The 113,583-nt window shown below is 60.4% G+C and carries 102 protein-coding genes and 1 other RNA gene (1 of these 103 cut by a window edge); 52 read left to right on the top strand and 51 right to left on the bottom strand.

Translation table 11 applies throughout. From position 1 onward, the window contains the following. Positions 1-92 precede the first annotated feature (92 nt). Entirely contained in the window at positions 93-1,148 is a 1,056-nt protein-coding gene (purM, locus tag HB376_RS22635) for a phosphoribosylformylglycinamidine cyclo-ligase (protein WP_213765902.1), read from the bottom strand. A gap of 233 nt (positions 1,149-1,381) precedes the next feature. Here purM and hda point away from each other — a divergent pair, with 233 nt between their 5' ends. The 6 genes from hda to panB all read left to right on the top strand — a co-directional run bounded on the left by hda (position 1,382) and on the right by panB (position 6,716). After that, positions 1,382-2,107: a DnaA regulatory inactivator Hda gene (hda, locus tag HB376_RS22630; RefSeq protein ID WP_213765901.1), complete on the top strand. Its 726-nt coding sequence runs from the start codon at positions 1,382-1,384 to the stop codon at positions 2,105-2,107. Between the two features lie 76 nt (positions 2,108-2,183). After that, positions 2,184-2,870, top strand: a complete 687-nt coding sequence (locus tag HB376_RS22625; protein WP_213765900.1) for an HAD family hydrolase — start codon at positions 2,184-2,186, stop codon at positions 2,868-2,870. Then, a complete protein-coding gene (gene pcnB / locus HB376_RS22620) occupies positions 2,863-4,464 on the top strand; it encodes a polynucleotide adenylyltransferase PcnB (RefSeq protein WP_213765899.1) in 1,602 nt (533 codons plus the stop codon). The genes HB376_RS22625 and pcnB overlap by 8 nt, the downstream gene beginning before the upstream one ends. Before the next feature lie 83 nt (positions 4,465-4,547). Continuing rightward, entirely contained in the window at positions 4,548-5,075 is a 528-nt protein-coding gene (folK, locus tag HB376_RS22615; RefSeq protein ID WP_213765898.1) for a 2-amino-4-hydroxy-6-hydroxymethyldihydropteridine diphosphokinase, read from the top strand. Positions 5,076-5,134: 59 nt separating this feature from the next. Beyond that, positions 5,135-5,842, top strand: a complete 708-nt coding sequence (locus HB376_RS22610) for a deoxynucleoside kinase (protein ID WP_213765897.1) — start codon at positions 5,135-5,137, stop codon at positions 5,840-5,842. Between the two features lie 58 nt (positions 5,843-5,900). After that, positions 5,901-6,716 carry a 3-methyl-2-oxobutanoate hydroxymethyltransferase gene (panB, locus tag HB376_RS22605; protein WP_213765896.1) on the top strand — a complete coding sequence of 272 codons (816 nt, stop codon included), beginning with the start codon at positions 5,901-5,903 and terminating at the stop codon, positions 6,714-6,716. A gap of 22 nt (positions 6,717-6,738) precedes the next feature. Here the strand turns inward: panB and pabB are convergent, their stop codons facing one another. From pabB to grpE, 5 genes are all read right to left on the bottom strand, one after another. Beyond that, positions 6,739-8,532: an aminodeoxychorismate synthase component I gene (pabB, locus tag HB376_RS22600; protein WP_213765895.1), complete on the bottom strand. Its 1,794-nt coding sequence runs from the start codon at positions 8,530-8,532 to the stop codon at positions 6,739-6,741. Between the two features lie 19 nt (positions 8,533-8,551). Then, positions 8,552-9,694, bottom strand: coding sequence for a molecular chaperone DnaJ (gene dnaJ, locus HB376_RS22595; protein ID WP_213765894.1), 1,143 nt, complete (start codon positions 9,692-9,694; stop codon positions 8,552-8,554). 332 nt (positions 9,695-10,026) lie between these two features. After that, positions 10,027-11,982 (bottom strand): molecular chaperone DnaK, encoded by a 1,956-nt coding sequence (dnaK, locus tag HB376_RS22590; RefSeq protein ID WP_213765893.1) that lies wholly within the window; start codon positions 11,980-11,982, stop codon positions 10,027-10,029. Positions 11,983-12,180: 198 nt separating this feature from the next. Beyond that, positions 12,181-12,576 carry a thioredoxin family protein gene (locus HB376_RS22585; RefSeq protein ID WP_213765892.1) on the bottom strand — a complete coding sequence of 132 codons (396 nt, stop codon included), beginning with the start codon at positions 12,574-12,576 and terminating at the stop codon, positions 12,181-12,183. A gap of 26 nt (positions 12,577-12,602) precedes the next feature. Next, entirely contained in the window at positions 12,603-13,184 is a 582-nt protein-coding gene (gene grpE / locus HB376_RS22580) for a nucleotide exchange factor GrpE (protein ID WP_213765891.1), read from the bottom strand. On the opposite strand from grpE, the gene HB376_RS22575 reads away from it, so the two are divergent. Together HB376_RS22575 and HB376_RS22570 are read left to right on the top strand one after the other, a co-directional pair. Further along, complete coding sequence (locus HB376_RS22575; RefSeq protein WP_213765890.1) at positions 13,183-13,368, top strand: hypothetical protein; 186 nt, start codon at positions 13,183-13,185, stop codon at positions 13,366-13,368. The two genes, grpE and HB376_RS22575, sit on opposite strands and share 2 nt — an antisense overlap. 272 nt (positions 13,369-13,640) lie before the next feature. After that, a complete protein-coding gene (locus HB376_RS22570; RefSeq protein WP_213765889.1) occupies positions 13,641-13,802 on the top strand; it encodes a hypothetical protein in 162 nt (53 codons plus the stop codon). On the opposite strand, the gene HB376_RS22565 is transcribed toward HB376_RS22570, so the two are convergent. The 3 genes from HB376_RS22565 to hrcA form a co-directional block, all read right to left on the bottom strand. Beyond that, on the bottom strand, positions 13,774-14,181 hold the full coding sequence (locus tag HB376_RS22565; RefSeq protein ID WP_213765888.1) for a S4 domain-containing protein: 408 nt from the start codon (positions 14,179-14,181) through the stop codon (positions 13,774-13,776). The two genes, HB376_RS22570 and HB376_RS22565, sit on opposite strands and share 29 nt — an antisense overlap. A 33-nt stretch (positions 14,182-14,214) precedes the next feature. Further along, the gene (gene hemH, locus HB376_RS22560) at positions 14,215-15,282 is read right to left on the bottom strand and encodes a ferrochelatase (protein ID WP_213765887.1); all 1,068 of its coding nucleotides are present in this window, start codon (positions 15,280-15,282) and stop codon (positions 14,215-14,217) included. Positions 15,283-15,466: 184 nt separating this feature from the next. Further along, positions 15,467-16,486, bottom strand: coding sequence for a heat-inducible transcriptional repressor HrcA (gene hrcA, locus HB376_RS22555; protein WP_213765886.1), 1,020 nt, complete (start codon positions 16,484-16,486; stop codon positions 15,467-15,469). Between the two features lie 221 nt (positions 16,487-16,707). Between hrcA and HB376_RS22550 the strand changes: the two genes are divergently transcribed. Beyond that, on the top strand, positions 16,708-17,610 hold the full coding sequence (locus tag HB376_RS22550) for an NAD kinase (RefSeq protein ID WP_213765885.1): 903 nt from the start codon (positions 16,708-16,710) through the stop codon (positions 17,608-17,610). Positions 17,611-17,617: 7 nt separating this feature from the next. Further along, positions 17,618-19,273 carry a DNA repair protein RecN gene (recN, locus tag HB376_RS22545; RefSeq protein WP_213765884.1) on the top strand — a complete coding sequence of 552 codons (1,656 nt, stop codon included), beginning with the start codon at positions 17,618-17,620 and terminating at the stop codon, positions 19,271-19,273. A 1,176-nt stretch (positions 19,274-20,449) separates the two neighbouring features. On the opposite strand, the gene glnE is transcribed toward recN, so the two are convergent. Continuing rightward, positions 20,450-23,245: a bifunctional [glutamate--ammonia ligase]-adenylyl-L-tyrosine phosphorylase/[glutamate--ammonia-ligase] adenylyltransferase gene (glnE, locus tag HB376_RS22540; RefSeq protein WP_213765883.1), complete on the bottom strand. Its 2,796-nt coding sequence runs from the start codon at positions 23,243-23,245 to the stop codon at positions 20,450-20,452. Positions 23,246-23,451: 206 nt separating this feature from the next. Here glnE and HB376_RS22535 point away from each other — a divergent pair, with 206 nt between their 5' ends. The 3 genes from HB376_RS22535 to tldD all read left to right on the top strand — a co-directional run bounded on the left by HB376_RS22535 (position 23,452) and on the right by tldD (position 30,136). Next, positions 23,452-27,651: an AsmA-like C-terminal region-containing protein gene (locus tag HB376_RS22535; RefSeq protein WP_213765882.1), complete on the top strand. Its 4,200-nt coding sequence runs from the start codon at positions 23,452-23,454 to the stop codon at positions 27,649-27,651. Positions 27,652-27,736: 85 nt separating this feature from the next. After that, positions 27,737-28,570 (top strand): carbon-nitrogen hydrolase family protein, encoded by an 834-nt coding sequence (locus HB376_RS22530; protein ID WP_213765881.1) that lies wholly within the window; start codon positions 27,737-27,739, stop codon positions 28,568-28,570. Positions 28,571-28,669: 99 nt separating this feature from the next. After that, a complete protein-coding gene (gene tldD / locus HB376_RS22525; RefSeq protein ID WP_213765880.1) occupies positions 28,670-30,136 on the top strand; it encodes a metalloprotease TldD in 1,467 nt (488 codons plus the stop codon). Positions 30,137-30,307: 171 nt separating this feature from the next. Here tldD and HB376_RS22520 read toward each other — a convergent pair whose 3' ends face one another. Further along, entirely contained in the window at positions 30,308-30,508 is a 201-nt protein-coding gene (locus HB376_RS22520) for a hypothetical protein (protein ID WP_255631504.1), read from the bottom strand. A 68-nt stretch (positions 30,509-30,576) separates the two neighbouring features. Between HB376_RS22520 and aroG the strand changes: the two genes are divergently transcribed. Further along, on the top strand, positions 30,577-31,650 hold the full coding sequence (gene aroG / locus HB376_RS22515) for a 3-deoxy-7-phosphoheptulonate synthase AroG (RefSeq protein ID WP_213765879.1): 1,074 nt from the start codon (positions 30,577-30,579) through the stop codon (positions 31,648-31,650). Positions 31,651-31,715: 65 nt separating this feature from the next. Here aroG and hmpA read toward each other — a convergent pair whose 3' ends face one another. Both hmpA and HB376_RS22505 read right to left on the bottom strand, forming a co-directional pair. Continuing rightward, positions 31,716-32,918 carry an NO-inducible flavohemoprotein gene (gene hmpA / locus HB376_RS22510; RefSeq protein ID WP_213765878.1) on the bottom strand — a complete coding sequence of 401 codons (1,203 nt, stop codon included), beginning with the start codon at positions 32,916-32,918 and terminating at the stop codon, positions 31,716-31,718. A 133-nt stretch (positions 32,919-33,051) separates the two neighbouring features. Further along, the gene (locus tag HB376_RS22505; RefSeq protein ID WP_213765877.1) at positions 33,052-33,603 is read right to left on the bottom strand and encodes a cob(I)yrinic acid a,c-diamide adenosyltransferase; all 552 of its coding nucleotides are present in this window, start codon (positions 33,601-33,603) and stop codon (positions 33,052-33,054) included. Between the two features lie 193 nt (positions 33,604-33,796). On the opposite strand from HB376_RS22505, the gene HB376_RS22500 reads away from it, so the two are divergent. From HB376_RS22500 to proC, 6 genes are all read left to right on the top strand, one after another. After that, on the top strand, positions 33,797-35,212 hold the full coding sequence (locus HB376_RS22500; RefSeq protein ID WP_213765876.1) for an FAD-linked oxidase C-terminal domain-containing protein: 1,416 nt from the start codon (positions 33,797-33,799) through the stop codon (positions 35,210-35,212). Positions 35,213-35,379: 167 nt separating this feature from the next. Then, positions 35,380-36,873, top strand: a complete 1,494-nt coding sequence (locus HB376_RS22495; RefSeq protein WP_213765875.1) for an FAD-linked oxidase C-terminal domain-containing protein — start codon at positions 35,380-35,382, stop codon at positions 36,871-36,873. Positions 36,874-37,028: 155 nt separating this feature from the next. Further along, positions 37,029-38,117 carry a glycolate oxidase subunit GlcE gene (gene glcE / locus HB376_RS22490; protein ID WP_213765874.1) on the top strand — a complete coding sequence of 363 codons (1,089 nt, stop codon included), beginning with the start codon at positions 37,029-37,031 and terminating at the stop codon, positions 38,115-38,117. Between the two features lie 16 nt (positions 38,118-38,133). Beyond that, the gene (gene glcF / locus HB376_RS22485) at positions 38,134-39,360 is read left to right on the top strand and encodes a glycolate oxidase subunit GlcF (protein WP_213765873.1); all 1,227 of its coding nucleotides are present in this window, start codon (positions 38,134-38,136) and stop codon (positions 39,358-39,360) included. Positions 39,361-39,441: 81 nt separating this feature from the next. After that, complete coding sequence (locus HB376_RS22480) at positions 39,442-40,146, top strand: YggS family pyridoxal phosphate-dependent enzyme (protein WP_213765872.1); 705 nt, start codon at positions 39,442-39,444, stop codon at positions 40,144-40,146. A gap of 26 nt (positions 40,147-40,172) precedes the next feature. Beyond that, the gene (gene proC, locus HB376_RS22475) at positions 40,173-40,985 is read left to right on the top strand and encodes a pyrroline-5-carboxylate reductase (RefSeq protein ID WP_213765871.1); all 813 of its coding nucleotides are present in this window, start codon (positions 40,173-40,175) and stop codon (positions 40,983-40,985) included. A gap of 132 nt (positions 40,986-41,117) precedes the next feature. Here the strand turns inward: proC and HB376_RS41165 are convergent, their stop codons facing one another. The 7 genes from HB376_RS41165 to recG all read right to left on the bottom strand — a co-directional run bounded on the left by HB376_RS41165 (position 41,118) and on the right by recG (position 50,847). Then, positions 41,118-42,752 (bottom strand): Ig-like domain-containing protein, encoded by a 1,635-nt coding sequence (locus tag HB376_RS41165; protein WP_255631500.1) that lies wholly within the window; start codon positions 42,750-42,752, stop codon positions 41,118-41,120. Between the two features lie 340 nt (positions 42,753-43,092). Beyond that, entirely contained in the window at positions 43,093-43,953 is an 861-nt protein-coding gene (ubiA, locus tag HB376_RS22465; protein ID WP_213765870.1) for a 4-hydroxybenzoate octaprenyltransferase, read from the bottom strand. A gap of 383 nt (positions 43,954-44,336) precedes the next feature. Further along, complete coding sequence (locus HB376_RS22460) at positions 44,337-44,828, bottom strand: Dps family protein (protein WP_213765869.1); 492 nt, start codon at positions 44,826-44,828, stop codon at positions 44,337-44,339. A gap of 155 nt (positions 44,829-44,983) precedes the next feature. Continuing rightward, positions 44,984-45,154: a hypothetical protein gene (locus HB376_RS22455; RefSeq protein WP_165086332.1), complete on the bottom strand. Its 171-nt coding sequence runs from the start codon at positions 45,152-45,154 to the stop codon at positions 44,984-44,986. Positions 45,155-45,225: 71 nt separating this feature from the next. Further along, positions 45,226-46,710 (bottom strand): catalase, encoded by a 1,485-nt coding sequence (locus HB376_RS22450; protein ID WP_213765868.1) that lies wholly within the window; start codon positions 46,708-46,710, stop codon positions 45,226-45,228. Positions 46,711-47,066: 356 nt separating this feature from the next. Continuing rightward, positions 47,067-48,026: a hydrogen peroxide-inducible genes activator gene (locus tag HB376_RS22445; RefSeq protein ID WP_213765867.1), complete on the bottom strand. Its 960-nt coding sequence runs from the start codon at positions 48,024-48,026 to the stop codon at positions 47,067-47,069. Positions 48,027-48,606: 580 nt separating this feature from the next. Continuing rightward, complete coding sequence (recG, locus tag HB376_RS22440; RefSeq protein ID WP_213765866.1) at positions 48,607-50,847, bottom strand: ATP-dependent DNA helicase RecG; 2,241 nt, start codon at positions 50,845-50,847, stop codon at positions 48,607-48,609. 370 nt (positions 50,848-51,217) lie between these two features. Here recG and queA point away from each other — a divergent pair, with 370 nt between their 5' ends. From queA to HB376_RS22405, 7 genes are all read left to right on the top strand, one after another. Further along, entirely contained in the window at positions 51,218-52,270 is a 1,053-nt protein-coding gene (gene queA, locus HB376_RS22435; protein WP_213765865.1) for a tRNA preQ1(34) S-adenosylmethionine ribosyltransferase-isomerase QueA, read from the top strand. 188 nt (positions 52,271-52,458) lie between these two features. Next, the gene (gene tgt / locus HB376_RS22430; protein WP_213765864.1) at positions 52,459-53,646 is read left to right on the top strand and encodes a tRNA guanosine(34) transglycosylase Tgt; all 1,188 of its coding nucleotides are present in this window, start codon (positions 52,459-52,461) and stop codon (positions 53,644-53,646) included. Positions 53,647-53,873: 227 nt separating this feature from the next. After that, positions 53,874-54,140: a preprotein translocase subunit YajC gene (gene yajC, locus HB376_RS22425; protein WP_231937357.1), complete on the top strand. Its 267-nt coding sequence runs from the start codon at positions 53,874-53,876 to the stop codon at positions 54,138-54,140. Between the two features lie 132 nt (positions 54,141-54,272). After that, a complete protein-coding gene (gene secD / locus HB376_RS22420) occupies positions 54,273-56,342 on the top strand; it encodes a protein translocase subunit SecD (RefSeq protein WP_213765862.1) in 2,070 nt (689 codons plus the stop codon). 17 nt (positions 56,343-56,359) lie between these two features. Continuing rightward, positions 56,360-57,310: a protein translocase subunit SecF gene (gene secF / locus HB376_RS22415; RefSeq protein ID WP_213765861.1), complete on the top strand. Its 951-nt coding sequence runs from the start codon at positions 56,360-56,362 to the stop codon at positions 57,308-57,310. Positions 57,311-57,519: 209 nt separating this feature from the next. Next, positions 57,520-57,798, top strand: coding sequence for a BrnT family toxin (locus HB376_RS22410; protein WP_213765860.1), 279 nt, complete (start codon positions 57,520-57,522; stop codon positions 57,796-57,798). 59 nt (positions 57,799-57,857) lie between these two features. Then, complete coding sequence (locus tag HB376_RS22405; protein WP_213765859.1) at positions 57,858-58,115, top strand: BrnA antitoxin family protein; 258 nt, start codon at positions 57,858-57,860, stop codon at positions 58,113-58,115. A 51-nt stretch (positions 58,116-58,166) separates the two neighbouring features. On the opposite strand, the gene HB376_RS41160 is transcribed toward HB376_RS22405, so the two are convergent. The 6 genes from HB376_RS41160 to HB376_RS22385 form a co-directional block, all read right to left on the bottom strand. Beyond that, entirely contained in the window at positions 58,167-58,373 is a 207-nt protein-coding gene (locus HB376_RS41160) for a hypothetical protein (RefSeq protein WP_255631499.1), read from the bottom strand. A 1-nt stretch (position 58,374) separates the two neighbouring features. Further along, positions 58,375-59,076: an MFS transporter gene (locus HB376_RS41155; RefSeq protein ID WP_346730552.1), complete on the bottom strand. Its 702-nt coding sequence runs from the start codon at positions 59,074-59,076 to the stop codon at positions 58,375-58,377. Between the two features lie 5 nt (positions 59,077-59,081). Further along, positions 59,082-59,342, bottom strand: a complete 261-nt coding sequence (locus HB376_RS41150; RefSeq protein WP_346730548.1) for an MFS transporter — start codon at positions 59,340-59,342, stop codon at positions 59,082-59,084. A 448-nt stretch (positions 59,343-59,790) separates the two neighbouring features. Beyond that, positions 59,791-60,375 carry a YceI family protein gene (locus HB376_RS22395; protein WP_213765858.1) on the bottom strand — a complete coding sequence of 195 codons (585 nt, stop codon included), beginning with the start codon at positions 60,373-60,375 and terminating at the stop codon, positions 59,791-59,793. Between the two features lie 48 nt (positions 60,376-60,423). Beyond that, a complete protein-coding gene (locus HB376_RS22390) occupies positions 60,424-60,996 on the bottom strand; it encodes a YceI family protein (RefSeq protein WP_213765857.1) in 573 nt (190 codons plus the stop codon). A 145-nt stretch (positions 60,997-61,141) separates the two neighbouring features. After that, positions 61,142-61,702, bottom strand: coding sequence for a cytochrome b (locus tag HB376_RS22385; RefSeq protein ID WP_213765856.1), 561 nt, complete (start codon positions 61,700-61,702; stop codon positions 61,142-61,144). Between the two features lie 468 nt (positions 61,703-62,170). Between HB376_RS22385 and HB376_RS22380 the strand changes: the two genes are divergently transcribed. The 5 genes from HB376_RS22380 (at position 62,171) to HB376_RS22360 (ending at position 66,897) form a co-directional block, all read left to right on the top strand. Next, positions 62,171-62,962 carry a paraquat-inducible protein A gene (locus HB376_RS22380; protein WP_213765855.1) on the top strand — a complete coding sequence of 264 codons (792 nt, stop codon included), beginning with the start codon at positions 62,171-62,173 and terminating at the stop codon, positions 62,960-62,962. Beyond that, a complete protein-coding gene (locus HB376_RS22375; protein ID WP_213765854.1) occupies positions 62,959-63,660 on the top strand; it encodes a paraquat-inducible protein A in 702 nt (233 codons plus the stop codon). Before HB376_RS22380 ends, HB376_RS22375 begins: the two co-directional genes overlap by 4 nt. Beyond that, positions 63,653-65,326: an MlaD family protein gene (locus tag HB376_RS22370; protein WP_213765853.1), complete on the top strand. Its 1,674-nt coding sequence runs from the start codon at positions 63,653-63,655 to the stop codon at positions 65,324-65,326. Before HB376_RS22375 ends, HB376_RS22370 begins: the two co-directional genes overlap by 8 nt. Beyond that, positions 65,323-66,045 (top strand): PqiC family protein, encoded by a 723-nt coding sequence (locus tag HB376_RS22365; protein WP_213765852.1) that lies wholly within the window; start codon positions 65,323-65,325, stop codon positions 66,043-66,045. Before HB376_RS22370 ends, HB376_RS22365 begins: the two co-directional genes overlap by 4 nt. 231 nt (positions 66,046-66,276) lie before the next feature. Continuing rightward, entirely contained in the window at positions 66,277-66,897 is a 621-nt protein-coding gene (locus HB376_RS22360; RefSeq protein WP_213765851.1) for a glutathione S-transferase C-terminal domain-containing protein, read from the top strand. Between the two features lie 87 nt (positions 66,898-66,984). Here HB376_RS22360 and HB376_RS22355 read toward each other — a convergent pair whose 3' ends face one another. The 4 genes from HB376_RS22355 to HB376_RS22340 form a co-directional block, all read right to left on the bottom strand. Further along, complete coding sequence (locus tag HB376_RS22355) at positions 66,985-68,010, bottom strand: alpha/beta hydrolase (RefSeq protein WP_213765850.1); 1,026 nt, start codon at positions 68,008-68,010, stop codon at positions 66,985-66,987. A gap of 746 nt (positions 68,011-68,756) precedes the next feature. Beyond that, positions 68,757-69,332, bottom strand: a complete 576-nt coding sequence (locus HB376_RS22350; RefSeq protein WP_213765849.1) for a TetR/AcrR family transcriptional regulator — start codon at positions 69,330-69,332, stop codon at positions 68,757-68,759. A gap of 396 nt (positions 69,333-69,728) precedes the next feature. Next, entirely contained in the window at positions 69,729-70,910 is a 1,182-nt protein-coding gene (gene mnmA, locus HB376_RS22345; protein ID WP_346730551.1) for a tRNA 2-thiouridine(34) synthase MnmA, read from the bottom strand. Positions 70,911-70,922: 12 nt separating this feature from the next. Then, entirely contained in the window at positions 70,923-71,429 is a 507-nt protein-coding gene (locus tag HB376_RS22340) for an NUDIX hydrolase (protein ID WP_213765847.1), read from the bottom strand. 220 nt (positions 71,430-71,649) lie between these two features. On the opposite strand from HB376_RS22340, the gene HB376_RS22335 reads away from it, so the two are divergent. From HB376_RS22335 to HB376_RS22325, 3 genes are read left to right on the top strand one after another with little or no spacing between them, the layout of a single operon-like run. Beyond that, the gene (locus HB376_RS22335) at positions 71,650-72,801 is read left to right on the top strand and encodes a Re/Si-specific NAD(P)(+) transhydrogenase subunit alpha (RefSeq protein WP_213765846.1); all 1,152 of its coding nucleotides are present in this window, start codon (positions 71,650-71,652) and stop codon (positions 72,799-72,801) included. Between the two features lies 1 nt (position 72,802). Then, positions 72,803-73,132, top strand: coding sequence for an NAD(P) transhydrogenase subunit alpha (locus HB376_RS22330; protein ID WP_213765845.1), 330 nt, complete (start codon positions 72,803-72,805; stop codon positions 73,130-73,132). Further along, complete coding sequence (locus HB376_RS22325; RefSeq protein WP_213765844.1) at positions 73,129-74,571, top strand: NAD(P)(+) transhydrogenase (Re/Si-specific) subunit beta; 1,443 nt, start codon at positions 73,129-73,131, stop codon at positions 74,569-74,571. Before HB376_RS22330 ends, HB376_RS22325 begins: the two co-directional genes overlap by 4 nt. 141 nt (positions 74,572-74,712) lie before the next feature. Here the strand turns inward: HB376_RS22325 and HB376_RS22320 are convergent, their stop codons facing one another. Together HB376_RS22320 and HB376_RS22315 are read right to left on the bottom strand one after the other, a co-directional pair. After that, positions 74,713-75,018 (bottom strand): DNA-binding transcriptional regulator, encoded by a 306-nt coding sequence (locus HB376_RS22320; protein WP_213765843.1) that lies wholly within the window; start codon positions 75,016-75,018, stop codon positions 74,713-74,715. Then, the gene (locus HB376_RS22315) at positions 75,011-75,385 is read right to left on the bottom strand and encodes a type II toxin-antitoxin system RelE/ParE family toxin (protein ID WP_213765842.1); all 375 of its coding nucleotides are present in this window, start codon (positions 75,383-75,385) and stop codon (positions 75,011-75,013) included. The genes HB376_RS22320 and HB376_RS22315 overlap by 8 nt, the downstream gene beginning before the upstream one ends. Before the next feature lie 271 nt (positions 75,386-75,656). Here HB376_RS22315 and HB376_RS22310 point away from each other — a divergent pair, with 271 nt between their 5' ends. The 10 genes from HB376_RS22310 to HB376_RS22265 all read left to right on the top strand — a co-directional run bounded on the left by HB376_RS22310 (position 75,657) and on the right by HB376_RS22265 (position 86,494). Continuing rightward, positions 75,657-76,985, top strand: a complete 1,329-nt coding sequence (locus tag HB376_RS22310; RefSeq protein ID WP_213765841.1) for a class I SAM-dependent RNA methyltransferase — start codon at positions 75,657-75,659, stop codon at positions 76,983-76,985. 31 nt (positions 76,986-77,016) lie between these two features. Further along, positions 77,017-78,423, top strand: coding sequence for an aminopeptidase P N-terminal domain-containing protein (locus tag HB376_RS22305; RefSeq protein WP_213765840.1), 1,407 nt, complete (start codon positions 77,017-77,019; stop codon positions 78,421-78,423). After that, complete coding sequence (locus HB376_RS22300; protein WP_213765839.1) at positions 78,413-79,651, top strand: UbiH/UbiF/VisC/COQ6 family ubiquinone biosynthesis hydroxylase; 1,239 nt, start codon at positions 78,413-78,415, stop codon at positions 79,649-79,651. Before HB376_RS22305 ends, HB376_RS22300 begins: the two co-directional genes overlap by 11 nt. Before the next feature lie 428 nt (positions 79,652-80,079). Beyond that, positions 80,080-81,192 carry a tRNA dihydrouridine synthase DusB gene (gene dusB, locus HB376_RS22295; protein WP_213765838.1) on the top strand — a complete coding sequence of 371 codons (1,113 nt, stop codon included), beginning with the start codon at positions 80,080-80,082 and terminating at the stop codon, positions 81,190-81,192. Next, the gene (locus tag HB376_RS22290) at positions 81,189-81,422 is read left to right on the top strand and encodes a Fis family transcriptional regulator (RefSeq protein ID WP_031357513.1); all 234 of its coding nucleotides are present in this window, start codon (positions 81,189-81,191) and stop codon (positions 81,420-81,422) included. The genes dusB and HB376_RS22290 overlap by 4 nt, the downstream gene beginning before the upstream one ends. Before the next feature lie 106 nt (positions 81,423-81,528). Then, a complete protein-coding gene (gene purH / locus HB376_RS22285; RefSeq protein ID WP_213765837.1) occupies positions 81,529-83,094 on the top strand; it encodes a bifunctional phosphoribosylaminoimidazolecarboxamide formyltransferase/IMP cyclohydrolase in 1,566 nt (521 codons plus the stop codon). 117 nt (positions 83,095-83,211) lie between these two features. Further along, positions 83,212-83,754, top strand: coding sequence for a crossover junction endodeoxyribonuclease RuvC (gene ruvC / locus HB376_RS22280; protein ID WP_031357515.1), 543 nt, complete (start codon positions 83,212-83,214; stop codon positions 83,752-83,754). A 21-nt stretch (positions 83,755-83,775) separates the two neighbouring features. Beyond that, positions 83,776-84,357 (top strand): Holliday junction branch migration protein RuvA, encoded by a 582-nt coding sequence (gene ruvA / locus HB376_RS22275; RefSeq protein ID WP_213765836.1) that lies wholly within the window; start codon positions 83,776-83,778, stop codon positions 84,355-84,357. Positions 84,358-84,445: 88 nt separating this feature from the next. Then, a complete protein-coding gene (gene ruvB / locus HB376_RS22270) occupies positions 84,446-85,510 on the top strand; it encodes a Holliday junction branch migration DNA helicase RuvB (protein ID WP_089158818.1) in 1,065 nt (354 codons plus the stop codon). A gap of 48 nt (positions 85,511-85,558) precedes the next feature. Continuing rightward, positions 85,559-86,494, top strand: coding sequence for an oxygenase MpaB family protein (locus tag HB376_RS22265; protein ID WP_213765835.1), 936 nt, complete (start codon positions 85,559-85,561; stop codon positions 86,492-86,494). Here the strand turns inward: HB376_RS22265 and HB376_RS22260 are convergent. The 3 genes from HB376_RS22260 to tyrS all read right to left on the bottom strand — a co-directional run bounded on the left by HB376_RS22260 (position 86,491) and on the right by tyrS (position 88,946). After that, entirely contained in the window at positions 86,491-87,153 is a 663-nt protein-coding gene (locus tag HB376_RS22260) for a histidine phosphatase family protein (RefSeq protein WP_213765834.1), read from the bottom strand. The genes HB376_RS22265 and HB376_RS22260 overlap by 4 nt on opposite strands. A 67-nt stretch (positions 87,154-87,220) precedes the next feature. Beyond that, positions 87,221-87,679, bottom strand: coding sequence for a D-aminoacyl-tRNA deacylase (dtd, locus tag HB376_RS22255; protein WP_213765833.1), 459 nt, complete (start codon positions 87,677-87,679; stop codon positions 87,221-87,223). A 4-nt stretch (positions 87,680-87,683) separates the two neighbouring features. After that, positions 87,684-88,946: a tyrosine--tRNA ligase gene (gene tyrS, locus HB376_RS22250; protein WP_213765832.1), complete on the bottom strand. Its 1,263-nt coding sequence runs from the start codon at positions 88,944-88,946 to the stop codon at positions 87,684-87,686. 404 nt (positions 88,947-89,350) lie between these two features. Between tyrS and HB376_RS22245 the strand changes: the two genes are divergently transcribed. Continuing rightward, complete coding sequence (locus tag HB376_RS22245) at positions 89,351-90,484, top strand: anhydro-N-acetylmuramic acid kinase (protein WP_213765906.1); 1,134 nt, start codon at positions 89,351-89,353, stop codon at positions 90,482-90,484. Positions 90,485-90,712: 228 nt separating this feature from the next. On the opposite strand, the gene erpA is transcribed toward HB376_RS22245, so the two are convergent. The 3 genes from erpA to rplM form a co-directional block, all read right to left on the bottom strand. Continuing rightward, positions 90,713-91,078, bottom strand: a complete 366-nt coding sequence (gene erpA, locus HB376_RS22240) for an iron-sulfur cluster insertion protein ErpA (RefSeq protein WP_031357523.1) — start codon at positions 91,076-91,078, stop codon at positions 90,713-90,715. A 241-nt stretch (positions 91,079-91,319) separates the two neighbouring features. After that, positions 91,320-91,712 carry a 30S ribosomal protein S9 gene (rpsI, locus tag HB376_RS22235; RefSeq protein ID WP_213765831.1) on the bottom strand — a complete coding sequence of 131 codons (393 nt, stop codon included), beginning with the start codon at positions 91,710-91,712 and terminating at the stop codon, positions 91,320-91,322. A gap of 11 nt (positions 91,713-91,723) precedes the next feature. After that, positions 91,724-92,152 (bottom strand): 50S ribosomal protein L13, encoded by a 429-nt coding sequence (rplM, locus tag HB376_RS22230; protein WP_031357525.1) that lies wholly within the window; start codon positions 92,150-92,152, stop codon positions 91,724-91,726. Between the two features lie 659 nt (positions 92,153-92,811). Here rplM and HB376_RS22225 point away from each other — a divergent pair. Beyond that, on the top strand, positions 92,812-93,234 hold the full coding sequence (locus HB376_RS22225) for an OsmC family protein (protein ID WP_213765830.1): 423 nt from the start codon (positions 92,812-92,814) through the stop codon (positions 93,232-93,234). A 71-nt stretch (positions 93,235-93,305) separates the two neighbouring features. Here HB376_RS22225 and rnpB read toward each other — a convergent pair. The 3 genes from rnpB to pyrC form a co-directional block, all read right to left on the bottom strand. Continuing rightward, positions 93,306-93,723, bottom strand: an RNA gene (gene rnpB / locus HB376_RS22220) — RNase P RNA component class A. 58 nt (positions 93,724-93,781) lie between these two features. Continuing rightward, positions 93,782-94,576 (bottom strand): DUF3025 domain-containing protein, encoded by a 795-nt coding sequence (locus HB376_RS22215; RefSeq protein ID WP_255631502.1) that lies wholly within the window; start codon positions 94,574-94,576, stop codon positions 93,782-93,784. A 148-nt stretch (positions 94,577-94,724) separates the two neighbouring features. After that, positions 94,725-95,816 (bottom strand): dihydroorotase, encoded by a 1,092-nt coding sequence (gene pyrC / locus HB376_RS22210; RefSeq protein ID WP_213765828.1) that lies wholly within the window; start codon positions 95,814-95,816, stop codon positions 94,725-94,727. A 403-nt stretch (positions 95,817-96,219) separates the two neighbouring features. On the opposite strand from pyrC, the gene HB376_RS22205 reads away from it, so the two are divergent. Both HB376_RS22205 and HB376_RS22200 read left to right on the top strand, forming a co-directional pair. Beyond that, positions 96,220-97,122, top strand: a complete 903-nt coding sequence (locus HB376_RS22205) for a class II glutamine amidotransferase (RefSeq protein ID WP_213765827.1) — start codon at positions 96,220-96,222, stop codon at positions 97,120-97,122. Positions 97,123-97,204: 82 nt separating this feature from the next. Then, the gene (locus HB376_RS22200; RefSeq protein WP_047895661.1) at positions 97,205-97,558 is read left to right on the top strand and encodes a YegP family protein; all 354 of its coding nucleotides are present in this window, start codon (positions 97,205-97,207) and stop codon (positions 97,556-97,558) included. 231 nt (positions 97,559-97,789) lie between these two features. Here HB376_RS22200 and HB376_RS22195 read toward each other — a convergent pair whose 3' ends face one another. The 6 genes from HB376_RS22195 to HB376_RS22170 form a co-directional block, all read right to left on the bottom strand. Next, on the bottom strand, positions 97,790-98,515 hold the full coding sequence (locus HB376_RS22195; RefSeq protein WP_213765826.1) for an amino acid ABC transporter ATP-binding protein: 726 nt from the start codon (positions 98,513-98,515) through the stop codon (positions 97,790-97,792). Then, the gene (gltK, locus tag HB376_RS22190) at positions 98,512-99,189 is read right to left on the bottom strand and encodes a glutamate/aspartate ABC transporter permease GltK (RefSeq protein WP_213765825.1); all 678 of its coding nucleotides are present in this window, start codon (positions 99,187-99,189) and stop codon (positions 98,512-98,514) included. Before gltK ends, HB376_RS22195 begins: the two co-directional genes overlap by 4 nt. Beyond that, complete coding sequence (locus HB376_RS22185; RefSeq protein ID WP_213765824.1) at positions 99,189-99,929, bottom strand: amino acid ABC transporter permease; 741 nt, start codon at positions 99,927-99,929, stop codon at positions 99,189-99,191. Before HB376_RS22185 ends, gltK begins: the two co-directional genes overlap by 1 nt. A gap of 69 nt (positions 99,930-99,998) precedes the next feature. Next, positions 99,999-100,892 (bottom strand): glutamate/aspartate ABC transporter substrate-binding protein, encoded by an 894-nt coding sequence (locus HB376_RS22180; RefSeq protein ID WP_213765823.1) that lies wholly within the window; start codon positions 100,890-100,892, stop codon positions 99,999-100,001. Between the two features lie 281 nt (positions 100,893-101,173). Beyond that, on the bottom strand, positions 101,174-102,496 hold the full coding sequence (locus HB376_RS22175; protein ID WP_213765822.1) for a Glu/Leu/Phe/Val dehydrogenase: 1,323 nt from the start codon (positions 102,494-102,496) through the stop codon (positions 101,174-101,176). A gap of 109 nt (positions 102,497-102,605) precedes the next feature. Beyond that, on the bottom strand, positions 102,606-103,574 hold the full coding sequence (locus tag HB376_RS22170) for a LysR family transcriptional regulator (RefSeq protein ID WP_213765821.1): 969 nt from the start codon (positions 103,572-103,574) through the stop codon (positions 102,606-102,608). 369 nt (positions 103,575-103,943) lie between these two features. On the opposite strand from HB376_RS22170, the gene HB376_RS22165 reads away from it, so the two are divergent. Further along, entirely contained in the window at positions 103,944-105,335 is a 1,392-nt protein-coding gene (locus tag HB376_RS22165; RefSeq protein ID WP_213765820.1) for an MFS transporter, read from the top strand. A gap of 97 nt (positions 105,336-105,432) precedes the next feature. Here the strand turns inward: HB376_RS22165 and HB376_RS22160 are convergent, their stop codons facing one another. Continuing rightward, positions 105,433-107,328, bottom strand: coding sequence for an ABC transporter ATP-binding protein/permease (locus HB376_RS22160; RefSeq protein WP_213765819.1), 1,896 nt, complete (start codon positions 107,326-107,328; stop codon positions 105,433-105,435). Between the two features lie 315 nt (positions 107,329-107,643). Here HB376_RS22160 and HB376_RS22155 point away from each other — a divergent pair, with 315 nt between their 5' ends. Continuing rightward, the gene (locus HB376_RS22155) at positions 107,644-108,039 is read left to right on the top strand and encodes an acyl-CoA thioesterase (protein ID WP_213765818.1); all 396 of its coding nucleotides are present in this window, start codon (positions 107,644-107,646) and stop codon (positions 108,037-108,039) included. Here HB376_RS22155 and HB376_RS22150 read toward each other — a convergent pair. Then, on the bottom strand, positions 107,985-111,161 hold the full coding sequence (locus tag HB376_RS22150) for an EAL domain-containing protein (protein ID WP_213765817.1): 3,177 nt from the start codon (positions 111,159-111,161) through the stop codon (positions 107,985-107,987). The genes HB376_RS22155 and HB376_RS22150 overlap by 55 nt on opposite strands. Positions 111,162-111,525: 364 nt before the next feature. Then, positions 111,526-112,002 (bottom strand): nitrate reductase associated protein, encoded by a 477-nt coding sequence (locus HB376_RS22145; protein WP_213765816.1) that lies wholly within the window; start codon positions 112,000-112,002, stop codon positions 111,526-111,528. Between the two features lie 204 nt (positions 112,003-112,206). On the opposite strand from HB376_RS22145, the gene fdhD reads away from it, so the two are divergent. After that, positions 112,207-113,055 (top strand): formate dehydrogenase accessory sulfurtransferase FdhD, encoded by an 849-nt coding sequence (gene fdhD, locus HB376_RS22140; RefSeq protein WP_213765815.1) that lies wholly within the window; start codon positions 112,207-112,209, stop codon positions 113,053-113,055. A 96-nt stretch (positions 113,056-113,151) separates the two neighbouring features. Here fdhD and HB376_RS22135 read toward each other — a convergent pair whose 3' ends face one another. After that, positions 113,152-113,583: the 3' portion of an enoyl-CoA hydratase gene (locus HB376_RS22135; RefSeq protein WP_213765814.1), read on the bottom strand. Its footprint extends 333 nt past the window's final position; only the last 432 of its 765 coding nucleotides appear in the window; its start codon lies off the right edge, out of view; its stop codon occupies positions 113,152-113,154.

The raw sequence follows: 113,583 nt of genomic DNA, 5'->3' as shown, positions 1-113,583 counted from the left end.
CCGCCGAAAGCACCACCCCGGCATAGACCCCGACCGCTAACCCCGGAACCTAGCAACCCGCCCCCAAATCCCAACCGAGTGCGAACGAAAATCTACACCACGACAGTCTGAGCTTCCCCGGCAAGCGATTCCCGCACTACACCGATCGACCAAACCTGCTCACCCGCAGCCGACAAAAGCCCCGTAGCGGCTTCAGCGTCCGCAGCATCGACCACAACGACCATTCCGATTCCGCAGTTAAACACCCGATGCATCTCGGCATCAGCCACACCGCCATGCTTCTGCAGCCACGAAAACAACGGCGGCAACGGCCACGCCCGATGATCCAACTCAACCGTCAAGCCCTCGCGCAGAACCCGCGGAATATTCTCAACCAGCCCACCGCCGGTGATATGCGCCATACCCTTCACAGCCATCTGCGACATCAACGACAACAACGGCTTCACGTAAATATGCGTCGGCGCCATCAACGCATCAGCAAGCGAACGGCCATCGAAATCAGCATTCAGATCAGGCTGCGCACGCTCAATAATCTTGCGCACCAACGAATACCCATTTGAATGGATCCCAGAAGAAGAAAGACCCAACACGACGTCGCCAGGCTGAATGGTCGAGCCATCGATAATCTTGCTCTTCTCAACCGCGCCCACCGCAAATCCGGCCAGATCGTACTCACCATCCGGATACATGCCCGGCATTTCAGCGGTCTCACCACCAATCAACGCACACCCGGCCAACTCGCAACCCTGCGCAATTCCCTGCACCACGGTCGCCGCCGTATCCACGTCCAGCTTTCCGCAAGCGAAATAATCGAGGAAAAACAACGGCTCAGCACCCTGCACCAGGATGTCGTTGACGCTCATGGCAACCAGATCCTGGCCAACCGTGTCATGCTTGTTCAATTGAAAGGCCAGCCGCAGCTTCGTACCCACGCCGTCCGTGCCGGATACCAGCACCGGCTCTTTGTATCGTTTAGGTACTTCAAACAGTGCGCCGAATCCGCCAATTCCCCCCAACACGCCGTCGCGCATGGTTTTCTTGGCAAAGGGCTTGATCCGGTCGACAAGCGCGTCGCCGGCATCGATGTCCACGCCCGCGTCGCGATAGGACAAACCTTGGGCGTCTGAGGCGGATTTCGGTTGATTCATGGGGGATCGGCGAGAAGGTCGGTAAAATGAGATTTTAACCGATGCCAGCCGCCCAGCCGGATTTCTCGCAGTTCGCGGCCCTGACTCCGAAAGACCGCAGCAAACCCTTTTCGAGACTCGCGCCCATCCGGCTGGAAACTCGACCCTGCGCTCAACGCCTTTCGCCACGGCATAAACCGGGCATCGGCTAAGCTGAGCGCGCCGCTTTTCAAGATACGCCCTGACGGAACCGATTGCCCGTGCAACGCCAACTGACGCTCGATCTCGGCACGCCGCCGCTCGCCACCTTCGATAATTTTTTCGCCGCCGGCAACCACGAACTGGTGACCCGTCTGCGCGAACTCGACGGTGCGCTCGCAGCCGGCCCCGTAGCCGACCGGACCTTCTACGTCTGGGGCGAAGCCGGCAGCGGGCGCAGCCATCTGCTGCAGGCGCTGGTGCACGAAGCGAACGGGCGGGCGCGCTTTCTGAGCCCGCAAGCGCCGCTGGCCGCGTTCACCTTCGACCCCACGGCGAGCATTTACGCCATCGACGACTGCGAGCAGCTTTCCGGCGCCCAGCAAATCGCGCTCTTCAACCTGTTCAACGAGGTGCGCGCGCATCCGGCCAGCGCGCTGGTGGCAACGGGCAATGTGGCGCCGCTGGGGTTATCGGTGAGAGAAGATTTGCGCACGCGCCTCGGCTGGGGACTCGTATTCCAGCTCACGCCCCTCTCCGACGAAAGCAAAGCCAGCGCGCTGAAACACGCGGCGCGCGAGCGCGGCATTGCGCTCGCCGACGACGTCCCCGCCTACCTGCTCACGCATTTTCGCCGCGACATGCCAAGTCTCATGACCTTGCTCGATGAACTCGACCGCTTTTCGCTGGAACAAAAGCGCGCCGTGACTCTGCCCTTATTACGCACGATGCTCGCCGCAAAAGAAGACAACGCGCCCCGTCCGCAGACCGAGCTTTTTTAGGCCCGATTTCAAGCCCATCACCGCGCCGCGAGCAGCCAGCGAACGCTTCCACCCGCTTCAAGTAAAATGCGCTCCCATGAACCTAGCCCTTTTTGATCTCGATCACACTCTCATCCCGACGGACAGCGACCACGAATGGGGCCGCTTCATGGCGAAACTCGGCATTGTCGACGCAGAGAAGTTCGCGAAGCAAAACGACGCGTTCTACGAAGACTACAAAGCCGGCACGCTCGATATCCACGCGTACCTCAACGCCCAGCTTTCACCGCTCGCCCAGCACCCGCGCGCTCAACTGGACGACTGGCACGCGCAATTCATGCGCGAAATCATCACGCCGGCCATCGCTCCGGCGGCATTGGAACTCGTGCGCAAGCACCAGCAAGCCGGCGATCTCTGCTGCCTCGTCACCGCCACGAACGCGTTCATCACGGCGCCGATCGGCCGGGCGTTCGGGATTGAAGCGTTGATCGCGTGCGAGGTCGAAACGGTCGACAATATCCCCAACGGCGAGCTGACCGGCCGCGCAACGGGCACGCCGAGCTATCGCGAGGGCAAGATCGTGCGCACCGAAGCGTGGCTCGCGTCCTTGGGAAAAAGCCTGAACGACTTCGAACACAGCTACTTCTACAGCGACTCGCACAACGACATTCCTCTACTCGAGAAAGTCACCGACCCGATCGCGACCAATCCCGACGACACCTTGCGCGCGCATGCGCAAGCCCGCGGCTGGCGCATCCTGGAAATCTTCTCCCCACGTGATTAAAAAACTCATCCGCAAGCTGTTCGGCCAGGAAAGCGCCAAAGAAGAGACCCCGGCAACCGCCCCGCTCTCCGACGATGTAAAACCCGCCCGCAAAAGCACGCGCAAAAAAGCGGCGCCCGCCGTCGCGAAACGCGATCCGAACGTACCCGTGATCCTGTCGGCGGACGTGCACGGCATCGACCCGGCCCTGATCTCGAAGAACGCGATTCGCGTGACCGAAGGTCTGCAACAAGGCGGGCATCGCGCGTTTATCGTGGGTGGCGCCGTGCGCGACCTGCTGCTGAACGTCGCGCCGAAAGATTTCGACGTTGCAACAGACGCTACGCCCGACCAGGTGCAGAAACTGTTCCGGCGCGCGCGCATCATTGGCCGGCGGTTCCAGATCGTGCACGTGCAGTTCGGGCAGGACATCATCGAAACATCGACGTTCCGCGCACTCGTCGATACCCCCGCCGATGCACCGCCCTCACCGCCTCCGCCGCGCTTGCGACGCGGTGAAATGGACACGCGCACGCATGCGGTCGATGCCAGCGGCCGCGTGCTGCGCGACAACGTGTGGGGCGAGCAGCACGAAGACGCCACGCGCCGCGACTTCACGATCAACGCCATGTATTACGATCCGGCCACGCAAACCGTGCTGGATTATCACGACGGCATGGCCGACATCCGCGCGCGTTTGCTGCGTATGATCGGCGACCCGGCCACGCGGTACCGCGAAGACCCGGTGCGCATGCTGCGTGTCGTGCGTTTTGCCGCGAAGCTCGGCTTCGAGATCGAGCCCGCCACGCGCGCGCCGATCGCGGAACTGGCCGACCTGATCAGCAACGTTCCGGCCGCCCGCCTCTTCGATGAAATGCTCAAGCTGCTGCTCTCAGGCCACGCGCTCGCGTGCCTGACGCGGCTGCGCGCGGAAGGTTTGCATCACGGCGTATTGCCGCTGCTCGACGTGATTTTCGAATCGCCGCACGGCGAGAAATTCATCACGCTCGCGTTGACCAATACCGACGAACGCGTGCGCGCCGGCAAAGGTGTATCGCCGGGTTTCCTGTTCGCCACGCTGCTCTGGAACGACATGCAGACGCGCTGGGAGCAGTTCACGGCGGCCGGTGAATTCCCCGTGCCCGCACTGCATCGCGCAATGGACGACGTGCTCGACATGCAGACTGAAAAACTCGCTATCCATAAGCGGTTTTCATCGGATATGCGCGAGATATGGGGCCTGCAACTTCGGCTCGAAAAACGCTCGGGCAGAAGCGCGATGAAGCTGCTGGAACACCAAAGGTTTAGGGCAGGTTATGATTTCCTCCTGCTGCGATGCGAATCCGGCGAACTGGATGCATCGGTTGGTCAGTGGTGGACGGATTTCATTGCTGGGGACGCTGCCGCGCGCGAGTCACTGCTTTCGCACGGCGGGAAGGACCGGGTACCCACGAAACGACGGCGGCGTAGCAGCAACGCCAAAAGCCGCAGGCCGGGTGACGGAATGGAGGGCGGCGCGAGCACCGTAGAAGGGTCAGCTCGCGACAATCGCGAAGAGCGTGACGTGCGTGATGTACGGTATGGCGACGAAAGCGGTGGCCAGCGCGACGATTGACACGGACCGTGCGCGTGTTTTGATCATGTCGATCAACGCGCGTGAGCCGTGTAACGCCAAACGACAGTCGTAGGATTCATGCCATGACGGTAGCTTATCTGGGCCTGGGCGCAAACCTTGGTGACGCGCGCCAGACCCTGAAAGACACAGTGGTGTGTCTTGCTCAGCAAAACACGATCACCGTGCTCGCGAAGTCGAGCCTCTATCGCACCGCGCCCGTGGACGCCGGTGGCGACGACTACTTCAATTACGTCGTCAAGATCGATACCACGCTGGCCGCGCGCCAGTTGCTGCGGCTGTGCCACGGCATAGAAAGCCATTTCGGACGCGAGCGGCCATACAGGAACGCGCCGCGTACACTCGATATCGACATCCTGCTGTACGGCGATTCCTGCATCGAGGAAGCCGATCTCGTCGTGCCCCACCCGCGTCTCACCGAGCGCGCGTTTACACTCGTGCCGCTGGTCGAACTCGACCGCGATGTGGTCATCGCGCAACGCGGCCGAGCCGATGCATTCCTCGCCTCGGTTCAGGATCAACGTATTGAAAAAGTGGCGACACATCAGTGCCCGCTATTCGCTTCCCGCTGCACTTCGCGACGCGAAGCCTGAAAAATTTGCGATGCGAAGCCTGAAATTCCGCGACGCGAAGCCTGAAAGGTGAATAGCCCATGAGCATGTCGCCCCTTACCGTCACCGCGCCGCAGTTGCGCCCGCCGCATCGGTATATTGCGATTGAAGGGCCTATTGGCGTCGGCAAGACCACGCTGGCGCGCTTGCTCGCCGAACGCTGGTCAATGCGCACGCTGTTCGAGCGCCCGCAGGAGAACGTGTTTCTAGAGCGGTTTTATCGCGACAACACGCGTTACGCGCTGCCTACGCAATTGCAATTCACGTTGCAGCGCGCGCAGCAAACGCAGGAGATCGCAGCGGCGCTGCTGGGCGCACCCGGGCATCTCGGGCAAAACGCAAGCGCGCCGCTCATCACCGACTTCCTCACCGATAAAACCGCGTTGTTCGCGCGTCTCACGCTCCCCGACGACGAATTCGAGCTGTTCGGGGAGATCGCCAAGCGTATTGATACGTCAGCGCCCGCGCCGGATCTGGTCGTGTATCTGCAGGCGAGTCCCGAGGTATTGTTCGCACGCATTCAAAAGCGCGCAGTGCCGATGGAACTGCAAATCCCCGACGCGTACCTGCGCGCCCTCTGCGACGCCTACAATGACTTCTTCTATCACTACGACGCCACGCCGCTGTTGACGGTGAACGCCGAGCATCTGAATCCGCTGGAATCGGACGCCGATCTGGCGCTGCTGGTTGATCGAATTGAAACCATGCGTGGGCGCAAGGAATTCTTTGTCAAGGGCACGTCACTTTAAGTCCGTCCGGCTTGCGCGCAGGCGTGCCGTCTCTTATCTAGTCGATGTGGAAATTCTCATGGCGTATTTGCAGGAAACCAGCCGCACCGCGATCACCGTCCCGAAGCTTCGGACCATGCGTGAAGCCGGCGAAAAAATCACGATGCTGACGTGCTACGACGCGAGTTTTTCTGCGTTGCTGGATCGCGCGGGCGTCGATGTATTGCTGATCGGTGATTCGCTTGGAAACGTGTTGCAAGGGCATGGCACGACACTGCCCGTCACGCTGGCCGATATTGCGTATCACACCGCCGCGGTCGCACGCGGCAACAAGAACGCGCTGGTCGTCGCCGATATGCCGTTTGGTACGGTCGGCTCGCGCGAGGAAACCTATGCAAACGCTGTGCAATTGATGCGCGCGGGTGCGCAGATGGTGAAGATCGAAGGCGGAGAATGGGTCGCCGATACGGTCAGGTTTCTCGTTGACCGGTCAATTCCCGTTTGCGGGCATGTGGGCTTGACGCCGCAATCGGTGCACGCGTTTGGCGGGTTCAAAGTGCAAGGAAAAACCGACGCCGGCGCCGAGCAAATGCGCCGCGATGCCCTCGCGTTTCAGAATGCCGGCGCGCAGTTGCTGGTGATCGAAGCGGTGCCTACGCTGGTGGCTAGCGAGGTGACGCAACAGTTGGTCATCCCGACGATTGGCATTGGCGCGGGGCTCGATTGTTCGGGCCAAGTGCTGGTGCTGCACGACATGCTCGGGATTTTTCCTGGCAAACGGCCACGGTTTGTTAAAGACTTCATGCAAGGGCAGCCGAGTATTCTTGCCGCTGTCGAGGCGTACGTTCGCGCCGTCAGGGAGAAGACCTTTCCGGGGCCGGAGCATACGTTTTAAAGGGGGTTTGTTGTTCGCCTCCTTAACCTAACCGCGTCAACCGCGCCGGCATCGCGCCGCGCAGCGCGTTGCAAATCATCAACGATTCCGCACGGTCAAGGTCCTCACGCGTCAGCGTGCGTTCCTCAGCATCCAGCTCTTCGATCAATACGCCACGCATCACGCCCGGCAACAATCCTGCGTCGAGCGGCGGCGTGCGCCAACGGCCATTGAGTCTCACGAACACGTTCGATCGCCCGCCTTCCGTCAGCTCTGCGCGCTCGTTGAAAAACAGCATGTCGAACGCGCCTAGCGCTTCGGCCTCGCGCCACGCACGGTCATAGTCTTCACGCGACGTTGTCTTGTGCCTGAGCAACGGATCATCCGCCGATCGCGCTGCAAAGCCATATTCCGATGCCAGCAAAACGTCGACCGTTGACGCCGCCAACGGCACGAGCGGCGCACTCGTCACGGTGATCTCACCGCTTTTACTCAACGCAATCCGCAACCGATAACCCGCCTGCGCTTCGAAGCCCGCGCATGCTTCATCGATACATTCCTGCAGCTTCGCCTGATCAAGCGGAAAGCCGCACCATTGCGCACTGGCCTCAAGCCGCGAAAGATGGAGATCCCAATGGCGAATCCCTTCTTCCTTAGTCGCAAACGTGGTTTCGAAGAGCTGGAAACCCGGATCGGAGCCAATCAGGAATTGAGCCTTCAATTCGCACTCCTCGAATTCATCGGCGGCGACGCTGTCCAGCACAATGCCCGCGCCCACGCCCATCCTGCCTCTGCCGTGCTGTATTTCCAGCGTCCGGATCGGCACCGACAAACAGAAGTCCCGGCGCTTGTCCAGCCAGCCGATCGCGCCCGTATAAATGCCGCGCGGCGTGCTTTCCAGCGCATCGATCAGTTGCATCGTCTTGTGCTTGGGCGCGCCCGTGATCGACCCGCACGGCATGAGCGCCCGAAGGATATGTGCGAACGTGGTACCGGGAAGCAACCGTGCTTCCACCGTCGATGTCATCTGCCAAACCGACGTGTACGGTTCAACCGAAAACAAGCGCGGCACGTGCACGCTTCCCGTAACCGCGACACGCGACATGTCGTTACGCAGCAAATCCACGATCATCACGTTTTCGGCGCGATTCTTCGGATCGAGCCGCAGCCATTCCGGGTCCGCGCTGCGGGGCGCCGTGCCTTTCATCGGCCGCGCCTGCAGCACGTCACCCTCGCGCCGGATGAACAGCTCGGGCGAGCACGAGAGCACATCGCGCCCGTCGGGCAGCGCAATCAGCGCGCCGTATTGCACGGGCTGCCGCTCCCGCAGCCGTCGATACAACCCAACTGCCGAGCCAAAGACATCGAAGGCGAGACGGAACGTGTAGTTGATCTGATAGGAATCGCCGGCCTGCAACGCGTCCTGAACGGCCGCGATGGCCTGCTCGAACGCGTCGGGCGTCACGCTCGCTTCAACGTTCGCGACTCCCGCCACGGATGGCTGGCCGGCCAGGCCGTTATCACGCGCGACGAGCCATTGACTCGCCTCTTCACACGATAACAACGTGCACTCGCGGAACAACAAAAAGCGCAGCGCGGCATCGCCGGGCTGCGCTAACTGAAGATTGCGGCCAAATTCATAATCCGCGAGCATGACGGCGTGCAATCCGTCGCGCAGGTCTGCTTCAACACTCGCACACACTGCGTCGAGTTGGGCGGGATCATGGCACGACCGTTCATGCAAGAAGCTGGCGTACAGGCGACTCGACCGCCTTTCGGCGGTCGAGTCGCAATCGTCGAGCAGCGCGAAAACCTCGCGGCGTTGCTGCATGATCATCGCCTTGGTCGAGAGAACCTCAATCGAAGAAACTCTTCACCCGATCGAACCAACTCTTGCTTTGCGGGCTATGACGCGCGCCGCCTTCCGTCAGTGAACGCTCGAACTGCTTGAGCAGATCACGTTGCTGGTCGGTGAGCTTGACCGGCGTTTCGACCTGCACATGCACATATAAGTCCCCGGCAATGCTCGAGCGCAATCCCTTGATACCCTTGCTACGCAGCCGAAACGTCTTGCCCGACTGCGTGCCTTCCGGCACGGTGAAACTCGCGCGGCCAGCCAGCGTAGGCACTTCAATCTCGCCACCAAGCGCCGCCGTGGAGAAGGGAATCGGCATCTGGCAATGCAGGTCGTCGCCGTCGCGTTCGAACACCGAATGCTGCTTGATGTGAATCTCGACGTACAAGTCACCGCTCGGACCGCCGTTGATGCCGGGCTCGCCGTTACCCGACGAGCGAATCCGCATGCCGTCGTCAATACCCGCCGGGATCTTCACCTCCAGCGTCTTCGTTTCCTTCACCTTGCCCGCGCCGTGGCAATGACCGCACGGCTCAGGAATGTGGGTGCCGGTGCCATGACACTTCGGGCAAGTCTGCTGGATGCTGAAAAAGCCCTGCGACATGCGCACGGTGCCTTGTCCCTGACACGTCGGACAGGTTTCCGGCTTGGTGCCGGGCTTCGCACCCGAGCCCTTGCAAATCTCGCAATTCACCCAACTCGGCACGCGAATTTGCGTGTCGTAGCCATGTGCTGCCTGCTCCAGCGAGATTTCCATGCTGTAGCGCAAATCCGCGCCGCGATAAACCTGCGGACCCGCGCGCCCACGACTGGCTCCCGCTGCGCCGCCGGCCGCCTGGCCGAAGATGTCGCCGAAAATATCGCCGAAGGCATCGGCGAATCCGCCAAAACCCTGCTGACCCGGACCCGCCATGTTCGGATCGACGCCGGCATGCCCGTATTGATCGTAGGCCGCGCGCTTTTGCGGATCCGAGAGCATTTCGTAGGCCTCTTTGACCTCCTTGAAATGCGCTTCCGAATCCTTGTTATCCGGATTGCGGTCGGGGTGATGCTTCATCGCAAGCTTGCGATAAGCCTTCTTGATTTCGTCGTCGCTCGCATTCTTCGCGACGCCCATAACCTCGTAGTAATCCCGTTTCGCCATATCGGTTCAGCGCCACCGCGCCTGATCAGAGATCAGGTCCGGCAGCTCCCTCTTGGATGCCTGGAGTCTCGCGACTCATGTGGTTCGTCGACGCCTGGCCACCATGCGTGATTCGCGCGATCAATAAGTGACCAGCACGCAAATCAAGCCGCACGAAGCGCAGCGCCCTCTAAAAAAACAACGTGCCCGGAAAGCCATTCGGCTCGCCAGGCGCGTTCTTCGTCCGTACGCTCAACTGGGCGCAAGACATTTTTCGTCGCGGTCCCGTGCAAAATCAAAGCTGCACGGGACCGGTTCCTTCATCGACGAACTGGTGATGCGGTTCAATCGACTCAGTCCTTCTTCACTTCCTTGAAGTCGGCATCGACAACATCGTCGTGCTGCTCCGGCGCCGCCTGCGCACCGGGGCCGCCTGCTGCGCCCGCTGCCCCGGCCGCGCCCGCCGCACCTTGCGCTGCAGCCATGTCGGCATACATCTTTTCGCCGAGTTTCTGCGACGCCGTTGCCAGCGTTTCGATCTTCGCGTCAATCGCAGCCTTGTCAGCCGTGCTGCCCTTCAGCGCTTCTTCAAGATCCTTCAACGCCGCTTCGATCTGCTCTTTTTCAGCCGCTTCGATCTTGTCGCCGTATTCAGCCACGGCCTTCTTCGTGCTGTGCACCAACGCGTCGCCCTGATTGCGCGAGTCGGCCAGTTCACGCAGACGGTGATCTTCTTCCGCGTTCGCTTCGGCGTCCTTCACCATCTTGTCGATCTCGGCGTCCGACAGGCCCGAGTTCGCCTTGATGACGATGCGGTTTTCCTTGCCCGTTGCCTTGTCTTTCGCGCCGACGTGCAAAATCCCGTTCGCGTCGATGTCAAAGCTCACTTCGATCTGCGGCGTGCCGCGCGATGCCGGCGGGATGCCTTCAAGGTTGAACTCGCCCAGCAGCTTGTTGCCTGCTGCCATCTCGCGCTCGCCCTGGAACACCTTGATCGTCACTGCGCTCTGGTTGTCGTCAGCCGTCGAATACACCTGTGCGTGCTTGGTCGGGATGGTCGTGTTCTTGTTGATCATCTTCGTCATCACGCCGCCGAGGGTTTCAATACCCAGCGACAACGGCGTCACGTCCAGCAACAACACGTCTTTCCGATCACCCGACAGAACCTGGCCTTGAATCGCAGCGCCAACGGCCACGGCTTCGTCCGGGTTCACGTCGCGACGCGGGTCCTTGCCAAAGAATTCCTTAACCTTTTCCTGCACCTTCGGCATACGCGTCATACCGCCGACCAGGATGATGTCGTCGATTTCGCCGACCTTCACGCCTGCATCTTTAATCGCGATACGGCACGGTTCCATCGTGCGTTCGATCAGGTCTTCAACCAGCGACTCCAGCTTCGCACGCGTAATTTTCAGGTTCAAGTGCTTCGGACCCGACGCGTCCGCCGTGATGTACGGCAGGTTGATTTCGGTCTGAGCGGCCGACGACAACTCGATCTTCGCCTTTTCAGCAGCTTCTTTCAGGCGTTGCAGCGCGAGCACGTCGCGGCTCAGATCGACGCCCTGATCCTTCTTGAACTCGCCGATGATGTATTCAATGATGCGCTGGTCAAAATCTTCACCGCCGAGGAACGTGTCGCCGTTCGTGGAGAGCACTTCGAACTGCTTCTCGCCGTCAACGTCCGCGATCTCGATGATCGACACGTCGAACGTGCCGCCGCCCAAGTCATACACGGCAATCTTGCGGTCGCCCTTTTCATTCTTGTCCAGGCCAAACGCGAGCGCGGCTGCGGTCGGTTCGTTGATGATGCGCTTCACGTCCAGACCGGCGATACGGCCCGCATCTTTCGTCGCTTGACGCTGGCTGTCGTTGAAATACGCCGGAACCGTAATGACGGCTTCCGTCACTTCTTCGCCGAGATAGTCTTCAGCGGTCTTCTTCATCTTGCGCAGCACTTCGGCCGAGATTTGCGGCGGTGCCAGTTTTTGATCGCGGGCTTCAACCCAGGCGTCGCCGTTATCGGCGCGCACGATCTTGTAAGGCATCAGGGCGATGTCCTTTTGCACTTCTTTTTCGTCGAAACGGCGGCCGATCAGCCGTTTGACTGCGTACAGCGTGTTCTTCGGGTTCGTGACCGACTGACGCTTCGCCGGCGCGCCGACCAGAATTTCGTTGTCGTCCACATAAGCAATGATCGACGGCGTGGTGCGCGTGCCTTCCGCGTTCTCAATCACCTTGACCGTGTTGCCTTCCATGATCGCGACGCACGAGTTCGTCGTGCCCAGATCGATACCAATGATTCTGCCCATTTTTATCACTCTCCTGACTTTGATTGCAGCAGGTCCGTTTTCGCATTTTCGACGTGGTTGACGGTCGAATCCGCTAGCCGGATGCCCAAAATTTAACCCTGTACGCCAAATAAGAGCGTTCGCATCGTTTTCAAGACCAGAAACAGACGCTTTCCCGCTTTTTTTCAGCCATTCTGAAACTTTTTCTGGCTAACCGGCTCAACCCTTCGCTTCGAGCGCCCGAATTTTCTCGCGAGCGGCGGCGACGGCGGCTTCGAACTGGCCAAGCCCATGCCAGCCGGTTGCTCGTCCGAGGCGCTTGCCCCGGTAGAAGAAGAACCACGTTGGCACGCCATGCAACATGAAACGGCGGCCGAGATCGCGATGCTCGTAGATGTTGCTGTGAAACCATTTCAGCCCGAGCGCCCGGATCTCATCCGGTTTTGCGAGCATCGCCTTCTTCGCGATTTCGCAGTTGAAACACTCGAAACCCCAGAAATACACAACGGCCAGTTCGTCCGCCGCCGACTCGAGGCCGGCGTCGAACGTCCCGGCGCTCAATTCCTGCATGTCGAAAGCGGCAAACGCGGTGACATCGACAGGGATATTGGCCATGACAGCAGCATCTCCGGCTGAAATGCTTATTTCGGCGCGGCGACCGTGACGAGCGCCGGGCGCAGAACGCGGTCCGCAATCACATAGCCCTTTTGCAGCACCGAGACCACCGTGTTCGCGTCCTGCTCGGCCGGCACCATCGAAATAGCCTGGTGGCGGTGCGGATCGAACTTCTCGCCAACCGGATTTACCTCGACGACACGGCCCTTTTCGAGCGCGGCGGTCAGTTGGCGCAGCGTCAACTCGACGCCTTCGCGGACTTTTGCCAGGTCGGTGGACGAATGCGTCAGCGCGGCTTCCAGGCTGTCCAGCACCGGCAGCAGGTTTTCCGCGAAGTTTTCGATCGCGAATTTATGCGCCTTCTGCACATCTTCCTGCGCCCGGCGCCGCACGTTCTCGGTCTCGGCTTTCGCACGCAAGAACTCTTCTTGCAACGATGCTGCCTTCGCTTGCGCTTCAGCGAGCAATGCCTCGGTTTCGTTTGCGTCGACGGTTTCCGGTGCGGAATTCCCGTCCGGCACGCCGGGTTGCTGGATAGTTTGAGCCGCCGCGGTATTGTCGGCGGGCGAGGGGTTCTGGCTCGCGGAATTGTCTTGCGTGTTTTCCATGTCGCTTGAGATTTTGCTATGGGTGAAAACGGATGAAATCGAACGCAACGTTGCGGTTTCGGCCCATCAAAAAGCTGCCGATGATAACCGCCAACTCAACGTTGCAAAAACGCAACGGGCCCGAACAGCGGACAGTGCGAGTGAAGCGAGGGACATCCTTGTTCGTCCTAAGAAACCCATCTGAGGCTCAGATGAGCGTTTTCAAGGGGTTGCACGTGCTTTCCGGGGCTGTTTCTAGCCTGCAGAAATGACCGGTTACAACCATTTTGGGCCTGTCATCAGATTCAGATTGAGCCGGTTGACTTGCTCACCTACACTTCGAACATGTCTTCGGAAGCGCTAGTTAACCCTAATCTTACGAATGCCCGAATCCAAGTCTTTTAATCGCTAAAGCTTGCTTCAAGTCAGCTCTAGCGTCCGCTTTTCAGAGCTGTTGCGTTGTTACAGGGGGTGCCCATGAAACTGACCTTTGCTATTGCGATCGTCGCATTGGTACTCGTTGGCGGCACCACGACTATTTGCATGTCCGGCGCGGTCAACGACCACACTACGGAGTACGGCGGCGTCTCGGCCACCATGGAACAGTTTTTCAGTCCGAGCCTGAAAGTTTGTCGATAATGCGGCGGTCGCGCTTGGTCGGGCGGCCCTGCAATGCGGCTGCCGGCTCACGATACGTCTTCCTCCGCTCATTCTCCGCCACGCGTTTTTCCCGTCCAGCGTCCGTTTCAGCGTAAAGCGTCTGCGCAATGGGCGCCGGACCGCGCACTTCACAAATTCCCAGCACGTTCACTTGCCAAAGCACGTGTTCAATCTCGATCTCCACGAGATCGCCAACACGCACATCCTTGGACGGCTTCACATTCGCGCCGCCAATACGCACGCGACCCTTCTCGACGGCATCGCTGGCCAGCGAGCGCGTTTTGAAAAACCGCGCTGCCCAGAGCCATTTATCGATACGAAGGCGCGCGCTGGCGTCAGTTGAGATCTGGTAGTTCACGAGTGGTCAATGGTAACTGGTCAATGCGGTGGTCTATGCGGCTGCGCTCAGCGTTTGCGGCGCCTGCACCGGCCAGCCCTGCAGGTGCTGCGCGACAATTTCGCCCAGCGCCTTGATCCAGGCCGGTGATGCGTTCAAACATGGAATCCGGTGAAACTCCTTGCCGCCAGCGTGCAGGAATTCATCGCGCACTTCAATGCCGATTTCCTCGATGGTTTCCAGGCAATCCGACGTAAAACCCGGGCAGAAAACGTCCACCCGCTTCACACCCGCCGCGCCAAGTTCAGCGAGCGAGGGCGCGGTATAAGGTTGCAACCATTCTGCCCGGCCAAAACGCGACTGGAATGTCACCCGGCATTCGACCGGCGACAACCCGAGCGCAGCCATGAGCAACGAACCGGTCTGTTGACACTGGTCATGATACGGGTCACCAAGATCCATGGTGCGCTTGGGCACGCCGTGGAAACTCAGCACCAGCCGGTCACCCGCCGCGAAGTCCGGCTGGCCGTGATGCCGCCAATAGTCCCTCACCTGCTCGGCCAGCGCGCCAATATAGGCCGGATGGTCGGCATATTGGCGGATGGTGCGCAATTCCGGCTGATTGCGCACGCGGCGCAAGGCGTTGAACGCGTCATCGAACGCCGTAGCCGTGGTCGACGACGAATACTGCGGATACATGGGTACGAGCAGCACGCGCTCGGCGCCTTCCAGCTTGAGTTGATTCATCATGGCCGGAATCCCGGGCGTGCCGTAGCGCATGGCGTAGTCAACAATCACGTGATAGTCGTTCACCATGAACAAGCGCCGCAACCCCTCCACCTGCTTTTCCGTATAGACCCGCAGCGGCGAGCCTTCGGGCAGCCATACCTGGGCATATTTCTTGGCTGACGCACGGCCGCGAAACGGCAGGATTGCCAGCCGCAGGATGACTTGCCACGCGAGCGCAGGAATTTCCACCACGCGCGGATCCGACAAGAACTGCGCGAGGTACTTGCGCACGGCCTTGGGCGTGGGCGCATCCGGCGTGCCGAGGTTGATCAGCAGCACCGCAACGCGATGCGAAGCGGAAGGCTGCGAAGGCAACTCGAGGTCGTAGCGCATAAAGGGGAGAGGCTGTGAAGCCCGTGTCGGTCAAGTAAGTGAAACCCATTATAGCGGCGCGTTTCGGAACGCAACATCGGCCGAACGGCCGAGTGGTGAACGGGGCCGGGACAAGGCAAGATGGGTTGTCTGCCGGGGGGATTCGCAGCATTTTGCGGGCCGGACCGGCAGACGGCTTATTGCACTATTGCTGGCTACTGAGCGAGAGGGAGAGCAGGCGCGCGGTGATATCAACAATGGGAATCACGCGGTTGTACGCCATCCGCGTAGGTCCGATCACGCCCAGCGTGCCAACTATCTTCCCGTTCACTTCATAGGGCGCGGTCACCACGCTCATTTCCTCGATTGGCACGAGATTCGACTCGCCGCCTATAAATATCTGCACGCCTTGCGCGTGGCTCGAGACATCGAGTAATTGAAGGAGACTCGTCTTTTGGTCGAACACGTCGAAGAGCTTGCGCAGCCGCGCCATGTCGGAGGAAAGATCCGCCACTTCCAGCAGGTTGCGCTCGCCGGAAATCAGCAGGGTGTCGCCTTGATCCGTTTCGTCGACGCTCGCGGCCACCGCTGCCTGCATCAGCGAGGTCATGTCGCCGCGCAGCGCGTCGATTTCCTCGCGCAGTCGGCGGCGTACTTCGTTGAAGGACAGTCCGGCGAAATTCGCGTTGATATAGTTCGACGCCTCGGTGAGCTGCGACGGCGAATAGTCGCGCTGGGTCGCCATGATGCGGTTCTGCACGTCGCCTTCCGGCGTCACTATGATCAGCAGGATGCGTTTATCAGACAGGCGCATGAACTCGATCTGCTTGAACATGTGGCTGCGGCGCGGCGTGAGAATGACGCCCGCGAATTGCGACAGGTTCGACAGCACGCTAGCCGCGGCGGCCACGATCTTCGCCGGCTCGCCGCCCTGCAGCTTGATCTTGACAGCGGAGGTCATGGCTTCGTCGTCGGTAGTTTCGACGGTGAGCATGGTGTCCACGAAGAGCCGGTAGCCGCGTGGCGTGGGAATCCGGCCCGCAGACGTATGCGGGCTCACCACCAGCCCGAGGTCCTCCAGGTCCGACATGACGTTGCGGATGGTGGCCGGGCTGAGCTCGAGTCCGGAATAACGGGACAGCGTGCGGGAACCGACCGGCTGACCTTCGGCGATATAGCGCTCGATCAGCGTCTTGAGGAGGGTCTGGGCACGTGGGTCTAGCATGGGGAAAGTTTAGCTCAACGTGTAAGGAAACAGCGAGCGCAGCAAATAGTGCGACGACGATTGACGTATTTTTGTCATTCACCCGTCATCAATTCATGATCCGCACCATTCTAACGACAATTCCCCGTCACGCCCGGGGCTTAGCGTATACAGACAAGCCGTAGGCACCGCGGACGTGGCGCGCGGTTCTTTTCGACACTCACCTATGGTGTAATGCCGGCATGGAAATTGGCACCCAATTCAAGACTGTCGCGCTCGTGGGGCGCAACAACACGCCCGGCATCAGGGAGCCGCTGACGGCGCTCGCCGCGTGCATTGTGAAACGCGGCTTCGACGTCGTGTTCGAAGCGGAAACGGCGCATGACGTCGGCGTGACTGACTACCCCGCATTGACTGCGCCGGAAATTGGAGCGCGCGCGGACGTCGCGGTCGTACTCGGCGGCGACGGCACCATGCTTGGCATTGGCCGGCAGCTCGCGCCGTATCGCACGCCGCTGATTGGCGTGAACCACGGGCGGCTCGGGTTCATCACGGACATCACGCTGGCCGAAATGCAGGAGCTGGTGCCTCAAATGCTCGCCGGCAGTTTCGAGCGCGAAGAGCGGACCTTGCTCGAAGCGCGCATTGTCCGGGACGGCCGGCCGATCTATCACGCGCTGGCGTTCAATGACGTCGTGGTGAATCGCAGCGGCTTTTCGGGCATGGCGGAACTGCGTGTGTCGGTGGACGGGCGTTTCATGTACAACCAGCGCTCGGACGGCCTGATTGTCGCCACGCCCACGGGTTCGACCGCGTACGCGCTCTCCTCGTCCGGACCAATCCTGCATCCGCAATTGCAGGGTTTTGTACTCGTACCCATCGCCCCGCATTCGCTGTCGAATCGTCCAATTGTTCTGCCCGACGACTCGCAAGTGGATATCCAGATTATTGGCGGGCGCGACGTGAACGTGAATTTCGACATGCAGTCGTTTACCGCGGTCGAACTGAACGACACCATTGAAGTGCGGCGTTCGCGTCATACCGTGCCGGTGTTGCATCCGGTCGGCTATAGCCATTACGCCACGCTACGCAAGAAGCTGCACTGGAACGAATATCCCTCGCACGAAGACGCCACGAAACTCTAAGACGCCCATGCTCCGTCATCTCTCGATTCGCGACTTCGTCATTGTCGCCGCGCTAGACCTCGAGTTCGAGCGCGGCTTCACCGTCTTTTCAGGCGAAACCGGCGCCGGCAAGTCGATTCTTATCGATGCCCTCGCGCTCACGCTCGGCGCGCGTGCCGACGCCAGCATCGTGCGGGCCGGAGGAGCGCGCGCGGACATCACCGCCGAGTTTTCTACTCACGCACAAGTCTCGCGCTGGCTGGACGAGCACGCGCTGGCTGCCGGCGACGCCGACACGGTCATGCTGCGCCGCGTAGTCGATTCAAGCGGACGTTCACGGGCGTTTATCAACGGGACGCCGGCCACGCTCGTGCAATTGCGTGAACTGAGCGAAATGCTCGTCGACATCCACGGCCAGCACGCCCACCAATTGCTGATGCGCCCGGACGCCCAGCGCGAACTCTTCGATACTCACGCGGGCCTGCTCGACTCGGCACAGAAAGTAGCGCGGGCGCACCGGGTCTGGCGCGACGCAACGCATGCGGTGGAACTCGCGCAAAACCGCGATCGCGAGTTGCAACTGGAACGCGAGCGTCTCGCATGGCAACTGAGTGAACTCGACAAACTTGCGCCGCAGCCGGGTGAGTGGGAAGAGGTCAGCGCAGAGCATCATCGGCTGTCGCATTCGGCGAGTTTGATCGACGGTGTGCAGGGCGCGCTGAACGCGCTGTCCGAGTCGGACGAAGCCATGATCACGCAGCTCTCCGCGATCGTGTCGAAGCTGCGCGGTCTTGTCGATATCGACCCTGCGCTCGCCGACGTGCTGGCTTCGCTCGAACCCGCCGAGATTCAATTGCAGGAAGCCTCATATTCGCTCTCGCACTACGCTCAGCGGCTTGAGCTTGACCCGAACCGGCTGGCGCAGGTCGAGCATCGGATGGAACAACTGCATTCGGCCGCGCGCAAGTTTCGCATGCAGCCCGAAGCGTTGCCCGAGGAGCATGCCGAGCGGCGCAGACAGCTGGCGGCGCTCGATGCCGCCGCTGATCTCGATGCACTGCGCGCGGCGGTTGCCAAGGCGAAAGAGGTTTATCTGGCGGAAGCGACGGTGTTGTCGAAGGCGCGCGGGAAAGCCGCGAAGTCGCTTGGCAAGGCGGTCACCAAGGGCATGCAGGAATTATCGATGGTCGGCGGCAGCTTTGAAGTCGCGCTCGTGCCGCTTGCAGAGGGCGGTGCGAACGGGCTTGAGCAGATCGAATTCCGGGTGGCTGGGCATGCGGGCGTGACGTTGAGGCCGTTGGCGAAGGTCGCGTCTGGCGGCGAACTCGCGCGGATCAGTCTCGCGTTGGCGGTAATTGCGAGCACGGCGAGTCCGACTCCCACATTGATTTTCGATGAAGTGGATACGGGGATTGGCGGCGGCGTGGCGGAAGTGGTCGGGCGTTTGCTGCATCAACTCGGCCGCGACCGGCAGGTGCTGTGCGTGACGCATTTGCCGCAGGTCGCGGCGCGCGGCGATCATCATTTCCAGGTGGCTAAAGCCGGTGATTCTGCGGGGGGAACGGTTAGCACCGTTACGCCGCTGGATAAATCGAAACGGGTGGAAGAAGTTGCGCGGATGCTCGGGGGGCTTGAGATTACGGCCACCACGCGTAAGCATGCGAAGGAAATGTTGGCCGCGTAAGAAGGGATTTTCGTTCGCACTCGGGGTTCTGTTTGGGTGGGGCGGTGTTAGTGGGCGGGGGTCGGTGCTGGGGTGGTCGGTTCTGGGGTTAGTGGTCGGGGGTCTATGCCGGGGTGCTAGGTTCTGGGGTTAGTGGTCTGAGTCAATGCCGGGTTGGTGCTTTCGGCGTTAGCGGCCTGCGAGAGTCGGATTTTCTCTTTATCACTGTTAGCCACTGTGCGTGGCGGCACGTCATTTCTTTGTCCAAAGCGACAAAGAAACGAAGCAAAGAAAGCGCTTTCAAACCACGCTACCCTAAGTGTCCACAGCGTGCAGTTTCTATTCATAGGTGCCCCAAAAGCACGGTGCTCGCCAGAGCGGAGGATGTGTGAACCCCTCCTTCTCGCGAATCCTGACACGAACACGCTTCGCCCCGTACGCTCTCGGGCAAGCACGAGGCGCCCACGAACCAGCACGGCCTAACGCGTATTTGCTTCTGCGGTTCTTCTTTGTGGGTTAGCTGCTCGGTCGGCGCGCTTATTTTCGTGGGCTACAGCCCAGGATATCTTCGCAGCCTCGTTTCTTGACGGGTTGGCGGCGTGGTTGGAGGCGCGTACTGATTTGGTGGGAGGTTGTCCGCGGATAGCGCGGGGTGAACCTTGGGCAGGTTCAATCACTGGTGGCGAAAATACACATCAGGCTGTGATTGGCGAAGCTGGCCACGGGGGCCCTCCAACGCAAGCCACTCACCGAACCTACCAAGAAACGAAGCCTTAAATGCGGGTGGGGCCGTGCGGGTTCCTTAGCAATTGTGCTTGCCCGAGAGCGTACGGGGCGAAGCGTGTTCGTGTCAGGATTCGCGAGAAGGAGGGGTTCAAACATCCTTCGCTCTCGCGAGCACCGTGCTTTTGGGGCACCCATGAATGAAAACTGCACGCTGTGGACACTTAGGGTAGCGTGGTTTAAAAGCGTTTTCTTTGCTTCGTTTCTTTGTCGCTTTGGACAAAGAAATGACGTGCCGCCACGCACAGTGGCTAATAGTGATAAAGAGAAAATCCGACTCTCGCAGACCGCTAACACTGAAAGCAGCAACCCAGCATCAACCCCGACCGCTAACGCCGAAACCCCGACCCCGGCATTGACCCGCGACCACTACCGCCGCCCCACCCAAACAGAACCCCGAGTGCGAACGAAAACCTACCCAAATACCCGCTTCCAAAGCCCCGTTACCGCTTCCCTCTCCGCCACCACAACATCCGGTTCAACCCGCGCCTTCTCCATCCCGTCGAGTCTCAGCGTGTGCTGCAACTTCCTATACCGCCGATACGCAGCCGCCACCGTTTCCGCCTCCTCAGCACTCATCAGCCCGAACCCCGCGGCCAGTCGCAACAGCGAAATATTGCCCATATTCCGAATAAATTCAGCGTCTTCGCGCGCGTGCAACAGCACGCAATACTGCACGATGAACTCTATATCCACCATCCCGCCGCGGTCGTGCTTCAGGTCAAATAACTTGCTCCGGTTCGGATGCCCGGCATCCACGCGCTCACGCATCGCAACAATCTCCTGCGCCAACGCAGCAGCGTCTCGCGGCATCGTGAGAACCTGGGCGCGAATTTCCTCGAAGCGCTCGCCAATCTCGGCATCGCCGGCGCAATAACGCGCCCGCGACAGCGCCTGATGCTCCCAGACCCATGCCGTATTCGCGGCATCGCCCTCACGAATCTGATACCGCCGGAACGATTCCAGGCTCGTCACCAGCAAACCCGATTCGCCATTCGGACGCAGCCGCAAATCGACATCGAATAACGTGCCCGCGCCCGTTGCCGTCGTGAGCCACGTGACCAGCCGGCGCGCGAACATCGCGTAGATATCGGCGGCGGCTTCGTCGGGGTCGTCGTGCAGGAAAATCAGGTCCAGGTCCGACGCGTAACCCAGCTCCTTCCCGCCCAGCTTCCCGTAAGCGATCACAGAAAAGCGCGGTACCTCGCGGTGACGCTTGGGAAACTGCGACCACACCGTTTCGATAGTGACATCAAGCACGGCATCGGCCAGCGCCGACAACAGGTCGCTCACATGTTCAACGGTCAGCTTGCCGCTCAGGTCGATCAGCAGAATGCGGAACACCTCTGCCTGATGTGCGTGTCGCAACAAGTTCATCTGCTGCTCGGCGCCATCGGCGGCGGCAATCTGCGCGCGCAAGGATTCGCGAAATTGCGCCCAGTCGAAGGGGCTCGCGATCACTTCATCGTCGAGCAATTCATCAAGAAGCTGCGGATGGCGGATCAGATATCCCGCCGCCCAACGCGACGCGCCAAGCACCGACAACACCCGCTCGAGCGCCGCCGGATATTCAGTGAGCAACGCCAGATAAGCGCCGCGACGGCTGACCGCTTCGAGCAGGTCGAACAGCCGGGCAATGGTGTCGCCGCGCCGCTCGGGCGGCTCGACGGCCTTCGCGGCTTCGAGCGCACGTTGCGCGACAATATCGAACCGCTCCCGGCTGCGCTCGGGCAAACCTTCGTATCGCGTGGACTTCCACACGTTGCGCAGGCGCGTGAGCACCGCGGTGGCATCGGTGAAACCCAGTTCGGTCATGCGCTCGACCAACTGTTCTTCGGCGCTGTCGTCGGCAAGCGCGCTGCTCCAGACCCACGACGCCGCCGAATCTTCCGCGACCGCGCAACCGCCGTCGCCCTTCACCTTATCGGCGAAAGTCTGGTCGAACTGATGCTCAACGCGCGTCCGATGCGCCTCCAGCGCATCGGTCAACGCCGGGTAATCAGCGAAGCCCATTGCATCGGCAAGCACTGCGCGGTCGTCCGGCGCGACCGGCATGGCGTGCGTCTGCGCATCGTTTCGATACTGCAAGCGGTGCTCCAGCTTGCGCAGGAACAAGTACGCCTCGGTAAGTTCGCTACACACATTCGCCGATATCAACCCGTGCGCCGCCGCGCGATTCAGCACGGACAAGGTCGGACGAATCCGCAGATCGGCAATCTGGCCGCCACGGATCAGTTGAAACACCTGCGCGCTGAACTCGATCTCCCGAATGCCGCCACGACCGAGCTTGATGTCATCGGCTTTGTCCGGTCGCATCGACGCGCGCCGCTGCGCTTCCTGCCTGATCTGCACATGCAGCGCACGAATCGCGCTGATCACGCCGTAGTCGAGATACCGCCGGTAGATAAACGGCGTAGCGAGCGCGTCGAGCTGCTTCGCAAGCCGTTGCGCCGCTTCGCTTTCACCCTCGGAGACCAGCCGCCCCTTGATCCACGCGTACCGTTCCCATTCGCGGCCCTGCACATAGAAATACTCTTCGAGCATGCCGAGCCCGCAAGCGAGCGGGCCGGCATCGCCGTTCGGCCGCAACCGCATATCGACTCTAAAGACATAACCGTCTTCCGTCACCTCGGCCAATGCGCCTATGAGCTTACGGCCGAGCCGCGTAAAATATTCCTGGGTCGACAACGCCGCGCGTTCGCCGCCTGCCGTCTCACCGTCTTCTTCATAGACGAAAATCAGATCAATATCCGACGACACATTCAACTCACGTCCACCGAGCTTCCCCATTCCCACTACACCCAGCGTCAAGCGCTGTCCGTCAGGCCCCCGTGGCTCGCCGAACGTGACTTCCAGATCCGCCGATAACACCGCGAGCGCGCGCTGGATAGTCAGCTCGGCAAGATCGGTCATGGCGCCCGTGACTTCGGCAACCGGCGCGAGGCCCGCGAGATCGCGTTCCATCACCGTGCAGAAGACCTCGATGCGCAATCGCCGCAGCGCGGTCTTGAGCGCGGCTTCATCAAGCCGGCCGCTGGCCGAACGCGCCGAACACGCGTCGCACAGGGCGTTCAGCCGCGCTTCTATCCAGGCGCGGCGAATCGGCACCTTCGACCATTCGGCTATAGCAGCCGGCAATTCGGGACGCGCGGCATACACGCGCGCGGCATAGTGGGAAGCGCTGGCACTCAGCAAAACGGCGTCGGTCATGAAAAGTCGGGCTCAGTCATTGCTCACAAACAAGTCCGGCAGTGCGCCGGGGCTTTTGCGCACATTGGCGCGAGGTGTGCAGAACGCCGTCCGGCGCGGCTTAGCGGCCGCATGGTAGCGTGTTCCCGCAGTTTTTTGCGCTGCGCGCTGTGTTACATTTCAACGTCAAATCTCGAAAACCTACCATATCGCCGACCCGCCGCAGCATGTCCGACCGAAAGGAATTCGCCGACCCACCTGAAGCTGTACCCGTGAAGCTAGGTGGTCGCGCCGAGCTCGCGTTGTCGCGGGTGCTCAAAGTCCTTCTGGTGCTGGTTGCCGTGGTCTATTTCGCGGTCGCCGGGATCTATCTCGCGCTGCGTTACGCCGTGCTTCCCCAAATCGATGTGTTCAAGCCGCGCATCGAGCAAATGGTCTCGTCGAAGATCCATGCGCAGTTGCGCATCGGACGTATCACGGCGAAGTGGTCCGGCTTCGAGCCTTCATTCGATATCGACAATCTCCGGATCGACGCCGCCGACGGCACGCCGGGTCTCGCCGTGCCGCACGCCAGCGCGACGGTCGCGTGGCGCTCGCTGCTGGGTCCCATTCCGCTGCTCTCGAATCTCACCGTCGATGGCCCCGACGTCGTCATCTCGCGCGCCGCCGACGGAACCTTCAGCGTGGCCGGCGTGCCGATCCAGGCGAAACACACGGGCAACGACGCGTTCATGACCTGGCTGCTGAGGCAGCAAGCCATCGTGCTGCGCGACGGCACGCTGCGCTGGCACGACGGCGAGCGCAATGCGCCGGAACTCGCGCTCAAGCGTATCAAGCTCGCTATTCTCAACGACGGCCCGCATCATCGGCTGGCGTTGCAGGCGTCCCCCGACGGCGACCTGCTGCACGGGCCGCTCGACTTCCGCGCGGACTTCACCACGCCCCGCTTCAGCGTGCCCGGCCGGCCGGCGAACTGGACGGGCCAGGCGTATCTGTCGACCGGTCCTGTCGATCTGCCCAAGCTCTCGCAGTACGCGACGATGCCATTCGCGACCTACGGCGGACGTTTCGACAACCGCATCTGGCTCGACTTCGCGAGCGGCAAGCTGCAATCAGCGGGCGGCGACCTGACCGGCTCCGACATCGCGTTGCGCGTGCGTCCAACGCAGCCGCGTCTCGACGTGCCGATCGCGGACTTCCACTGGGATCTTGCGCAACAGGACGACGAATACACGCTGCACCTGGCAAACCTGCACGCAGAACTCGGCCAGCCGCCGCTCGCCGACGGCACGCCAGTGTCTCGCCTGCTGGCCTTGCATACGCTAACCGGCCATTACCGCGCAGCGACCTTGCAGCGCGGGCAGATGTTCGGGGTATCGGGCGATGTCGTCGATCTCGGCATTCTCGGCGAATTCTTGCGCACGCTGCCGTTGCCATCGAAGGCGCAAAACGATCTGATCCGATTCAACCCGCGCGGCCAGATTGCCAACTACACGCTGCAAACCGAGCGGCCCAGACCGGCGACCCACGCTCAAATGCTGGCTCAGCGGCAGACGGGCGCCGAGCCGCCGATACGCTACACGGTCAAGGGCGACTTGCGCGGCGTGAGCGTGCAGGCCCAGGAACCGCCGCCGGGCCTGACGATCAACAACCACCCGCGGGCCGGGATTCCGGGCGTGGAAAACCTGTGGGGCAGTATTGACGCGGATCAGGATCACGGCAGCGCGGTTATCGATACGAAAAATACCGCGATCACCATCCCCGGCGTCTTCGATAACCCGCGTCTCGTGCTCGATCAGATCGACGGCCGCGTGACCTGGACGCTCACCGACGCGCCCGGCAAGCCGCACAAGGCGATCACCGCCCACGTGGAGACGCTGCACGTCAAGAATGCGGACGCCGAAGCGAGTGCGACGGCCGACTATCGCAACGAAGGCGAAGGCCGCGGTTCCCTCGATCTCAAGGCCAAGGCCGCGCGCCTGAATGTGACGAGCCTCGTGCACTATCTGCCGACTAGCATCAGCGAAAAACTACGCGTGTATCTGGGCCACGCGTTGCAATCCGGCGTTTCGCGCAACGCCACCATCGAGATTCACGGCGACCTGACGAAATTCCCTTACGCAAAGTTCCCCGATGCCGGCCAGTTCCGCATCGTCGCGCCCTTCTCGGGCGGCAAGTTCGAGCCCACGCCCTATCCGCCCAAGACCATGGCCAACGGCACCCCGAATGTGTGGCCGGCGTTCGATGGTATTGACGGGACGTTTCATCTCGCCGAAAACAAGCTGGGCTTCGATATTTCGCGCGGCCATTATCTCGGCGTGAGCGTCGTCAAGACGACAGGACGGATTGAAGACCTGGGCAATCGCGAATCGAAGCTGCTGATCGACGCCGACGCGCATGGCCCGATCACCGACATGCTTCGTTACGTGGAAGACAGCTCGCTTGGCGCGCTCTCACACCACGTGTCGACGAAGATCCGCGCCAACGGCAACGCCGCGCTCGCGTTGCAACTGGAAATTCCGCGGGTCGCGCCGCCGCCCGGCGTACGGCCGCACGTGGGTTACAAAGGCGCGCTCACGTTCAACGGCAACGAGCTTGCATACGCTGCGTTGCCGCCGTTATCGAATCTCAAAGGGCGGGCGCGGTTCGGCGAAAAGACCGCGTCGCTCGATGGCCTCACGGCGAAATTCCTCGGCGGCGACGTGCGTGGTACCGGCGGCGTGAAACCCGACGGCAGTTATGCCTTCGATGTAAGCGGCCGCATAGGTGGCGACGCGGCCCAGAGCCTGAACGCGCGCGATCAGGCACAAGCGGCGCAGATTCTCAAGCACATCAGCGGCACCGCACCGTACGACCTGCGCGTGCGCGGCGTGAAAAACGCGTTGCCGCAAGTCGAGGCCAACTCCGACTTGACCGGCCTCGGCCTGGACTTTCCGGCGCCCTTCAACAAGAGCGAGGGCACGCCCATGCCCGTCTCGTTCACGTTCACGCCGGTGGCCGGATCGGCCCAGGAGCACGACGCGAAACTCACGCTCGGGCCGGTGAATGCGCATTACTTGCTCAAACAGACCGGCAAGGAAGCGCCGATCGTGGAACGTGGTGCTATCGGCGTAAACAAACCGGCCGATCTGCCGGGACAGGGCGTGACGGCTGCGGTGGATATCGACGAACTCGATGCCGATGCGTGGCGCAAGCTGATCGCCGAATTGGGACCGATGCCACAGCCGGACCCGCAGACTCAATCGCAATCGCAGGCGATGAAGCAATTCCTCCCCAAGCGCTTCGCGCTGCATTTCGCCACGATCAAGCTGCTCAACCGGCGCTGGGAAGATGTGGCAATAGGCGCAAATCTCGGCGATGACCGCAAGTGGCAGGCGAACATTGCGTCGGATCAGGTTACGGGCAATGCGCAATGGATGCCGGGCGCGACGAAGGGCAGTCCGGGCGCGTTGCAGGCGCGGTTCACGAAGGTCGTGATCCCGGGAAAGGAGGAAACCGACCTGGTCACACAGATGATCCGCAAGCCGCCGGCCAACATGCCGTCCATCGATTTGATCGTGAACGAACTCGTGGTGCGCGGGCGCACGCTCGGACGCCTTGAGGTGGACGCGCGCAACGACGTGGAAGACAACGTGCCGGTCTGGCATCTGGACAAGCTGGATTTGAGCAACCCGGACGCGACACTTTCGGCCACGGCCAACTGGCGCACGATCAGCGGTCCCGTCGGTTTTCCAGCCGACGCCGACGACAACGCCCCCCGCCGCACCGCGGTGGATTTCAAGCTGGACATCATGGATGCCGGTGCGCTGGTCGAACGGCTCGGCTTGCCACGGACGGTGAAGAACGGCAAAGGCACGCTGACGGGCCAGCTTGGCTGGGACGGTAGTCCGGCTGCAGTCGACCTGCCCACGCTCAACGGTAAGCTGGACGTCGACTTGCATCATGGCCAGATTCTCAAGGTCAATCCGGGCGCGGCCAAGCTGCTCGGCGTGCTCAGCCTGCAAAGCCTCGCGCACTTCCTCACGCTGAATTTCCAGGACGTGGTCGGCAAAGGGCTGCCGTTCGAAAAAATCACGGGTTCGGGCACGGTTCAGAATGGCATCGGCCGCACCAATGATTTCACGATGATCACGGCGCCGGCACGCGTCGAGCTGAAGGGGCTGGTCGATCTGCCGAAGGAAACCCAGGACCTGCACGCCAAGGTCATCCCGACCATCAGCGCGGGCGCCGTGGCGCTGGGCGCCGCCGTGATCAATCCTTTGCTCGGGATCGGCACGCTGGTGGCCGACCTGCTGCTATCGAAGTCGATTGGAAAAGCGTTCACGATTGACTATTCCATTACCGGCTCGTGGTCGAAACCCGTCATTCAGCGGGTGAAAGGCGATCAGGGTAAGATCGAAATTCCCGCTGCCACCGTGCCCAACTGATCTTTTTAATAGCGTTTCAGTGAAGATCACACAGGCTGGCAACAAGCGATTTCGGTTACCATCGCGCCCCTTTTAGCAGGCTGACATGAGCGAAAAATCAAGCGAAGGCACCCCCGGGGCATTCCGCGTAGCCGCGCTGCAAATGGTGAGCGCGCCGGATCGCGAGCGCAATATTGCGGAAGCGGGACGGCTGATTGCCGAAGCCGCGCGCGATGGCGCGCAGCTTGTGCTGCTGCCGGAATATTTCTGCTACATGGGGTTCAAGGACACGGACAAGCTCGCGATCCGCGAAACGCCCGGGCACGGTCCGATCCAGCAGTTCCTGTCGGACGCGGCGCGCGAACATCGCGTGTGGGTGATCGGCGGGACCTTGCCGCTGGAATCGCCTGAAGCGGCGCGCGTGCTCAATACCACTCTGGTCTTCGATCCGTCCGGCAAGCAGGTTGCCCGCTACGACAAGATTCATCTCTTCAATTTCGAGAAAGGCACGGAATCCTTCGATGAAGCCCGCACGATCTGTCCGGGAACCGAAGTGCGTACGTTTGAAGCCCCGTTCGGACGCGTGGGGTTGTCGGTGTGTTACGACCTGCGGTTTCCCGAGCTTTACAGAAAAATGGGCGACTGCGCGTTGATGGTCGTGCCGTCCGCGTTCACGTACACCACCGGCGAGGCGCACTGGGAAACGCTGCTCAAGGCGCGTGCGGTCGAAAACCAATGCTACGTGCTGGCCGCCGCGCAAGGCGGCAAACACGAAAACGGCCGCCGGACCTGGGGCCACAGCATGCTGATCGACCCGTGGGGCGAGATCGTGGCCGTGGTGGAGGAAGGTGCGGGCGTGGCCGCCGGAGCGATTGATGCCGCGCGTATTGCATCCGTCCGCCAAAGCCTTCCGGCTCTGCGGCATCGCGTTTTGGGCTAGCTTGTTTTTTCGGAGCCCCCCTCCATTTGGTCAGGGTGTGGCATAAATACTCCAACGTTAGAATGCGTTTAATCCCCCAGACTTCGCCACAGGCAACGAATGAACATCATCGAACCCGGCATCCGAAATCTTGCCACCGCGAAAGAGATCCTGTTGACGCCCTACGGCCTCGACGAATCCACGATTACGCGCACGCTGGCCGAGATCTTCACGCACCGCGTGGACTACGCGGATCTCTATTTCCAGTCCACACGCAGCGAAGCGTGGAGCCTGGAAGAAGGCATCGTCAAATCGGGCAGCTTCAGCATTGATCAAGGTGTGGGCGTGCGCGCCGTGTCGGGTGACCGGACGGCGTTTGCGTATTCGGACGACTTGTCGGCGGAATCCATTCGTCAGGCGGCGGTCGCCACGCGCGCGATTGCGAAGGCCGGCGGCGGCAAGCACAAGATCAAGTCGGCCAGTTCGCTGACCGGCGTGTTCGGCCGCGACCTGTATCTCCCGTCCGATCCGCTCACGTCGCTCGACGCCACCGCAAAGGTGAAGTTGCTCGAACGCGTGGAGAAGATGGCGCGTGGCCGCGATCCGCGCATCGTCCAGGTCATGGCGGGTCTCGCGGGTGAATATGACGTCGTGCTGGTCGCACGCAGCGACGGCGCGCTGGCCGCGGACATCCGGCCGCTGGTGCGCGTGTCCGTGACGGTAATCGCTGAAAAGGACGGACGTCGCGAAATGGGCAGCGGCGGCGGCGGCGGACGTTACGACTACGCCTATTTCACCGACGAGATCCTGTCCCACTACGTCGATCAAGCCGTGCACGCGGCGCTCGTTAATCTCGACGCGCGTCCTGCTCCTGCCGGTGCAATGACCGTCGTACTCGGACCGGGCTGGCCCGGCGTGCTGCTGCACGAAGCCATCGGCCATGGGCTGGAAGGCGATTTCAACCGCAAGGGGTCGTCGGCGTTTGCGGGACGTATCGGTGAACGGGTGGCGGCGAAGGGCGTGACGGTTGTCGACGACGGCACGCTGCCGAACCGGCGCGGTTCGTTGAATATCGACGACGAAGGCAATCCTACGCAGTGCACGACCTTGATCGAGGACGGCATTCTCAAGGGCTACATTCAGGATTCGCTGAATGCACGTTTGATGAAGATGCCGGTGACGGGCAACGCCCGGCGCGAGTCTTATGCCGCCCTGCCCATGCCGCGCATGACCAACACGTACATGCTCAACGGCGACAAGGATCCGGCTGAAATCCTGGCATCGGTGAAAAACGGCTTGTATGCGGTGAATTTCGGCGGCGGTCAGGTCGACATCACCAACGGCAAGTTCGTGTTCTCCGCGTCCGAGGCGTACATGATCGAGAACGGCAAGATCACGTACCCGGTGAAGGGTGCAACGCTGATCGGCAGCGGCCCGGAATCGCTCAAGTACGTAACCATGATCGGCAACGACATGGCGCTCGACGGCGGCGTGGGCGTGTGCGGCAAGGAAGGCCAGAGCGTGCCGGTGGGCGTGGGTCAGCCAACCTTGCGAATCGAAAAAATGACAGTGGGCGGCACGGTTTGAACGCTTAGCCTTTTGGTCCGTGACTTTCCCGCGCCGCGCTTCGTGAAGCTTTCGAGCGCACTACGCGGGAAATCCGCATGAAACGCTCACGTTTAGTGCGAAAATCAGTGCTACAGTGCGGAATATCCGCATTTTGGCAGCTGACAACTTGCCAACCGCGCGTGTTTAAGGTTATAAAGCCAGACGTTCAATTTTTACCCAACGACCCAAACCATCATGTCCGCCAAGTTTTATTTTTACTTTTTTTGGCATCTCAAGCCGCTGGCGGATCGAGAGGGGTGAGTCGTTTGTGTAGAACCCAAGTTTCCCGAAAAACCGCCAGCGCAGCCTGGCGGTTTTTTTTATGCCCACTTTTTTGACGACTTTTTGCACTGTCCCTGATCTGTCGGACGTATCGACAAACGAACACAGCATCAAAAACGCGTTCCTGGAGAACCAGCATGCCCCCGCACAACACCGACGATGTCCGAATTCGCGAATTGAAAGAACTCACGCCCCCTGCTCACCTGATCCGTGAGTTCGCCTGCGCCGAGCCGGTTTCGAACCTGATCTACAACTCGCGTCAGTCGATGCATCGCATCCTGCACGGCATGGAAGATCGCCTGATCGTGATCGTCGGACCGTGCTCGATCCACGACACCAAAGCGGCTCGGGAATATGCGGGCCGTCTCGTCGAGGAGCGCAAGCGCTTTGCGGGCGAGCTGGAAATCGTGATGCGGGTGTATTTCGAAAAGCCGCGTACGACGGTCGGCTGGAAAGGGTTGATCAACGACCCGTACATGGATAACAGCTTCAAGATCAACGACGGCCTGCGGACCGCGCGCGAATTACTGCTGCGAATCAACGAACTGGGCCTGCCGGCAGGCACTGAATACCTCGACATGATAAGCCCGCAGTACATCGCCGACCTGATCTCGTGGGGTGCGATCGGTGCGCGGACAACGGAATCGCAAGTGCATCGCGAGCTGGCGTCGGGATTGTCGTGCCCGGTCGGTTTCAAGAACGGCACGGACGGCAACGTGAAGATTGCGGTTGACGCCATCAAGGCAGCGTCGCAGCCGCACCATTTCCTGTCGGTGACGAAGGGTGGCCATTCGGCCATCGTATCGACGGCTGGCAACGAGGACTGCCACATCATCCTGCGCGGCGGCAAAACGCCGAACTACGACGCGGAAAGCGTGAACGCTGCATGCAACGACATCAGCAAGGCCGGGCTTGCCGCGCGCCTGATGATCGATGCGAGCCACGCGAACAGTTCGAAGAAGCATGAGAACCAGATCCCGGTTTGCGCCGATATCGGCCGGCAGATTGCGGGCGGCGACGAGCGGATCATCGGCGTGATGGTGGAGTCGAATCTGGTCGCGGGACGGCAGGATCTGAAGGAAGGCTGCGAGCTGACGTACGGGCAAAGCGTCACCGATGCGTGTATCGGTTGGGAAGACAGCCTGAACGTGCTGGAAGGGCTGGCGGACGCCGTGAAGCAGCGGCGCGTGGCGCGGGGGAATGGGAACTGATTGGCCTGAGCGCGGGTTAAAAAAAGGCCGCCAATCCGGCGGCCTTTCCTTCAAACGCAAACGCCCTACGCCATCTCGCCGGAACCGTAGATCTCGGTACGCACCCGTGACTTCGATACCCCCGCCGCTATCAACGCATCCTGCTGCGCGCGCATGAAGGGCACAGGGCCGCACAAATAATAATCGGCGTCGGGGAGCAGGGTTTTATCGGCTATGTGGGCGAAATCCAGCCGCCCCGCGAAGTCGAAATCCGTTCCCGGGCGGTCATCGGCATGAGTGTTTTCATAGAACACGCTACGCGACACGTTCGGATGTTTTGCAACAATCGCGTCCAGCCAGCGGCCGAATGCGTGCGTGCGGCCATTGCGGCACGCGTGAACAAACGATATCTGCCGCGTGCTGTCCTGAGCGGCGAGCGAAGCGAGCATCGACACCATCGGCGTAATACCTACGCCGCCGCTGATCAATACAACGGGCGTCGTCTTGGCTACGTCGAGCGTGAACTCGCCCATCGGTGCGCTGACCTCAACAATCCCGCCGACGTCCATCCCGTCGTGCATGAGATTGGAAATGTATCCAGGCGGCTTATCCTGGGCCCGCTCGCGCTTCACCGAAATACGTAGCCACTGACCGTTCGGGGCATCGGAGAGCGTGTATTGACGCGGCTGGTCAACGCCGATCTCCTTCACGAACCGCTTCACGCTGACGTACTGACCCGGCTCGAAATGACAGACCGGACCGCCATCGGATGGCTTCAAATAAAACGACGTGATCTCGTCGCTTTCCTGTTCGCGTCGAAACACCACAAACGGCCGGAAACCGCTCCACGCGGCTTGGGCATAGAGACCCTTTTCTGCCCCGATCAAGATCTCCGCGAGTTGCGCGTAAGCGGCGCGCCAGGCGTTGAGCGTGGGTTCATCGACGGCATCACCCAGGACTTCGGATATGGCGGCCAGCAGATTTTCACCGACGATCGGATATTGCTCCGGCCGGATATTCAGGCTCACGTGCTTGTGGGCGATATGCGTGACAGCCGAACCGAGCGCGCCGAGGTTATCGATGTTCGCGGCATACGCGTACACCGCTCGCGCCAACGCCTGTGGCTGACTGGCGCTTTGCTGATGCGCCTGGTTGAACACGTTTTTCAACTCGGGATGATGGGCGAACATCCGCTTGTAGAAGTGTTTGGTGATAGTCACGCCATGTTCGGCGAGCACGGGAGCGGTGGCTTTTACACGGGCAATCTGGTCGGCGGTCAAGGCTGTCATTCATGGGCTCCTTTAAAGATGTATTTATAATACATCTTTAAAGGAGCCAGACATCCGCGCGTTTTGTCGCAGCGATATAAGACGATGCTGATTGTGGCGCCGGCAGAGCAATCGGTGCCGGCCACGCCCTACCTTAGACCTTGCGTTCGTGATTCCACAACACGTCGGTTCCGCCATCCACGCGATTCAACACCCGCGCCAGCACGAACAGCAAATCGGACAGCCGATTCACGTACTGCCGCGGCGCCGCGTTGATCTTGTCCACCCGGCCGAGCGCAACAATCGATCGCTCCGCGCGCCGGCAAACCGTCCGCCCGACATGCGCAAGCGACGCCGCCCGCGATCCACCCGGCAGGATGAATTCCTTGAGCGGCGGCAAAGTCGCGTTGTACTCCGCAATCCATTCATCGATACGAGCAAGATGCGACTTCTCGATCATCGAATGGCCGGGAATGCAGAGCTCACCGCCGAGATCGAAGAGATCGTGCTGGATGGCCGACAACGCGGCGCGCACGTCGTCCGGCAGCGGCTCGCACAGCAGCACGCCAAGCTGCGAATTCAGTTCATCGACATCGCCGATCGCCGTGATCCGCGCGTCGTCCTTCTGCACGCGGCTGCCGTCGCCGAGGCCGGTCGTGCCGTCGTCACCGGTGCGCGTCGATATCTTGCTCAGGCGATTGCCCATGATGTTCTCCAGGTAACCCGGAACGCCAGTCAGCGCCCGCGCTCATTATAGGCAACGCGGGAGCATTGCCCCGAGCCCGGCTCGATCTAGCCTATCGGCGTAAAATGAGTAGATAAAACGCACGATTCCCGCATTTCGATGCGAAATGTCGTGCATCCCAACATCCCATCACACCGATGTCCGGAGACATGCCGTGAACCACCCCGTCCCCCCGCTCGCCGTCCGCCGCACCTTCCCCGCCGCCCTGCTCGACGCGCTGAAGGCCGCGTTCGCCGAACGCGTTTCCACCACCACCGCAGTCCGCGAACACCATGGCCGCGACGAATCGCCGTTCGATCCGCAACTGCCCGACGCCGTCGTTTTCGTGACCAGCACGGAAGAGGTCCAGACGGTGGTCCGGCTGTGCGCCGAACACAATGTCCCGGTCATTCCGTACGGCAACGGATCATCGCTGGAAGGGCATTTGCTGGCGGTTCAGGGCGGTGTATCGATCGATATGTCGGGCTTGAACCAGGTGTTGTCGATTGACGCCGAAGACCTGACGGTCACCGTCCAGCCGGGAATTTCGCGCAAGCAGTTGAACGAAGCGCTGAAGGACACCGGGTTGTTTTTTCCGATCGATCCCGGCGCGGATGCGAGCATTGGCGGGATGTCGGCTACGCGTGCGTCGGGTACGAACGCCGTGCGTTACGGCACGATGCGCGAAAACGTGCTTGGCCTCACCGTCGTGTTAGCCGATGGCCGCGTCATCAAGACCGGCACGCGCGCGCGCAAATCGTCGGCCGGGTACGACCTCACGCGCTTGTTCGTGGGCTCGGAAGGCACGCTCGGTGTGATCGTCGAGATCACCGTGCGGCTTTATCCGCAGCCGGAAGCGGTATCGGCGGCGGTGTGCGCATTTCCGTCGATGGGCGACGCCGTGCGCGCCACCATCGAAACCATTCAGATGGGCGTGCCCGTAGCGCGCGTCGAGTTCCTGGATTCGCTCGCCGTGCGCGCGATCAACCGGCATTCGAACCTCACTTTCCGCGAATCGCCCATGTTGTTCTTCGAATTCCACGGCACCGAAAGCAGCGTGAAGGAGCAGGCGGAAACGGTGCAGGAGATCGTTGCGCAAAATAATGGCACCGATTTCGAATGGGCAACACGGCCGGAAGACCGCAGCCGCCTGTGGAATGCGCGTCACAACGCCTATTTCGCGATGCTGCAACTGAAGCCCGGCTGTCGCGCTGTCACAACCGACGTCTGCGTACCAATCTCACGGCTCGCCGAATGCGTGATCGAAACGGAGCAGGACCTGAAGGCGAGCACGCTGCCCTGCCCGATCGTCGGCCATGTCGGCGACGGCAATTTTCACGTCGCCATGCTGCTCGATCCGGCCAAGCCCGAAGAATTCGAAGAGGCCGAGCGGATCAACCGCCGCATTGTGGAGCGCGCGCTGCGCATGGGCGGAACGTGTACCGGCGAGCACGGCGTGGGGCTGCACAAGATGGGTTTCATGATCGAGGAACATGGCGAGGACGCAATCAGCGTGATGCGCTCGATCAAACACGCGCTCGACCCGAAAAACCTGATGAACCCGGGCAAGATTTTCTCGTACGACGCTTGATGGAACGCGGGTCGGGCTGTGCTGCAGGTCCGGCGCGAACAACGCGCCGGCGCAAAAACATGCTCCGTCCCCGTAATTAGCCCGATCGACGGAAGGCACGCGCAGGTGCAAGATCAACGCTCTGCTTTTTGGAATGCTCCAGAGCACACACACCGCCGGGAGGGAACATGAACGCACCCGCCGAGCTGACGCCTGAAGTGCTGGCGCAGCGTCAGCGCGAAGTGGTCCAGGCATTGATGGCCGTGCTGCCAACGCATTGCCTGCTGTATCGCGAGGAAGACACGGCCGCTTATGAATGCGACGGACTCGCGGCGTACAGGCGGCTGCCGCTTGCCGTCGCGCTGCCCGAAACCGAAGCGCAGGTTCAGCGCGTCGTGCAGATCTGCGCGCGGCTCGATGTGCCTATCGTCCCGCGTGGCGCGGGCACAGGTTTGTCGGGCGGCGCCATGCCGATCCGGCATGGCATCGTGGTATCGCTTGCGCGCTTTCGCAAGATCGTAGAGGTCGACCCGTATGCGCGTACCGCAACGGTCCAGCCGGGCGTGCGCAATCTCGCCATATCCGAAGCCGCGGCTCCCTTTGGGCTCTATTACGCGCCCGATCCGTCATCGCAGATTGCATGCACGATCGGCGGCAATGTCAGCGAGAACTCCGGCGGGGTCCACTGCCTCAAGTATGGCCTGACGTGTCACAACGTGATGCGGGTACGCGCGGTATCGATGGAAGGCGACATCCTCGAATTCGGTTCGCTCGGTCTCGACGCGCCTGGGCTCGACCTGCTGGCGGTGCTGATCGGCAGCGAAGGCATGTTCGCCATCGTCACCGAGATCACCGTCAAGCTGATCCCGAAGCCCCAAACGGCCCAGGTGATCATGGCCAGCTTCGACGACGTCATCAAGGGCGGCAACGCGGTCGCGGCGATCATCGCGGCCGGCATCATCCCCGCCGGGCTCGAGATGATGGATAAACCCGCGACACGCGCCGTGGAGGAGTTCGTGAAAGCGGGTTACGACCTCGACGCGAAGGCGATCCTGCTGTGCGAATCGGACGGCACACAAGACGAAGTCATGGAGGAAATCGTGCGGATGACGGCCGTGCTGCGCGAATTCGGCGCGAATCGCATCCAGATTTCGCGCTCGGAGGCCGAACGGCTGAAGTTCTGGTCCGGCCGCAAGAACGCGTTTCCGGCTGCCGGCCGTATCTCGCCTGATTATTACTGCATGGACGGCACCGTGCCGCGCCGCCAGATCGGGCCGCTGCTGGCGCGTATTGAAGAGATGGAAAAAAAGTACGCACTGCGTTGCATGAACGTGTTCCATGCCGGCGACGGCAACATGCATCCGCTGATCCTGTTCAACGGCAACGATCTGGACGAATGGCACCGGGCCGAGGCATTCGGTTCTGACATCCTGGAAACCTGCGTGGAACTGGGCGGCACGGTGACGGGCGAGCATGGCGTGGGTATCGAAAAGATCAACTCCATGTGCGTCCAGTTTTCCCCCGAAGAACGCGATACGTTTCACGCGATAAAACGTGCCTTCGATCCCCCCGGCCTGCTTAATCCCGACAAAGGCATCCCGACGCGCGCGCGTTGCGCCGAGTACGGGAAAATGCATATTCGCGGCGGCTTGCTGCCGCATCCCGAGATTCCACGCTTTTAGGCGACGCTTCCAAACATTGCGTGTAGATAAATGTCCCTTTGAAGCATCGGCGGTGATTGCAGGCGTTCGAGCCCGGACGGTATCCACGTTTATACGAGTGGCCGCGCGGGAACACGCCGATACACTGACCCAAGAGCCATAAAACGCGGGACACCATGACAGAGGAAGACATTGTCGCGAGCTGGTCGGAGCGCGTGCGCGCCGCGACGGCGAGCAACACCCCGCTAAGGATTCGCGGCGGCGGCACGAAGGATTGGTACGGCCAGACGCTGCAAGGCGAGATAGTCGATACGCGGGCGCATCGCGGGATTATCGAATATGACCCGGCCGAACTCGTGATCACCGCGAAGGCCGGCACGCCGCTCAGCGAGATCGAAGCGCGGCTGGACGAATGCGGCCAGATGCTGCCGTTCGAGCCGCCGCACTTCGGACCAAACGCTACGATCGGCGGCTGTATTGCAGCCGGACTCGCCGGCCCTCGGCGCGCGGCGACCGGCGCGGCGCGCGACTTCGTGCTCGGCGCCGTGGTGATGAACGGCCAAGGCCACGTGCTGCATTTCGGCGGTCAGGTAGTGAAGAACGTGGCGGGCTACGACGTCTCGCGGCTGCTTGCCGGTTCTCTCGGTACGCTGGGGATGATCCTGGAGGTATCGGTGAAAGTGCTGCCGAAACCCGTCGCCGAAGCCACGCTCAAGTTCGAGATGAACGACACGGACGCCGTGCGCAAACTTAACGAATGGAGCGGCCATCCGTTGCCGTTGACCGGCAGTGCGTGGCGCGGCCACACGCTCGCGTTGCGCCTGGGCGGCGCGGAAGCGGCAGTGAAAGCGGCGCGGACATCGTTGGGCGGAGAAGTGGTGGACGCCGTGGAAGCCGAGCGTTTCTGGCACGGTTTGCGCGAACAAACCGATCCGTTCTTCGCCGTGCTGCCGCCGAAGTGCGCTTTGTGGCGGCTGTCGCTGCCATCGATTGCCGAGCCGATGCATCTCCCCGGTCCGCACCTGATGGAATGGGGCGGCGCGCAACGCTGGTGGATCACCGACGCCGATCCGCAAACCGTGCGTATCAGCGCCAAGCAGGCCGGTGGCCACGCGACCATCTTCCGTTCGAGCGCGGCGTACGATCGCAAAGCGGGTGTCTTCACGCCCTTGCCCGCCCCGCTGATGAAGATTCATCGTGGCCTGAAAGCTGCATTCGATCCCGCGAGCATTTTCAATCGCGGCCGCCTCTACCCCGACTTCTGAACTGAAGACACACGCAATGCAAACCAACCTCGCCGACTTCATGCGCGATACCGCCGATGGCGAAGAAGCCGAGGCTATCCTGCGCAAGTGCGTGCATTGCGGATTCTGCACGGCGACGTGCCCGACCTACCAGATACTGGGCGATGAACTCGACGGCCCGCGTGGCCGAATCTATCTGATCAAGCAGATGCTGGAAGGCGCGCCCGTGACACGCAGCACGCAACTGCATCTGGACCGCTGCCTCACGTGCCGCAATTGCGAGACCACGTGCCCATCGGGCGTGCAATATGGACGGCTGGTGGAGATTGGCCGGAAGGTGGTGGAAGAAAAAGTGGAGCGGCCGTTTGGCCAGCGCGTCCAACGCAAACTGCTCGCCAACTTCCTGCCGAACAGCAAGCTTTTCACGCCCGCGATGAAACTCGGCCAGCAATTCCGGCCGCTGTTGCCCAAAGCCTTGCGGACCAAGATTCCGGTTGCGCAACGGCCGCTCGAACCGCCGACCGGCACGCATGCGCGCAAGATGCTGATGCTCGCCGGCTGCGTCCAGCCCGCCATGATGCCGAACGTCAACATAGCAACTGCACGGGTGTTCGATGCGTTGGGCATTCAGATCCTGAGCGCGCCGGACGCCGGTTGCTGTGGCGCGATCCGCCTGCATCTCGGCTATAACGATGAAGCGCTGGACGACGTGCGCAACAATATCGACGCGTGGTGGCCGTATGTGGAAAACGGCGTGGAGGCGATCGTGATGAACGCGTCCGGTTGCGGCGCGACGGTCAAGGAATACGCGCATTTGCTGCGCAATGATCCGGTCTACGCGGAGAAGGCGGCGCGGATTGTGGAGCTGACGCGCGACCTCGCGGAAATCCTGCCGCAGTACGAAGACGAACTGACGGCCATGGTCAGGCGTCGCGCCGTGCATACCGTCGCGTTTCATCCACCGTGCACGCTGCAGCACGGCCAGCAGATTCGCGGCCACGTGGAGAACTTGCTGACGGCGCTGGGCATAGAAGTGCATCTTCCCGCCGATAACCATCTGTGCTGCGGCTCGGCCGGAACGTATTCGGTGCTGCAGCCGAAGCTCTCCTACGCGTTGCGCGACCAGAAACTGGACAAGCTCGAAAAGCTCGAGCCGCAGATGATCGTGTCGGCGAATGTGGGTTGTATCGCGCATTTGCAGAGCGGCACGTCCACGCCCGTCGTGCACTGGATTCAACTGGTCGAACATCTGCTGTATGGCTAACGCTGGCGGGCGCCGGCTGTTTCGGCGCACCGCATCCGTATAATCGGACCTCTGCTTACTCACCTTGCGGCGTCCGATTCCATGTCCTCCTCTCATGTAGCCCGTCACCTCGACGAAGTCCGTCAGCGCATCGCGAAAGCGGCGGCTGATGCTTCGCGCGACGCGTCAGCGGTCACGTTGCTCGCGGTATCGAAGACCTTTCCTGCAGAAGATGTTCGCGCGGCTTTCGACGCAGGACAGCGTGCGTTCGGCGAAAACTACGTGCAGGAAGCGGTCGCGAAAATTGCTGAGCTGGCGGAGTTGCGCGGCGAGATCGAGTGGCATTTCATCGGACCGTTGCAATCGAACAAGACGAAAGTAGTCGCCGAGAATTTTGACTGGGTGCATTCGGTCGATCGGCTCAAGATTGCCGAGCGTTTGTCTGACCAGCGCGGCGACAATATGGCCGCGCTTAACGTCTGTCTGCAGGTGAACGTGAGCGGAGAGGCGTCGAAAAGTGGTGTAACACCAGACGAAACGCTGGCGCTCGCGCGTGCGGTTGCCGCGCTTCCTCATCTACGGTTGCGCGGTTTGATGTCCATTCCCGAACCGGCCAGCACACTCGATGAACAACGCGAGCCGCATCGGCTTCTGCGTGAGCTCATGGACACATTGCGCGCGGACGGCCTTGAACTCGACACGCTTTCCATGGGGATGTCAGCGGATCTTGAAGCCGCCGTTCTCGAAGGCGCGACCATTGTTCGTATCGGCACGGCTATCTTCGGCACGCGTGATTACTCTCATTAACTCTTCTCGACCACGTCAACTTCATCATGAAAATTGCGTTTATCGGTGGCGGCAACATGGCATCCGCGCTTATTGGCGGTTTGATCAAGCGCGGCGTTGCGGCTGCGGATCTGTATGTCGTCGATCCTGGCGAGGAGGCGCGGCAACGCGTTGAAAAGCAGTTCGGTATTGCGACGGGCGCGGCGGTCGATTCGAAGCTGGCGGACTACGACGCCATCCTGCTTGCCGTCAAACCGCAAGTGCTCAGGGACGTAGCCACGGCGCTGCAGCCGGTGTTATCGAAGCAACTGGTGATCAGTATTGCGGCTGGCATTCGTGCCGCCGATTTGTCGCGCTGGCTCGGCGGTTATACGCAAATCGTGCGCACCATGCCGAATACGCCGGCGCTGATCGGCATGGGCGTGACGGGATTGGCTGCGCTGCCGGGTGTCGATAGTGCAGCGAAAACGCTGGCATCGAAGGTACTGGAAGCGGTAGGTGAAATCGTCTGGTTCGACGACGAAGCGAAGATCGATGCCGTCACCGCCATTTCGGGCAGCGGTCCGGCGTACGTGTTCTATTTCATCGAAGCGATGCAGGAAGCGGCGCGCCAACTTGGCATGGACGAGGAGCAAGGGCGTGCGCTAGCGGTGGCTACGTTTACCGGCGCGGCGCAATTGGCGGCGCAATCGGGTGAACCGGCGAGCGTGTTGCGGGAACGGGTGACATCGAAAGGCGGCACGACAGCGGCGGCCTTGGCTTCCTTCGATGCACAGGGCGTTAAGGACGCAATCGTCCGCGGCGCGTTGGCGGCGGATGCAAGGGCGAAGGCAATGGGCGAGGAGTTGGGGAAGGCTTGAAAAGCTGACATTTCCGGGTCGGATGCACAACAAAAATGCCGTTGCGGAACTGCTCCGCAACGGCATTTTTTCGGCCTGCAAGCCGTTCTTCGAATCAGCGGCGAACGGCTCGCCTTGCGCTACGAATTAACGTCAGGCGTGCAACGAAACTTGCACGCTTTGCTGGACCAGCAGCTCCACATGAGCGCCTGAGTGCTCGTATATGTTGTAAGTCACGCCACTTACTTGTGTCGTTCCTTCCTGCTGCCAAAGACCATCGGTCACGCCCGCAACGTGGGAATTCGACAAATCGACCGAGTCGCCGTTCGAACCGCTGACCAACATTTGCTGCTTGCCGTCCTTCTGGAACAGATCCGTCTCTCCAAGGTTGAGGACATCGACCAGCGACAGTTTGAGTGCGTTGTGTGCACCGCCAAGATCGATCGCTTCAATGCCGGAAACCTTCGCCGCCGCCGTGTGACCGGTTAGCGACGTGAGCTCCAGAACCTGATGATCGCCAGTCAGATGAAGCGTGTCGATACCACCGGCGCCCCCCTGGATATGCGCTGCGGCTTGGGTGAAATAGGATGCGGGATCTGCATTCAGGTCAACCGTGGTGTTCTCCGCACCCCCCTTGAATGTGTCGTGGTCCCCAACAACAGCATGAAGGGCAGCGGGCGACTGAGCGGCGAGCACCGCGGTGTCATTCACCGCCAGCGAGGTATCGACGTGCGTCGCAGCGACGCTTTGGGCCGTGGCGTCGAAATTGTCGGTGACAGTGTAGGTCAGTCTGGGATCCGTCATTGTCATGACATGACCCATGCTTCCAGACGCTTCGACCCCAAACGAGAAGGTCCCGCTGCCGAGATAACTCGGGTTTTGAAGGCCCGTGAACGTGTCCTTCGACAGAGTGACGGTGAACGTGTTGCCGGTGACGACAAGCGGAAGGTCCACCATTCGGTTCCATTGACTCAGACTTCCGCCTTTAACGTCGAGGGTAACTCCATTGGCCGCGATGCTTGGATCGGAAATCCAACCGGTAATGGTCAATGCACCGTTTGCCGTGCCGCCGTCGGAAACAGGCTGGTTATTCGCGTCATGAACCCCGGTGATCATGATGTAGGTAACGCTCAACGGATAGCTAGCCGAAGCTACGCTCGTCCCCGTAAGACCCGTTTCAGTCGCGTTCAAGTTGTGGGCGCCGTTCGACAACGGCGCTGCCGGCTGAAAGTGCCACTGTCCGTCTTGACCGACGGTTGTCGTGCCGAGCAGCGTCGTATTGTCGTAGACGCTGATCGTGTCGCCCTTATGGCCGGTACCGTTGATAGCAGGTTGGCCATCGGTCGAAAGGCCGCCCGGCGCCACGTTGCCAGCGAGCGGACCGGCTGTATCGACCACGCTCGTGATGACGGGTGCTGCGGGCACCGACGTATCGACGGTGAAACTGACGTTCAATGGCGCGCTCGTGACCCCGTCGGGGGTGACGTACGTCAGGGTCAGGTTATGCACGCCATCCGACAGCGTCGGCAAGGCCCAGCCCGTATTAATCCCGGTGGGGACTTGCGTGCCGACTAGCACGCCATTGTCGTAGAGCGAGTAGGTGTCGCCCACGATCGAGATGAACGCGAGAACAGGGGTCGCGTCGCTCGTCGTTTCGCCGGAAACGAAATTCTCGATGCCATCGGGCGTGTGCTCGGCCAGGCCGAGGTTATAAGGCGCCGGCGGCAGCGTGATCGGGTCGCTGATTGCGTTGACGAGGGTTTGATTGCTGTTGGGGACTTGCGACATGTTTTTTTATTACCTCTGTGCGCTGACAATTAACGCGGCCGCGCCCGACAAACGGCGCGGCTCGCGCTCCACAAAATCGATTTTCGTTTTAATATCGTTTAACGTTTCGATTTGCGAAACGATTCTGAGGCGCAGTGACACGTCGAAATATCGGATAAATCCCAAATACAACCGAACGTGAATGAGATCGATGCAAGCAAGCCAGTGCGCAAGCAGATCGATACGCCAGCGCTGCGCAAGCAAACGGTTGTCACGCCGACGAAGCGAACTCAGCGAATAGGTGCCGTAGAACGCCCGGTGGAAAATACGAGCGAGTTCGGCGTGAAGAAGATGCGAGGCCTTACCGCATGAACGCGTAATGCGCCGCAATCCCGGCGAACAGAACGCCGCCAAGCCAGTTGTTATGTTTGAACGCGGCGAAGCACGGCATGCGTTCGCGGTTCTTGATGAGGGTGTAGTGATAGATCGCGCACGCCACCGCCGCTGTCCAGCCGACCCAGTACAACGCGCCGAACCCCAGCGCCAAGCCGATCCACACGTAGATCGCGAGCGTTACGGCATAGCAAAGCATGATCGCAAGGACATCGAAGCGTCCGAACGTCAGCGCCGATGTGCGGATGCCGATCTTGATGTCATCGTCGCGATCGACCATTGCGTATTCGGTGTCGTAGGCAACGGACCAGAACACGTTCGCCGCCAGCATGATCCACGCGAGCGCGGGCACGTGGTCCTGGATGGCGGCAAAAGCCATTGGAATGCCAAAGCCGAACGCGATACCCAGATACGCCTGAGGAATCGCGAAAAACCGCTTGGTGAACGGATAACTCCCCGCAACGAAAAGCGCGAACACCGAGAGTTCTTTCGTCAGCGTATTAAGCGGCAGGATCAGCAGGAACGCGATCAACGATAACGCCACCGCCAACGCCACCGCTTCCCATGCAGCAATCTTGCCGGACGTGATCGGCCGGTTTTCGGTGCGCTTGACGTGTTTATCGAAGTCGCGGTCGGCGTAGTCGTTGATCGCGCAACCCGCCGAGCGCATGAGCAGCGTGCCGAGCACGAAGATCAGCAGGAGGATCGGCGACGGATGACCGTTCGATGCAATCCACAACGCGTTGAGCGTCGGCCACAGCAACAGCAAGCTGCCGATAGGCTTGTCCATGCGGACAAGACGAAGATAGAGCGGGAGGCGAGCGAACATGGGAACCGGGCGGCGGCAAATGGCGATGACGGTATTTTAAGGCAGCAGAGATTCACTGCTCGTTTCCATCGTAGTCAACGTGAACGGCCCGACCTGCGACGTTGACAGCGGCCAGCCAGACACGGAAACCGCCGGGGCCGTTGCTTGGCCGCCCATTCGAGAGGGTGGAACCTCGACCACCTTTACACGTCGACTCAGCGGTCCTGGCTTCGCGCCGGTTCTCGCGGACTGAGCGATGCTCAACCCGTAGGATGATCTACAGCCCGCGCATTGACGAGAAACCCCAAAAACCCAAAAAGCCCCGCTTTCTACTGAACGCGAGGCTTCTTCCATTACATCCATTACATCCGCCACGCTTAATCCGTGACGATCTACTCAAACCCTTACTGCCCCAGCATCGCGCGCAACATCCACGCAGTCTTCTCGTGAATCTGCATGCGCTGAGTCAACAGATCGGCGGTGGGTTCGTCGTTGGCGCTATCGGTCAGCGGGAAAATCGCACGCGCGGTGCGCACGACCGCTTCCTGACCTTCCACCAATTGGCGAATCATCTCTTCGGCTGCCGGAATGCCATCGGCTTCGGGAATGGACGACAGCTTCGCGAATTCGCGATAGCTACCCGGCGCGTACACTCCCAGCGCGCGAATGCGTTCAGCGATGGAGTCCACCGCCAGCGCCAGTTCCGTGTATTGCCCCTCGAACATCAGGTGGAGCGTATTGAACATCGGCCCCGTGACGTTCCAGTGAAAATTATGGGTCTTCAGATACAGCGTGTAGGTATCGGCCAATAGATGCGACAAGCCATCGGCGATCTTCTTGCGATCTTTGTCGCTGATACCGATATTCACAGCCGGTGATGCGATTTTCTTCGCCATAGTGACTCCGTGAGAGTGATACGAACGGTGCGGGCGAGCCCGGGTGAAGCTGCTCCGTGGCCGCCGAGCGTTCGTCAGTTTATCTTAGAAGCGCGCTGCGACCCGCCATGGAGGCGGGCCACAAGGGGTATCGGGCGCGTCAATACGACGCGTCTTCAGGACAATCCGGCGAAACCAACGCCATGCAATCCTTCGATAATCACCGCCGCGTAACTCGCCGCAACGATGCCAAAACCGATCGCGAGCCGTACGCCGCGCGACGCATTGAGACTCTTCGCCTCGATACCGCTCACCGCCCGTTCGAGTGTCATGATCGCTTGTGTCATCGTCGTTCTCCTTGAGTTCAGCATGTCAAATCAGAGTGGGACGCATATTCTGGAAGCGCGTCCCGCCCTGCTTACTTCACTGCGGCTTCGGCGTCCGCGTCGACCGTTTCAACCTTCTGGCCCAACGCCGCCAGCGCCGCGACAACACCCGCCGCACAGGCCGGATCGGCACGCCGGAAGTGCTCGACCTGCACCGCGACGATCTCGTTCGGCACGCCGAAAATGTGCCGTGCGATGTTGCCGAAGAAGCGCTGCTTTTGCGCGTCGTCGAAGAGACGGAACAACGCGCCTGGCTGGCTGTAGTAATCCGTGTCTTCACGATGGTCGTAGCGTTCCACGGCGCCCGCCGCCAACGCCGGCTCGTTCACGCTCGGGTCCTGCGCGAAGTCGCCGAAGCGGTTCGGCTCGTAGTTCACGCGGCCGCCGCTGTTGCCGTCGGTACGCATGGCGCCATCGCGATGAAACGAATTCTGCACAGCGGCCTTCGGCGCATTCACCGGAATCTGATGGTGATTGATGCCAAGCCGATACCGATGCGCATCGCCGTACGAGAACAAACGCCCTTGCAACAAGCGGTCCGGCGAGAAGCCAATACCCGGCACCACGTTCGCCGGCGAAAACGCCGCTTGTTCGACGTCCGCAAAATAATTGCCCGCATTGCGATTCAACTCGATCGTGCCGACGTCGATCAGCGGGAAATCCTTGTGCGGCCAGACCTTCGTGATATCGAACGGATTCATGCGGTACGTTGCCGCTTCAGCTTCCGTCATCACCTGAATGCGGAAATTCCACTTCGGGAAATTGCCTTGATCGATGTTGTCGACCAGATCGCGCTGCGCGCTTTCCCGGTCGCTACCCACTACCGCTGAGGCTTCGGCATCGGTGAAATTCTCGAGCGGCTGCTGCGACTTGAAGTGGAACTTCACATAGAAGCGCTCGTTGTTCGCGTTGATAAACGAATAAGTGTGTGAGCCGAAACCATGCATCTGCCTGTAGCTCTTCGGAATCCCACGATCGCTCATCAGGATGGTGACCTGATGCAACGACTCCGGATGCCGCGACCAAAAGTCCCACGCCGCCACGTTGCTGCGCATATTGGTGTACGGGTCACGCTTTTGCGTATGGATGAAGTCAGGGAATTTCAGCGGATCGCGGATGAAAAACACTGGCGTGTTGTTTCCAACGACGTCCCAGTTACCTTCTTCCGTGTAGAACTTGATCGAGAAACCACGCACGTCGCGCTCGGCGTCAGCCGCGCCGCGTTCGCCGGCAACCGTCGAAAAGCGCATGAACAACGGCGTTTGCTTGCCGACTTCCGCGAACACCTTGGCTTTCGTGAAGCGGGAAATGTCGTGCGTGACCTTGAGCGTGCCGAACGCGCCCGACCCCTTGGCGTGCACACGGCGCTCAGGAATCACTTCGCGGTCGAAATGCGCGAGCTTCTCAAGCAGCCAGAAATCCTGCAGCGCGATCGGACCGCGCGGACCAGCGGTCATCGAGTTCTGGTTATCGCCGACTGGCGCGCCTGCTGCACTGGTGAGGATGCGATTGGTCATCGATTGCTCCGTGAAATTTGTCTGGGACGAAACGTTATGTCGGGGAGTTCAGCAAGTGCGAGCGAAACTGGCTAGCACGTCCACCAGAACGCCTTTGGCTTCGCGAAAAGTCGCAGTGAATTGCGTGGCCTGGCGGGCAATCAGCGTCATGGCTTCCTCCGGTTTGTTTTGGTGAATCGGGGTCGATCCATGAAGCTAAGAATAGCAAAGACTATTCGAATATCGAATTCAATTAATTTTATCTATGCGATAGGCCGAGCAAATTTCAACGATGCCGGGCTTCGAAGAACGGGGAATGGGGCTGGAATCCGCGCCCCGAGAGGCACGGTTGGACCTAAAAAGCGGCGATGAGGCCGTTAATTGACGGCGGCGGGCAACTCTAGCCGCGTAACGCCCGGAATATTGCAGGCAGCGATTGCATCGCAAATAGCTTCGATAGCCGGCATCCGCGTGAAGCTCTTGCGCCACGCCAGCACGACGCGCCGGTCCGGAACTGGGTCATTGAAAGGGACGTAGCTCAGCAAACCGGCATCCACGCCGCCCGCATGCGGTTTCACTTCCATCACCGACATCCGCGGCAGCACGGTAATGCCAACGCCGCTGGCGACCATGTGCCGGATGGTTTCCAGCGATGAACCCTCGAACGTCTTCTGGATTCCGTCCGCGTTCTGCGAAAAACGCATCAATTCGGGACACACGCCGAGCACGTGATCGCGGAAACAATGGCCGCTGCCCAGCAGCAGCATGGTCTCCAGCTTCAGGTCGTCGGCATTGATCTTGGGCCGGTTTTCCCACGGATGGCCGGCGGGCATCGCGACGACGAAGGGTTCATCGAATAACGCGCGCACCATCAGGCCGGTTTCGGGAAACGGCAGCGCCATGATGGCGACGTCGATTTCGCCCTGCTTCAGCAGTTCGATCAGCTTGAGCGTGTAGTTTTCCTGCAGCATCAGCGGCATCTGCGGGACGCGCTTGATCATCTGCTTGACGAGCGTGGGCAACAAATACGGGCCGATGGTGTAGATCACCCCCAGGCGCAGCGGCCCGACCAGCGGGTCCTTGCCCTGCTTCGCGATTTCCTTGATGGCGAGGGTTTGTTCGAGGACGCGCTGCGCTTGCGTAACGATCTGTTCGCCAATTGGGGTGACGCTGACTTCGCTGGTTCCGCGCTCGAAAATCTGCACGTTCAGTTCATCTTCCAGCTTTTTGATTGCTACCGACAAGGTCGGCTGACTCACGAAACACGCCTCGGCCGCACGGCCAAAATGCCGCTCGCGCGCCACCGCAACGATGTACTTCAATTCGGTTAAGGTCATTAGGGGCCAATCAGAGTCATTGAATCGATAGGATTTGACTTATACACCCGTCGGGGGGATTCGCCAACCCGCGGTGGGGTTTGGAGTTCTTCAAAGGGTTTTCGTTCGCACCGGTGGACGGGATGTTTTGGTGGGGTTCGGGTGGGGTGGAATGGGTGCCGGTTTGCTAGGGTCCGGGGTTAGCGGTCGGGGTCAATGCCGGGTTGGTGCTTTCAGCCTTGGTGGTCTGCCTGAGTCGGATTTTCTCTTTATCACTATTAGCCACTGTGCGTGGCGGCACGTCATTTCTTTGTCCAAAGCGACAAAGAAACGAAGCAAAGAAAGCGCTTTCAACCACGCTACCCTAAGTGTCCACAGCGTGCAGTTTTCATTCATAGGTGCCCCAAAAGCACGGTGCTCGCCAGAGCGAAGGACGTGTGAACCCCTCCTTCTCCGAACACCGATACCCACACGCTTCGCCACCAGTGATTGAACCTGCCCAAGGGACACCCCGCGCTATCCGCGGACAACCTTCCGCCAAATGTGTACGCACCTCGAACCACGTCGCCGAATCCCGACCGGTGCGAACCCCAAACCCTCTTCACGCTTTTAGATATTGCTCACGCGCACCAAGCCACCGCGCGAGATGGTCCGTCACCGCCTCCGGGAACTGGGACAGCATCTGGTCCGCCGCCGCCCGCGCCGGTTCAATCAGCCAGCCATCATTTTCCAGACTCGCAAAACGTAGCATCGCCGCTCCCGACTGACGCGCACCAAGAAACTCGCCAGGACCACGAATCTCCAGGTCGCGACGCGCAATTTCAAAACCATCGGTGGTTTCGCGCATCGTCTGCAAACGAGCACGCGCCGTCTGCGATAACGGCCCCGCATACATCAACACACACACCGAAGCTGCGCTGCCCCGCCCCACCCGGCCGCGCAACTGGTGCAGTTGCGCCAGACCAAAGCGCTCCGCATGCTCAATCACCATCAGCGACGCATTCGGTACGTCCACCCCCACTTCAATCACCGTCGTCGCGACCAGCAACTGGACCTCGGCACGCGTGAACGCATCCATGACGGCAGCCTTTTCCGCCGGCGGTAAACGCCCATGCACCAGCCCAATGCGCAGTTCCGGCAACGCGGCTACAAGGGTCTCGTACGTCTCCACCGCCGTCTGCAATTGCAACGTCTCACTTTCCTCAATCAGCGGACACACCCAATACACTTGCCGCCCCGTCAGCGCCGCCTCGCGCACACGGGCAATCACCTCCTCCCGACGGTTATCGGCGACAAGTTTGGTCAGGATCGGCGTGCGCCCCGGCGGCAATTCATCAATCGTCGATACATCCAGATCCGCGTAATACGTCATCGCAAGCGTCCGAGGAATCGGCGTGGCCGACATCATCAGCTGATGCGGCTGGAAGTTGTGCACGCCATCCGCAGCGTTGTGCGCCTTGGCCCGCAACGCAAGCCGCTGGGCCACACCAAACCGATGCTGTTCATCGACAATCACAAACCCAAGGCGCGCAAACTCCACCGCATCCTGAATGATCGCGTGCGTACCGATCACAAGCTGCGCCGCCCCCGATGCCGCCGCTTCCAGCGCCGCACGTTTTTCCTTCGCCTTCAAACTGCCGGCAAGCCATGCCACCGTCACGCCCAACGGCTCAAGCCACGCACGCAGCTTGCGCGCATGCTGTTCGGCAAGAATTTCTGTCGGCGCCATCAACGCCGCCTGATAACCGGCATCAATAGCCTGCGCGGCCGCGAGCGCGGCCACGATGGTCTTGCCGCTGCCTACATCGCCCTGCAAGAGGCGCTGCATCGGGTGCGGCAACATAAGTTCGCCGGATATCTCGGCGCACACGCGTTCCTGCGCGCCAGTCAGCTTGAACGGCAACGTACCGATGAACCGTGCAACCAGCGATTCGGGCACATCCTGTAACCGTGGCATCACCGGCGCGGCGCGCGTGCGGCGCTCCTCGTGCGCACGTTTGAGCGACAACTGCTGCGCGAGCAATTCCTCGAACTTGATACGCGTCCACGCCGGATGCGTGCCGTCGATCAACGCGTTTTCATCGGAATCGGCGTGCGGGTGATGCAAGGTTTTCACGGCATCGAGCAACGCGGGAACGTTCAGCGGCTTCAGATGCGCACTGGCGATTTTTTCGGGCAGCAACTCCGGCAGATGAACCCGCGACAACGCGCTGTCGATAGCCTTGCGCAAATACGCCTGCGATACCCCCGCCGTGCTCGGATACACCGGCGTCAACGCTTGCGGCAGCGGCGTGTCTTCATCCACCGGACGTACCACCGGATGCACCATCTCCATGCCGAAAAAGCCGCCGCGCACATCGCCGCGAACCCGCAGGCGCACGCCGATCCCCATCTGCTTGACCTGCGAACCGTAGAAATTGAGAAACCGCAGCGTGAGTTCGTCGCCGGCGTCATCGTGAATCTTGACCAGCAACTGCCGACGCGGCCGGTACGCAATCTCGTTGTCGAACACCACGCCTTCAGTCTGCGTGTTGTCACCGGGAATCAGATGGCCGATCGGCGTGATGCTGGTTTCGTCCTCGTAACGCATCGGCAGATGCAGCACGAGATCAATATCGGATTTCAGGCCGAGCTTGGCGAGTTTATCGACGGGCTTGGGCGGCGCGGCAGCAGGTTTTAGCGGCTGGACCTTGTCAGCGGCGATCTCCAGATCCGCGAGTTTTTTCGCGCCCGCCGCGCGCCCGCGCTTGCGCTTTTGAACAGGCGCGTCGGGTTCACCGGCTGCATCGGGAGCGTCTTCAGCGTCGGGAGCAACGAGCAAACGGCGGTCGGACAAGGGCATCTAATCTCTTCAAAGTACAATATCGGCTTCGTTCGGCACGGCGATGCAGTCATCATCCGCTCGCCGCGCGGCATGTGCGGGTTCGTTAAAGCGCCTGAACATGCGGTCGGCGACAGGTTTCTGCTCATCGACCGTATGGGACGCAACCGCGAAACCAACGGCTTCCCGGCGCGCTCCGAGGCGTGATCTGCAAGCAGCCCGGCGGATTTTCGCAAGGCCGCGACGCTATTTGAAGCCGTCGTAACGGTCGATCAGACCGCCGTCCCGCGAAACCTGCACTAACGCACTGAACCCGCGCCTACCCGCGCCGCCTTGCCAAGCGCCTGGCCAAAATAACGCGCGTTTCATCGCGCATCGACCTGCTTTCCCCATGTTCACGCTTTCCGACTTCGATTTTAATCTGCCGCCCGAGCTGATCGCGCAAACGGCGCTCGCCGAGCGCAGCGCGAGCCGTTTGCTCGACGTGGATAACCGCACACAGACGGCCGCTTTTACCGATCGCCATTTCACCGAACTGCCCAACCTGCTCGAACCCGGCGACCTGCTCGTGTTCAACGATACCAAAGTTCTGAAGGCGCGATTCCTCGGCCAGAAGGCCAGCGGTGGCCGTATCGAGGTGCTGGTCGAGCGGCTGACCGGCGCGACGACCGCGCTCGCGCAGATCCGGGCGAGCAAAAGTCCGTTGCCGGGCACGAAACTGATTCTCGCCGATGCATTCGAGGTCACGGTCGGTGAACGCGTGGAACCGTTCTACACGCTGCATTTCCCCGCCGATTGCCTGACGCTGATCGAGCAACATGGCCGCCTGCCGCTGCCGCCGTACATAGAACACGATCCCGATTCCTTCGATGAAACCCGCTACCAGACGGTCTATGCGGCGAACCCCGGCGCGGTTGCGGCACCCACTGCCGGCCTGCACTTCGACCCGGCGCTCTTTGCCGCGCTCGACGCACGCGGCGTGGAGCGCGCAACGCTGACGCTGCACGTGGGCGCGGGCACGTTCCAGCCGGTGCGCGTGGAGAATCTCGCGGACCACAAGATGCATAGCGAATGGTATCGGCTGCCGCAGGAACTGGCGGACAAGATCACGGCGACGAAAGCGCGGGGAAATCGCGTAATTGCGGTCGGCACGACTTCGCTGCGAGCGCTCGAAGCCGCCGCCCGCGACGCCGCCGAAGCTGGCCGGCCGCTCGCGGAAACCAGCGCCGAGACGGACATTTTTATTACGCCGGGATACCAGTTTCGCGTAGTCGACCGGCTCGTGACGAACTTCCATTTGCCGAAATCCACGCTGATGATGCTGGTCTCAGCATTCGCGGGAATGGACGCGATCCGCGAGGCATATGCGCATGCGATTGAGGAGCGGTATCGATTCTTTAGTTACGGCGACGCCATGCTGCTCACGCGGCAGGCGGCGGCTTAAAGAACACAGCCTGCAACGCAAGCGGGCTTAACGCAAGAATGATTGAACGGGCCACGTATGATCGTGGCCGCGACAAAACCCACGGACGCCTCACCCAATTGCGCCGGACTTGCCGGCCCGGAGTTGGCACTTCAGTGCCTTACTCCGGCCCCATGCAAAGCTGCTTCCGGTGGCACAGGAGCTTTTGAATGACCGAAGCAAGCAATACCGCCGATACGATCGAAACACCGGTCCGCCCCGAGAACGGCCTCAAGTTCGAACTGATCACCACCGACGGCCAGGCGCGACGCGGCCGCGTCACGTTGAACCACGGCGTTGTCGAAACGCCGATCTTCATGCCCGTCGGCACGTACGGAACGGTCAAGGCCGTCGCACCGCGCGAGCTCGAGGAAATGAACGCCCAGATCATCCTCGGCAATACGTTCCACCTCTGGCTGCGCCCGGGACTGGAAACGATAGCGGCGCACGGCGGGCTGCATCGGTTCATGAACTGGCATCGCCCGATCCTCACCGACTCCGGCGGTTTTCAAGTCTTTTCACTCGGCGATCTACGCAAGATAACCGAAGATGGCGTCACGTTCGCGTCGCCCATCAACGGCGACAAGCTGTTTTTATCGCCGGAAATCTCGATGCAGATCCAGAAGGTGCTGAACTCGGACATCGTGATGCAGTTCGACGAATGCACGCCGTATGCAACCAACGACGTGCCCACGCCGCACCAGGACGCAGCCGATTCCATGCGCATGTCAATGCGCTGGGCCAAGCGTTCCGTCGATGAATTCGCCAAAGGTGAAAATCCGAACGCGCTGTTCGGCATCGTGCAAGGCGGCATGTTCGAAGATTTGCGGGACGAATCGCTGGCCGGACTCGCCGACATCGGTTTCCACGGCTTCGCGATCGGCGGGTTGTCCGTCGGCGAACCGAAGGAAGACATGATGCGCGTGCTGGAACACATCGGCCCGAAGCTTCCCGCCGACAAACCGCATTACCTGATGGGCGTCGGCACGCCGGAAGACCTGGTGGCGGGCGTGGCGTCGGGCGTCGACATGTTCGACTGCGTGATGCCGACCCGCAATGCACGCAACGGCTGGCTGTTCACCCGTTTCGGCGACGTCAAGATCCGCAACGCTGCCCACAAGAACTCGCTCAAGCCACTCGATGAAACCTGCGGTTGCTACACCTGCCGCAACTTCACGCGCGGTTATCTGCACCATTTGCATCGCGTGGGCGAAATTCTCGGCTCGCAACTCAACACGATTCACAACCTGCACTACTACTTGCAGCTCATGCAGGAAATCCGCGATTCGATCGAAAATCACGCGTTTGACGCATTCGTGAAGCAGTTTAAAGAGGATCGCGCACGCGGAATTGACTGACCGGATGGCTAACGTGCGGTCATGAATCTGCAATCGGCCCAAGAAACATTACAATTGCGTTACGCAACGCTTTAACAGCTTGATCACAAAGCGCATTCCGCGCTTGGCTTGCGTAGCCCGGTGATAGAATAGCGGGCTAATTTTCTGATCGTTATAACGGAGAGACCGACGTGGATTTTATTTCAAGAGCCTTCGGCGGCGGCGCAGAAGGCGCCCAGTCGAGCATCATGAGTTTTTTGCCGCTCATTTTGATGTTTGCAGTGCTGTATTTCATCATGATTCGTCCGCAAATGAAGCGCCAGAAGGAACATCGCAATATGCTGTCCGCCATGGCGAAGGGCGATGAAGTGGTCACGAACGGCGGTATTGTCGGCAAGGTCACGAAGGTGACGGACGCGTACGTTGGCGTCGAAATTTCGGAAGGTACGGAAATTACCATCCAGAAGGCTGCTGTCACGACTATCCTCCCGAAAGGCACGATCAAGTCGCTCTAAGGCCAACTTTCTCGCGTCCGGCGCGGCCAGCGTGGCCCGGCCCAATGGTGTGGCCCCCGTGGCCAATAGCCGCGCTCATCGCCGGATGCATCGCTTACCCTTCCTCGCCAACTCTCCTGTTCGGCCATCCCCATGAATCGCTACCCACTTTGGAAATATGCCGTGATGCTGGTGGCGCTAGTCATCGGCCTCGTCTATACACTGCCCAATTTTTTCGGCGAAGCGCCGGCGGTGCAGGTATCGAGCGGCAAGGCAACGGTCAAGCTGGATTCAACTACGCTTGCCAACATCGAAACCGCGCTGGCCGCCGACAAGGTGACGCCGGATGAAGTGACGTTCGACAATTCGTCGCTGAACGACAACATTCGCGTGCGCCTGAAAGACACCGACACGCAGCTGCGCGTGAAGGATCTGTTGCAGAAAACGCTCAACAGCGACCCGACCGATCCGCAATATATCGTCGCGCTGAATCTGCAGGCAGCTTCTCCGCGTTGGCTCTCCGCATTGCACGCGCTGCCCATGTACCTCGGCCTCGACTTGCGCGGCGGCGTTCACTTCCTGCTGCAAGTGGACATGGCGGGTGCGCTGAACAAGAAGCTGGACTCGAACGCCGCGGACGCACGCGCGCTGTTACGCGATAGAAACATCCGCGATGGCGGTGTGAATCGCGTGAATCAGTCAGTCGTGGTCAACTTTGCCGACCAGGCAGCAGCCGATGCCGCGCGCACCACGCTGTCGAATGGCCTGAGCGAATTGCAATGGGCGACGCGTCAAGGCGGCGATGGTTATCAAGTCGTCGGTACGTTCACGCCGGCGGCGCAAAAGCTGGCGGAAGACAGCGCGCTCAAGCAGAACATCGTCACGCTGCATAACCGCGTGAACGAACTCGGCGTGTCGGAACCCGTGATCCAGCAGCAAGGCTCCGACCGTATCGTGGTCGAATTGCCGGGCGTGCAGGACACGGCGAAGGCGAAGGACATCATTGGCCGCACGGCAACGCTGGAAGCGCGGCTCGCCGACCCGACCAATACCCATCCCGGTCCGAACGATCCGGTTCCCCCCGGCGACGAACTTTTCACGCAGGGCAATACCGGCCCGACGCTCGTGAGAAAGCAGGTGATTTTCACGGGTGACCGGATCATCGACGCATCGTCAGGCTTCGACGAACATCAGCGTCCGTCGGTGAACATTCGCCTGGACGCCGCCGGCGGCCGCGCGGTGAGCAGCGTGTCGCGCGACAACATCGGCAAGCCGATGGCCATGATCCTGTTCGAAAAAGGCAAGGGCGAAATACTGACGGTCGCGACCATCCAGTCCGAACTCGGCGACCGCTTCCAGATCACCGGCCAGCCTTCGCCGCAAGCAGCCGCCGACCTGGCCCTGTTGCTGCGCGCAGGTTCGCTCGCGGCGCCCATGGACATCATCGAAGAACGCACGATCGGCCCGAGCCTTGGCGCCGACAACATTCGCAAGGGCTTCGATTCCGTGCAGTACGGTTTCGCCGCGATCGCCGTCTTCATGATCGCGTACTACATGCTGTTCGGCCTGATCTCCATGTTGTCGCTGTCAGTGAACCTGTTGTTGCTGATCGCCGTCCTGTCGATGCTGCAGGCCACGCTGACGCTGCCGGGTATAGCAGCTATTGCACTGGCGCTCGGTATGGCCATCGACGCCAACGTGCTGATCAACGAACGGATCCGCGAGGAACTGCGTAACGGCGCGCCGCCGCAGCTCGCTATCCAGAACGGCTTTACGCACGCATGGGCCACGATTCTCGACTCGAACGTGACCACGCTTATCGCCGGTATGGCACTGCTGGCGTTCGGCTCCGGTCCGGTGCGCGGCTTCGCGGTCGTGCACTGTATCGGCATCCTGACGTCAATGTTCTCCGCGGTGTTCTTCTCGCGCGGCCTCGTGAACCTCTGGTACGGCGGCAAGAAGAAGTTGCAGTCGCTCGCAATCGGTCAGGTCTGGCGTCCCGCCGGCGCCGACACGGCTGCGGCCACCGCTGCTTACCTGGCAAACGAGCGTGGCGACGACTCCGCCGTCGATCAGGTCGTCCTGCCCGCTACACGCGCCAAAGCACCGGTTTCAGCCCGTTCGCAAAAGCAGGCCGCGCCTGCGGTCCGAACCGGCAAGCCGGTCGCGCGCCGTCGTTCGGGTCCTGGTATTGAACCGAAAAAACCCGGCTCGTCCAACTGAGTCCCGGAGAATAAATCATGGAATTCTTTCGTATTCGCCGCGACTTACCGCTGATGCAGCGCGCGTTGATCTTCAACGCGATCTCGCTCATCACATTCCTCGCGGCTGTGTTTTTCCTCGTGCATCGTGGGCTGCATCTGTCGGTGGAGTTCACCGGCGGGACCGTGGTGGAAGTGCAATATCCGCAAGCGGTGCCCCTTGAACCGGTACGCGGCACGTTGGGCGCGCTCGGTTATCCCGATGCGCAGGTGCAGAACTTCGGCACGTCACGTGACGTACTGATTCGCCTGCCGTTGAAGCAGGGTTTGACGTCGGCGCAACAGAGCGATCAGGTGATGGCCGCGCTGAAGAATCAGGATGCGCAGGTGCAGTTGCAGCGCGTGGAATTCGTCGGTCCGCAGGTTGGCAAGGAGTTGGTGACTAACGGGCTGCTTGCGCTGGCGTGCGTGGTGATCGGCATCGTGATCTACCTGTCGTTCCGCTTCGAGTGGAAATACGCGGTGGCCGGCGTGATCGCCAACTTGCACGACGTGGTGATCATTCTTGGCTTCTTCGCGTTCTTCCAATGGGAGTTTTCGCTCTCCGTACTGGCTGCCATTCTCGCGGTGCTCGGGTATTCGGTGAACGAGTCGGTGGTTATCTTCGACCGGATTCGTGAAACCTTCCGCAAGCAACGCAAGATGACGGTGATCGAGGTGATCAACCACGCCATCACCAGCACGATGTCGCGAACCATCATCACCCACGGCTGTACGGAAATGATGGTGCTGTCCATGTTCCTGTTCGGCGGGGCAACGCTGCATTACTTCGCACTGGCGCTGACGGTTGGCATTTTGTTCGGTATCTATTCGTCGGTGTTCGTCGCGGCCGCGCTCGCTATGTGGCTGGGCGTGAAGCGCGAAGACCTGATCAAGGACAAGAAACCGAAATACGACCCCACCGATCCGAATGCTGGCGCAGAGGTTTGATAGCCTGCTTCAAGATGTGAGGTTCGAACGCTGAAATTCAGGGTTCGACAGTATGAAAGGCCGATTCTCGCGAATCGGCCTTTTTTTGCTTTTGAGCCGGCAATTGCAACATTTCGTGGATGGTGTCGTTGCTCTCCCACAGCATGCACGCCGCAAATTAATGCCTAACTCCGTACATTGTATGTACAATCGTAAATACAGGTGATCGCATGCAATTCGAATGGGACGAAGCGAAGAATCGAAGCAACATCCGCAAGCACGGCATCGACTTCACTGACGCAGTCGAAATTTTCAAGCATACGGTGCTGACCGCGGCGGACGGCAGGGAAGACTTTGGAGAGGATCGCTGGATTGCACTCGGGTGGATGCAGTTGATCGTAGCTGTGGTCGTCTATGTCGAGCGTAGCGGTGACACCATTCGGATCATCTCGGCGCGCAAAGCAACCCGGCCTGAAATAAAGCGCTACGGACACGCGCTTGTACAGTGAACCGCTTTATTGAACCGCCCTACTGCCACGTCGCGGCAACAAGGGCAGGAGCACACATCATGAGCAAAGCCACGAAGACGGATTGGAAACGCCTGGAAACCATGCCGGATTCCAGTATCGACACCAGCGAGATGCCCGAACTAGGCGACGACTTCTTCCAGCGCGCCGAACTCCACACGCCGCCCAAGCAAGCGGTGACCATGCGTCTGGACGCTGACGTCCTGGCCTGGTTCAAGGAACAAGGCCAGGGGTATCAAACGCGGATCAACAAACTTCTGCGTGCCTACATGCTGGCGCAGCAGAAGCAGCACTCGTAGGACTGCGGCCATCGGCAACAGCGCTAGGCGTGCAAACCCACGCCTAGCGCTTCATTTGAACCCGAGCCGCTTGCGCGCCGCCATCAACGCGATCAGGCTCACCACTGCGGCAAAGATCAAATAAAAGCTGGGCGCGGCCTTCGATCCCGTCGATGCAATCAGCCACGTGATGATGAACGGCCCGAATCCACCGAACACCGTCACCGCGATGTTATAAGCCAGCGACATTCCGGTCGTGCGCGTGGCAACCGGAAACATCTCAGATAACAACCCTGGCAACGCCGCGAAATACCCGGTCATCAACACGCCGAGCACCGCTTGAACGACCAGCAGCGTGCCGAAGGTCGGATGCCCGACGAGCCACGTGAATAGCGGATAGATCAACACGAAGCAACAGCACCGCCGAAATCAGCATGATGCGCGTGCGGCCGTGGGTATCGGAGAAATGACCTACAAATTGTGAGAGCACCATCTGGATTGCGCCCGTGGGCAGGATGGCCGCGAAAGCCACCGATGGCGCGAGTCCCAACTGCCGGATCGCATAGGTCGGCATGAAGAGCACGAGGTACGTCGCCACCGTGCCCAGCACCACCGTTCCGATGGCGATCAGCAAGCGTTCCTTGTTCAACGCGAAGGTGTCGCGCAAAGGGGTTGTCGTGGGAGCGGAGGCGAGGAATTCTGGCGTTTCGTCGAGGCGCGTGCGGATGTAGTACGCCACCGGCCCGATCAGCAAGCCGAAGATGAACGGCACACGCCAGCCCCATGAACTCATCTGTTCCGGCGACAGGTTGCCGGTCAGCACCACGCCAAATATCGCCGCCAGGAGTGTGGTCAAGCCTTGGCTTGCGACCTGCCAGCTCGCGAAGAAACCGCGCCGGCCGGGAACGTGCTCGGCAAGAAACGCAGTCGCGCTGCCAAACTCGCCGCCGGCCGAGAAGCCCTGGATCAGGCGCGCGAGCACCAGGATCAACGGCGCGGCAACGCCGATGGACGAGTACGTGGGCAGTACGGCATGATGAATGTGCCCATCATCATCAACAGGATGGACAGCGTGAGCGCGGCCTTGCGCCCTGCCCTGTCGGCATACGCGCCAAGCACGATGGCGCCGAGCGGCCGCATGAAAAACGATACGCCGAACGTACCGAGTGTCAGCAGGATGGACACCGAGTCGTTGCCCGACGGGAAAAACAACTTCGAGATAACGACTGCGAAGAACCCGTAGACCACGAGGTCGAACTATTCGAGCGCGTTGCCTATGGACGCGGCCACCACCGCGCGCCACGCGGCTGGGCGGCTGATCGGTACTGCTGCGGGCGTACTGCTCATGCATTTCTCCAATTCGTGTGTCGACCAGAGTTGGCGCTTCAGCGCTTACTCTGGTCCCATGCAACTTGTTGCGGTCGACCAGAGTTGGCGCTTCAGCGCTTACTCTGGTCCCATGCAACTTGTTGCGGTCGACCAGAGTTGGCGCTTCAGCGCTTACTCTGGTCCCATGAAAGATGATCCTGTTCTTGTCGGTACGACTAGCTGTCGGCCAAAGCGAAAACGCGGCCGACTGTGCCACACCGGAATCCGGATCGAAATGCTCGCAATGCCGGGGGCGAAAAAAAACCGCTTCGGTCGGAAGCGGTTTTCTTATCTCGCAGGAAAGAACCAGCGGGAAAGAACGTCCGGCTTATTGCCGAATGCCTTCGGCTTGAATATGCAGCGTGGTCTTCATCTTGAAGCCATACGCCTTACCGTAGTCCACGCCGAAGTCGCCGCGATCAAACGTTGCCGTCGATTCCGTGCCGCACACTTCCTTCTTCATCATCGGGTTCGTGAAGCACTTGAACGATTCGATCTTCAGGTTCAACGGCTTCGTCACGCCATGCAGCGTCAGCTCACCGATCACTTCAACCGGTACATCGCCCTTGAACTTCATCGACGTACCCTTGTAGGTCGCTGTCGGGAACTTGTCGGCGTCGAAAAATTGCGCGCTCTTCAGTTCGCCATTCAGCTTGTCATTACCGATATCGATCGATGTCATGTCGATGGTCGCGTCCAGCGTGCCCTTCTTGGCCGCGCGATCGAGCGTCACCGTGCCGCTGCTCTTGTCGAACTTGCCGCGCCAGATCGAGATGCCGCCGAAGTGGTCTGTTTCGAAGCTCGGATACGTGTGGCTCGGGTCGAGTTGGTACGTGACTTCTTCAGCCATCGCGTTAAAGGAAACGGCCGCGAAAAGCGCGCCAGCGGCTGCAATCAGAAGGTTCTTTTTCATGAGTTTTCCAGGATGAATGTGATGATCGATGAACGCTTATTTCTTGGTTTATTTCTTCGTCGCGACGAGGTGGAACTTGATGACGACCTCGTCAGCCACAACCGAGGTGTCTTTCCATTCACCCGAGCCGACATCGAACTGCGTGCGTTTGATGGGCAATGAGCCATCGAAGGTTTGCGTCGCGCCCTGGCTCGTGACGGTGACCGGCACGGTGACGTTCTGCGACTTGCCCTTGATGGTCAACTTGCCACTGACGTTGAACTTGGTTCCACCGGCCGGCGCAATCGCTGTCGACGCAAACGTAGCGGTCGGGAAATGGGCGGTATCGAACCAGTCCTTGTTCGCAGCCTGCTTGTTGTAGCTGTCATCGCCGAGATCGTAGCTGCTCGTATCGATGCTGATATTCGCGCTGCCCGCAGCCGGCTTGGCCGGATCGAAGTCGAGTTGCGCGGTGAACTTATTGAACTTGCCTTCAACCGGCACGTTCATTTGCTTCGATGTCGCCGTCACCGTGCTTTTGGTCGTATCGACCTGGGTTTGACCAAAAGCGGAAACCGCCGCAACCAGCGATGCGGAGCAAACGCCTGCAAGCAACCAACGGGAAAATTTCGCGTGTTTCATGTTTGTCCTAAGGCCACCGGGAAACCCGGTTGAGCCGCTATTGAAAAGTCAAACGCAATCCAGCGCAACCTGTGCGGAGGAAACTGGCTATCAACAACAAGGAATCAATTACGCTTCGTTTCCGTTGAATGCGAACGGACAGTGTTTATCGGAGGAACGGAATCATGCGTGCGAGCAAACCGTCACGATCGACGAATTGATGCTTCAACGCCGCCAGGACATGCATGATCACCAGCACGAGCAGCGTGTAGTTCAGGTAAATATGGACCAGCCTCAGCGTGACTTTCAGCGCGGTGTCCGGTCCGATGATCGTCGGCAGCGGCACCAGTCCGAGATACACGACCTGAATGCCGGCCGCCGAGCTATAGAGATATCCGGAGGCAGGAATCACGAGCATCAGCGCATAAAGGAGAAAGTGCGTGAGGTGAGCGACACCTTTTTGCCATGCGGGAATGCGCCGCGGCATGGACGGCGCCTTATGCGTGGCGCGCCAGAGCACGCGCACGACGGCGAGCACGAACACCGTCACGCCGATCCATTTGTGCCAGGAGAAATATTTGAGCTTGGTTGGCGTGAAACCGGGAATATCGGTCATGATCCAGCCAAGATAGAAGCCGCATACAATCAGCAATGCGATCAGCCAGTGAAGGCCGATCGCGGTCCGGCTGTAGCGCTCGGAGCTGGCGAAATTCGGGCTGCGTTCCATACGTGATCCACCAGAAAGAGTGCGGAATTGATGACTTGACCCCAAGCGGTTTCTCGCGTGGCAACCGCAACAACCCGACGACAAGGTCTCAAGGCCGCCATCCTACCCGAACAAGTAAAACCCGGCTTTTCGATAAAGAAATAGTTGCCGACTCGCCCGCGCCCGCGTGTCAAATCTGGTATCAGTGGCTTGTTGTCGAGCTTGTTGTCCGGAATAACGGGCCACGCGCGCCGACAATTCCATTTGGGCGATGAGCCAACCAGGGTCCGCTCATCAGCATGGGCACGCGCCAGAGCGCCGCCTTGCCCGTGACGGGATGAGTGAAGTCTCCGCGGCTCTTCCGCGTGGCAGCTCGCCGTTTGTTACCATGCCCGCTGGCCCGGCCCTTGCTCTTGTATGCAGCCGCTTCCAAACCATGACGTTCAAGACACTAAAACAACACGCCAGCACGAGCCCAGTATTCCGCCTATGGAAGAAGACGATCTGATCGCATGCCACGAATGCGACACGCTGTTTCATAAACGCGCCCTGCCTTCCCGCAGTTCCGCGAAATGCACGCGCTGCGGCGCCACGCTTTACCAGAGCGTGGCGTCGAATCTGGACAAGCTTTGTTCCATCACGCTTGCCGCGCTGATTACGTTTTTGATCGCGCAGGCTTTTCCTATTGTGGAACTGGAAACGAACGGCATCACGTCCCAAACGACCCTGATTGGTGCAATCGTCGCGTTGTGGGGTGAGAACATGGAAGTGATCGCCACCATGGTTTTTTGCGCGACCATCCTCTTTCCGCTCACCGAACTGATTGCAATGCTGTATCTGCTCGTGCCGTTGCGCGCGGGTTTCATTCCAGCCGGCTTCAGCCAGGTGCTGCGAGCGATTCAGTTTGTGCGGCCGTGGGGAATGATCGAAGTGTTCATGCTCGGGATACTTGTAACGCTGGTGAAAATGGTGAGCATCGCCCGCGTGATTCCGGAAGCGGCGCTGTTCGCGTTCGGCGCGCTGACCTTGCTGTTCGCCGTCATCCTCACCTTCGATCCACGCGCGCTATGGGAAATCGCCGAGCGCGTCGGGGGTCACGGACCGTTGCGATACACGCCTTTTGGCGGCCTCCGGTCCGGCCCGGTATCGGCTCATTCAGCCGATCCACATTCCGGCTCCCCGTCCGGCTTGCTGCATCCTTTCGCGCCGACGCAAGGGACGACGCAAGGGACGGCGCAAGCGACCCCGCCCGACGCAGCCGCTCCACCGACGAAGCCATGACCGACAAGCCCGACACCCATACCGATGCCGCCGGCACGCCCGACGGGTCCGCATCTCCCGAACCGGCATTTACCACGGCCAAGGAGGCGGGGCTGATCGCCTGCCACGCGTGCAACCGCGTGCAAAAGCGCGTGTTCACGGTCGAGCGCCAGCTTTGCGTGCGCTGCGGCTCGCCGCTGCATCGACGAAATCCTGACTCGGTCGCGCGCACCTGGGCGTTGCTGTTGTCCGCGGCGATCCTGTACATTCCGGCGAATTTATATCCGGTGCTGCACACCTCATCGATCGTCGGTTCCGAAGACGACACAATCATGAGCGGTGTAGCGATGTTCTGGAACGATGGCGACTATCCCCTCTCCGCGATCATCTTTATCGCTAGTATTCTCGTGCCGATGCTCAAGCTCGGCACGCTGGCGTTTCTCACCTGGGCCACCCAATCGGGCTCCAAGTGGCGTCCTCGCCAACGCACGACGTTGTATCGAATCGTCGAAAAAATCGGCCGGTGGTCAATGCTCGATGTCTTTGTCGTGACACTTACCGTTGCGCTCGTGCGCTTCGGTTCACTCGCCGTCATCACGCCAGGGCCGGGCGCACTCGCGTTCGGCTGCGTGGTGGTGCTCACCATGCTGGCCTCCATGCAATTCGACCCGCGACTGATGTGGGATCACATCGAACCTTCAGGAAAGAAACATGACTAGCCCGCAAGGTCCTTCGAACAACACCATCAAAGGCCCGAACGAGCCGTCGCGAAATGCAGGCGGCGGCGGTGGCTTGCCGCCCAATCTTCCGGATCCGGTGATCGAACCGCGCAGCCGCTGGATACCGTCGCTCGTCTGGGTGATTCCGCTGATCGCCGCGCTGATCGGCATTGCGCTGGTAGTGAAATCGGTGTCGGGGCGCGGACCGACGATTACCATCAGTTTCGTCAGCGCCGAAGGCCTGGAGACGGGCAAAACCAAGGTGAAATACAAGGACGTCGATGTCGGCACGGTCAAGGAGATCACGCTGTCGAAAGACCACTCGCGCGTGCTCGTGGACGTCCAGTTGACCAAGGTCGCCGAGGACTTCGCGGTGAAAGACACGCGCTTCTGGGTCGTGCGCCCGCGCGTGGCGGCAAGCGGCGTAACCGGGCTCGGCACGTTGTTGTCCGGTGCGTATATTGGCGTGGATGCCGGGAAGTCCAAAGAGGACGAAACCCATTTTGTCGGGCTTGAAACCCCGCCCGCCGTGACCGGCGATCAAAAAGGGCGGCAATTCACCTTGCAGGGCGAATCGCTGGGTTCCATCGATATCGGCTCGCCTATCTATTACCGGCGCGTGCAGGTCGGACAAGTCGTCGGCTTTTCGCTCGACAAGGACGGCACGGGCGTCACCATGCAGGTGTTCGTGAACGCGCCGTACGATCAGTATGTCGGGACGAATTCGCGCTGGTGGCATGCAAGCGGCGTTGATCTGCGGCTGGATGCAAGCGGCTTCAAGCTGAACACGCAGTCGCTGGCGACTGTCGTGCTCGGGGGGATTGCCTTCCAGACGCCGCCGAATCAGGAGCCCGGACAGCAGGCGCCGGACAATATGACCTTCCGCCTCGGTTCGGACGAACAGGACGCCATGCGCGATCCGGACGGCCAGCCAATCCGCGTGGTCATGAATTTCAACCAGTCGCTGCGCGGCTTGTCGGTGGGCGCGCCAATCGATTTCCGCGGCATCCTGCTCGGCAGCGTGACGGGCATCGGGATCGAATACGATCCAAAGACGCGGACCTTCCAGATGCCGGTGACCATGAATATCTATCCGGATCGGCTGGGTAAGCGCTTCCGCGACTCGGTGCCGCGTCAGAACACCGTGGCCGGACAGGAACTGCTCCAGAAGCTGGTTTCAAACGGTTTGCGCGGACAGTTGCGTACCGGCAATCTGTTGACCGGGCAGCTTTATGTCGCGCTCGATGTATTCCCGAAAGCGGCCAAGGTCACGGTAGACGCCACAGCCGATCCGCTCGAGTTGCCGACCGTGCCCAATACGCTCGACGAACTGCAACTTCAGGTGGCGGACATCGCGAAGAAACTGGACAAGATTCCGTTCGACGATATCGGCAACAACCTGAACAGCGCGCTGAAGAACGCGAACGACCTCTTTAATCAGCTCGGCACGCAGGTTGTGCCCGAAGCGCGCGACACGCTCACCGCCGCGCGGAAAACGTTCGGCGAGGCGCAAAGCACGCTGCAACAGGACTCGCCGCTGCAGTCGGATGTTCACCAGGCGCTGCAGGAACTCACGCGGACACTGCAATCGCTCAATGCGCTCGCCGATTATCTGGAACGTCATCCGGAATCGCTCGTGCGTGGAAAACCAGGAGATAAGCCATGAGCTTGGCCAGAGTATTGAGGGCCGTCGGCGGAATGTCGGCAATAGGCTTGGTCGCCGCGCTCGCCGCGTGCAGCAGTTCGCCGGCCAGCCGTTTCTATACGCTCGGCGGCAGCGACGCCGCGACGAGAACGGCCGCACCCGCTTCGTTCTATCTGGAAGTGTCGCCGGTGGACATGCCGCCGCAAGTCGCGAAAAACCAGATGGTCGTACAGGACGGCTCGGCGCAAGTCCGGGTGCTCGAGGACGAACGCTGGGCGTCCCTTCCCGCCGATGAAGTCCGGCGCGCGTTGTCGGCGGACTTGTCGCAACGGCTGGGTGCCATCGACGTCTACGGCACGCCGCATCCCGAGGGCGTGCCGGTGTATCGCGTGAAGGTGAATGTTCAGCGCTTCGAGTCGTCGCCGGGCCGGCGCGCGTTGATCGACGCCGTCTGGAGCGTGCGCGGCGTGAACAACCAGGCTGTCCTCACGTGCCGGACGCAGGCGGAACAAACGGTCGATGCCGGATATGACGCGCTGGTGGCGGGGCATCGGCGTGCTGTCGATCAACTCGCCAGCGAGATTTCCGCCGGGATTCGGACGGTGAGTTCGGTGCCTGTGCCCGTGTCGTCTTCCGCTTCCGCTTCGGTTGGCAAGGCCGGAAAAGTGGCGGCTCGCGCGCCGGCGGTGCTTCCCTGTCCTGCCGCCGCCATGTCCGCAAACGCGGCGTCTGCCCAGTGAGCATGGCTGACACGGTTGCGCGCTACGTCGCTGAAAGACGCGGCGCATAAGCCGAAACGCCTGTCACGGGCACGACTTCGTGCCGCCAGACCGCAACCCGGTTGCACCTAAAGGTGCACCGGGTTTTTTGTCGCCCGACCACAACGCCGCCATCTTGAATTTACAGTCGGCGCGCGTCCGGGCGGTTAAGATCCATCTCCGTGACTACTCTTTGCAGAAACGACAACACAGATGATGAAACTGATCGGTTCGCTCAACAGCCCGTATGTCCGAAAGACGCGGATTGTGATGGCAGAAAAGAAAATCGACTGCGAACTGGTGCTCGAAAACGTCTGGGCATCCGATTCGAAAATCCATAGTTTCAATCCGCTCGGCAAAGTGCCGTGCCTGATCCTGGACGATGGCGAAGCCGTTTTCGATTCGCGCGTGATCTGCGAATACGTCGATACGCTGACCCCGGTCGGCAAACTGCTGCCGCAGGAACGCCGCGAGCGCACGGAAGTGCGATGCTGGGAAGCGCTCGCCGACGGCATGCTCGACGCCGCCGTTCTGATTCGCCTGGAAACCACCCAGCGCGAGGAAGGGCAGCGCAACGAAGCGTGGGTGGCGCGCCAGCAGCGCAAGATTGACGACGGCCTGAAGGCCATGTCGAAAGGGCTTGCCGCGAAGAACTGGTGCTCGGCGAATCACTTCACCCTCGCCGATATCGCTTGCGGTTGCGCGCTCGGTTATCTCGATTTCCGGATGCCCGACGTGAACTGGCGCGAGGAGTATCCCAATCTGGACAAGCACGTTCAGCGTTTATCACAGCGCCAGTCTTTCATCGATACATTGCCGACTGACGGTAGTTGAGACTGCGTTCGCCGCGGGTGAGAATGAGTTGAAAAGCCCCACGCGTGGGGCTTTTGCATGTCAGTGATTCCCAACGGGCGTACCCGCTTATTTCGCCAGCGCCTTCTTCAGCACGGTATTCGCCTGATCGATCGCAGCGCGCGTGGCCGGGGTATTGGCCAGTGCGTTCAACATCACGAAGTCGTGGATCGCGCCGGCGTAGCGCACCGCCGTCACTCGGACGCCAGCTTGTGACAGCTTGCGGGCATACGCTTCGCCTTCGTCGCGCAGCACGTCGTTTTCGTCGGTAATGACGAGCGCGGGCGGCAAGCCCTTCAACTGATCAAGCGATGCGCGCAGCGGCGACGCCGTGATTTTTTCCCGATCGGCGGCGTTCGGCGCGTACGCGTCCCAGAACCATTTCATCGCGTTCTTGGTGAGCCACGGACCATCGGCGAATTCGTTGTACGAGCCGTCGTCGAAATTCGCATCGGTGACCGGGTAGAACAGCACTTGGTAACGCAACGCCGGGCCGCCCTGCTCCTTCGCCATCAACGTGACCGCCGCCGCCATATTGCCGCCGACACTGTCGCCCGCCACGGCCATACGCGTCGCATCGACGTTGAACTGCTTCGCGTGCTCAGCCACGTAGCGCGTGGCGGCGTAGGCTTCTTCCGTCGGCACCGGGAATTTCGTCTCCGGCGAGCGATCGTAATCCACGAAGATCACCGCAGCCTGTGCACCGTTCGCGATCTCACGGATCAGGCGGTCGTGCGTATTCTTGTCGCCCAGCACCCAACCGCCACCATGGAAATACATGATCACGGGCAGCACGCCCTTGGCGTGGGCAGGACGTACGATGCGGATCGCGATCTTCCCCGTCGGGCCTGCATCGATCACGCGGTCCTCGATTTGCGCGGCTTCCTTCGATACCGGCTGCGACTGCGCGCCAGCGAGGACGTTGCGGGCATCGGCGGGAGACAGCGTGTAGATCGGCGGACCTTTTTGAGCCGTGAGCGCGTCGATAAACTGCTGCGTCGCGGGTTCGAGCACTGGAGCGGCTTGCGCCGCGGCGCTTGCGCCAAGCATTGCAGCAACAGCGGAGGCGATGGCGAGGGACTTGAGCTTGTACATGGTTCACTCCTGTTAGTGAAGGGACGGCGGGTTAGGGGTTAGGGCCCGGTGCGAAAACCGGGTTGCTGCGGTTGGGTAAGACGGGTGATGCCTGATTGCCTACGACTTGCGACGTGAAACGGCTGAAACACGGAATGCTAAAAACGAAGCGCTGAAAACGAAGGAAGAAAAATTCATAATTTTATCTACTCATAGATAGATAACTGATCAACTTAAAACTCGATACCTCGGTAACTCGGTAACTCGATAACTCAGCAAACCTAGCTAACCTTCTTGTTAGCTACCGCGCTAACTGCGACAAAGACAACAAAATTGACGCGAACCGCCGCGTGCTGCCACCCGACAAACGCTCAACTAATTAACTGCGCCGGTCCAACGTCGATGAAACTCGGCCTGCGTGGCTAAAAATCAAAATCGCCGATACCGATTCACCATTTACGGGCGAAGCCAGAACTCGCCGGCCTATCTTCGTCGACGCCTTTTTGACGACGGTAAAAATAACTTCAAAATGAGTTGTCAACGAATAAAATCGGCAATCAAAATCTACCTACCTGAAGATAGACAACTGGATAAATGCGGATTTTGGTACACGCTTAATCATTCTTAACAATTATCATCAACGATGACGGCGAGATCAGGAAAAACATTCTTTTCCACACTTTGCACTTGCAATCCGCCCCGCTTATTCCGCAGCTCGTCGCACGGCACTCAATTCATTCGCAAGGCGTTTCCATCCACATCGTGAGTTAACGTTTCACAGTTTGGGTGACTTCATCCAAACGCACCTTGGTGTGAAACAGACGGCAGGCCAGCAAACTTCCCTGATATGCCGCGAACAACGCACGTGCCGTCGCGTCAGGCTTTCCGTTCATCCTCAGGGTTTCTTGCTTCTCGCCTTCGGCCAGCACCTTTGCTAACCAGGCTTCGTTAGCCTTGAAGAAAGCCTGAACCGAATGGCGGACAGCTTCGGGAAGCGATTCAATATCGGCGGCAAGCATTCCGCAAAGACAAACCTGATCGCCCTCGCCCACGATTTTGCCGAACAGCTTTACATAGCGGTCGAGCTTCTTCTCGGCGGAGGCGGAGCTATCGATGGCGTAAATAGACGACATCACGTCCGCGCTGTACGTATTCACCGCTTCGAGCACCAGATCTTCCTTCGACGGGAAGTAGTAGTGAATGCTCGAAGTCTTCACTCCGACCAGTGCCGACAAATCCCGATAACTGAAACCGTTGTAGCCGCGGGTCATCAGCAAAACCTGGGCATGATCGAGCAATTGCTCGCGCACAGTATTTTTGTCGGGGGTTTTCTCGGTATTCATTTCGGTTTGGGCTCGTTACTCGTTACTTCCACAGGGTTGTTGCGCTCGTGCTGTCTCGTTGTGCAGAGTTACGGTCCAATCAACTCGTTCCATCTCACAGTGCAAATCTCCGCTACGCCGCCATCTTGTCTTGCTAAGTCGGGTCATCGCGGCATCCATGACGACAATTTATCTACTAGAAGATAGATAGTCAAGATCTTTGAATAATTTTTTCAGAAGTTTTTCACCACGCAGCTCCAATTTTTTCCGTCTGGACTGCTCAGAGCGTGCCCAAACCTCACCGGGTATGTACCGATTTTTTGTGAATTACTGATTTGACCGTGTTTTCTGGCGAACTCCGCGCAACAAAAAGCGGGCCGCAGCCCGCTTCCACCAGCGTGATGGTTGAAGACAACCCTACCTTGTTGCCGTGAGCAAGGCGGCTCCTGCGTCGCGGCGCACAGGCTGGGCAGTCGCGGCCGATTCAATGATCCCGCCACCCAGGCACACATCGCCCTGATAGAGCACGGCCGATTGTCCTGGCGTGACGGCCCATTGGGCGTCGTCGAAACGAAGTTCGAAGCGACCATCCGCCGATCCCGGCGCTCCCATCACACACGCCGCATCCGATTGCCGATACCGCGTCTTGGCCGCGCAAACGGTGCCTTCGACCGGCGCGGCGCCCGCGACCCAACTGGTATTGCCGGCCACGAGCGAATGCGACAGCAGCCACGGATGGTCATGCCCTTGCACCACGTACAGCGTGTTCGACGCCATGTCCTTCCCCGCGACAAACCACGGGTCGCCGCTACCGTCCTTGCTACCGCCGAGCCCGATGCCTTTACGCTGACCGAAGGTATAGAACGCCAGCCCGACATGCTCGCCGATGACTTTGCCATCGGGCGTTTTCATTGGACCGGGTTGCGTCGGCAGATAACGGTTCAGGAACTCGCGAAACGGCCGTTCACCGATAAAACAAATGCCGGTGGAATCCTTCTTCGCCGCATTCGGCAAGCCGATCTGCGCCGCAATTTCACGCACCTTCGTCTTGGGCATCTCGCCGAGAGGAAACAACGTCTTCGACAACTGCGCCTGATTCAACCGGTGAAGGAAGTACGACTGATCCTTGGTCGAATCGGTGGCCTTCAGCAGTTCGAACAGCCCGTCGCGTTCCCGCACGCGGGCGTAGTGCCCCGTCGCGATGGTTTCGCCGCCAAGCGACATCGCGTGGTCGAGAAAGGCCTTGAACTTGATCTCGGCGTTGCACAACACGTCTGGATTCGGCGTGCGGCCGGCTGAATATTCGCGCAGGAACTCGGCGAACACGCGGTCTTTGTATTCGGCCGCGAAGTTGACCGCTTCCACGTCGATGCCGATCAGGTCCGCCACCGACACCACGTCGATCCAGTCCTGCCGCGTCGAGCAGTATTCGCTGTCGTCGTCATCTTCCCAGTTCTTCATGAACAGGCCGATCACGTCGTAGCCCTGCTCCTTGAGCAGCCATGCGGTGACCGACGAATCCACGCCGCCCGACATGCCCACCACGACTTTCTGTTTTCCGGCCTTGCTCATTTTGCTCTCTACGTTACTTGCCCGAATTACTTGCCTGAATTACGCATCTGAAGCTGAATTCAGGCCCTGAACCTGCACCGGCGCAACCGAATGCGTATGAATGAAGTCGAGCGGCACGCGGCGCCCGGCGAGGTAATGATCGAGACATTCCAGCACGGCCGGCGACCTGTGCCGGTCAGCGCATGCGCGCAATTCGTCGGCGGTAAGCCACATGGCCCGCACGATGCCCGCGTCCAGTGCCCTACCCGGTACCTCGCCCGACGTCGTGCCGCAGAACGTAAACCGCAAATACGTGACCGACCGTCCCGGCCGCTCGAAGTGCGTGAGATACGTGCCGACAAGTGCCTGCGGTTCGAAACGGTGCGCGGTTTCCTCGAGCGTCTCGCGCATCACGGCGTCAACAAGTGTTTCTCCCGCTTCCAGATGCCCGGCCGGCTGATTGATCTTGAGCCCGTCCGACGTGTGCTCCTCGATCACGAGAAAGCGCCCGTCCCGCTCCACAATTGCCGCGACCGTCACGCGCGGTGTCCATCGTTCTGGTTTCATAGGACGCTATTTTACCGTTTTGCGGGTTTTTACGCCGCCGGAAGGGATCGTGCGCGTTGTTGTCCGATGGCGTCATTTTTCGCGAATGTTTCGGTTACAGTGACGATCAGTCGCAAATAACAGCTTAAACACCCGCTTAATCACGTGCAGGATGGTTGCTGCAAACACGCGAGCGACTGCGCACGGCCAAATCAAAAACTAGAACGTGAGGAGGATGAAGATGCATATCGGAGTACCTGCCGAAACGCGGGCGAACGAGGCGCGCGTCGCCGCCACGCCGGAGACGGTCAAGAAGCTCGTGTCGCAAGGTCACCGGGTTACGGTGCAGCGCGGCGCGGGTGTGCCAGCGAGTTATATCGACGACGCCTTCGCCGCTGCCGGCGCCGAGCTGGTCGATGCCAATACCGCGTTTGCCGCTGACCTCGTCCTCAAGGTTCATTCGCCCAATGAAGCCGAATTGCTGCTGCTGAAGTCCGGCGCGGTGATTGCGGGCATGCTCGATCCGTTCAACGCCGAGAACAATGCGCGTCTGGCCGCTTCCGGCATTACCGCGTTCGCATTGGAAGCTGCGCCACGTACCACGCGTGCACAGAGCCTGGACGTGTTGTCGTCGCAGGCGAATATCGCCGGGTACAAGGCCGTGCTGGTCGCGAGCAATATCTATCAGCGCTTCATGCCCATGCTCATGACCGCCGCCGGCACCGTTAAAGCGGCGCGCGTGCTCGTGCTCGGCGCGGGCGTGGCGGGCTTGCAGGCTATCGCCACGGCCAAGCGGCTCGGCGCGGTGATCGAAGCCTCCGATGTGCGTCCAGCCGTGAAGGAGCAGATCGAATCGCTGGGCGCGAAGTTCCTCGAAGTCCCCTACGAAACCGATGAAGAACGCGAAGCCGCGGTCGGCGTCGGTGGTTACGCCCGTCCCATGCCGCCAAGTTGGCTCGCGCGGCAATCGGTGCTGGTGGCCGAACGTGCAAAACAAGCCGATATCGTCATCGCGACCGCGTTGATTCCCGGCCGACCTGCGCCGACGTTGATCGCGGCGGAAACCGTCCAGGCGATGAAACCGGGTTCGGTCATCGTCGATCTGGCGGCGGGACGCGGCGCCGAATACGAAGGCCGACGCGGCGGCAATTGTCCGCTTACCGAAGTCGATCAGGTCGTGACGAAACATGGTGTGCATCTGGTCGGCTACACCAATCTCGCCTCCATGGTCGCCGCCGATGCCTCCGCCCTCTACGCCCGCAACCTGCTTGATTTCATCAAGTTGATCGTGACGAAGGAAGGGACGCTGAACATCGATATGGCCGACGATATTGTCGCCGCGACGCTCCTGTGCCGCGACGGCCAGGTCACGCGCGGGATCAAAGGAGACTGACATGGAACTGGTAAATCACACGGTCATCAACCTGATCATTTTCGTGCTGGCGATCTACGTTGGCTATCACGTGGTATGGAACGTCACGCCTGCGCTGCACACGCCTTTGATGGCGGTGACGAACGCGATTTCCGCGATCGTGATTGTCGGCGCGATGCTTGCGGCCGGCTTGACGATTGGCGATACCGGCAAGTTCTTCGGCACCCTCGCGGTGTTATTGGCCGCGGTCAATGTGTTCGGCGGATTTCTGGTGACGCGGCGAATGCTCGAGATGTTCAAGAAGAAAGCGCCCAAGCAGATCACCAACGCTTCGAAGGGGGCCGCGCAATGAGCATGAGCGTTGTCACTCTCCTGTATCTCATCGCCTCGGTGTGTTTCATCCAGGCGCTCAAAGGATTGTCGAATCCGAAGACGGCGCGTATCGGCAATACGTTCGGCATGGCCGGCATGGCGATCGCGATTCTGACGACTATCGCGTTGATCGTGAAGCAGGCTTCGACGCTGGGATCGGATCTGTCGCTCGGGCTAGGCTTGTTGTTCGGGGCGCTCGTGGTCGGCGGTGCGATTGGCGCGTATGTCGCGGCGAAAGTCGAGATGACGAAGATGCCGGAACTCGTCGCCGCGATGCACTCGCTGATCGGTCTGGCGGCGGTGTGTATTGCGTATGCGGTTGTTTCGGAACCCTCAGCGTTTGGTCTCGCAGCGGTGGGCGAACCAATTCCCGTGGGTAATCGCGTGGAGTTGTTTATCGGCACGTTTGTGGGTGCGATCACGTTTTCCGGGTCGGTGATTGCGTTCGGGAAGCTGTCGGGCAAATATCAGTTCAGGTTGTTCAAGGGCGCGCCGGTCGTGTATCGCGGCCAGCACACGATCAACCTGCTGCTCGCCATCGCGATGCTCGGGTTTGGCATCATTTTCATGCTGACGCAGTCGTGGCTGCCGTTCGTGATCATGACGCTGATCGCGTTCGCGCTCGGCGTGCTGATCATTATCCCGATCGGCGGCGCGGATATGCCGGTGGTTGTGTCCATGCTGAATTCGTATTCGGGCTGGGCGGCGGCGGGTATCGGCTTTTCGCTGAATAACCCGATGCTGATTATCGCCGGATCGCTGGTTGGATCGTCGGGTGCGATTCTGTCGTACATCATGTGCCGCGCGATGAACCGCTCGTTCTTTAATGTGCTGCTGGGCGGGTTTGGTAACGAAGGTGGCGCGGCGGCGACGGGCGGCGCGCAAGAGCAACGTCCGGTTAAATCCGGTTCCGCCGATGACGCCGCGTTCATGCTCGGTAACGCTGAGACGGTGGTGATCGTGCCGGGGTATGGGTTGGCCGTGGCCCGCGCTCAACACGCGTTGAAGGAACTCACCGATAAGCTGATCGCGAAAGGCATCGACGTAAAGTACGCGATTCACCCGGTGGCCGGGCGTATGCCTGGGCATATGAACGTGTTGCTGGCGGAGGCCGAAGTGGACTATGAACTGGTCCACGAGATGGAAGATATCAACGGTGAATTCCAGCAGACGGACGTGGTTTTGGTCCTTGGGGCGAACGATGTGGTGAACCCGGCGGCTAAAACCGATCCGAAATCGGTGATTGCGGGCATGCCGATTCTGGAGGCGTATCGGGCGAAGACGATTATCGTGAATAAACGGTCCATGGCGGCGGGTTATGCCGGGCTGGACAACGAGTTGTTCTATATGGACAAGACGATGATGGTTTTCGGGGACGCGAAGAAGGTGATCGAGGATATGGTGAAGGCGGTGGAGTGATACGCGCTGCCGGGTAAGACAGAACGCCGGTGTGCTCGCGAGAGACACCGGCGTTTTGTTATTTTTTTATGCCGTCTATCACATACAGCAAACCGATATTTCCCGCCGAGGATCCGCCTGACGGTCCCTTCAGCAGAACCTTTAAAACATCGCTTCCAGGCCTTTACGATCAACCAGATCGAGCAGCTTCAACGACGGCCCGTTCGGCCGCTTCTGGCCCTGCTCCCATTTCTGCACCGTCGATGCACTCGTGTTCAGACACGCCGCGAACACCGCTTGGCTCGCCTTGGTGCGCTGGCGTAGCCGCTTGATCTGTGCCGCGCTGTAATCCTTGATCGGCGGCAGGCATAGCGCATCGAACTCCCGCAGTGTCACGGCATCCATCGTTCCACCCTGGTGTAGCCCTTGCGCCGTTTCGTGCAGCGCCTTCAGCAGTTTGTCACTCATCGCTCTCCACCTCATGTAACTCGCCCGCACGCAGCGCCTGAGTCAACGTGCGCGCGTCATAGCCCAACAATTGCGACCCCAGCAGCTTCAACGCTGCCAACCCCTTGTCGCTCACGTTGGCCCGCTCGTTCTTGGCAAACCCGAACACGAAGAAGGCTCGCTCACCCACTCGAAACGCCAGCAGCGTACGTAATCCGCCGCGCTTGCCCCGTCCGTTGATACCAACTCGCTTCTTGAATACGTGTCCGCCCAAATTCGCATCAATCAGACCCCGGTTCATTTCCTCGACGGCACTCAGCAAAGCCGCATCGGTCACGCCCTCCGTATCGGCCCAGCGTGCAAACCATTTGGTCTTAAAAATCCGCATTTCCGTCCTTCATAAACTATAGCACTTAGTGCGATACCTCCAACGCAGTCCACCCTCTGTTATTGAGCAACGATACCGATTCGTGGGTTACGACGTAACTAGCCAATCGGCTAACGTCAGCATCCATTTCCATTACAGAAGCGTTCGAATTCGCTTCTGCCCGACCGAGCTTACGAAAACCTCGTCTGCCGCCGCGCGCTTGGCTAACCCATCTCCGGCCCCTCCCCCGCGTACAATATCCCCCTTCGATTCCCAAAAAAGCACCGCCCCCATGGCCACTACTTTCCTTTTCGACTGGTTTGCCCCTTGCCCGCGCGGTCTTGAGGCGCCGCTGGCTGCCGAACTCGCCGAAATCGGAGCGAAGCACATTGAGGGCTCGCAATTCAGAACCGGCAAGGAAGTCCCCGGTGGCGTGCATTTCCGCGGCTCCTGGGCAGCCGGCATGGCCGCGAACCTCCATTCCCGCATCGCGAGCCGTGTGTTGCTGAAACTGGCCCAAGGCCCGTATCGCAGCGAACACGACATCTACGAACTCGCGTATCAGCAGCAATGGGAAAAGTGGTTCTCGCCGAACGAAACCATTCGCGTCGATATCACCGCGATCAAATCCCCTTTACGCAGCCTGGAATTCGCGACCTTGCGCGTGAAAGACGCCATCTGCGACCGCTTGCGCGAACTCACGGGCAACCGTCCGAGCGTCGATACCGCGCAACCCGACGTCCGCGTCTTCGCGTTCCTCACGCTGAACGAATGCACGCTTTACCTCGATACCTCCGGCGATCCGCTCTTCAAACGCGGTTGGCGACTCGACAAGGGCGCCGCGCCCTTGCGTGAAAACCTCGCGGCGGGAATCTTGCGCCTGACCGGCTGGACGCCCGGCACACCGCTTTACGATCCGATGTGCGGCAGCGGCACCTTCCTCGCCGAAGCCGCGCAAGTCGCGCTGAACATCGCGCCGGGCGTGGACCGCAACTTCGGCTTCGAAAAGCTGAAACAATTCGACGTGAACGCGTGGCAAAAGCTGAAAGGCGCGGCCGTCGATGCCAAACACGCCGCGAAGTCATCGCGTGCGGATATCCAGATCTACGGCAGCGACATTTCCGGCGATATGCTCGACAAGGCGTACTCGAATCTGGAACGCGCGGGTTTGCCGGAGTTGTCGTTGAAACAACTCGATGCGCGCCACATGACGCCGCCATCCGACATTCCGGGCATCCTCGTCGCGAATCCGCCGTACGGCGAGCGGATCGAAGTGCGCGGACGCGGCCCGCGCGGCGAGCTTCGCGAACCGAAGAACCGCGGTCACGACGAAGACGAAGAAGCGTTCCACCGCGCGCAACCTGATCCCGCCGATCAGGAATTCTTCATCTCGTTCGGCAACGCGATGAAACAGCGCTTTCCGGGCTGGCGCGCGTACGTGCTGACATCGGATCGAAAACTGCCGGGCATGCTGCGACTGCGTGAATCGACGAAAACGCCGCTCTTCAACGGCGCGCTCGAATGCCGGCTGTTCCGCTTCGACATGATTGCCGGCAGCGTGCGCAATCGCCCCGCAGCAGCGGAACCCGCCGTCGATCAAGCGCCCGACGTAGAGGAGTGAAGCATCGCGGAGGCGGCGCTACAATCGCTGAATGAACTCATCGACTGAAGCCCAATCCTTATTAGCCATCGACGTCTATCGCAGCCGCCGTGACCGCGTCCTCGCGGCGCTGCGAGAGTCGGGCGGCGGCGTGGCAATCATTCCGACAGCGCGCGAAGTCATGCGCAATCGCGACGCCGATTACCCGTTCCGCCACGATAGCTACTTCTATTACCTGACGGGCTTCACCGAACCCGAAGCCACGCTGGTCCTCAACGCCAGCGCCGAGGCGGACGAACCCGCCGCCATCCTGTTCTGCCGCGAGAAAAATGCCGAGCGCGAAACCTGGGAAGGTTTCCGATACGGCCCTGAAGGCGCACGTCTCGCGTTGGGGTTTGACGCAGCGTTCCCCATCGATCAGCTCGATACGGAAATGCCGCGCCTGCTCGCCGATAACCCCGCGCTGCACTATGCGCTCGGCAGTTCCGGTGAGCTCGATGAGCAGGTTCGCGGCTGGCTCGCGACGGTTCGGGCACAGAGCAGGATCGGCGTGAAAGCACCCACGAAAGCGATCGATTTACTGCCCGTGCTCGACGAAATGCGCCTGATCAAGGACGCGCACGAACTCGAGATCATGCGGCGCGCGGGCACCATCTCCGCCGAAGCACACCGGCGCGCGATGCAAACCTGCCGCCCCGGCATGCACGAATACGAGATCGAAGCCGAGTTGCTCTACACGTTCCGCCGACGCGGCGCGCAAGCGCCCGCGTACGGAACAATCGTCGCCGCCGGCGCGAATGCCTGCACGCTGCACTACCCGGCGGGCAACACGATTGTGCGCGAAGGCGACCTGATCCTGATCGACGCCGCGTGCGAACTCGACGGCTACGCGTCCGACATCACGCGCACGTTTCCGGCGAGCGGGCGGTTCACATCGGCGCAAAGGGAAATCTACGACATCGTGCTGGCCGCGCAATATGCCGCCGTCGACGCAACCCGCGAAGGCGTCAGTTTCGACGCGCCGCACGAAGCTGCCGTGCGTGTATTGGCGCAGGGTTTGCTGGATACGGGGATCATCGACCGCAACAAGTTTGCGACCGTGGACGATGTCATCGCCGAGCGGGCTTATCAGCGTTTCTACATGCATCGGACAAGCCATTGGCTCGGCATGGACGTGCACGATGCTGGCGATTACCGCGACGCCCACGCGCAACTCGACGACCAGGGCGCACGCGCGTGGCGCACGTTGAAGGCTGGCATGACGCTGACTATCGAGCCGGGTTTGTACATTCGCGCAGCCGAAGATATTCCCGAACGGTACGCGAACATCGGTATACGGATCGAAGATGACGCCATTGTCACCGCCGACGGCTGCGAGTTGACGACGCGCGAAGTGCCCGTCGATGCCGACGAAATAGAAGCCTTGATGCGCGACGCGCAAACGCCAGATGCAAATTGAAACCGCGGAAACTATCGGCCATGCACCGCCTGCCGATTATCACTTCGATATCGCCATCGTCGGCGCGGGTCCGGTTGGGCTCGCGCTCGCCGGCTGGCTGGCGAAACGGAGCGCGACGTCGCGCTTGTCGGTCGCGTTGATTGATGCACGCGAGCCCGGGGCGGCATCGGCTGATCCGCGTGCCATTGCGGTTTCGCATGGCAGCCGCGCGATGCTTGAGTCATCGCTCGGTTTCCCCGCCGATGCCACGCCAATCAAACGCATTCACGTGTCACAACGCGGACAGTTCGGCCGCACGCTGATCGACCATGATGAACACGGTTTGCCCGCGCTCGGCTATGTCGTGCGTTATGGCTCGCTTGTTACAACGCTTGCGCAAGCTGTCAGCAAAACCGGCGTGCACTGGTTCACGGAAACCACCGCATCGACACCCTTGCACGACCACGAGGGCGTCACGCTCTCGATCCATTCAGCCACAGGCGACCGCACGATCCGCGCACGCATTCTGGTGAATGCCGAAGGCGGGTTATACAAGGACGCGGACGCTTCTTCCGCTGCTTCTTCCGATCTTTCCGCCGAGGTCAAGAACACGCGCGATTATGGCCAGACGGCCATTGTCGGGACGGTGAGCGTATCGTCGCCACAACCTGGGGTTGCGTGGGAACGTTTCACGCCCGAAGGGCCGATCGCGTTGTTACCCTCCGGCGGCGCGCGTCAGGCGGACTACGCGCTCGTCTGGTGCAGCGCCCCTGAAGAAGCGGCGCGCCGCTCACAACTCCCCGACGCTGAATTCCTCACCGAGCTTGGCTCGGCGTTCGGTGAACGCATGGGCCGCTTCACGCGCATCACCGGGCGGGCGACCTTCCCGCTCGGACTGAATGCGCTGAACGCACTGGTCGACCGGCGCACGGTTGCTATCGGCAACGCGGCGCAAACGCTGCATCCCGTTGCGGGACAAGGGCTCAATCTGGGCTTACGCGATGCTCACGCGCTATGCGACGCGTTATCGACGAACGGCCCGACTACGGTTGCATTGAGTCTTTTTGCGCAACGGCGCGCACTCGACCGCCGCATGACGATTGGCGCAACCGATACGCTCGCACGTCTTTTCACGGTTGATTTCGCGCCCCTCGCCGCAATGCGCGGGCTGGCGTTGAGCGCGTTGGAACTCGTCCCGCCGGTTAAAACCGTGCTGGCACGACAGATGATGTTCGGGCAACGGCGCTGACTTGGCGGAATACTCGCAGCGGCTTCGAGTCAGTACGGCGAGCGGCCTGATTGCTGAGAGTGAATTCTCCTGCGTCGATCACGCTGGGAACACCTTTGGGCACGGCACGCTTTAGCTTCGCAACGATTCGCGTAATTCGTGCGGTGAGCCTTCTGCGCGCTTTGGGTGAGGTCAGCGTGTTCCGATCGCGACGAGCGACGAGCGTCGCCGTCGCACTCGGCCCGCTGCACCAATTGAGTCAAACATGCGTTCGCCGCACTGCATTCATCGGCCCATAGTTGAGCTTTTCCTCTATGACATCCACGATATTCATAGAAGATTTAACAACTTGCGCGGCGATTGGACTTAATTGACCCAGCGCGTTCGCGGTAAAATACGCGTTTCCTTAAGCGCTTTTGCGTCCCTGCATTTGGGACGCCGCGAGTTTCATGCCCATTTCCGCCCCGGCCATCGGCCCCCACATTTTGCGCAACAACTTGTTTGTCGCCCCCATGGCCGGGGTGACGGACCGCCCGTTCCGGCAGTTGTGCAAACGCATGGGCGCGGGTTACGCGGTGTCCGAAATGGTTGCGTCGAATGCGCAATTGTGGAAAAGCGAGAAAACGCTCCGTCGCGCGAATCACACCGGCGAAGTAGAGCCTATTTCCGTGCAAATCGCCGGTGCTGATCCGAAAATGCTCGCCGAAGCCGCGCGTCACAACGTCGCGAACGGCGCGCAGATCATCGACATCAACATGGGCTGCCCAGCCAAGAAAGTCTGCAATGTGGCGGCTGGATCGGCATTGCTGCAAAACGAAGCATTGGTCGCGCAGATCGTGCAAGCCGTGGTGAACGCAGTCGGCGTTGGCCCGGACGCCGTGCCCGTTACGCTGAAGATCCGCACGGGCTGGAACCGCGAGAACAAGAACGCGCTGAATATTGCGCGCATTGCGCAAGACGCGGGCATTTCCATGCTGACCGTGCACGGCCGCACTCGCGCGGACCTGTACAAGGGCGACGCGGAATACGAGACCATTGCCGCCGTCAAAGCTTCCGTGCGCATTCCGGTGGTGGCCAACGGCGACATCGCCACACCCGAAAAAGCGCGCCATGTGCTGGCCGTCACCGGTGCGGACGCGATCATGATCGGGCGTGCTGCGCAAGGGCGCCCGTGGCTCTTTCGCGAGATCGAACACTTTCTGGCAACGGGCGAACATTTGCCGGCGCCGCGTATCGACGAGATCCAGCAACTGATGAATGAGCATCTCGAAGATCACTATGATTTCTATGGCGAATTCACGGGCGTTCGTACAGCGCGCAAGCACATCGGCTGGTACACTCGCGGCCTTTCCGGCGCCAACACGTTCAGACATCGGATGAACACGCTGGATTCCACACGCGAACAATTGCTCGCCGTGAACGAATTCTTCGACGCCCAAAAGGCGTTGTCCGACCGTCTCGTCTATGTCGAAGAACTCGACGCAGACGGCGACCGCGGCGGCAACGACGAAGCCGAAGAATCGTGCGACGGGCAGAACCACACAGACCGACTAGCCGCATGAGTAGACATCACATAGAACAATGCGTCCGCCAGAGCCTGGACAATTATTTCCAGGACCTGGACGGTTCCAAACCGCACGACGTCTACGAGATGGTGATTTCGTGCGTCGAAAAACCGATGCTGGAAGTCGTGCTGAAGCAAGCCGAGGGCAACCAGTCGCTCGCGGCCGAGTTTCTCGGTATCAACCGCAACACGCTGCGCAAGAAGCTGCAACAGCACGGACTCATTTAAAGCAATTGTCTTATTGATGTACCACCCGGACCGTCGCGGCGTACGGCGGTCGACTCGAATTTCCTGATTCCCCTCGACTCCCCTACCGGCTTCCGCCGCTCCCATCATGATCAAGCAAGCGCTCCTTTCCGTTTCCGACAAGTCTGGCATCGTCGAATTTGCGAAATCGCTGTCGGCGCTAGGCGTTAGCCTGCTCTCGACCGGCGGCACCGCGAAACTCCTGGCTGATGCAGGCCTGCCTGTCACTGAAGTCGCCGACTACACCGGTTTTCCGGAGATGCTCGACGGCCGCGTGAAAACGCTCCACCCGAAGGTTCACGGCGGCATTCTGGCGCGCCGCGATTCTCCTGAACACATGGCCGCGCTCGAACAACACGACATTCCGACCATCGACCTGCTGGTGGTGAACCTGTATCCGTTCGTGCAGACGGTATCGAAGGAAGAATGCTCGCTGGAAGACGCGATCGAAAATATCGATATTGGCGGCCCGACCATGCTGCGTTCGGCGGCGAAGAATCATCGTGACGTAACGGTGATTGTCGATCCCTCGGACTACGCGATCGTCCTCGACGAAATGCGCTCGGCTAAGAACACCGTCAGCTACGCGACGAACTTCAAGCTCGCCACCAAAGTGTTTGCGCACACCGCTCAATACGATGGCGCGATCACGAATTACCTGACGAGCCTGACCGACGAGTTGCAGCACAAGAGCCGCAACACCTATCCGTCGACGTTCAACCTCGCGTTCACCAAGGTGCAGGATCTGCGTTACGGCGAGAACCCGCATCAAAGCGCTGCGTTCTATCGCGACCTCACAACGCCGGCTGGCGCGCTCGCCAACTACGAGCAATTGCAGGGCAAGGAACTGTCGTACAACAACATTGCGGACTCCGACGCAGCATGGGAATGCGTAAAGACCTTCGATGCGCCAGCCTGCGTGATCATCAAGCACGCGAATCCGTGCGGCGTGGCGATCGGCGCGGACGCGCACGAAGCCTATTCGAAAGCGTTCCAGACCGATCCCACCTCCGCGTTCGGCGGCATCATCGCGTTCAACCTTGAAGTGGATGAAGCGGCGGCGCAAGCTGTTGCGAAGCAATTCGTGGAAGTGCTGATGGCGCCTTCGTTCAGCGATGCAGCCAAGCAGATTTTCGCGGCGAAGCAAAACGTGCGTCTGCTGGAAATCGATCTCGGCGACGGTCACAACGCATTCGACCTGAAGCGCGTGGGCGGCGGCCTGCTGGTCCAATCGCTGGATTCGAAGAACGTCCAGCCGCACGAATTGCGCGTGGTCACGAAGCGTCATCCGACGCCGAAGGAAATGGACGATCTGCTGTTCGCGTGGCGTGTCGCAAAGTTCGTGAAGTCGAATGCCATTGTGTTCTGCGGCGGCGGCATGACGATCGGCGTGGGCGCGGGTCAAATGAGCCGCGTGGATTCGGCGCGCATTGCCAGCATCAAGGCGCAGAACGCGGGCTTGTCGCTGGCCGGATCGGCTGTGGCGTCGGACGCGTTTTTCCCGTTCCGCGATGGCCTCGACGTCGTGGTCAACGCTGGCGCGACCTGCGTTATCCAGCCGGGCGGTTCCATGCGCGATGACGAAGTGATCGCCGCTGCGGACGAGCACAACATTGCAATGGTGTTGACCGGAACGCGGCACTTCCGCCATTAAGCGCGCCACTGAGCACGCTTCACCGTTAGAAAGCCCGGTGGCCGGCAGGCGCACCGGGCTTTTTACTTTTTGCGCCGCGCTGTTAGTATCGCAAGCACTACGTTCCAACGGCACTCCATGAGAATTCTCGGTATTGACCCGGGCCTGCGCGTGACGGGGTTCGGCGTCATCGACAAGACCGGTCAAACGCTGACCTATGTGACCAGCGGCGTCATCAAGACCGCCGACGCAGATTTGCCGTCGCGTCTCCACACGATCTTCGAAGGTATCTCGACGCTTGTCCGGCAACACGCGCCCGACCAGTCCGCAATCGAGAAAGTGTTCGTCAACGTCAATCCGCAATCCACGCTGCTGCTCGGCCAGGCGCGCGGCGCGGCAATTTGCGGCCTTGTCGCGAGCGGCGTGCCGGTTGCCGAATACACGGCGTTGCAGTTGAAGCAGGCCGTGGTGGGCTATGGCCGCGCCACGAAAGAACAAATGCAGCAGATGGTGGTTCGATTGCTCGCGCTTACCGGGGTCCCCGGCACCGATGCCGCGGATGCACTCGGCATGGCCATCTGCCACGCGCACGCTGGCGGCGCGATGACCGCGCTCGGCGAAATCGCACCATCGCTGGCTAAAAAGGGCCTGCGCGTACGGCGCGGCCGTCTTGTCGGCTAACTCCACTACAAGTTCCTCACCATGATTGGTCGCATAGCAGGCGTTTTGCTGGAAAAAAATCCGCCGTACTTGCTCGTTGATTGCGGCGGCGTAGGCTACGAAATTGCCGTACCGATGAGCACCTTCTATAACCTGCCGAACAGCGGAGAGAAGGTCGTGTTGCTGACCCAGTTGATCGTGCGTGAAGACGCGCATTTGCTGTACGGCTTCGGTACGCAACAGGAGCGCACGACCTTTCGTGAACTGCTCAAGATCAGCGGGATCGGGGCGCGCATGGCGCTGGCCGTGCTGTCCGGCATGAGCGTTCAGGAACTCGCCCAAGCCGTGACAATGCAGGACGCTGCGCGCCTGACGCGTACGCCGGGTATCGGCAAGAAGACGGCCGAGCGGCTGTTGCTCGAACTGAAGGGCAAGCTTGGCGCGGATCTGGGCACGGCCGCGGGCACGGTGAGCGGTCCCGACCACGCGAGCGATATCCTGAATGCATTGCTGTCATTGGGTTACTCCGAAAAAGAAGCACTTATGTCGGTCAAGAATGTTCCGGCTGGTACCGGCGTCTCGGAAGGCATCAAGCTGGCCCTGAAAGCGCTTTCCAAGAGCTAGTCAGGCCAGTCTCTCACGCGGCTGATCCGGCCAACAGTCGGCCGATCGGCCAGCTTTCGGCATTCGAGCCACGCGGTACAATCGACGCATGATAGAAACCGACAAACTCGCTGCCGAACGCATCATTTCGGCTACTCCCGTCTCGCCGAACGAGGAAGTGTTCGAGCGCGCGCTGCGACCGCGCGATCTCGAGGAATACGTCGGGCAGGAGAAGATCCGCGATCAGCTTCAGATTTTCATCGAGGCCGCACGGCGGCGCTCCGAGGCGCTTGACCACGTTCTGTTGTTTGGGCCGCCGGGTCTCGGCAAGACCACGCTCGCGCATATCATCGCGCGAGAAATGGGCGTGAATCTGCGGCAAACGTCGGGACCGGTACTGGAGCGCGCCGGCGATCTCGCCGCGCTGCTGACGAACCTTGAAAAGAACGACGTGCTTTTTATCGACGAAATTCATCGGCTGTCGCCGGTCGTCGAAGAAATTTTGTATCCGGCCCTCGAGGATTATCAGATCGACATCATGATCGGTGAAGGTCCGGCCGCACGTAGCGTAAAGCTGGATTTGCAGCCGTTCACGCTGGTCGGCGCGACCACCCGGGCGGGCATGCTGACCAATCCGTTACGCGATCGCTTCGGCATTGTGTCGCGGCTGGAGTTCTACACCGCGAGCGAACTGGCGAGAATCGTTACGCGCTCGGCGTCGCTGCTCAAGGCGGATATCGTGCCGGAAGGGGCGTTGGAAATTGCGAAGCGGGCGCGCGGGACACCGCGAATCGCGAACCGGCTGCTTCGGCGCGTACGTGATTACGCCGAGGTGCGAGCGGATGGCAACATCACAGCCGAAGTCGCCGATGCCGCGTTGAAGATGCTCGACGTCGATCCGGTCGGCTTCGACCTGATGGACCGGAAACTGCTGGAAGCCATCTTGCACAAATTCGATGGCGGTCCGGTCGGCGTCGATAACCTCGCAGCGGCTATTGGCGAAGAACGCGACACCATTGAAGACGTGCTTGAACCCTATTTGATCCAGCAAGGATATTTGCAACGCACGCCGCGTGGACGCGTTGCCACGTTGCTCACGTATCGTCACTTTGGCCTCGCCGCACCGGACGCCGGCCCGGTCCGCGAAGTGTGGGACGCCAACACCGACAGTTGAGCAACGGCAATATTAGCCGCAACAGACTGATAGCCGATAGCCGAACCGATGTCCGATCAAGCAAGTCCGCGTCCTGACGAGGCATCCGGTTTCGCCGGCCAATTGGTCAAGCGACTGCGCTCCAGGCTCGCCAACGGTGTTACGAGCCTGACTACCGGCAGTGGGCCAACGCTGGATTATTCGTCACCGCCGGGCGACCCGGGACTATTCGGGCCCGACGCCATTTGCTGGAAAGTCCACGCCGACTTCACGCCGATGATGACCGGAGGCGTCAGCGCCCTCCTGCTTCAGGCCCTGCACCCAATGGCGCTCGCGGGTGTCTGGGACCACTCTACCTTTCGAACCGATATTCTCGGACGCCTGCGTCGCACGGCCACGTTTATCGCGGGTACGACGTACGGCAATAAGCATGACGCGCTTGCGCTCATCGAACGTGTGAAGCGAATTCACCTCTCCGTGACAGGCACGGCTCCCGACGGCCGGCCGTATCGAGCAAGCGATCCTGAGTTGCTGACGTGGGTTCACGTCGCGGAAGTATCGAGTTTCATGAAGGCGCATTTGCGATACGTGAACCCGTTGCTTCCCCTCGATGCGCAGGACTCCTACTACGCGGAGACATCGACCATAGCGGAGATGCTCGGTGCCACCAATGTGCCGAAGAGTTGTGCGGAGATCGACAAGTACCTGGCGTCAATGCGGCCACAGCTAGAAGCAAGCGAGCGTACCCGGGAAGTGCTGAAGGTATTGATGAACGCGCCAGCGCCCAGTGTCGCAATGAAACCTGCCAGCGCGCTGATTCTGAACGCGGGTGTGGACCTGCTGCCTGACTGGGCACAATCGATGCTCGGATTCGGCGCATTTGCGCCGCTACGCCGCGCGTGGACGCGGCCGGGCATCAAGATGATTGCGCCGTTGATACGCTGGGCGTTGCATAACGGCGTGTCCAAGCGAGCGCGGCGGCGCGCTGCGATGAAGCCTGATTAGCGCGGGACTTCCTTGAGGTCGTCGTCGCTTCCGGGGGACGAAAGATGCGCGACGTCGCCCCATGAGACAACCTTCGCCTGACCGTTCTCGAAGTCCACCACGTTAACGCTGGAATTCAGCAGCGGCCAGTCACGCGGTACGTCGAGCGGCAATCCACGCACGAACCGATAAATGCAGTCCAGCACGCCACCGTGAGCGACGACCGCAATACGTCCGTCCGGATGCGCGGCCACGATCGGCTCGACAGCGCCCAGCACGCGCCGTGAAAACAGGCGCTGCGATTCCCCGCCTGGCGGCGCGAAACCTGGATCATGGCTCTGCCAGGCCGCATATTCAGCAGGATACTTCGCGCGGATCTCTTCACCGTTGTGACCTTGAAAGTCACCGTATAAACGCTCACGCAAACCTTCGTTCAGGTTCAGCGTCAAACCTAGCGCGTCCGCAAACGGTTTGGCGGTCTGCTGAGCACGCAGCAGATCGCTGCAATACACCGCGTCGAGTCGGGCGCCGGCCTTCGACTCCTGCAAGACACGTTGTGCGAGCTGCCCTGCTTGCGCAACGCCGGTCGCCGCCAGCGGAATATCCGTGTGCCCCTGAATACGCTTGATGCGATTCCAGTCGGTTTCGCCGTGCCTGATGAAGAGGACTTGCGTGGTCATGAGATGCGTGAAATTCCGGAAGATGCGCCCTAAACAACGGGCACAGTGACAAAACTCGGGAGACGTCTCAGGAACGTACTTGCAGCCAGAACGTGACGGGCCCGTCGTTGACCAGCGACACCTGCATGTCCGCGCCGAACTCGCCCGTCTCAACAATGGGATGCGTGGCGCGCGCCTGCGCAACGAAGTAATCAAACAGCCTGCGGCCTTCCTCTGGCGGCGCGGCCGGTGTGAAGCTTGGCCGCAGTCCGCTGGAGGTATCGGCGGCGAGGGTGAACTGCGACACCAGCAGCACGCCGCCCGCACGCCCGGCGCCATCTATATCCCGCACCGGCAGATTCATCTTGCCGGCGGCATCGCTAAAAACACGATACGCCAGCATCTTCGCCAGCAGCTTGTCCGCAATGGCCTGGGTGTCTCCTCGCTCCGCGCACACAAGCGCCAGCAAGCCGGCATCGATCGCGCCCGTCACACGGTCGCCCACACGCACGTCGGCTCGCAAGACACGCTGAATGAGTGCGATCACGCGCTTATGCTGCCAGCGTGACGCGCGCGAAGCGGCGCTTGCCGACCTGCACCACAAACTCGCCCGCTTCGATCTTCAAGCCCTTGTCCGACACCGTCGCACCGTCGATCTTCACGCCACCCTGCTCGATATTGCGCAGCGCCTCGCTGGTCGAAGGCACCAGCCCGGCTTGCTTCAACAGTTGCCCGATGGCGAGCGGCGCGCCGCTGAGCGTCACCGACGGAATCTCGTCCGGCACGCCGCCCTTCGCACGATGGTTGAAGTCTTCCAGCGCCCGTTCCGCGTCAGCCGGCGAATGGAAACGCGCGACGATCTCCTGTCCCAGCAGCACCTTGAAATCGCGCGGGTTACGACCACCCTCGGCTTCGCTTTTGAAACGCGCAATCTCTTCGATACTTCTAAACGACAGTAACTCGAAGTAGCGCCACATGAGCGTGTCGGAGATGCTCATCAGCTTGCCGAACATGTCAGAGGGCTTCTCGCTAATGCCGATGTAGTTGTGTTTCGACTTCGACATCTTCTCGACACCATCCAGCCCTTCCAGCAGCGGCATGGTCAAGATGCATTGCTGCTCCTGGCCATATTGCTTTTGCAATTCGCGGCCAACCAGCAGATTGAACTTCTGGTCCGTGCCACCGAGTTCGAGATCGGCGTTCAGCGCAACCGAGTCGTAACCCTGCATGAGCGGGTACAGCAACTCGTGAATCGAGATGGGGATGCCACCCTGGTAGCGCTTCGTGAAATCCTCGCGCTCAAGAATCCGCGCGACCGTATAGCGTGACGCGAGCTTGATCATGCCGTCGGCGCCGAGCGGCATGGACCACTCACTGTTGTAGCGCATCTCGGTCTTTTCACGATCGAGCACGAGCGCGGCCTGCTCGAAATAGGTCTTCGCGTTTTCTTCGATCTGCTCGCGCGTCAACGGCGGACGCGTGGCGTTACGCCCCGACGGATCACCGATCAGCGACGTGAAGTCGCCGATCAGGAAGATCACCGTATGGCCGAGATCCTGCAACTGACGCATCTTGTTCAGGACCACCGTATGGCCAATATGAATATCAGGCGCGGTCGGATCGAGGCCGAGCTTGATGCGCAGCGGCTTGCCGCTCGCAGCGCTTCGGGCGAGCTTCTGTGCGAATTCTGCTTCGATTAGCAGCTCGTCACAGCCCCGTTTCGCGATGGCGAGCGCGGCCTGCACCTCGTCGGTGAGGGGCAAGGTTTTCGCAGTCGAAGCCGGTGCCGGAGAGTCGTTCGGTTCAGTGGTCATGCTTGCAACTTTTTCGGGTGATTTATTCGGGGCGCTAACAGGCGCCGATCGGGCAACGGCCGCTGCTTCCGGATTCGTTCACAGTCGCGTTCGAACACGGAAAATCGTGCGGCATTCTCTTGTTCAGGCAACGGATTTTACGTGATGTCGTCTGCCTTCGCCCCGTTTTCCCGGCTTGTTGGCCCCGCGTTGGCCGTTCGGCCATGTTTCGAGCGCCTAGACTCCGGATACGGAGCGCGAAACATGGCCGAATGGCTAACGGCTTAACGAGTGGCATCGATGCGTGGATAATCGGTCCATCGCGGCCGCTTTGGCCGCAAGAATTGCATCGATGACGGCTCGAAATGGGTCATCGGTGAGCCGGCATTGAACAGGAGAGCAACGTGGTACGACGGACCGAGGCGATGGAAACAGGCGACATGGCGGACGGCGTGTACTTTGGGCTGATGTCGGGCACGAGCATGGATGGCGTGGACGGCATTGCTGTCCAGTTCACGGCCGGGAACCCACCCGTCGTGCTGGGCGAGGCTCACGTCGGGTTCTCGCAAGGCCTGCGCGACGCGCTTTTCGCCCTCCAGGCGCCTGGCGACAACGAACTGGAACGGGAAGCCCTTGCCGCGAACGCGCTCGCCACGCGTTACGCCGTGTGTTGTCACGAACTGGCGAGCATGAGCGGCCAATCGTCCGCGAAAGTCCGCGCGATCGGCGTACACGGGCAGACGGTGCGGCACAGGCCGGAAAAGGGCTACACGCGGCAAATCAACAATCCTGCGCTGCTCGCAGAAATGACCAACATCGATATCGTCGCAGACTTCCGTAGCCGCGACGTCGCGGCCGGCGGTCAGGGCGCGCCGCTCGTCCCGGCATTTCACGCGACCATTTTTGGCAGCAAGGACGAGACGCGCGTGGTCTGCAATCTGGGCGGCATCAGTAACATCACCATTCTCGCGGCCAACGGCAGCGTCCACGGTTTCGATTGCGGACCGGCGAATGCCCTGCTGGACGAATGGGCGCACCGGCATCTGAAACGCCCCTTCGACGAAGGCGGTCATTTCGCGGCACAAGGTCAGGTGCATCGCCCGCTGCTGAACACGCTACTCAACGAACCGTTCTTCGAACAGCAACCGCCTAAAAGCACCGGGCGAGATCTGTTCAATCCTGCGTGGCTCGACGCCAAGCTCATCGGTTTCGAAAAGATATCGCCCGAAGATGTTCAGGCCACGCTTGTCGCGCTGACAGCCATTACCGTTGCAAGAGAAATCGAGCGGCATGCTTCCGATTGCCGTGCGGTCTACGTGTGCGGAGGCGGTGCTCGTAATCCGGTATTGATGCGTGCAATCCAGCAGGCGCTTGGGGAGAGCGGCGTGGCGGGTGTCCCCGTGATGACCACTGAAGCGCTCGGGGTGCCACCACAGCAGGTGGAAGCATTGGCGTTCGCATGGCTCGCGATGCGCTGCGTGGCCCGTAAGCCGGGCAATGTATCGGCGGTAACAGGGGCTGCCGGGGAACGAGTTTTAGGGGCGATTTATCCGCGTTGAGGGCAACCCGCCGTTGACCGCCCATGCTTCGTGAAAAGGCTACCCGCACAAAAGAGAAACTGACGGCTCGGTCAGGCATGGCGCCGAAAACCGGGTCCCGTATGTCATCGCTTCAGTTTTTCATCGGAACATACGTTCGAACGAACGCACGAAGCAAAACAAAAACGGAACCCGAAGGCTCCGTTTCACGTTTGCATGATGCCGCGTAGTCTAATCAACTAATCAGAATCACGCCGAGAATGACGATCCGCAACCGCAGGTGCTGGTTGCATTCGGATTCTTGATTACAAACTGCGCGCCGTTCAGATCGTCTTTGTAGTCGATCTCGGCGCCGACAAGGTACTGATAGCTCATCGAATCAATCAAAAGCTGGACGCCTGCTTTATCCATCACGGTGTCGTCTTCGTTGATGGCTTCGTCAAACGTGAAGCCGTACTGGAAACCCGAACAGCCGCCGCCCTGCACGAACACACGCAGCTTCAATTCCGGATTGCCTTCTTCGTCGATCAGTTGCTTGACCTTGTCAGCTGCTGCGTCGGTGAAAACGAACGGCAACGGCATTTCGGTCGTGGGGGTATCTGTGACAGCGTTCATTCGAACTCTCCAAAAAAGCTTCTAGTGCCTATTGTAGGGCTGATCTCAATATCGTGCTGGAAGCCCATGTAATCAATAGGCTATCGCTCCACACTATCCCGAATTTGCCGTGGCTGCTTGGAACATCACCGAAAGACGGCCGCGATCCGCCAGCATCTGCCACGAAAAAAGCCGCCGGCGCATACACGCAGGCGGCTTTTTGAGCCATTTCGCCGTAACAACGACGAAACCGCCAAACAGCTTAACGCTTCGAGAATTGTTTCCTGCGACGTGCCTTGTGGAAACCAACCTTCTTACGTTCAACTTCACGAGCATCGCGGGTAACGAAGCCAGCTTGTGACAGCGCGGGCTTCAGCGTTGCGTCGTAGTCCATCAGCGCACGCGTGATGCCGTGGCGAACCGCACCGGCCTGACCCGTTTCGCCGCCGCCGTTCACGTTGACCTTGATGTCGAACGTGGTGGCGTGGCTCGTCAGTTCGAGCGGCTGGCGCACGATCATCAGCGACGTTTCGCGCGAGAAATAATCAGCAATGGGCTTGCCATTGACGATGATCTGACCCGTGCCGGACTTGATGAACACGCGGGCAGTGGCGCTCTTGCGGCGACCCGTACCGTAATTCCAATTACCGATCATATGGGCTCCCTTTAGATCTCGAGCGCTTTAGGCTGTTGAGCCGTATGCGGATGCGTTGCGCCAGCGTAGACCTTGAGCTTCTTGATCATCGCGTAGCCGAGCGGACCTTTCGGCAACATGCCCTTAACGGCTTTCTCGAACGCGCGGCCCGGGAAGCGTTCTTGCATCTTGTTGAACGTCGTTTCGTAGATGCCGCCCGGATAGCCCGAGTGACGGTAGTACTTCTTGTCAGTACCCTTGTTGCCCGTGACGCGCAACTTGCTGGCGTTGATGATGACGATGAAATCGCCAGTGTCGACGTGCGGGGTGAACTCGGGTTTGTGCTTGCCGCGAAGTCGGGCGGCCACTTCACTGGCGACACGTCCGAGAACCTTATCCGTCGCGTCAATCACGTACCATTCACGCGTCACCTCATGGGCTTTTGCGGAAAACGTCTTCATGATCGATCCAAAAAATAAATCTGCCCTGCTTTGTCCCGCTTGTATGAGAAGTTGCGCATCGAGGCGCGTGCGGGCTCTCCCTGGTTCTCGTCCGCGGGCATGGTGCGGATAGAGAACTTTGAATTATAAGGGAAATTTTGATGTGAAGTCAAAACTTGCCTTTCGGCCAAGCGAATTCACCCCGGTTCAGCGCTGAACGATCGCATCGTGCAGAGGTTTTGCGAGCGAGCGATGGGCCCGCCATGATCGTAATTGACGCTAAAGCAGACGAAAAAAAGCCCGAGCCTTGGGCTCGGGCGGAATCCACCTAGGAGGAGGTGGAGGAGACAGGAGCAAGTATATGAAGCGCTTTTGTGCAAAGCAAGTAAATTTGCATTATGGGATTCGATTTCATAATGTAAAATACAGACGAAAGTTAAAATTCAGTATTTTACTATTTACAATCAAATACTTAGCTAAAATTAAAAAGCCGCTTACGCACAATTTACAGTTGAAATCCCTTGATTCCAGTAGGGAAATCGCTGATTTGTCGTACGTATCGCAATGCAACAATGCCCCACGGCTGGCCCAAACGCCCGCGCTGCTGCGATTCCTACAATCAGCTAAAACGCTACAATCAAGACGATTAGACAAGTGTCTTATGGCACCGGAGTTTTCTCATGGAATGCAAAGTTAGCTGGATGGGACAGGACGGAATGGCGTTTGCCGCGGAAACGGGCAGCGGCCATCTGGTCACAATGGACGGCGCACCGGAAGGCGGCGGCCGCAATCTGTCGCCGCGGCCAATGGAAATGGTCTTGCTCGGCACGGGTGGCTGCACTGCGTACGACGTCGTGATGATCCTGAAGAAAAGCCGTCAGGAAGTCGTGGGTTGCTCGGTGACGCTCAAGGCCGAGCGCGCAAGCGAAGATCCCAAGGTGTTCACGAAGATCCACTTCCACTTCACGGTGACGGGCAAGAACCTGAATCCCACGACAGTCGAACGCGCGATCACCCTCTCTCACGACAAATACTGCTCGGCGTCGATCATGCTGGCGAAGACGGCCGAATTGACGCATTCCTTTGATATTGTCGCGAGCTGAATTCCTCGCATCGAAGAAGAAACGAGAAAAAAAGCCGGCGTCATCACTGACGCCGGCTTTCTTTTTGAATCTCACAAAGCAGGCCGATAAGCCGGATTCTGTGCACGCCTCACGCCCGAAAGCGTGACGCGCGTAGCAGTCATTCCTCTAGTCGCGCCATTACTGGCGCGCTCAAGCTTCCTACCCGCAGACGAGACGGAGGCACCGTCCTGCATCACGAGGATGCGCGCCTGCCTATTTGGAATTGCTCCGGGTGGAGGTTACCTTGCCGGTCTGCCTTGCAGCAGCCGCGGTGCGCTCTTACCGCACCGTTTCACCCTTACCTGATCCCCGAACTTGCGCCCGGGGCCATCGGCGGTTTGCTTTCTGTTGCCCTGTTCCGCGTGTCGCCACGGATGGCCGTTAGCCATCACCCTGCCTGGTGGAGTCCGGACTTTCCTCGCCCTCTCCGGCCGAAACCGGATCAGCCGCGACTGCCTAGCCTACTTTGCGACGATGATTTTAGCATGAGGGGTGTCGGAGCCTCGCTGTCACGCTCCGATACCGGCTATGTCCGCGATCGGCGGCCGGATCGAAAGACCTGAGGGTCGTCGTAGAAAGACGGGACTTCGTTTTCAGGCCACCAGCCCGGCACGCCCAGCACCGGCAGTGGCGTGAAATATCGGCTGGAAATGGCTTCGCTCTTTAGCCGTTCAGACACTGCGCGGTCGAGGATCGCGCGGCGCTCGATATCGGTGGATGAGAAATAGGCTGGCTCGACTTCCACTATCCAGGCGTGCCCCGTGCACGCCTTATACGGGGCAATCAGCTTTTCGAGTAACGCGTGGCCGAAGATGCGTGCCTCGCATCGAAGGCCCCAGGCTGCGCGTTGTTCGACGAGCAACGTGTGCCAGTCGAAGGCTCGAAGTGCAGCGGCGAGCGACGCATCTGCGCAGGCAAAAAGGATCGCGTTTTCGTCGAAGAGCGTCAGGGCGTCGCGCGCGGCGCCGCGTGTGGGACCGATGCCGAGTGCGTCAATTTCCGCAGCCTGCCGTGCGTTCAGCGCCGCCTTGATGCGTGGGTACTGGAACCACATCGCGCCGTTGAAGAAATCGTGCAGGTTATAGCGCGTGGGCACGCAGCCCGTCTCGGCAATATGCCCTTCATACGACGCCCCCGCCGGCAACTCGTCCTGTGCGATGAACGATAGCGGCTTGCCCCGTCCGGTGACGCGCGGGCCGGTGTGTGCATCGGCGTTGAGGGTGGAGAGATACGCTGAGTAGCTATCGAGCGCGGCCTGGCGCCAGCGCTCGCCGCGCTCGGCAAGCGGCGCCAGCCACGGGCAGGACCAGTCGATATCCATAAAGCGCTGCGCCGCGCGGGTATCGGTTAGCGTCGATGCCGTCTCCGCGTTTTCAGGCTTCAGTGAATTTTCCCGGTCTGACATACGAGTAGCTCAAGAGGCGGGAGGTTCTGCGCTCGGACCTGTCCCAAGCGCGCCCCGGCAACCGTCACTCCATCCGCCAGCCAATCGATTCTCCGCCGCCCAGCGGCACGATCTCATCGCCACCTGCCATGAATTCCGCCGGCAGCGTCCAGGGTTCGCGACGCAGCGTCACGCTCTCTGTCGAGCGCGGCAAACCGTAAAAGTCCGCACCGTGGAAACTCGCGAAACCTTCGAGGCGACCGAGCGCGCCGGCCTGATCGAAGGCTTGCGTGTAGAGCTCCAGCGCGTGCAACGCCGTGTAACACCCCGCGCAGCCGCAAGCGTGCTCCTTCAACCCCTTCGCGTGCGGCGCGCTATCCGTGCCGAGAAAAAAGCGCGGATTGCCCGACGTAGCCGCCGCGAGCAGCGCCACGCGATGCGTCTCGCGCTTGAGCACCGGCAAGCAGTAGTAATGCGGCCGGATTCCGCCGACAAACAGCGCATTGCGGTTGTACAGCAGGTGATGCGCAGTCAGCGTGGCGCCGGTCGGACCGTCGGCATCGCGGACGTAATCAGCGGCGTCCTTTGTTGTGATGTGCTCGAATACGACCTTCAACGCGGGAAAATCGCGGCGCAACGGCGTCATCACGCGGTCGATAAACACCTTCTCGCGATCGAACATATCGATGGCCGGGTCCGTTACTTCGCCATGCACGAGCAGCGGCAGATCGTGCTTTTGCATCGCCTCCAGCGTCTTCGCGCACTTCGCGATGCTCGTGACACCGGCGTCGGAATTGGTCGTCGCTCCTGCCGGATAAAGCTTTACTCCGTGGACGAAACCGCTTTCGCGGGCGCGACGAATTTCGTCGGGCGGCGTGTTGTCGGTGAGATAAAGCGTCATCAGCGGCTCGAAACGCGCACCCGGGCCGTCCTTGGGCAACGCGGCCAGGATGCGCTCGCGATACGCCGCCGCCAATTCGGTCGTCGTCACGGGCGGACGCAGGTTCGGCATGATGATCGCCCGGCCGAACTGGCGCGCCGTGTGCGGCAGGACGGCGGCGAGCACGGCGCCGTCGCGAACGTGCAAGTGCCAGTCGTCGGGACGCGCGAGCGTAATCGAGTCAACGGAGTCAACAGACGAAGCGGGAGAGACGGAGGCAGGCGTGGAAGCGGACATTGGCGTGATAACGATGAAAATAATCGGATGACGAAAACGCAGGGACTGTGGCGGCCGCGAAACCAAAAAGCATAAACACGCACGGAAAACATAAGCGAGACCGAAGCACCTGCAAGCGGCGCAGCTTCGCCATCAATATCGGCGGCCCGGATCAGTGAATCAAGCCCCGACACTGCGTGCTTAATGAGACTACCAGCGGAGACCACCAGCGGGGGCTCCGAGAGCAAGCGCCCCACCCAATCGGTCAGTTTTTCTCCCGCAAGCCGGCCGATACCGTGGAAATTCCACAACGATGCCACCCCGCGGTCGAAAGGCGCGATTTTTTGGCGGTTTCGTCGGTGCTATGCTTTGGCTACCCGTATTGTAACGGTTAGCTCCATTCACCCAGTCTGCAGCCCCAGCAATGTGCCAACTTCTCGGAATGAACTGCGCGGAACCCACGGACGTGACTTTCTCGTTCACCGGTTTCGCGGCGCGTGGCGGCGTCACCGACCATCACGCGGACGGCTGGGGCATTGCGTTCTTTGAAGACAAGGCGTGCCGCCTTTTCATCGATCACCAGTCGTCGGCCAGTTCACCGCTCGCCGAAATGGTGAAGCGTTATCCGATCAAGTCGAAAAACACGATCGCGCATATTCGCAAGGCCACGCAAGGTCACATCCTGCTTGAGAATTGCCATCCGTTCATGCGCGAGTTGTGGGGACGGCACTGGATTTTCGCGCACAACGGCGACCTGAAAGATTTCAAACCCTGTCTGAACGGACAATATCAACCGGTCGGCACCACCGACAGCGAGCTGGCGTTCTGCGCGTTACTGCAAGGTCTGCGACGCGAATTCCCCGGCTGCCAGCCGCCGCTGGACGAACTGTTCGCGGCGCTCGAAAAGCTGACGCGAGAGATCACGCAATTCGGCGTATTCAATTTCCTGATGTCGAACGGTCAGGCGCTGTTCACGCATTGCTCCACGCATTTGTATTACCTCGTGCGCAGTTGGCCGTTCTCCACGGCGCATTTGATCGACGCTGACATGTCGATCGATTTCGCGAAGTACACCACGCCGGAAGATCGCGTCGCGGTGATCGCCACCTCGCCGCTTACCGACGACGAAATCTGGACGCGTTTCAAACCCGGCGACCTGGCGTTGTTCCAGCACGGCGCATTGCTCAGGACGGTCAATGTCCCCGTGCCGGCGGACGTCGCGGAGAAAGCGCTTGAACCGTTGTGCAAGGTTTGCGTTGAATCGGTACTGCGCGCCGAGACCATCGCGACGACCGCGGATGTGGAGACCGAACTCGGTATAGAGTAAATGCGGAGTAATTGCGGAGCAGCTTCGCGGCCGGAGAATCACCTGGACTCACGCTTGTTCCACTACCCAGGGAGCTTATGCAATGTCAGGAAAATTCGTCATCGACCGCGCCCGTAACGGCCAGTTCTATTTCAACCTGCGGGCCGCCAACGGCGAACCGATCCTCAAGAGCGAGACGTATGTGACGCGAGCGTCGGCGGAACATGGCATTGCATCGGTCAAGGCGAATGCGCTGATCGATGAACGCTACGAGCGCAAGACGGACAAAAGCGGCGCGCCTTATTTCAATCTCAAAGCCGGCAATCACGAGGTTATTGGCGTGAGCGAGGCTTATAGCAGCGCGGCGGCCAGGGATGCCGGGATTGAATCGCTGAAGAAAAATGCGCCCGATGCAGTGACACAGGACAACACGAAAGCAGCTTCGACCAGCCACTAGCGCTGGTCCACACACAAAGACAAAAATGGCCGTTCCAGCTCACGCCGGAAAGGCCATTTTTACGGCGCATGCTTGACGTTGACTTGATCAGCGTAGCCGAGCGGTTGCCGTGCATGGTCAGGAGGGCCAGTTGCCTGCGGATCACGGGGAAGTTAGCCCGGCAGTCCAATCTCTCTTTGAGCCAACTCGCCCGGCTGATCGGCGTTAGCCAAACCAGCCCGCATCAAACTATCAATGCAGAATCTTCGCCAAAAAGTCCTTGGCCCGATCCGACTTCGGGTTCTCAAAAAACGCGTCCTTCTTGTCGTCTTCCACAATGAAGCCCTTGTCCATGAAGATCACGCGATGCGCGACCTTCTTCGCAAAGCCCATTTCGTGCGTCACGCACATCATGGTCATGCCTTCCTGCGCCAATTCCACCATCACGTCGAGCACTTCGTTGATCATTTCCGGATCGAGCGCGGACGTGGGTTCATCGAAGAGCATGGCGATCGGATCCATCGATAACGCCCGCGCAATCGCCACCCGCTGTTGCTGTCCGCCAGAAAGCTGGCCGGGGAATTTATCGGCGTGAGCGCTTAAACCCACGCGCTCCAGCAGCTTCAATCCCTTCGCTGTCGCTTCGTCCTTCGAACGCCCCAGCACCTTGATCTGAGCCAGCGTCAGGTTCTGCACGATCGTCAGATGCGGAAACAGTTCGAAGTGCTGGAACACCATGCCGACTTTCGAGCGCAGTTTCGACAGGTTGGTTTTCTTGTCGCCGATCGATTGCCCGTTGATCGTGATCTCGCCCTTCTGGAACGGCTCGAGTCCGTTCACGGTTTTAATCAGCGTCGACTTGCCCGAGCCCGAAGGACCGCACACCACCACTACTTCACCTTTTTTGACTTCCGTCGTGCAATCGGTGAGCACTTGAAACGGGCCATACCATTTCGAAACATTCTTGAGTGAGATCATCGAGCGACCTTTTTCTGAAGACTTTTGACGAGACCGGATGCGGCGAGGCACACCACGAAATAACAGGCGCCGGCGAACAGCACCATTTCGACGGTCGTACCGTCGCGATCGCCCACATTCGTTGCCGTGCGGAAAAAATCCGCGAGGCTGATCACATACACCAGCGACGTATCCTGGAACAACACGATAGCCTGCGTGAGCAACAGCGGCACCATCGCGCGAAACGCCTGCGGCAGCACGATCAGCCGCATGGACTGCGTGTACGTCATGCCGAGCGCGAACGCCGCGTTCACCTGCCCGCGCGACACCGCCTGAATGCCTGCACGAATAATCTCCGAATAATACGCGGCCTCAAACAGCGAGAACGCGACCATGGCGGAAGCGAGCCGGATATCGATTTCCGGCGATAACCCCAGCACATTCTGCAGGAATTGCGGCACGATCAAAAAGAACCACAGCAGCACCATCACGAGCGGGATGGAACGAAACAGCGTCACATACCCCTTCGCGAACCATTCGAGCGGCTTGATGCCCGAGAGGCGAAACAGCGCGAGCACGGTGCCCCAGAGAATCCCGAACACGAGCGCGAGCACCGTGATCTTGAAGGTGATGATCGCGCCGGTCCAGAGCGTAGGCAGCGAACTCGGCACACTGCTCCAATTGAAATGATGCATCACTTGCCTCCAATGTAGCCGGGCAGCCGAGTCCTGGCTTCGACCACTTTCATCAGTTGCATGACGACCAGATTGATCAGCATGTAGGCAAGCGTCACGGCGATGAACGACTCATACGACTGCGCGGTGTAATCCACAAGCTGTCGCGCCTGCGCCGACAATTCGAGCAACCCGATGGTGGATGCCACTGCCGAGTTCTTGAACACGTTCAAGAATTCCGACGTAAGCGGCGGCACGATGATGCGGTACGCGACCGGCATCAAGATGTAGCGGTACGTCTGCCATTCGGTGAAACCCATGGCGAGACCGGCGGCGCGCTGTCCGCGCGGCAAGGCCGCAATGCCCGAGCGCACTTGCTCGCACACGCGTGCTCCGGTGAACAACCCGAGGCAGATGATGGATGACGAATAGAACTGCACGTTCGGGGGCAACTGCTTGAACCAGTTGCCGATGGAAACGGGCAGCAACTCCGGTATCACGAGGTACCAGATGAAGAACTGAACGAGCAGCGGGATATTACGAAAGATGGCGACATAAACCGTGCCGATGGCAGCCAGCTTCCTGTTGGGCACGGTGCGAAGAATGCCGAACAACGAGCCGACCACGAGCGCCACGATCCATGACGCAAGCGACACGGTAACGGTCACCCAGAAACCGGAAATAAGCCAGCCGAGATAGGTTGTCGGCTCGCCGGTCGAGACGGGGCTTAGGAAAACGCCCCAATTCCAGTGGTAGGACATGGACTCCCTCCAAAAGAAAACGGAAGAAGCAGCGCTCCTTCCGTTTCCATCAATCGAGCAGAACCGAGATTAATCGATTGCCTTGTCGTTCGGGTTCTTGAAAAGCGCCTTCATGTCATCGCTTTCCGGGAAGTTCAGGTTAAGACCCTTCGGCGGAATCGGACTTTCAAACCACTTCTTGTAGATCTTGTCGCCTTCGCCCGAGGTTTCGACCTTGGCGATGGCGTCATCGACTACCTTCTTGAACTCTGGATCGTTCTTGCGCAGCATGCAGCCATAAGCTTCACGCGATTGCGGCGTACCGACAATCACGAAATCCTGCGGCGTGCTCGACTTCGCACGTTCGCCGGCCAGCAAAGCGTCGTCCATCATGAACGCTACTGCGCGTCCCGTCGACAACGTCAAAAACGAGTCGCCGTGATCCTTCGCGCTGATGATGTTCATGCCCATGCTCTTTTCCTGGTTCATCTTGCGAAGCAGGCGCTCGGACGTGGTTCCAGCGGTCGTCACAACGGTCTTGCCCTTCAGGTCGTCGAAGTCCTTGATCCCCGAATCCTTCTTGGTCATCAGGCGCGTGCTGATCACGAAGATGGTGTTGGAGAACGCGACTTGTTGCTGACGTTCGAGGTTGTTCGTGGTCGAACCGCACTCGAGGTCGATCTGGTTACCCGTCACGAGCAGCAGGCGGTTTTGCGACGTGACCGACTTCTGTTGAATCTTCAGGTTCGGCATGTTGAGCTTTTCCTTGACGGCGTCGACCACCTTCAAAGCAAACTCATACGAATAGCCAATGACCTGTTGCTTGTCGTCGTAGTACGAGAACGGAATCGACGACTCGCGGAAACCCAGGTAGATGTTCCCTGAATCCTTGATTTTCTTGAGCGTATCGTTGTTTTGCGCTTGCGCGCCCGATGCGAAAAGTCCCAGTGCGGCAAGCAGCAGCGCAGCTTTTTTAATCTTCATAATGTGTGATCTCCTTGGCGAAAACGGCGCAATTTTAGCAGGGTAATAAATTTGAAAGAATGAATGTTGTCCACAGTTGTCATTTTTGAGACACCCGCTGTTGTCAGGCTGAGCGGGGGTTTCAGCGCTTTCAATTGCCGTTGGTTCTGCCCTAATTTTCTTGTGTTTTTACGCGAAACGCCCGTCGACGTCCTGAAGGACGACGGCGGGCGTCTTGATGCTTTTTGCGTTAGCGCCGCTTCATGCAGGCAAACGCGCGCAAACGTTTCTGATGCCTGAAATCACGGATACAGGCCACGCATTTCGCGCGCTTGCAGAATTCGCGTACACGCGACAATGAACGCCGCCGTGCGCACTGATACCGAATGCTCGCTGGCCACTTGCCACACGGCCGCGAATGCTTCGCGCATCACACGTTCGAGTCGCTGGTTGATTTCGTCTTCGGTCCAGAAGAAGCTTGAGAAATCCTGCACCCATTCGAAGTACGACACCGTCACGCCGCCCGCATTAGCGACCACGTCGGGAATTACGAGAATGCCCTTGTCGTGGAGAATGTCGTCGGCCGCCGTTGTGGTCGGGCCGTTGGCGCCTTCCACCACGATCTTCGTCCTGATCTTCGGCGCGTTTTCTTCCGTGATCTGGCCTTCGAGGGCGGCCGGAATCAGGATATCGGTTTCAATGGTCCAGAACTCGTCTTTGCCGATCGGGTCCGCGCCTTCGAAGCCACCCACGCCGCCGTGCTTGGCCACGTGCTCGAGCAACGCGGCTGCATTGATACCCGACGATTTGTACAGCGAACCGGTGTGATCCTGCACCGCCACCACTTTCGCGCCGGCTTCCTGGAACAGCCGTGCAGCGATCCCGCCGACGTTACCAAAACCCTGCACGGCGATGCGCGCGCCTTCAATGTCAAAGCCAATCCGGCGCGCCGCTTCCGAGCCCACGACGAACACGCCGCGGCCGGTTGCTTCCTTGCGGCCGAGCGAACCACCGAGGGAGATCGGCTTGCCGGTCACCACGCCGGTTGCTGTCTGGCCCTGGTTCATCGAGTACGTATCCATCATCCACGCCATGATCTGCTCGTTCGTGTTGACGTCCGGCGCAGGGATATCCGTATTCGGCCCAATGATGATGCCGATTTCGCTCGTATAACGACGTGTCAGGCGTTCGAGTTCGCCACGCGACAACGTGCGCGGATCGACACGAATACCGCCTTTTGCGCCGCCGTACGGTACGTTCACAGCCGCGTTCTTCACCGACATCCACGCCGACAGCGCCATCACTTCGGAAAGCGTAACGTCCTGGTGATACCGCACGCCGCCCTTGCCTGGACCACGCGACATGTTGTGCTGGACCCGATAGCCTTCGAAGTGCGTGACCGTGCCGTTATCGAGTTCGATAGGGCAATCGACGATCAGGATGCGCTTCGGGCGCTTGAGGGTTTCAATCCAGCGCGACAGCGAGCCGAGATACGGCGCGACACGATCGACCTGCTGGAGATAGTTACCCCAGGGGCCGAGATGCGTGGAATCGAGATAGGAGGGAATGGCGTGCTGAACAGCGGGAACAGCAGAAGCGGTGCGGTCTTGTTGCGGCGATGACATCGAAGCTCCAGCGTTGTGTGGAATGGCTTCATTGTCGAAAATTCGGATATTGAAATCCAATGCCGTTTCATCATTGCGTTATGTTTTTCTTGCATAACGCCTGAGACGCTTATGTGGCCTGGGTTTCCGCGGGTCTCGATACCTCTTCGCCCACTGCTTCCCAAAGATTACGCATCAGGGCCTGGCGAGGATCGTCACCCTTCGACGCCATTTTGTCTCGATACAAACGAATTTCCATCGTCAGCGTGAACTGACCCGCCGGTGTTCCGCGGGTTCCCCGGTCGAGCCGGATCAGGCTGCCTTCATCAACTTCGTTGGCCACTGCGCTGTGCGGCAGGAAAGCCACGCCATGACCAGCCAGCGCCATCGCCTTCAGACCTTCGGCCATGTCGGTTTCGTAGACCTTGTCGAGATAAAGACGCGCCGGCGAGGTCGCGATGATCACCTCCGTCATGCGGCCGAGATAAGCGTTAGGCGTGTATGAGAGATACGGCACGGGGGCATCGGCGGTAGCGGGCAATGTGTAGCGCGCGCGGCCACCCTTGTTCACCGATGAAAACGGACTGATGGGTTCGGTGCCGAGCGTGAGCATGTCGTAGCGGGCCGGATCGAGCGCCACTGGATGGCTCGGATGGTGATAACCCATCACCAGATCGCAGCCGCCTTCCACCAGCGACAACACGGCGTCGTGCACGTTCAGCGCGCGCAAACGCGTGTTGATGCGCCCCAGTCGCGCTTCTATATGGTGTAGCCAGCGCGGGAAATAGGTCAGCGAGAGCGTGTGCGGAACCGCGAAGTCGATGGTCGCATTGGGCACGCCGGTCTGCCCGCGCAATAGCGTGCGCGCTTCGTGGAACTGCGAAAGCATCGCGAGCGCCTGCTCGTAGAAAACCTGACCGGCTTGCGTGAGGCGCGTCGGGTAGACCGAGCGGTCGATGAGATCCGTGCCCAGCCACGCTTCGAGCGCCTGGATCCGGCGCGAGAAAGCCGGCTGCGTAATGTGCCTCAGTTCGGCCGAGCGGCTGAAACTGCGCGTCTCCGCGAGCGAGACGAAATCTTCGAGCCATTTCAGTTCCATGCGGCTCCTTCGGCCTGGTTGGGGATGCTCCCTGAACGCACTCGCATTTTACCGTTGCGTTCGCGGCAACTTCGGGCGGTCCGCTTTGAACGGCGCGAGGCGCTCGCACCATTCTCACGCGACTCGCACACGCGCGGTGCTGCGCTGCAGCGATACCAGTGCGTGCGGCATCGTGTCCAGTTGGGCTAATTGTTAGCGCTTATGGGCCTTCATCCGGTGCAAAGCCGCGCCGACGTTCAGTCTGCGGCTACCCGCTTAAAGATGGATTTCGTTGGCATGATACTTGCAATTCCCGGTCGGCCGAGCGTCGGGCGTCTTTAAGAACACATCATCGATGCATTGCCAGAGCCGATCCACGCGGAGAATCCGATGAAAAACCTGCTCACCTCGTTAAAGAGCGGCAACTGGCGCTCGCTGGTTGCCTGCTTCCTGTATTTCGATACCGGTTTCACCGTCTGGGTGCTGTACGGACCGCTTGCGCCGTTCATGAGCAAGGACATCACGATGACCGCCGCGCAGCAGGGCTTTCTCGTCGCGGTGCCGGTTCTCGCCGCCGCGATCCTGCGCGTGACGCTGGGCAACTTGTACCAATCCACCGATGGCCGCCGCGTGGCTTTGATGGGCGTGGCGCTTTCATCCGTCCCGACCATTGTCCTGCCACTTTTGTCCGGCACGCCGTCGTACTCGCTGCTGCTCGTGCTTGGTGTATTCCTCGGCATGGGCGGCGCGAGTTTCGCCGTCGCGTTGCCGATGGCCGGCAGCAACTATCCGCCGAAGGTGCAGGGTCTTGTGCTCGGACTGGCCGCAGCGGGCAATATCGGCGCGGTACTCGATGGTTTCCTGTTCCCCCATCTCGCCGATGCCTTCGGCTGGAAACTTGCCACCGCGGCCGCATTGCCCTTGCTCGCGATCACGGCGATTGCGCTGTTCGTGTGGGCATCGGATGGCGGTCAGAAGAGCGGCAGCACATCGCGCGCAATGACGAGTTTCGCGATCACGCTCGGTGGGTTGATCGTGATGGTGCTCGCGGTGCACGGCGGCGTGTTCGGCAGCGGGCGTACGGGTGTCTTGCTGCTGCCGGTGCTCGGCGCGCTGCTCGCGATTGCCGTGCTGCCGAAACATTACCGCGCGGTGCTCGGTGAACGCGATACATGGGTCGTGATGCTGATCTATAGCATTACGTTCGGCGGGTTTGTCGGGATGTCGTCGTATGTGACGTTGCTGCTGACGAATCTCTATCAGATGCCAAAGATCGAAGCAGGTCTATTCATGGCGATGCTCGCGTTCCTCGGCGCGATCGTGCGGCCCCTCGGCGGTTATCTCGCCGACCGCGTGACCGGCGTGCGCGCGTTGCTCGTGCTGCTGGCGGTGATTGCTATCGCCGACTTTGCGTTTGCGGTGTGGATGCCGCCGGTCGCGGGTGGTATCGCGTTGCTGGTTTGTCTTTATCTGTGCTTCGGACTGGGCAACGGGTCGACGTTCCAGCTCGTGCCGCAGCGGTGGAAAGGCAAGACCGGGCTGTTGTCGGGGATTGTCGGTGCGGCGGGCGGGATCGGCGGGTTTTATCTGCCGGTAATCATGGGGATGGCTAAGGAAAGTACCGGAAGTTATCAGATGGGTTTTGCGACGTTCGGCGTGTTGGCGGTCTTTGCGTTTGGGTTCCTGCTCGCGCTTCGCACGCAGTGGCTGCGCTGGGCCGCGCCGGGAGTGGTAGCGGCCGGGCATGGCGGCGCAACGGCGATGGTTCACGCCACGGAATAAGGTCGCGGGGCTTAAAGCGTCGATGCCCGAAGGTATCGACGCTTTTTTGTTGCCTCCCGGCAGCTTGGGTAATTGCCTTTCCGGATGCCACGGCGTTTCAAGCCCGTGCCGGCTCGCCCACCTCCACCGCATCATTCGCACCCTCTTCCGGCTCCGCTGCCTTCTGCTGTTGCAGCGCCCACATCTGCGCAAACAACCCACCGGCGCGTACCAGTTCCGTATGTGTCCCGCGCTCCACAATCCGCCCGTGATCCATCACGATAATCTGCTGCGCATGAACCACCGTCGATAACCGGTGCGCAATGATCAACGTCGTCCGTTCCTGCGCGATCAGATCCAGTTCATGCTGAATGGCGCGTTCCGATTTCGAATCGAGCGCGGACGTGGCTTCATCGAAGATGAGGAGCGGCGGGTTCTTCAACAAAGTCCGCGCGATAGCCACGCGCTGCTTCTCCCCGCCCGATAACTTCAACCCGCGCTCACCCACCGGCGTCTCGTACCCCGCCGGCAAACTTTCGATGAACTCATGAATATGCGCTGCCCGCGCCGCCGCGATCACTTCATCGCGTGAAGCCGAGGGCCGGCCATACGCGATGTTGTAGTAGATCGAATCGTTGAAAAGCACCGTATCCTGCGGCACGATACCAATGGCCGCACGCAGCGAATCCTGCGCGACATCGCGGATATCCTGGCCATCCAGCAGAATCTGGCCACCTTGCTCACGGTCGAGATCATAGAAACGAAACAGCAGACGGCCGAGCGTCGATTTGCCTGAACCGCTATGACCGACCACCGCCGTCGTCGTCCCCGCCGGAATCGTGAAATCGACACCATGAAGGATCGGCCGCGCGCGTTCGTACGAAAAGCTCACGTTCTCGAACCGGACCTCAGCCCCCTTCACGACCAGCGGCGGAGCATTCGGCACATCCGGCACTTCACGCCCGGCGCCGAGCAGCGTGAACATGCGGTCCATATCGGTGAGACTCTGCTTGAGCTCGCGATACACCACGCCGAGGAAATTCAGCGGGATATACAACTGCAGCATGAACGTGTTGATCAGCACGAGATCACCGAGCGTCAGATGCCCTGCAATAACGCCTTGCGTCGCGCGCCAGAGAATGAACACAAGCCCCGTGCCAATGATGAATTGCTGCCCGAAGTTAAGCACCGACAACGACCGCTGCGAGCGAATAGCCGCCGTCCGATAGCGCCTCAGGTTTTCATCGTAACGCTGCGCTTCCCACTCTTCGTTGCCGAAATACTTCACGGTCTCGTAATTCAACAATGAATCGATGGCACGCGAATTCGCCCTCGAATCGAGTTCGTTCATCGTGCGCCGGAAATGCGTGCGCCATTCGGTGAGCTTGATCGTGAACACGATGTACGTCACCAGCGCGATCAACGTGACGATCGCGTAATACGCTTCGTATTTCGCGACAAAAAATCCGAGCACGAGGCCGACTTCCACGAGTGTCGGCAGGATGCTGTAGAGCGAATATGAAACGAGTTGCTGAATGCCGCGCGTGCCGCGTTCAATATCCCGCGACATGCCGCCGGTCTGCCGGTCGAGATGAAACCGCAGCGACAGCGAATGCAAATGCCGGAACACCTTCAGCGCGAGTTGCCGCACGGCGCTTTCCGTGACCTTCGCGAACAGCATTTCGCGCAACTCGGTGAATAGCGACGTAGACAGTCGCACGATTGCATAAGCCACGACCAGCAGGCCCACGCCGCTCACCAGGATGATCGCGGCGGAATCCTGCGCACGCCCGAGCGCGGTCAGATGCTGGATGGAACTGAGGCTGTCGATGACCTTTTTCATCACGATCGGCACGCCCAGATTCGCGACTTTCGCGCCGATCAGGCAGGTCAGCGCAAAACCGACACGCCATTTGTACGTAGTCAGGTACGGCAGCAGCGAGAGAATGGTCTGCCAGTCGTTACGCGGGCCTTTCGCTATAGGAACCGGTTCGGAGGGAGAGTTGCGGCGCATGGATTCGAGGTCTGCAGAGGTCCGCGCCGCAGGGTCACAGGGTGCCAAACGGTGTCGGACGAGCGAGGTATCGCGGGACGGGCGCCCATCTCAAAATGCGGGCTTTCCCGTACAATTCGATGTTTCCCGGCGTCGGCAACAATCAGTCAAACCTGCGCTAAACGCCGTAAAAGCACGCTGAAACGGGTGTGGACAACTCAGATTCAAACCAGACTCGTTCGAGCGCCAGCAACATCATTTAATCCTGCATTGTCGCAGAAGGTGCATCGGCGCGCTGACCGCCGGCATCCCTCACTCTTTCATGGAAATCCGCTCGTGACCCAATCTTTGCAACTCCCGAACAAACCGGTCGCGCTGCGCGTGGTGCCGCAACCGTCCGATGCCAACGTCCACGGCGATGTCTTCGGCGGCTGGATCATGGCGCAGGTGGACATCGCCGGATCGATCCCGGCCAGCCGGCGCGCGAACGGGCGCGTGGCGACCATCTCGGTGAATTCGTTCGTGTTCAAGCAGCCGGTGTTTGTCGGCGATCTGCTGAGCTTTTATACGGATATCGTGAAGACGGGCAATACGTCGGTGACGGTATCGGTCGAGGTCTACGCGCAGCGCATGAGCCTGGCAGAAGACGTGGTGAAGGTCACGGAGGCCACGCTGACCTACGTGGCCACCGACAGCGACCGCCGTCCGCGCGCGTTGCCCGTCCTGGACTGATCGGAACCGGGGCGCGGGCTGGTCCCGCTCTTCAGCAACAGCGCGGGAATCTCGCCGGCCGGCAGCGGCGGCGAGAAGAAGAAGCCCTGCATCTCGTCGCAATCGCGAGCAACCAGGAAGTCCAGTTGCGCCGCCGTCTCCACGCCCTCCGCGATCACCTGCAACTCAAGCGAGTGAGCCAGCGCGATGATCGCTGAAGTAATCGTTTCATTGCCTCCCGATGTACCGATATCCGCAACAAACGAGCGGTCGATCTTCAACCGGTCCACCGGAAAGCGCTTCAGATAACTGAGGCTTGAATACCCGGTCCCGAAGTCGTCGATGGCAATGCTGATGCCGAGCGCCGCCAGCTCCGACAACGTGGTGACGGCGTCTTCCCCGTTGTTCATGATGGCGCTCTCGGTGAGCTCGATTTCCAGGTAATGCGGCGCAAGACCCGTTTCCTCCAGCACGGACGTCACCAGTACGCGGATATCGCGCTGCTGGAATTGCCGCGCCGACAGATTCACCGACATCCGCGCCGGCGGCAATCCCTCATCCTGCCATGCCTTGTTTTGCCGGCATGCCTCGCGCAGCACCCACTCGGACAATGGCCCGATCAGCCCGCATTCTTCGGCCACCGGAATAAACGCGCCCGGCGAGACCAGCCCGAACTCCGGGTCCATCCAGCGCACGAGCGCTTCCATGCCGACAATCTCGCCCGTCGCCAGCTCCACTTGCGGCTGGTAGTGCAGCAGGAATTCGCCGTCGCGCAACGCCCGCCGCAAACGCCGCTCGACGTCCATCCGCGCCCCCACGCTCGCATTCATTTCCGGCTGATAGAACTGGTACGTGTTGCGTCCCATGTCCTTCGCGCGATACATCGCGATATCGGCCTTCTTGAGCACGGTTTCGGCGTCGTCGCCATCTTGCGGAAACAGGCTCGCGCCAATGCTGCAGCCCACGTACATTTCCGTTCCATCCAGCCATACCGGGTCCGAAATGGCGGTTCGCACGCGCTCCATCCAGGCAATCAGCGCGCTTTCGCCGGCCATGTCCGGGAGCACGATCACGAACTCGTCGCCGCCGTGGCGCGCGACCGTATCGCCGGCGCGGCCGCAACGCGCCAGCCGCTCGGCGACCACCGCGAGCAACCGGTCGCCTACGCTGTGGCCCAGGCTGTCGTTGACGTTCTTGAAGCCATCGAGATCGACAAAAACCACGGCCACCGTGTTGTCCTCCCGGCGTGCCCGATCAATCGCGTGTTGTAGCCGTTGACGCAGGAGATTGCGGTTGGGCAGCCGCGTAAGCGTGTCGTAGTTCGCCTGATATTCGAGCTGCTCCTGATAGCGGACGACTTCGGTGACATCGTTGATCACGCCGACGTGATGCGTCGTGCGGCCTTGCGCATCCGGCACCGGCGCGATGAACAGCTGATTCCAGAATAGTACGCCATCCTTACGATAATTACGCAACACCGCACTCGCTTCGCGGTTCGCGGCGAGACCCATACGGATTGCCTCAAGACCTTCCTGGTCGAGATCGTCGCGCTGGAGGAAACGGCAATCGCGACCCACGATATCGGCCGGGTCGTAACCCGTAATGCGCTTGAACGCCGGATTCGCGTATTCGATCACGTTGCCCGTAGCACTCGTGCCGGTGATCAGCACGGCGTTCACGCAGGCATCCAGCGCGCGGCTTTGCAGGCGCAGCGCGAGTTCGGCGCGCTTGCGCTCGGTCGTGTCGTCGTACGAACCCAGCACGCCGATAATGCGCCCCGCCCCGTCGAGCAGCGGCATCTTGCTGGTAATCGACGCACGCACTCCGTCGTCGCGCTCAACGTCGCATTCCACGTTCATCAGCGGCTGACCGGTCGCGAGGACCTGGAGATCGTCGTCACGAAGTTGCTCCGCCGAGCGCCACCAGGGCAGCTCGGCGTCGGTCATGCCGACCACCTGTTCCTTGCTCGCGAGACCGGCATCGCGGGCAAAGGCGGAATTGCAGCCCAGATAGCGCGATTCCCGGTCCTTCCAGAAGATCCGCTGCGGAATATTGTCGATAAGCGATTCCAGCATCTGCTTCGAACGCCGCGCCTCGGTCTCGGCATTGATGCGGTCGGTGACGTCGTTGGCGAGCATGAAAATGCCGGGATGCCCCGAATAGGTCAGTGCGTGCGATGAGATATCAGCACTCACCTGCGCGCCGTCGCGGCGCTTGTGCCGCCAGACGCCCGCCGGCCGTTGCGCGCCGGTCTGGCGCGGCTGATTGCCCTTGTGGCGCGCGAGAAGTGTCGCGAACCGGTCGAAGTCGTCGTCGGCGTGCAGGTCGCGCATGCTCATCGACAGGAATTCGAGTTCGTTGTAACCGTAATGCGCAAGCGCCGCCGGATTCACGGCAACGAAGCGATACGTCGCGGCGTCGACAATCCACATGGGTACCGGATGCGCGTCGAACAAATCGCGGAAACGCTCGTTGCTGCGCTGCATTGCCCGGGCAATGCGCAACTTGTCGCGCGCCGATTTCTCGTGGCGCGCGAAGGTGTAGATCAGCGCGCCGCCGCCGGCGAGCATCGTGAGGATCAGCAAGAACACGGCGCGGCTGGACGCCAGCGCAGATTCATTGAGCGTAGCCGCGAGCGAATCGGCTTCCCTCGCACGCAGGACCGCCAGTTCGACATCGAGGGATTGCTGGTCTTCGGCGAGCCGGCGGACGGCTTGCCGGGTCCAGTCGCGGGCCGCGCCAGGCGCGTCTATGGCGGCGCGTTCGAACGCCGATTGACCGTCGCGTTTCGCGATGCGCGCGCTTTCGCCGAGCAGGTAGAACGCGCCTTGCATGTCGGGTTCGTAATCGAACTGGGCGCGCAGGCCGCTTTCCAGCGCGTTGATATGTTCTGCACGCGCCTCGCGCACGTCTGCCGCCGTAAGCACGCCGCTTGCCTCGTACCAGCTGATTTCCGGGAGGATTTCGCCAAGAGCGCTGCGGTACGCGTCGAGGTCGCGCATCAGGCTGAGCGAGCGGCGCGTACGCGCGTCGGCATCGCTTTGCCGGTCGATTTGCTGGTATGCGACGAACGCGTTCGCCCCCATGGCGATCAGAACGACAGCCAGGTTCACCAGCAGACGGCGGGAAAAGAATGAGTTCATGGGTTCGATCGCCGTCCGGGAGGCGGGGCTGGGAAGACTGGGCGCGTGTCTTCGCATCGATTTCCGTGTATCGATAGTTGATTATCGGCAGGAGCGGAGGGGAATTTAGGGTGGGCGCTTAAAAGGCGCCTTTTAAAGGGTAGCCGGTGGGGGCAGCAAGCGGCCAGTGTCGGTCTGCTGCCAGCCGCGCGGATCTGGGTAGGTGCGACTGGCGCGCTGCGGTTCCCCGGCGGAGAATCTGATCTCACGCCCTAACGATTTCCACCCGGCGCGGTTTCGATCCCGCCCAGGTTGTGACACTCCTCAGACGCCCGCTAGCGCCCCTCGGCCGCCAGCAGCCCCGTCTGTGGACGCAAGTAACCACTTAATCGGCTAGGCCAAACTCTCGCATCGCCGGAACGAAGTCGTGGTTGACTTCGGCCTTGCGCGATAACTTCGCCAGCGCGTAACGCTGGAACGGCGAAAGCTCCGACCATCGACCCAGGCTCGGCGAGCCGATCCCGCACAAACTGCTCTGGCGAATCACGGTTTCAGGCACGACGTCGGTGTGCGCCCAGATCGGATCGCCATCGGGTGCGAATGTTTCCGGCGTTGCGTCGGCGTGGGTTCGAAGCATCTCGGCGAGCGCCCGGTCGAAATTGGGTTCGATCGCGGCGTCGTCTTCAACAGGAAAACGCGCGAGCAGTTCGCGGTCGCCGTGCGGCAGCCGTCTCCACTGATCGAGCGAAATGATCTGGCCGAAGCGGTCCAGGTTAAAGCGCACGACGAGCGGAATGAAGCTCAGATTCTCAGTCGACTCCAGTTCGAATCCGAACAGGCGCGGAGCGTCGTAAAGTGCCATGGCAGGTGCCTCGTTGGCGTAATGGACAAGGAAAGCGAGTGAGGCCGCGGTAGGTTATCGTAGGGCCTTGAACGGCTTGTAGTGTGTCTGCTGCCCCATAAAGGAGCAAGGGTTATGCCCGAATTTATCTCGTAAATGCTGATGGGAAGTCGCTTAGAGCGGCTAAAACGCGACATCGAAAGCAATCAGCAAGTGAGCCATGCCATGAATGACACAGACATCGACGACCAGCCCGGCTACGTACAACGGTCCGTACGGCGCCACCGGCTGGGCGAAATACGCGACGCCGCCGACGACGTCGGCCAGGAATGGCCCGTCGCGCTGGTCTACAACGGCATTTCGCACGCGGTCATGATGTGCACGCCGCGCGACCTGGAAGCGTTCGCGGTGGGCTTTTCGCTGACGGAAGGCATTGTGGAGCGTGGCAGTGACATTCACGACATCGAGGTATTTTTCCACGATACCCCCGCCAGTGACACCTTGCCCCACGCGGAAGTGCATCTGCAGGTGGTGCAGCAGGCGTTTGTCGCGCTGAAGCAGAAGCGCCGCGCGCTGGCCGGTCGCACGGGCTGCGGCGTGTGCGGGATCGAGAGTATCGACTTGCTGGATCTGCAGCCAGAGCGTGTGCCTGACACGGGTTTTTTGAACCGTCTTGCAGATGACGCCATTGCTCATGCCGCGCATGAATTGCCGGCGCATCAGCAGTTATCGAAGCTGACCGGTGGATTGCACGCCGCCGCCTGGTGCGACGAAAGCGGCGCGGTCAAATACGCGTTCGAAGACGTGGGACGCCACAACGCGCTCGATAAACTGATCGGGCATCTGGTGCTTCAACGGGTGGATACCACGCAAGGTTTCGTATTCCTTTCGAGCCGGGCAAGCTATGAACTCGTGCGCAAGTCGGCGCGGGTCGGTGTGCCGATGCTCGTCACCATTTCCGCACCTACGTCGCTGGCTATTTCCATCGCGGAAAAGGCGGGGTTGCGGCTGGTGAGTTTTGCGCGGGAGAACGGGTTCGTGGAGTATGGGCACGCGGACGGCGCCACACGTTGAGCGAAGCGTTGAGCAAAGCCCTGGCGTGCTTCAAGCCACCCCGTCTACAACACCGGAACTTGAGCCCTCGGTTTATCCGCGAGCCCAAGCCGGTCATCAATTAAACCGGCTGAAATCCGGCTTGCGCTTCTCGAAGAACGCCGTGAACGCTTCCTTCGCCTCGGGCGCGGTCAGCATGTGGGCGAAGTGCTCCGCCTCTGCCGCCATCTGCGCGCTGACTTCTGTCGCCTGAGCGCCCTTCATCAACGCCTTGGTCGCCTTCAGCGATGCCGCCGGCAATGCCGCGAGTTTTTTCGCCTGTTTCAGTGCGAAGTCGTCCACCTCTTCCGCCGGCAAAACGCGATTCACGATGCCCATGTTCGCGGCTTCGTTCGCATCGAATGGTTCACCCAGCAGCAGCTTCTCCGCCGCCCGCTGATAACCCGCAATGCGCGGCAACAACAAACTCGACGCCGCCTCCGGACACAGCCCAAGCTGCACGAACGGCAACGCGAACTTCGCGGTAGACGCTGCGTAGACCAGGTCGCA

It is taken from the genome of Caballeronia sp. dw_19, assembly GCF_018449515.1.
In the GTDB taxonomy this organism is placed as follows: domain Bacteria; phylum Pseudomonadota; class Gammaproteobacteria; order Burkholderiales; family Burkholderiaceae; genus Caballeronia.
Note: the sequence above shows the minus strand (reverse complement) of the source record. Positions and strands in the feature narration are given on the sequence as shown.

Coding starts and splice junctions, on each gene's coding strand:
- purM (WP_213765902.1), bottom strand. CDS start 1,148: ATGAATCAACCGAAATCCGCCTCAGACGCCCAAGGTTTGTCCTATCGC.
- HB376_RS22625 (WP_213765900.1), top strand. CDS start 2,184: ATGAACCTAGCCCTTTTTGATCTCGATCACACTCTCATCCCGACGGAC.
- folK (WP_213765898.1), top strand. CDS start 4,548: ATGACGGTAGCTTATCTGGGCCTGGGCGCAAACCTTGGTGACGCGCGC.
- HB376_RS22610 (WP_213765897.1), top strand. CDS start 5,135: ATGAGCATGTCGCCCCTTACCGTCACCGCGCCGCAGTTGCGCCCGCCG.
- panB (WP_213765896.1), top strand. CDS start 5,901: ATGGCGTATTTGCAGGAAACCAGCCGCACCGCGATCACCGTCCCGAAG.
- pabB (WP_213765895.1), bottom strand. CDS start 8,532: ATGATCATGCAGCAACGCCGCGAGGTTTTCGCGCTGCTCGACGATTGC.
- dnaJ (WP_213765894.1), bottom strand. CDS start 9,694: ATGGCGAAACGGGATTACTACGAGGTTATGGGCGTCGCGAAGAATGCG.
- dnaK (WP_213765893.1), bottom strand. CDS start 11,982: ATGGGCAGAATCATTGGTATCGATCTGGGCACGACGAACTCGTGCGTC.
- HB376_RS22585 (WP_213765892.1), bottom strand. CDS start 12,576: ATGGCCAATATCCCTGTCGATGTCACCGCGTTTGCCGCTTTCGACATG.
- HB376_RS22575 (WP_213765890.1), top strand. CDS start 13,183: ATGTCGCTTGAGATTTTGCTATGGGTGAAAACGGATGAAATCGAACGC.
- grpE (WP_213765891.1), bottom strand. CDS start 13,184: ATGGAAAACACGCAAGACAATTCCGCGAGCCAGAACCCCTCGCCCGCC.
- HB376_RS22570 (WP_213765889.1), top strand. CDS start 13,641: ATGAAACTGACCTTTGCTATTGCGATCGTCGCATTGGTACTCGTTGGC.
- hemH (WP_213765887.1), bottom strand. CDS start 15,282: ATGCGCTACGACCTCGAGTTGCCTTCGCAGCCTTCCGCTTCGCATCGC.
- hrcA (WP_213765886.1), bottom strand. CDS start 16,486: ATGCTAGACCCACGTGCCCAGACCCTCCTCAAGACGCTGATCGAGCGC.
- HB376_RS22550 (WP_213765885.1), top strand. CDS start 16,708: ATGGAAATTGGCACCCAATTCAAGACTGTCGCGCTCGTGGGGCGCAAC.
- recN (WP_213765884.1), top strand. CDS start 17,618: ATGCTCCGTCATCTCTCGATTCGCGACTTCGTCATTGTCGCCGCGCTA.
- glnE (WP_213765883.1), bottom strand. CDS start 23,245: ATGACCGACGCCGTTTTGCTGAGTGCCAGCGCTTCCCACTATGCCGCG.
- HB376_RS22535 (WP_213765882.1), top strand. CDS start 23,452: ATGTCCGACCGAAAGGAATTCGCCGACCCACCTGAAGCTGTACCCGTG.
- HB376_RS22530 (WP_213765881.1), top strand. CDS start 27,737: ATGAGCGAAAAATCAAGCGAAGGCACCCCCGGGGCATTCCGCGTAGCC.
- tldD (WP_213765880.1), top strand. CDS start 28,670: ATGAACATCATCGAACCCGGCATCCGAAATCTTGCCACCGCGAAAGAG.
- aroG (WP_213765879.1), top strand. CDS start 30,577: ATGCCCCCGCACAACACCGACGATGTCCGAATTCGCGAATTGAAAGAA.
- hmpA (WP_213765878.1), bottom strand. CDS start 32,918: ATGACAGCCTTGACCGCCGACCAGATTGCCCGTGTAAAAGCCACCGCT.
- HB376_RS22505 (WP_213765877.1), bottom strand. CDS start 33,603: ATGGGCAATCGCCTGAGCAAGATATCGACGCGCACCGGTGACGACGGC.
- HB376_RS22495 (WP_213765875.1), top strand. CDS start 35,380: ATGAACGCACCCGCCGAGCTGACGCCTGAAGTGCTGGCGCAGCGTCAG.
- glcE (WP_213765874.1), top strand. CDS start 37,029: ATGACAGAGGAAGACATTGTCGCGAGCTGGTCGGAGCGCGTGCGCGCC.
- glcF (WP_213765873.1), top strand. CDS start 38,134: ATGCAAACCAACCTCGCCGACTTCATGCGCGATACCGCCGATGGCGAA.
- HB376_RS22480 (WP_213765872.1), top strand. CDS start 39,442: ATGTCCTCCTCTCATGTAGCCCGTCACCTCGACGAAGTCCGTCAGCGC.
- proC (WP_213765871.1), top strand. CDS start 40,173: ATGAAAATTGCGTTTATCGGTGGCGGCAACATGGCATCCGCGCTTATT.
- HB376_RS41165 (WP_255631500.1), bottom strand. CDS start 42,752: ATGTCGCAAGTCCCCAACAGCAATCAAACCCTCGTCAACGCAATCAGC.
- ubiA (WP_213765870.1), bottom strand. CDS start 43,953: ATGTTCGCTCGCCTCCCGCTCTATCTTCGTCTTGTCCGCATGGACAAG.
- HB376_RS22460 (WP_213765869.1), bottom strand. CDS start 44,828: ATGGCGAAGAAAATCGCATCACCGGCTGTGAATATCGGTATCAGCGAC.
- HB376_RS22455 (WP_165086332.1), bottom strand. CDS start 45,154: ATGACACAAGCGATCATGACACTCGAACGGGCGGTGAGCGGTATCGAG.
- HB376_RS22450 (WP_213765868.1), bottom strand. CDS start 46,710: ATGACCAATCGCATCCTCACCAGTGCAGCAGGCGCGCCAGTCGGCGAT.
- HB376_RS22445 (WP_213765867.1), bottom strand. CDS start 48,026: ATGACCTTAACCGAATTGAAGTACATCGTTGCGGTGGCGCGCGAGCGG.
- recG (WP_213765866.1), bottom strand. CDS start 50,847: ATGCCCTTGTCCGACCGCCGTTTGCTCGTTGCTCCCGACGCTGAAGAC.
- queA (WP_213765865.1), top strand. CDS start 51,218: ATGTTCACGCTTTCCGACTTCGATTTTAATCTGCCGCCCGAGCTGATC.
- tgt (WP_213765864.1), top strand. CDS start 52,459: ATGACCGAAGCAAGCAATACCGCCGATACGATCGAAACACCGGTCCGC.
- yajC (WP_231937357.1), top strand. CDS start 53,874: ATGAGTTTTTTGCCGCTCATTTTGATGTTTGCAGTGCTGTATTTCATC.
- secD (WP_213765862.1), top strand. CDS start 54,273: ATGAATCGCTACCCACTTTGGAAATATGCCGTGATGCTGGTGGCGCTA.
- secF (WP_213765861.1), top strand. CDS start 56,360: ATGGAATTCTTTCGTATTCGCCGCGACTTACCGCTGATGCAGCGCGCG.
- HB376_RS22410 (WP_213765860.1), top strand. CDS start 57,520: ATGCAATTCGAATGGGACGAAGCGAAGAATCGAAGCAACATCCGCAAG.
- HB376_RS22405 (WP_213765859.1), top strand. CDS start 57,858: ATGAGCAAAGCCACGAAGACGGATTGGAAACGCCTGGAAACCATGCCG.
- HB376_RS41160 (WP_255631499.1), bottom strand. CDS start 58,373: ATGTTTCCGGTTGCCACGCGCACGACCGGAATGTCGCTGGCTTATAAC.
- HB376_RS22395 (WP_213765858.1), bottom strand. CDS start 60,375: ATGAAAAAGAACCTTCTGATTGCAGCCGCTGGCGCGCTTTTCGCGGCC.
- HB376_RS22390 (WP_213765857.1), bottom strand. CDS start 60,996: ATGAAACACGCGAAATTTTCCCGTTGGTTGCTTGCAGGCGTTTGCTCC.
- HB376_RS22385 (WP_213765856.1), bottom strand. CDS start 61,702: ATGGAACGCAGCCCGAATTTCGCCAGCTCCGAGCGCTACAGCCGGACC.
- HB376_RS22380 (WP_213765855.1), top strand. CDS start 62,171: ATGGAAGAAGACGATCTGATCGCATGCCACGAATGCGACACGCTGTTT.
- HB376_RS22375 (WP_213765854.1), top strand. CDS start 62,959: ATGACCGACAAGCCCGACACCCATACCGATGCCGCCGGCACGCCCGAC.
- HB376_RS22370 (WP_213765853.1), top strand. CDS start 63,653: ATGACTAGCCCGCAAGGTCCTTCGAACAACACCATCAAAGGCCCGAAC.
- HB376_RS22365 (WP_213765852.1), top strand. CDS start 65,323: ATGAGCTTGGCCAGAGTATTGAGGGCCGTCGGCGGAATGTCGGCAATA.
- HB376_RS22360 (WP_213765851.1), top strand. CDS start 66,277: ATGATGAAACTGATCGGTTCGCTCAACAGCCCGTATGTCCGAAAGACG.
- HB376_RS22355 (WP_213765850.1), bottom strand. CDS start 68,010: ATGTACAAGCTCAAGTCCCTCGCCATCGCCTCCGCTGTTGCTGCAATG.
- HB376_RS22350 (WP_213765849.1), bottom strand. CDS start 69,332: ATGAATACCGAGAAAACCCCCGACAAAAATACTGTGCGCGAGCAATTG.
- HB376_RS22340 (WP_213765847.1), bottom strand. CDS start 71,429: ATGAAACCAGAACGATGGACACCGCGCGTGACGGTCGCGGCAATTGTG.
- HB376_RS22335 (WP_213765846.1), top strand. CDS start 71,650: ATGCATATCGGAGTACCTGCCGAAACGCGGGCGAACGAGGCGCGCGTC.
- HB376_RS22330 (WP_213765845.1), top strand. CDS start 72,803: ATGGAACTGGTAAATCACACGGTCATCAACCTGATCATTTTCGTGCTG.
- HB376_RS22325 (WP_213765844.1), top strand. CDS start 73,129: ATGAGCATGAGCGTTGTCACTCTCCTGTATCTCATCGCCTCGGTGTGT.
- HB376_RS22320 (WP_213765843.1), bottom strand. CDS start 75,018: ATGAGTGACAAACTGCTGAAGGCGCTGCACGAAACGGCGCAAGGGCTA.
- HB376_RS22315 (WP_213765842.1), bottom strand. CDS start 75,385: ATGCGGATTTTTAAGACCAAATGGTTTGCACGCTGGGCCGATACGGAG.
- HB376_RS22310 (WP_213765841.1), top strand. CDS start 75,657: ATGGCCACTACTTTCCTTTTCGACTGGTTTGCCCCTTGCCCGCGCGGT.
- HB376_RS22305 (WP_213765840.1), top strand. CDS start 77,017: ATGAACTCATCGACTGAAGCCCAATCCTTATTAGCCATCGACGTCTAT.
- HB376_RS22300 (WP_213765839.1), top strand. CDS start 78,413: ATGCAAATTGAAACCGCGGAAACTATCGGCCATGCACCGCCTGCCGAT.
- dusB (WP_213765838.1), top strand. CDS start 80,080: ATGCCCATTTCCGCCCCGGCCATCGGCCCCCACATTTTGCGCAACAAC.
- HB376_RS22290 (WP_031357513.1), top strand. CDS start 81,189: ATGAGTAGACATCACATAGAACAATGCGTCCGCCAGAGCCTGGACAAT.
- purH (WP_213765837.1), top strand. CDS start 81,529: ATGATCAAGCAAGCGCTCCTTTCCGTTTCCGACAAGTCTGGCATCGTC.
- ruvC (WP_031357515.1), top strand. CDS start 83,212: ATGAGAATTCTCGGTATTGACCCGGGCCTGCGCGTGACGGGGTTCGGC.
- ruvA (WP_213765836.1), top strand. CDS start 83,776: ATGATTGGTCGCATAGCAGGCGTTTTGCTGGAAAAAAATCCGCCGTAC.
- ruvB (WP_089158818.1), top strand. CDS start 84,446: ATGATAGAAACCGACAAACTCGCTGCCGAACGCATCATTTCGGCTACT.
- HB376_RS22265 (WP_213765835.1), top strand. CDS start 85,559: ATGTCCGATCAAGCAAGTCCGCGTCCTGACGAGGCATCCGGTTTCGCC.
- HB376_RS22260 (WP_213765834.1), bottom strand. CDS start 87,153: ATGACCACGCAAGTCCTCTTCATCAGGCACGGCGAAACCGACTGGAAT.
- tyrS (WP_213765832.1), bottom strand. CDS start 88,946: ATGACCACTGAACCGAACGACTCTCCGGCACCGGCTTCGACTGCGAAA.
- HB376_RS22245 (WP_213765906.1), top strand. CDS start 89,351: ATGGAAACAGGCGACATGGCGGACGGCGTGTACTTTGGGCTGATGTCG.
- erpA (WP_031357523.1), bottom strand. CDS start 91,078: ATGAACGCTGTCACAGATACCCCCACGACCGAAATGCCGTTGCCGTTC.
- rpsI (WP_213765831.1), bottom strand. CDS start 91,712: ATGATCGGTAATTGGAATTACGGTACGGGTCGCCGCAAGAGCGCCACT.
- rplM (WP_031357525.1), bottom strand. CDS start 92,152: ATGAAGACGTTTTCCGCAAAAGCCCATGAGGTGACGCGTGAATGGTAC.
- HB376_RS22225 (WP_213765830.1), top strand. CDS start 92,812: ATGGAATGCAAAGTTAGCTGGATGGGACAGGACGGAATGGCGTTTGCC.
- HB376_RS22215 (WP_255631502.1), bottom strand. CDS start 94,576: ATGGATATCGACTGGTCCTGCCCGTGGCTGGCGCCGCTTGCCGAGCGC.
- pyrC (WP_213765828.1), bottom strand. CDS start 95,816: ATGTCCGCTTCCACGCCTGCCTCCGTCTCTCCCGCTTCGTCTGTTGAC.
- HB376_RS22205 (WP_213765827.1), top strand. CDS start 96,220: ATGTGCCAACTTCTCGGAATGAACTGCGCGGAACCCACGGACGTGACT.
- HB376_RS22200 (WP_047895661.1), top strand. CDS start 97,205: ATGTCAGGAAAATTCGTCATCGACCGCGCCCGTAACGGCCAGTTCTAT.
- HB376_RS22195 (WP_213765826.1), bottom strand. CDS start 98,515: ATGATCTCACTCAAGAATGTTTCGAAATGGTATGGCCCGTTTCAAGTG.
- gltK (WP_213765825.1), bottom strand. CDS start 99,189: ATGCATCATTTCAATTGGAGCAGTGTGCCGAGTTCGCTGCCTACGCTC.
- HB376_RS22185 (WP_213765824.1), bottom strand. CDS start 99,929: ATGTCCTACCACTGGAATTGGGGCGTTTTCCTAAGCCCCGTCTCGACC.
- HB376_RS22180 (WP_213765823.1), bottom strand. CDS start 100,892: ATGAAGATTAAAAAAGCTGCGCTGCTGCTTGCCGCACTGGGACTTTTC.
- HB376_RS22175 (WP_213765822.1), bottom strand. CDS start 102,496: ATGTCATCGCCGCAACAAGACCGCACCGCTTCTGCTGTTCCCGCTGTT.
- HB376_RS22170 (WP_213765821.1), bottom strand. CDS start 103,574: ATGGAACTGAAATGGCTCGAAGATTTCGTCTCGCTCGCGGAGACGCGC.
- HB376_RS22165 (WP_213765820.1), top strand. CDS start 103,944: ATGAAAAACCTGCTCACCTCGTTAAAGAGCGGCAACTGGCGCTCGCTG.
- HB376_RS22160 (WP_213765819.1), bottom strand. CDS start 107,328: ATGCGCCGCAACTCTCCCTCCGAACCGGTTCCTATAGCGAAAGGCCCG.
- HB376_RS22150 (WP_213765817.1), bottom strand. CDS start 111,161: ATGAACTCATTCTTTTCCCGCCGTCTGCTGGTGAACCTGGCTGTCGTT.
- HB376_RS22145 (WP_213765816.1), bottom strand. CDS start 112,002: ATGGCACTTTACGACGCTCCGCGCCTGTTCGGATTCGAACTGGAGTCG.
- fdhD (WP_213765815.1), top strand. CDS start 112,207: ATGAATGACACAGACATCGACGACCAGCCCGGCTACGTACAACGGTCC.